Below are 112505 nucleotides of genomic sequence, written 5' to 3'. Positions count from 1 at the left end.
GTGGAACAGATCGAAGACGATCGGTCGCGGCATGGCGGAATCCTACTGCGACGGTGGCCACCGTCAGCAGGAGTTCCCAGGCCACCCGGAGTGTTAGGGTCTCGTTCTCTGGACGGAGGCGGACGGAGGTCGTCATGCACAAGTTGGTGGTCCTGTATTCCACGCCCGCCGACCCCGACCACTTCCGCGACTACTACGTGGCCAACCACCTTCCACTGGTCATGAATCTGCCCGGCCTGCTTGCGTGCCGCTACAGCTTCGACGTGGCGGCGACCGACGGAGAAGCGCCGTACTTCGCGGTCTTCGAAGGCGACTTCGCTGACGCCGCCGCCATGGCCGCGGCGCGGGCGTCGCCGCAAGGGCAGCGGGTGGCCGCCGATGTCGCCAACTACGCCACCGGCGGTGCGGTCGTCATCCACTATCCGGTGCGGGACGGCTCGGGCTGACGCAGGCCGGTCCGCTCGGGACGCGTTCGATCGGTCGTCGCGGCCAGGTCCGGATGTCGGCAGACGCCGCTTGCGGTTGCCGGTTCGTCGAGCGTCAGAGGTGGGCCTGTGTCCTGGCCAAATGTCACGGTGGTTGATGCGTGTGTGCGGCGCGACGGCCGGGGCGGCAGCCCCACGTCCGTCACCGACGACGACCCGGCGGCGACGGACGCGGACCGGCGTGCGGTCGCTGCTGCGGCCGGTACCTCGCACGCGGCGTTCCTCGGGCCGGGGCGGACGCCGGACGGTGGCTGGCCGGTCCGGTTCTTCACCGCCACCGCCGAACTGTTCGGCTGCGGCCACGGCACCGTTGGCGCGCAGGCCGTCCGGTTGACCCGCAGCGCGTTGGACGAGCTGAACGACCGCCAACACACCGGCGGGCGCACGTTCGACACCGTCGCGATTCGCCGGCCCGTCGGCATCGAGGTGTGGTTCGACCAGGGCCTTGTCGCGCTGCGTCACCCGGCACCGGACGAGCGCGCCGCGATCGTCGCCGCGCTCGGGCTCACCGCGGATGACCCGCATCCGACCGACGCGCCACGGATCGCCGCGCCGGGCGCACCACGCATGCTGGTTCCGGTCCGAGACCGGTCGGCGCTGCTCCGAGTTCACCCACACCTCGGCAGGCTGACCGCGGCATGCCGGCGGTACGGGCTCCTCGGCTGCTTCGTGTACGTGCCGCCGGTGGGCGACCGACCGGGTGCGGCGCGGATGTTCGCGCCGGCGATCGGTGTCGACGAGGACGTCGCCAACGCCAACAGCACCGGCTGCCTGGCCGCCCACCTGCTCGACACGACAGGGGCACAGACGATCGCGATCGAGGTGGAGCAGGGTGACACGCTCGGTCGACCGGCCAGCGTGCTCGCTTCGGCGCGACGCGGGCCGGCGGGCATCACGACCCGGGTCGGCGGGTTGGCGGTGGTCCGCGACGGACACCGAGGCGACAACCAGCCGTCCGCTTCTGCCACATAGTGCCCGGCGCGGCTCACGCGCTATGCGTCCCGGAACCACCCGATCGCTGGAGCGTTCATGTAGTCGTCCTCCTGCTCATGCTCCGGCCAACGATCGCGTAGAGCAGCCAACGTCTCGGCGCCGGCACCAACGACAGTGCACGGCGGCGAGTGCAGGCATCCCGGCGAACCCGCAGCCGCGAAGCTGCGATGCATGTTCCATGCTTGCGCCAACTGCTCGCCAGACAGGCGGTGCAGAACGTAGACGCGAGGGTCGAAGTCCCAGGACCCGCCGTCCTCGTCATTGAGGACCATGACGAACCAGTATTCGCGACCGCCATAAAGGGCAACGCCCGTGAGGGGACCGTCATACCAGTCGCTGAACCACTCTTTCCGGACCCCGACCAGCTCAGGCAGACCCGTAAGGCGCGAAGCGGAATGCAAATCCAACACATCGACGACCATCCTGCAGCCTGACTGCGATGATCGGCGCATGACGTACATCCCGGACCTGGCGCCCTATGACTACTACCCGGGCGCCCCGGACGCCGTTGCCATTGGTTGGCTGGATTCGAGCATGCCCTTCACTGCAGGAGCCTGCCCGCGAGACGTTCGAGATCGCTTGGTGAGCCTCGGCGCCGAACCGGTACGGCTCATGCGTGGGTACCACTACTGCCAGTTCTGCCAGGAGGCGGTCGAGCCTCGGCGCGTGACTCGGGCCGACATTCGGCCCTACGAAGCTCCCGATGTCGCGCACGGGAACGGCGAGATCTGGCTCACCGGAGTGGACGGGACGAAGTTCGCCGCACCGGTGCTGATCGGCCACTACGTTGAAGAACATCATTACCTGCCACCCGATGGCTTCATCGAGGCGGTTCGGACCGGTGTGCCCACCCCCGGCGTCGAATAGTCCGTCCTGTCCCGCTCAGTGCGGTCAGTTGAGCGGGACATGGCTGCTACAACCTCTGGTCGGGGTGGCCGGATTCGAACCGACGATTTCTTCGTCCCGAACGTGCATCTGCGTCCCCACCCGCTGTCGGGGCGTCTGCTGCCTTTCTGCTGACGGGCGGGTACCCGGGATGCAAGCGGATTCCTCAAGCGCACGTCGGGAGGCTGGGCAACTCTCCGACTGATGGATGCGAGTCGGCGTCGGCTGCCCAGTCGCCGTCGTCCTAGCGATGGTCGCCTCGCGCCGAGGTCCGTCGTGTCCGTCATCGTCCGGCAGCTTGGCTGCTCGGTCGGCCGCTTCCCGGCCCAGATGCAACCTTTCATCAACCCGGCTCCGACTCTAGAAGACGTGCAGAGAAATCCTCCACGTCGATGGAAGAAGGGAGCAGGATGCGGCCAGACCTCGAACGGAAGTACGTCGAGTACGTGACGGCGCGGTTGCCCCGCCTGCATCGCACGGCGTACTTACTCTGCGCCGACGCGTTTCAGGCGGACGACATCGTCCAAGCGACGCTCACGGCGCTCTACCTGAACTGGAAGCGAGCCGTCGCTGCGGACAACCTCGACGGGTACGTGCACCGGATCATGGTGCGGCGTCACCTCGACGAACGGCGGCGCGGGTGGTCGAAGGTGCTGCTCGGCGATCGCGTCCCGGAACTGTCCGCACCCGCCGACCACGGTGTCGAGGAGCGAGACGCGCTGGTGACGGCATTGCGGTCGCTGCCTAAGGGCCAGCGGGCCGTCGTGGTGTTGCGCTTCTTCGCTGACCTGTCGGTCGAGGCGACCGCGGAAGCCATGGGGTGCTCGACGGGCAATGTCAAGAGCCAGTGCTCCCGAGGTCTTGCCAGCCTGCGCGAGGCGCTCCACGCACGGCATCTGGTCGCCACCACACAAGGAGCGAGGAGTCGGTCATGAACGAGGAACAGGAACTGCGGGACCGGCTGGAAGCGGTCAACGTGCCGCCCAGCCGCATCGAGATGGACGTGGTGGTCCGCGCCGGGCGTCAACGCGCCTTTCGCCGCCGGTCGGTACAGGCGTCCGGGGGCGTGGCGCTGGCCGCAGCCATGCTACTGACGGTTCCGTCGATCCTGACACGAGCGGGGGCGCAGCCGGCGGTCGAGGCGGGTGCGGGCCCGGCCAGCGCCTCGGCGGGGGCGACCGCACTGGCTCGCCCGGCCGGCCCGTGCCGGATGACGGAACTGCCCGTGCCGTCCGGGATGAAGGATGTCCATGTCACCGGGGTCGATCCGACCGGCAAGTACTTCGTAGGGCGCAACGTCGTCGGACAGGACTTCCAGCCGATCCTGTGGACCGACGGGCAGCCGCAGGCACTGCCGGAGCAGGGCAAGTCGGTCGAGGTGGCCGCCGTCAACGCCAGCGGGGTCGTGGTCGGCACGGTGTGGACCCCGCAGGAGGAGTACGTCTTCCGCTACGAGAATGGCGCGTACACGAGGCTGCACACCCCGCCGGGGAGCTGGCACCCCTACCCGGACCCGGCGATCAACGCCGCCGGCGACGTCATCATCAACGTGGAGCCGAGCGGCAATACGGGAGGCGAGGACAGTATCGTCCTGCTCTGGAAGGCAGGCTCGACGACCGCGATCACGCTGCCGCTTCCGGCCGAAGCCAACGCCTACGACATCACCGACGACGGCACGATCGTCGGCGGGATTTACAAGGACCGCTTCGTCGCTGAGGCGTACGCCTGGGACCAGCAGGGCAACGGCCGGAAGCTGGAGTTGCCGACCGGCCACAGGGGAGTCGCACACGCGGCACGGGGCGACTGGGCAACGGGCAGCATGGGGCCGCCCTGGTCCGTCGCTGATCGCAACAACTCAAAGCCTCCACCCACTCCTGACAGCGCGCTGTGGAACCTCAAGACCGGCGAGGTGATCAAGCTGGGGACGCGGCAGGGGCCGGGCTCGGCGGTCAACGCCTCCGGCTGGGTCGTCGCCGCGAGTGGCTCCGTGCTGCGTGACGGTGCCACTGTCGACCTTGCCGTGCCCAATGGGCAGACCAGCAGCGCGGCCGCCGTGTCCGACACCGGGCTGGTCGTGGGGCAGGCGCTGACCAGTCGCCGCTACCCCAACCCGAAAACCCGGCCGGGTGCCGACGGTGTGGGTGCGGCCGGGGCAGGGCTGCGCGCCGGTCTGGTCGCGGAGATCAAGGGTGGCAAGAACCTCGGGCCGCGCATGTGGCGTTGTTGACACGACGACCGTGAGGAAGGTGCGACCGGTGGCGAGCAACCGTCACCGGCCGCACCGCCTGACGGAATCGAACCGTCGACCCACGCATTACGAGATCAAAATGGGCGATCCTCGACCTGGGCACAAGGCGGTCCAGCAGCGGAAACACCTCTCGACATCTCACATCACTCCCCCGCTGTCCGTCGACCTCTTGCGGACCAGTTCGGACCGCCCACCTGTCGGAGCGGTCCGGAGGATTCCCCACCTGGAACTCGCCTGCCGGTAGCTTGACTGGATGCCTCACGACCCGCACTCCCTCGTCGGCTTCTTGGTGACCGAGGTCGGCGTGCGGCAAGCCTGGCCCTTCATCACGTTCACGCGCAGTGAGGAGAGCGCGAGACCCTCGGAATTGCGTCTGGTCATCGACACCACCTGTGAAGTCAGCCCGCCACCGGCGCTCGTTCTGGATTTGGCGGCCGATGATCCTGCCGCTGCGCTCCCGGCTCTGCTTGAGGTGCTGAACCTGTCGGTTGCCTCGGTGGGCCTGGCCGACGACGCGAGCCTCATCCTCGACTTCTACGGTGGGCATACTTTGCGTGTCTCCGGAACCGCACAGGCATGGACCACGCACGATGTGTGGTGGCTCGCCGATCCGCACGCATCCTGCCTGGAGCCGCGTCCCTAGCCCTTGCCTTGCAAAGATCAAGACTACTGTCGACCGGCGTCGGTCTTCGCCACTGACCTGCACCGTTTGTCGGCCGCTGCCGCTATCCTCCGGCGCTCGTCGGTCGGCTTGGCTGTACGGATGGCTGTACAACCAACGGTTTAGGAAGTGTGGACACGCCCGTATGCCGCTCGGCAGTGAGCTGGCTTGACCTGCTTCGTCACGCTGGCCGCCAAGTCCAGGAGCTGACCGCCGTTGACCGCCGTCACCCATCCGAACGGGCACGCAAGGGGCACGCGACTGTCAGCTTGGGAATTGCACAAGATGGGCCTCCGGCTCGGCGTGCCGGCAGGTCCACACGGTCCTTCATGGCCTGGGCGTGCCTCGGGTTGCACTGACTATGGCCCATGGAAGGCCCGCCTGTTGCGATCTAGCGTGTTCAGTCATGACACTTCAGACCTGGTTGGCAGACATCCGCACGTCCTATGACACAGTCGCTGCCAGTTACGCGGAGCAGGTGCCCGGCCTGTTGGCTGACCTGCCGTACGAACGAGCGATTCTGGCCCTGTTCGCCGACCTGGTTCGGGGTGCCGGCGGCGGCCCAGTCGCCGACGTGGGCTGCGGACCGGGCCACATCACCGCCCTCCTGCGGGGTCTCGGCGTTGACGCCTTCGGGATTGATCTTTCGCCAGGCATGATCGATATGGCTCGTCGTGATCACCCTGACCTGCGGTTCGAGGTGGGCTCCATGACAGACCTCGACCTCGCCGACGCCTCGCTCGCCGGCCTCATCGCCTGGTACTCGCTGATCCATGTCCCCAACGACGAGGTCGGCTCAGTCTTAGCGCAGTTTCGGCGGGTGTTGCGTCCTGGTGGCCCGGTGCTGCTTGGCTTCCACGCCGGGGACGAGTCACGGCTCAAGACCCAGGGCTACGGCGGTCACCCGATGAAGTTGTACGTCCACCGCCGCCAGCCTGCCCAAGTGGCGGCCTGGCTCCGCGATGCCGGATTCACAGTTGCGGCACAGATGACTCTCACCTCGGTTGAAGGTGCCCCAGCGGGGATCGTCTTTGGGCACCGCCAGTCCTAGCTCCTGAGCCATCCCGTCCGCCGTCGACCCACACCCCGTGGAGCGGGTCACCCTGGGGCTGGTCTGCTCGGCTTCGCCTGGGTCGATGGGGGACGGGATGGCCTCCCTCCCGGGGCCGGAGATCCCCGGAGGCCGGGCCGGTCGCCACCCCGCGTGCCGACCCTCGGCGACTACCTGACCTACTGGCACCGGGAGGTCGTGCGCCCCAACCTCGCGCCGCTGACCTGCGCCACCTACGAGACGATCCTCCGGCTGTACGTGATCCCCGGCCTCGGCGGGAAGCGGCTCGACCGGCTTCAGGTGCGCGACGTGCAGACCTGGATCAACGAGGTGGCCCGCACCTGCCAGTGCTGCGCCCAGGGCAAGGACGCCCGCCGCCCGGAACTCAAAAGGCGCTGCTGTGCGCTCGGCCGGTGCTGCGGCGACGTGCCGTCCGCCCGCACCGTCAAGGACGTCCGGGGCGTGCTGCGCTCCGCGCTCAACCACGCCGCCACCGAGGAGTTGGTCACCCGTAACGCCGCCGCCCTGGTCAAGCTCCCACCGGTCCGCCGCCGCAGGGGCCGGGCGTGGACCAGCGACGAGGCCCGTCGTTTCCTGGAGTCCGCTCGGGCCGACCGCGACCCGTTGTACGCCGCGTACGTGCTGATCCTGGTACTCGGTCTGCGCAAGGGTGAGGTGCTCGGCCTCCGCCAGCAGGCGAGGAAGGCCGACCGCGATGAGGCGGGGATCGCCTGGCAGGGATCGCGGCTGTTGTTCACCACCCGCTACGGAACTCCGGTGGAGCCGCGCAACTTCAACCGTTCCTGGGACGCCCGCTGCGTCCGGGCCGGGGTCCGGAAGATCACCGTGCACGACGCCCGGCGTACCTGCGCGACCCTGCTCGTCGACCTGGACGTGCACCCGCGCGTCATCATGCAGGTGCTCCGGCACGCCGAGGTGTCGGTGACGATGGAGATCTATTCGCAGGCGTCCTCGGACGCCACCCGCGACGCCCTCAAGCGACTGGGGGAGAGCCTGCGGTGATCCGTTGCTGTACTTCACTGCTGTACAGAAGCACCAGAGGGCACATCCATCGATCGGATGTGCCCTCTGACCTCTGGTCGGGGTGGCCGGATTCGAACCGACGACCTCTTCGTCCCGAACGAAGCGCGCTACCAAGCTGCGCCACACCCCGAGGCGTGCCGACAAATAGTAGCCCACCCACCCGCCCGGTCAAACTCGGTACCCCCCGCCCGGCCCGGCCGGCAGATCTTGGTACGGATCGGCCCTCGGAAGGGCGGGCGCGTACCAAGATCTGCCGGGTAGGAGTCAGCGGGGAATCAGGGTGAGGATGCTGGCCTCGGGGGGGCAGGCGAAGCGGATGGGGGCGGTGGGGTGGGTACCCAGGCCGGCGGAGACGTGCAGCCACGAGTCCGAGCCGGGCCAGCGGTGCAGCCCGCGCGCCATCGAGCGGGGCAGGCCGCAGTTGGTCACCAGTGCCCCGTAGCCGGGCACGCAGACCTGGCCGCCGTGGGTGTGCCCGGCCAGCAGCAGCCCGAAGCCGTCGGTGGCCATCCGGTCCAGCACGGCCGGCTCCGGGGAGTGGGTGAGCGCGATCGACAGCGCCGCGTCGCCGGTGACCGGCCCGGCCACGGCGTCGTAGTCGTCCCGCTCGACGTGCGGGTCGTCCACCCCGACCAGCTCGATCTCCCGGCCCCCCGCCTTGACGGTGGTGCGGGCGTTGTTCAGGTCCGCCCAGCCGGCGCTGGTGAGAATGTCCCGCAGTTCCTCGGACGGCAGGGGCGCACCCTCGGTGTACTCCCGGTCGGGCAGGAAGTAGGTGAAGGGGTTCTTCAGCACCGGACCGGTGTAGTCGTTGGAGCCGAAGACGAAGGCACCGGGCAGGTCGAGCAGCGGTTGCAGGGCGCGCAGCACACCAGGCACCGATTCCGGGTCGGCCATGTTGTCGCCGGTGACCACCACGAGATCGGGGTCGAGCGCGACGAGTGAGGCCACCCAGTCCTGCTTGCGCCGCTGGTCGGGCATCATGTGCAGGTCCGACAGGTGCAGCACCCGCAACGGTTCGGCGTCGGTGGGGAGCACCGGCACGTCGTACCGGCGCAGGGTGAACAGGTTGCGCTCGACGAGGGACGCGTACGCCAGGGTGGCCGCGCCCGCGGCGACGGTTCCGGCCGCGAGGCGGAATAGTGTGCGCTTTCGCATGACGTCCAGGGTAGTTTCACCGTTCATGAGCACGCTGAAGGACCGCCTCACCGCCGACATGCGCGCCGCCCTCAAGGCGCGCGACGAGCTGACCACCTCCACCCTGCGCATGGCGCTCGCCGCGGTGGGCAACGCCGAGGTCGCCGGGCGGGAGAAGCGCGTGCTCACCGACGACGAGGTGCTCGCGGTGCTGACCAAGGAGGCGAAGAAGCGGCGCGAGGCGGCCGTGGCGTTCGCCGACGCCGGGCGCGCCGAGCAGGCCGGCAAGGAGACCGCCGAGGGTCAGGTGCTGGAGCGCTATCTGCCGAAGCAGCTCTCCGACGAGGAACTGGCCGGCCTGGTCTCGGGGGCGCTGGCCGGGGGTGGGTTCACCGGCAAGGCGCAGATGGGCCCGGCCATGAAGGCCGCCCAGGCCGCGGTGGCCGGTCGGGCCGAGGGCGGGCGGGTCGCCGCCGAGGTACGCCGCCAGCTCGGTCTCTGACCCGGCGCCACGACAGCGCGGAACGACGACGGCCACCTCCCGCGGGAGGTGGCCGTCGTCGCGATCTCGTCGGCTGTTCCGATCAGTTGGGCGGTCGTCCAGGCCCGCCGTTGCCCGGTCGGCCGTTGCCCGGTCCGCCGGGCCGGCCCGGCGTCGGCGTGTCGCCCGGCCCCGAGGCGGCCGTGCCGGAGCTGACCTCGATCATGACCACGCCGCCCTTGATGGTGCGCCCGTCCGGGCTGGTGCCGGCCGCCGTGCCCGCCGGGCACTCCGACGGCACCTTGTTGCTGGACACCACCGGGTCGAAGCCGGCACCGCGCAGCCGGGACTTGGCGGTCTCGACGGACTCGCACTTCACGCCCGGGATGGAACGCTGGTCACCCATGACGATCTTGCCGCTGGGCGGGGTGAAGTTCTTCCGCTCCTTGCCCTTCATGGCGTCGCGCAGCGTCTGGTAGACCGCCGGGTTGATGCCCTGGGGCGTCTCGTCGTGGCCCATCTTCTGGTTGGTCTGCGGCCAGTCCGGGTCGGCCATGATGCCGGCCACCGCGTACTGCTTGGTCATGGCGACCAGGGCCGAGGTGCGGTCGGAGTCGGTGGTGCCGGACTTGCCGGCCACCGGGGCGTTGACGATGTTGCGGACGTTGCCGGCGGTGGCGGTGCCACACTTCGACGTCGACGAGCGGTCACCGACCGGGCAGCGGGCCGCGTCCACGGCGGCGCGGGCCACCTCGGTGCTGATCCGCTGCTCGCAGCGCGGGTTGGCGACGTCCAGCTTCTCGCCGTCGGGCCCGCGGATCTCCTGCACCGGGATCGGCTCGCAGTATTTCCCGTCGGCCGCGAGCGTGGCGTACGCGTTGGCCAGCTCCAGCGGCGTGGTCTGCGAGACGCCGAGGCTGAACGCGCCCCACTGGTGCGGGTTGGCCGCCAAGCCCGCGTCGGCCGACGAGCGGAACGTGATGCCGAGCTTCTGGGCGGCCTTCACCACGTTCTCCGCACCGACGCGCTGCTGCAGGTCGATGAAGAAGGTGTTGACCGAGAAGCCGAAGCCGCTCCACATGGTGTGCCGGCCGGCCATAGCCGGGTTCGCGTTCGTCGGGCAGTACTTGCTGGTGCCCTTGCAGGCGGCCGGCGAGTTGAACTCGACCGGGTAGTCCGACTTGAACTGTTCCGGCGCGTTGATGGAGTAGTCGAGCGGGTAGCCCTTCTCCAGCGCGGCCACCAGCGTGAAGATCTTGAAGGTGGAGCCGGCCTGGTAGCCGGCGATGCCGGGCCCGCCGGTGATCAACGGGTTCACCGTGTTGGGGTAGTTGCCCCGGATCTTCTTCTTGGCCTTCTTCGGGTCACTGGAGATCTTGTTCTGCGGGTCGTCCGGGTCGTCGAGCTTGAAGTTCCGGTTGACCGCCACGGCCCGGACCCGGCCGGTGCCCGGCTCGATTACGGCCACCATCCGGGCCGCCTTGCTGCTCTCGCCGAGCTTGTTGCGGACGGCCTTGTCGGCGGCCTTCTGCGCCTGCGGGTCGATCGTGGAGATGATGGTGTAGCCGCCGCTCTTGAGCCGCCGCTCCCGGTCGTAGGAGGTGGCGCCGAACGTCTCCTGCTGGAGCCACCAGCGGTAGAGGTAGTCGCAGAAGAAGCCCCAGGACCGGGTGGTGGTCTGGGTGCAGCCGTTCGGCGTGCGCTTGCCCTTCACCTGGAGCTTGATCTTCTTGGCGGCGTCCGCCTCCGGCTTGGTGATCGCGCCGGTCTGCACCATGTTGTCGATGACGTAGTCGCGCCGGCCGACCGCCTCCGGGTAGCCCGCCTTGGTGGTCGGGTCGAACGCGGTGGGCGCCTTCACCATGCCGGCGAGCATCGCCGACTCCTGGATGTCGAGCTTGCTCGGCGGCTTGTTGAAGTAGACCTGGCTGGCCGCCCAGATGCCGTACGCGCCGTTGCCGAACGCGGCGATGTTGAGGTAGCGCTCCAGGATCTCGTCCTTGGAGAGTTCCTTGTCGATCTGGAGCGCCAGGCTCATCTCGCGCAGCTTGCGGCCGCTGGTGTCCTCGGTCGCGGCGACCACGTCGGCGGGGTGGGTGGCCGAGTAGGAGATCGCCAGCCGGACGTACTGCATGGTGAGGGTCGACGCGCCCTGCCGGGAGGTGCTGGAGGCCTGGTTGTTGACGAACGCCCGGGCCACACCGTTGAGGTCCACGCCGTTGTGCTTGTAGAAGTCGTGGTCCTCGGCCGCGATGATGGCCTTGCGCATCTCCGGCGAGACGTCCTTGAGCTTGACGTCCTTGCGGTTCTCGTCGTACATAGTGGCCAGGACGGTCTTGCCGTCGGAGGCGAGCAGCTTGGTGATCTGCGGGGACCGGGCGACGGTCAGCTCCTTGGGGAGCGCGTCGAATGTCTCCGCCCCGGCCTTCGCGGCAAGTCCGGACATCGCTGCGACGGGGAAGGCCGCCGCGGCGACCACCACGCCGGCCAACAGGCCGCAGATCAGCAGCGATGCGGCGTTGGTCAGCACGTTGTGGTCACGTTTCCGCATCCAGGTCACCTCGACAGGGTACGCGAGTAGGGAACGGCGGGCGCGCGGGGAACTTTCCCCATTTCCTGCATGCGCCGGCCTCGTTGTGCTAAACGCACGAGCCCTGGTCCGGGGTTGCGTGCGATCCGCAGAAAGTGTCCCGATCGGTCAGCCGGCGTGGCGTTTCTCCGTGGTGGGGCGGGGTAGACGGCGGCCGAAAGCCCGGGAAGCCGGGAGTGTCCGGAATGATGGATTTCGCCGACAACGTTGCGTAATCGGGTGACTACACAGCATGATGGTGGCGGCGATCGCAGCCACGTGTCGTCCGGGCCGCCCTGGGGAGGCCGACGCGGACGGCCAGGGGGAGAAAGCGGCTGATCGCGCGACGTCGGTAGGTACTGCAAGGGGGGACGTGTACAGATGGGCATGATCACTGACTGGCCGTCACTGGCGGCATGTCAGAACGGGGACCCGGACGCGTTGTTCGTACAGGGCGCCGAACAGAACGTGGCGAAGAGGATCTGCCGGAGCTGCCCAGTTCGGTACGAGTGCCTGGCCGACGCGCTCGACAACCGGATCGAGTTCGGTGTGTGGGGTGGCATGACCGAACGGGAACGTCGCGCGCTGCTGCGCCGGCACCCGCAGGTGGCCAGCTGGCGCAAGATGTTCGAGGCGGCGATGAAGAAGAACGCCAAGGACAAGGGCGGCAAGGACAAGGTCCTGGTGACCACCGCCACCTGACGCCCGCGCCGGCTCACCGCCGGCCGATCGCCTCGCCGATCGTCCGCAGCCCGTCGACGTCGTGCACGTCGGCGGGCTGCGCCGGCACCGACACCGCCGGCACGGCCGGGAACGCCTCGGTGAACCGGTCCGCCACCACCTGCTCGCGGATCGCCTGCTCCACCAGGGCGGCGTGCGCGCGCAGCACCTCGACGGTGCCCTCGTGCCCACCCTCGGCGGCCAGCCGCTCCGCGGCGGCCAGGCTGTCCGCGGCGGACAGATCCGGCACCGCCGGCTCGTGCACCCGGTTGAGCACCAGCCCGGCCAGCGGCATCCGCTCCGCACCCAGCCGGCCCGCGAAATAGGCGGCCTCCCGGACCGCGTCCGGCTCCGGCGCGGCCACCAGCAGGAAGGCCGTCTCCCGGGCCTGCAGGATCCGGTACGTCTGCTCGGCGCGCTGCCGGAAGCCGCCGAACATCGAGTCGAGCGCGGCGACGAAGCCGGACAGGTCGGTGAGCAGCTGCGCGCCGATCACCTTCTGCACCACCTTCGAGAACATCCCGAAACTCGCCGTCACCAGGCTGAACATGCTCCGCCCGCCGCTTCGAGCCGGAGCCAGCAGCAGCCGCAGCATCCGGCCGTCGAGGAAACGGGACAGCCGGGCCGGCGCGTCGAGGAAGTCCAGCGCCGAGCGCGACGGCGGCGTGTCCACCACGATCAGGTCCCACTCGCCCCGGGCGTGCAACTGCCCGAGCTTCTCCATCGCCATGTATTCCTGCGTGCCGGCGAAGGTGGAACTCATCGCCTGGTAGAAGGGGTTGGCGAAGATCTCCGCGGCCTTCGCCGGGTCGGTGTGCTGAAGCACCACGTCGTCGAACGTGCGCTTCATGTCGAGCATCATGGCGTGCAGTTCGCCGCCGCTGGCCTCGACGTCGATGCCCTTGACCTGGCGGGGAGTGTTGTCCAGCTCGGTCAGGCCGAGCGACTGGGCCAGCCGGCGGGCCGGGTCGATGGTGAGCACCACCGTCCGCCGGCCGTGTCGTTCGGCCGCCCGCAACGCCAGCGCCGCGGCGGTGGTCGTCTTGCCAACGCCGCCGGCACCGCAGCAGACGACGATCCGTACGCCGTCGTCGGCGAGGATCTGGTCGACGTCCAGCGGAGGCGCCGCGTCTTCGGAAGGCACCAATCGAGCGTATCGGGCCCGAGGGGGACTCTGCTCCGTGCCGGCCGCAGGTGTGAGTCAATCCGCCCGGACGAGCATCTCGGCGAGCTTCTCCAGACCGGGCCGGTCGACCCCGCCGGGCAGCAGCGGCAGCTCGATCAGGGGGGTGCCCGACTCCACCAGGTCGCCCCGGAGCGAGTCCTCCAGCTCCCGGCGTACCCGCTGGTCCCGGGCCTCCGCGGCGAGCCCGGCCACGGTCCGGCCGTCGGTCGGCAGGCCGGCGGCGACCAACCCCCGTTTCAGCTCCGCCGCGGTCACGGCCCGGCCGGCCGGCACCGGCGGGCGGACCCCGTTCACGATCACCCAGCCGACCGGAAAGCCGAGCTGGGTCAGCTCGGCGACCGCGTCGAGCGTCTCCTGGACCGGCATCTCCTCCAGCAGCGTCACCACGTGCACCGCGGTGATCGGCGACCGGAGCAGCGCGGAGACCCCGTCGCTCTGCGTCTTGATCGGGCCGACCTTGGCCAACCGGGCGGTTTCCGCCGTCACGTTGAGGAAACGGCCGATCCGTCCGGTCGGCGGGGCGTCCAGCACCACCGCGTCGTACACCCGGCGTGACCCGCTGCTCCGGGTGGTCGCCTCCTTGACCTTGCCGGTGAGCAGCACGTCCCGCAGCCCCGGCGCGATCGTGGTGGCGAAGTCGATCGCGCCGAGCTTGCGCAGCGCCCGGCCCGCCGCGCCGAGCTTGTAGAACATGTCCAGGTATTCCAGGAGCGCCTCCTCGGCGTCCACCGCCAGCGCCCGCACCTCACCGCCCCCCGGCGCGTCGGCGAGGTGCCGCTCCTCGTAGGGCAGCGGGTCGGTGCCGAAGAGCTGGGCGATGCCCTGCCGCCCTTCCACCTCGACCAGCAGGGTGCGTCGGCCGCCGGCGGCCAGCCCGAGGGCCAGCGCGGCGGCCACGCTCGTCTTGCCCGTGCCGCCCTTGCCTGTCACCACGTGCAGGCGTGCCGGCCATCTGCCGGCGGACTCGGCCGGCTGCTCACTCGCTGCCACCCGTCGAGCCTAACCAGCCGGTGGACTCAGCCGACCTCGCAGACCCACCAACCCGTCCTGCGCACCACGGTGAAGCGCAGCGCCTGCTCGGCCACCTTCTCGTCGGCAGTGGTCATGGTCACCCGGGTGGACACCGTGGCCCGGTCCCCGGTCTGGTTGTCGACGGTCGGGCTGGTCCAGCGGAACCGCGGATTCTGGTACTGCTCGGCATACCGTCGTACCTCGGCGACCTTGGCGGCGATCTTCTCGTCGTCCCGGGCGGCCGAACAGACGAAGGTGGCCGCCTTCGCGGCGTCCCGTTCCTGGTAGACGGCCTTGACGAAGCCGTCGACCGCGATCTGCGGCTCCTTCGAACCCGGGCCACCCTCGCTGTCGCGCAGGGCGAGGTACGCGACGGTGCCTCCACCGCCGCAGAGCAGCACCGCGGCGACCAGCACCAGCGCGGCGATCAGCGGGGCCGGTCGTCGGCGCGGCGACCGGGTGACCGGGTGCGCCGGGCCACCGGACGCGGCAGGGGGGTCCGGCGGCGCGCCGACGGGGGGCGTCGGCTGTGGATTCGGGTCGCCGGGCAGGCGGGTGTCACCACCGGCGGGCGGTTGGGTCATCTGACTCTCCCGGGTTGCGGCTCCCGTCGCCGCCCCAGGCGACGGGCACGGGTCGAGGTGGTCGGGCGGGCGCCGGCGCGCACGCTCAGCCGGAAGGGTATCGGTCGGTGGTGCGGTTGCCAGCCCCGCGCGCGGAGCCGATCGGACGCGAGAGCGCCGTCGCGTTTCGGACCAGTCTTGTGTCGCATATGTGACTGGACGTGATCAGGTGTGCGCGTCCCGTTGTCGCCGACGACTCCACGTCCTACGTTCGTCCCGACACAAGCGAACGGACGGGTGGTCGACCCGGGCCGATCGTTGTGGTGATGAGCAGGTGGACCGCCCGGAGGCGACGGATGCGCGACGCGGAGAACAGTCCCCGAGCCCAGTTTCCGGGCGACCGGGCCGGGCGGCCCGGCGATGCCGAGGGCTTGGGCACACCGTTCAACGAGCGGTCCTACCGCCCGGTCGAGATGGTCCGGACGCTGCCCCGCCCCGGCGGCCGGGGCCGGGACGAGGACGAGCCCGGCTACGTCATCCACCTGCCGGTCCGGGTGACCGACCTGGCGGCGGCCACCGCGCTCGCCGGAACGGTGGCCACCTCGCTGGGTTTCCTGATGGAGCTGGACGCCGGCGAGACGACGGTCTCCACCACCGACGACCAGAACAACAGGCACCGCGTCTTCTGTGACCTGTTGCAACCCGACCGCAGTCGATGCCCGCAGCCGTTCGGACACGACGGCCCGTGCGGGGAGCCCCCCGCTGCGCCGGAGTCGCGTCCCGCGTCCTGGTAGCGACGGCGGACCGTAGGCTGTGCCTGACCGAAGTCCAAGTCAGGCAAGGGAGCCTTCCTCCGATGCAGAAGTGGGAATACGCCACTGTTCCGCTGCTGGTCCACGCGACCAAGCAGATCCTCGACAACTGGGGCGAGGACGGCTGGGAACTGGTCTCGGTGGTGCCCGGCCCGAACCCGGAGCAGCTGGTCGCGTACCTGAAGCGTCCGAAGGGCTGACGCCATGAGCAACGGACCCCACGCCAAGCTCGCCGAACTCGGGTTCGAGTTGCCCGAGGTGGTGCCGCCGGTGGCCAGCTACGTGCCGGCCGTCCAGTCCGGGCAGCACGTCTACGTCTCCGGTCAGCTCCCGATGGCCGAGGGCAAGCTGCTCGCCACCGGCAAGGTCGGCAACGGTGTCTCCGCCGAGCAGGCGAAGGACCTGGCGCAGCGGTGCGCGCTTAACGCGCTCGCCGCGATCGACGCGCTGGTCGGGCTGGAGAACGTGGTCAAGGTCGTGAAGCTGACCGGTTTCGTGGCCAGCGCGCCCGGTTTCACCGGTCAGCCCGGCGTGATCAACGGTGCGTCCGACCTGTTCGGGGCCGTGTTCGGCGAGGCCGGCCGGCACGCCCGCAGCGCCGTGGGAGTGGCCGAGCTCCCGCTCGACGCCCCGGTCGAGGTCGAGGTCATCGTCGAGGTGGCCTGACCCGCCCGCCCTTCCGCGCGATCTTGCGGTTGCCGCCCCGGCAGAAGCCCCAGACGGGGACAAACCTCGGGCGGGAACTGCAAGATCGCGGGGAGTGGCGGGTGGAGTCGTACGATCGCTGCCATGGGTGGGCGTGTGACGGGGGCCGCAGGAGGGCTTGCGGAGGAACTACCGGCGTGGGTGACGCTGCTGCGTGCGCCGAACCCGGGGCCGATGACGCTCGACGGCACCAACACGTGGGTGCTGCGGGCCGGGCCGGACGCGCCCGCCGTCGTGGTCGACCCGGGGCCGGCCGACGAGGGGCACCTCGCCGCCATCGCGGCCCAGGGGCCGATCGGCACCGTGCTGATCACCCACGGGCACGCCGACCACACCGAGGGCGCTCCCCGGCTGCGTGAACTGCTCGGCGGAAACGTCCCGGTGCTCGCCGCCGACCCGGCACACACCGCCGGCGGCCCGCCGCTGAACGCCGACACCACCCTCGACACCGGCCTCGACCTGCGCCTGCTGCCCACCCCCGGGCACACCGCCGACTCGATCTGCCTCCTCGTCGCGCACGACGGCGAACAGGTCGTGCTCACCGGCGACACCATCCTCGGCCGGGGCACCACCGTGGTCGCCCACCCGGACGGGCACCTCGGCGCCTACCTGTCCAGCCTGGAACTGCTCACCGCGTACCGCGGGACCCGGGCGCTGCCGGGCCACGGCCCGGCGCTGGCCGACTGCGGTGCGGCGGCCGGGTTCTACCTGGACCACCGGCGCGCCCGGCTGGACCAGGTACGCGCCGCCGTGGCCGCCGGCGCCACCACCGCCGCGGACGTGGTCGCCGTGGTCTACGCCGACGTGGACCGGTCGCTGTGGTGGGCCGCCGAATGGTCCGTGCGCGCCCAGCTCGAACACCTCGGGGTGGAGCAGCCGTGACCTGCCCGGTGTGCGGGACCGTCGCCGTGCCCGGGGCGCGGTTCTGCCACAACTGCGGTGCGGCGCTGCCGGCCGCCGCCACCCTGCCGGCCGCCGAGCGCCGCGTGGTCACCGTGCTCTTCGGCGACCTGTCCGACTTCACCTCCTGGTCGGAGGACCTCGACCCGGAACGGGTCGGCGCGGTCACCGATCGGGTGCTCGCCGCGCTGGCCGGCGCGGTCAAGACGTTCGGCGGGCACGTCGACAAGCTCACCGGCGACGGGATCATGGCGGTCTTCGGCGCCCCGGTCGCGCATGAGGACGACGCCGAGCGGGCCGTACGCGCGGCGCTGTCCATGCAGCGGGCGGTCCGCCGGGTGCTCGACGACGAGCGGGGCGGCGGCGCGCCGCTGGGCTTGCGTGTCGGCCTGAACACAGGTGACGTGATCGCCGGCATCCAGGCGGCGATCGAGTACACGGTCATCGGCGACACGGTGAACACCGCCGCCCGGCTGGCCGACGCCGCCGCGGTCGGTGCCGTCTACGCCGGGGCCCGGACCGCCACCGCCACCCGGCACGTCGCCTCGTGGCGGGCGCTGCGCCCGCTGCGGCTCAAGGGCAAGCGCGAGCCGGTCGAGGCGTACGAGCTGCTGGGTCTGCTGGACGCGCCGGGCACCCGGTCCGGCCTCGGCGACGAGGCGCCGTTCGTGGGCCGGGAGACCGAGATCGGTCGGATCGCCGGCCGGCTCGCCGAGGTGATCGACCGGGGAGAACCCCGGGTGCTGCTGATGACCGCCGAGGCGGGGATCGGCAAGTCCCGGTTCGCCGCCGAGGTGGAACGCCTCGCCGCCGGCTACGACGTCGGCGCCGGCCGGTACGCGGCGCACACCGGAGCCCGGGTGCTGTCGGTGCGGTGCGCCGCATTCGGCGAACGCCGCCGGCTGGCCCCGCTGGCCGACCTGGTCCGCGCCGCCGTGGGCCTGCCCGGTGACGCCGCGACCGCGGTCACCCGGGCCGCCGTGGAGGAACGACTGCGCCGGCTCGGCCAGCGCCTCGCCCGGCTTCCCGGCGACCCGCCGCCGCTCGCCGTCGACCAGCTCCTGGCCCTGCTCGGGTACGCCGAACTGCCGCCCGCCACGGAGAACGGCGAGTGGAACGCGGCCGGGCCGCCGCCGGACGACGAGGCCGTGCCGACAGCCGTCGCGGACCTGCTCAGCGCGCTCGCCGTCGAGGCGCCGCTGGTGATCGTGGTCGACGACCTGCACGACGCGACCCCCGAGACGCTCAAGGCGCTCGCGCTGGCCCTCAACCGGCTCTCCGGTCCGGTGCTGGTGCTGCTGCTCGGCCGCCCCGAACTGGTGCGTACCGCAGGCGCGCTGACCCGGGTCGCGGACGCCGAGGTGCACGCGCTGCCGCCCCTGCGCGGCGCGGACGCCTCCCGGCTGCTCAGCACCTACCTGGCCGGCGGCCGGATGCCCCAGACCGACGCGGACCGGCTGCTCGCCACCGCCCAGGGCAACCCGTTCTACCTGGCCGAACTGGTCACGTTGCTGATGGAGCGCGGGGCGCTGACCGCCGGGCCCGGCCGGGGGGCTAACGTCGGCTGGCGGCTCGCACCCGGCTCGCTCGGCAGTCGGTTGCTCTCCCGCGACCTGGCGGCCGTCCTCGCGGCCCGCATCGACGCGCTGCCGCCGGATGCCCGCTCGGTGCTGCGCGACGCCGCGGTGGTGGGCGACACCGTACCCGCCGGTGCGCTGGAGGCGCTGCGTGAGCAGGGGGTCGGGCGGGACGGCCGGCCCGCCGCGGTGGCCGCCGTCGAGCGGGACCGGGCCGTCGAGGAACTGCTGCAACGCCGGATGCTGCACCGCACCCGCACCGGGTACGCCTTCGCCACCCCGCTCATGCGGGAAGCCGCGTACGCCGGGGTGAGCAAGGCCGAGTTGGCCGAGCGGCACGCGGTGCTGGCCCGGTGGGCCGCACCAGAGAACGTGGACGAGTCGGGCGCCCCCGCGGGCGGGTTCACCGAGGCGGCCCGGGACGACTTCGTCGCCGAGCACGTGGAACGGGCGACCGCGCTCGCCGACGCGGTCACGTTGCGACCGGACGCTCCGGCGCGGACGGTCGCCCCGCTGGGCGTGGCCGCGCTGGGCCGGGCCGCCCGCCGGTCGTTGCGTTCCGGCGAGCCGGCGCTGGCCGTCGAGTACGCCGAACGCGCCGCCGAGCTGGCCCGCGACGGGATCCCCCCGGCCGACCGGGTGGTGCACGCCCGGGCGTTGTTGCAGGTCGGCCGCCCGGTCGACGCGCTCGCCTCCGCCGAGAAGATCGCCGCGAACACCGGCGAGCCGGCCACCCGGACCGCCGCGTTGCTGCTGGCCGGGCAGGCACACCAGGCGCTCGGCGACGCCGAGCGGGCCGAGCGGAGCTGGCGGGAGGCGTTGCAGGTGGCCACCGACGCCGACCTGCCGACGCTGCGGGCCTCGGCGATGCGCCGCCTCGGCATGGCCGACTTCATCGCCGGCCGGTTGGGGCAGGCGAGCAGCCAGCTGGCCGCCTCCTACCAGGTCAGCCTGGCCGCCCGGGACCCACGCGGGCAGGCCTGGTCGTTGCAGAACCTGGCGTGGGTGACCACCACCCGGGGCGACTTCGCCGGCACCGACGCGGTTCTCGGCCGGGCCGCCCGGCTGTTCGCGGAGCTGAAGGACCCCTACGGGCGGGCCTGGCTGCGCGGCACCACCGCGTTCGCCCGGCTGCTCGCCGGCCGGCTGCGCGAGGCGTGCCGGATGGCGCGGGTGTTCCTGCCGTTCGGGGAACGGGTCGGCGAGGCGTGGGCGGTCGGGACGCTGCGCGCGGTCGAGGCGTACGCCACCGCCGAGCTGGGCGAGCTGGCCGAGGCGGACCGGGCGGCCCGCCGCGCGTACCGCGACTTCGCCGAGGTGGGAGACGACTGGGGGCAGGGCTTCGCGCTCGTGGTGCGCGGGGTGGTGGCGCGCGGGTTGGGCGAGCCGGAACACGCGGCCGACCTGTTCACCGACGCGCTCGCGTACGCCGGCCGCACCACCCACCCGCTGCTCACCGGGATGGCCGGCACGTTGCGCGGTTTCGTGGCGTTGGACATGGGCGACCACGAGGCCGCCGAGCGGGAGGCGCGGGCCGTGCTGACCACTGTCGAGCCGCACAACCCGCAGGCCCCGGCCCAGGTCGCGCCGCGGGTGCTGCTCGCCATGGCCCGGGTTGCGGCCGGTGACGCGGGCACCGCCGTGGGTCTGCTCGCCCCGGTCGTCACCGGCGCGGCGAACGCCCCCTCGCTGCTGTTCTCCCGGCGGCAGACGATGGCCCGGTACGCCACCGCGCTGCTCGCGCACGGTCGGCGGGAGCAGGCGTTGGACTGGGCGCAGCGGGCGATCACCGCACCGGCGGAGGACGTCCGCAGCCAGGTGGTGGCGCGACTGGTGCTGGCCGAGGCGCTGGAGGCCTGCGGTCGCCGGGCGGAGGCGCTGGCGAGCGCGGAGGAGGCGGTGCGCCTGGCGTACGCCACCGAACAGCGCAGCGAGCGGGCCGCCGCCGACGCGCTGCGGGTGCGCCTCGCCGCCGACTGACCGTCGGCTGTTGCCGGTTCCGGTGATGTGGATGTCGGCGGCGACGGTTAGCGTGGGCGGCGACCGTCGGAGATCGACGGTCGTGGCCGGCTCGTGCGGACGGTCACCGGCGGAGGCGTTGCGGGGGAGGGACGATGAGGCTGCCACGTTCCGGCGCCGGCTGGACGGTCGCGGTGTTCGGGGTCCTGGCGCTGCTGCTCGGCGCGCTGGGCCTGATCTGGCCGGAGACGCAGCTGCGCCTGCTCGGGCTCGAGGTGCCGGCCGAGCGCGCCGCGGGTGACTACACCGGTACGTTCCTCACCGCGTCCTCGATGGCCGCGTTCAACATGGGGGTCTACTACCTGCTGGCGGTCGCCACCGAGTGGCGGCCGTTCTACCGGTTCACCGTCTGGTTCCGGCTTGCCACCTTCGCCGTCTTCACGATCGCCGTGCTCTCCGACGTCGCGCCCGACCGCTTCTTCGGGGTGGCCCTGTGGGAGGGGTTGGGTGCCGTCGCGACCGCCGTCGGCCTGTGGTGGGACGGGCGTCGGGCGACACCCGGTGCGCTCACGTCCACCGGGCCGGAGACCTCCGCCCCGGTGCCGGCCGCCGACGCGGCCGGCTGACCGGCCGGCAATGTTGGGTATTTTCGAACCGTGACCGAGACCCCGCCCGGTGCCATCCGGCTGCCCGTCGTGCCTGGTCTGACCGATCTGCAGGTCTTTGCCCGGGGCGGTTACGCCACCATCTACCGCGCCACCCAAATCTCGGTCGGCCGCGAGGTCGCGGTCAAGGTCGAGAACCGGACCCTGGACAGCGAACGCGACCAGGCCCGGTTCCTGCGCGAGGCCCGCGCGGCCGGGCGGATGTCGTCGCACCCGCACGTGGTGGACCTCTTCGACGTCGGAGTCACCGTCGACCAGCACCCCTACCTCATCATGGAGCTCTGCGACGGCTCGTACGCCGAGCGGATGCGTCACTCGCCGCTCGGTCCGGAGGAGACCCGCGACCTGGGCGTGAAGATCGCCGACGCGTTGGTGCACTCGCACGCGGCCGGGGTGCTGCACCGCGACGTCAAGCCGGCGAACATCCTGCACTCGGAGTTCAACTCGGCGGTGCTCGCCGACTTCGGACTGGCGGTGCTGGCCGAGTTCCGCGACTCCTCGGTCATGCTGGAGGCGCTCACCCCGGCGTACGCCCCACCGGAGACGTTCAACCACAGCCCGCCGAGTCCCGCCGTCGACGTGTACTCGCTCTGCGCCACGCTCTACGCGGTGATGTACGGCCGCCCGCCCCGCTGGCAGTCCGAACGCAACCCCAGCCTGATCACCGTGCTGGAGATGTTCCACCAGCCGATCCCCGGCCTGCCGGGCGTACCGGACGAGATGATCGACGTGCTCCGGCTGGGCATGTCGAACGATCCCGGGGAGCGGCCCTCCGCCGTCGAACTGCGCGGTCTGCTCGCCGCGCTGCCGCTGAGCCACGGCACCCCGTCGGGCGACGGGTCGTACGGAGCGCGCGGCACCGGCGAACGCTTCGGGCGTACCGGCGGGCCGAGCCCTCGCCCGGCCGCCGAGGACGACCACCCGACCGTGGCCGCCCGCGGCCGGCGCTGGCCGAAGCGCTGGTTCCTCGGCGGCGCCGGGGCGCTCGCGATGGCCGCCTCGGCCGGCGCGGGCGCCTGGCTGGCCGGCGGCCCGCAGCCGGTGGTCCCGCCGGGCCCGGCCGTCAGCAGCGTCGCCGGGGCGCCGCTGCCCGGCTGCGCGTCCGCCGACGTGGGCCTGCCCGCCGGGGCGCTCTGCGCGTCCGAGTTGGAGTGTTACGGGCCGGTGCGGTTGCGCCGCGACCGGGCCGAGGCGAGCCGGGTGCCGTGCGACGGGCAGCACACCTGGGAGACGTACGCCGCGGGGCACCTGCCGGCCGCGCTCGCCGGGGCCCGGCACGACGCGGTCGCCGCGGACCCGGCGGTGGGCAAGGTATGCAACGTGGAGACGTTCCGGCGGGTCAGTGGCGTCGAGCCGAGCACCGGGTGGAATCTCGAAGTGTTGCCGCCGAACGTGTCCGAGACCGACCGGACCTACCGCTGCCTGGCCGGCAAGGGTGTGAACGCGCTCGCCGGTCCCACCCTCACCGGTCGCTGAGCCCGTTCACCGCGCGGTGCTCCCGCACCGATCTCGGGTCGAGCGTCTCCAGCGTGTCGGCGTCCACCGCCCCGGGTGCGCGCAGACGGCGTACCGCCCGGGGGTCGAGCGCCTCCAGCGTGTCCGCGTCGGCCGGGTGACCACCGGGAGTGCGCAGGTGCCGCACCGCCCGCGGGTCGATCGCCTGCAGGGTGTCGGCGTCCACCCCGTAGCCGAGGTGGAGAGACGATCCGCCCTCGGCCGGTGTGGGGACCGGGCCACCGTCCTGGCGGGCGGCGGTGATCGTCACCCCGGCGACCATCGCGAGCAGGACGCAGGCCAGGGCCAGCACGACCGAAAGGATGCCGGACGGGCGCCACACGGCCAGCGTCACCACCGCCGCCACCGTCGCCACGGACGCGACGACGGCCTTCGCCCGCGCATCGGGCTTCGGGAACGAACTCACAGGACAAGCATGGCCGAGCGCGCCGGCCTGTCAACCGCCGGGTCGGACGGCTTCCCGTCACCACGGCCCGCCCCGAGGCGGCCCGGCCCGGTGGAACGCCCCGAGGCGGCCCGGGTCGGTGGAACGCCATAGGTGCCTCCGGCCTGCTGAGCCACCCATGGCGTCCCACCCGCCGCCCGAACGGGCCGCCCGGTCAGTACGACTTGTCCTGGCCGAGGACGTGCTGGGCCACGAAGTTGAGGATCATCTCCCGGCTGACCGGGGCGATCCGGCCGGCGCGTGCCGCACCGAGCAGCGTCGCCACGCCGTACTCGGTGGTCATGCCGGCTCCGCCGAGCGCCTGGACGGCGGTGTCCACGGCCAGCGCGGCGGCCTCCCCGGCGGCGTACTTGGCCATGTTGCCGGCCACGCCGGCCTCCAGGTCCCGGCCGGCGTCGTAGAGCGTCGCCGCCTTCTGGATCATCAGCCGGGCCAGTTCGACCTGGATGGCCGCGTGCGCCAGCGGATGCGCCACGCCCTGGTGCGTGCCGATCGAACGGCCACCCCACACCTTGCGGCTGGAGGTGTAGTCGGACGCCTTCTCGATCGCGTACCGGCCGGTGCCGGCGCCCATCGCGGCGACCGTGATGCGCTCCGGGTTGAGCCCGGCGAACAGCGCCGGCAGGCCGGCGTCCAGCGACTCGCCCACCAGCGCGTCGGCGGGCACCCGGACGTCGTCCAGGAAGAGCATGAACTGGTTCTCCGGGGACAGGATCTCCATCTCCAGCTTGGTCTTCTCCAAGCCGGGGGCGTCGGTCGGCACGAGGAACAGTGCCGGCTTCAGCTTGCCGGTCGCGGCGTCCTCGGTGCGGGCCACCACCAGCACGTGCCCGGCCTCGTCGACGCCGGAGATGTAGACCTTGCGGCCGGTGAGCAGCCAGTCGTCGCCGTCGCGGCGGGCCACCGTGGCGAGGCGGTGGAAGTTCGAACCGGCGTCCGGTTCGGTGATCGCGAAGACGATCTTCTGGGAGCCGTCGGCGAGACCCGGCAGGTGCCGCTTGCGCTGCTCCTCCGTGCCGTGCTTGTGGATGATCGTGGCGGCGATGGCGGGGGAGACCACGAGCAGCAGCAGCGGACAGCCCGTCGCGGCCAGCTCCTCGCACACCAGCGCCAGCTCGGTGATGCCGCCGCCCCCGCCGCCGTACTCGGTGGGGATGTTCACGCCCAGGTAGCCGAGGCGTCCGGCCTCGTGCCACAGCTCGGTGGTGTGCTCGCCGGCCTTGGCCTTGCGGACGAAGTACTCGTGGCCGTACTTGCGGCCCAGCGCGCGCACGGCGTCGCGGAGCTGGTCCTGCTCGGGGGTGAGATCGACGTTCACTGGGGGTCCTCCTCGGGGTCCACCACGGCCAGTACGGCACCCGTCTCGACCTGGCCGCCGGCCGGCACCGGAAGTTCGGCCACCACCCCGTCGGCGGGGGCGAGCACGGGATGTTCGAGCTTCATCGCTTCCAGCGTCAGCAACAGGTCACCGGCGGCGACCCGCTGGCCGACCTCGACGTGCACCCGGGTCACCGCGCCGGGCAGCGGCGCGAGCAGCGACCCGGCCGCCAACTCCGCGGTGGGCAGTGGGAGGCGGGGCAGCTCGGTGAGGCTCGCCGCCCCGTCCGGCCCGTCCACGAAGACCGACGACCCCGCCCGGTGTACGCGGAACACCCGCCGTACCCCGGCCACGTCGAGCACCACCCGCTCCGGGGTGGCCGACACCAGTTCCACCTGTGGCGCCTCGCTGCTGTTATCGGGGATCCCGTCCTCCGCCGCGGGCGTAAGGAAGGCGCCCCTGCTTTCCCACTCGGCGAGCGCGCCGGTGCGGTCGAGGCGGTAGTGGACCTCGACCTCCTCGCCGTCGGCGGCGGCGAACCGGGTGACCTGCGGGACGGCCGGCACGTTGCGCCAGCCCGACGGCAACCCCGCCAGCACCGGGGCGGCGGCCCGACGCGCGGCGGCACCTGCCAACGCCGCCGCCAACGCCACCACCGGACGCTGTGCGGCCGGCAGCAGCGGCGCGAACACCTCGGGATGCCGGTCCAGGAAGCCGGTGTCCAGATCGACGGCGGCGAACTCCGGGCTGCGCAGCACACGCACCAGCAGGTCCCGGTTCGTGGCCACGCCGTGCAACTCGGCCCGGGCCAGCGCACCGGCCAGCGCCCGGGCCGCCTCGGTCCGGGTGGGCGCCCAGGCGACCAGCTTCGCCAGCATCGAGTCGTAGTGCACGCTCACCGTCGAGCCGTCCACCACGCCCGAGTCCAGCCGCAGCCCGCGCACCGGCCCGAACTCGGCGCTCACGCCGGGAACCGCGAACCGGTGCAGCGTGCCGGTGGCCGGGCGGAAACCCTGGGTCGGCTCCTCGGCGCACAGTCGCACCTCGATGGCGTGCCCGTCGGCGGCCGGCGTCGTGGTCACCGGCAGCGGCTCACCCTCGGCGACGAGCAGTTGCAGCCGGACCAGGTCCAGCCCCGTGGTCGCCTCGGTCACCGGGTGCTCCACCTGGAGGCGGGTGTTCATCTCCAGGAAGTGCACCTGCCCGTCCGGCGCCAACAGGAACTCCACGGTCCCCGCACCGACGTAGTCGACCGCCCGCCCCGCCGCGACCGCCGCCTCGTGCAGCCGCTGGCGTACCTCGTCGGGCAGCACCCCCGGCGCCTCCTCGACGATCTTCTGGTGCCGGCGCTGGATCGAGCAGTCACGCACCCCGAGCGCCACCACCGTGCCGTGCGCGTCACCGAAGATCTGCACCTCGACGTGGCGGCCCCGCTCCACGTACCGCTCGATGAAGACCGTGCCGTCGCCGAACGCCGCCGCCGCCTCACGGCCCGCACCCGCGACCGCCTCGGCCAAGCCGGCCGCGTCCCGGACGATCCGCATACCCCGACCGCCGCCGCCCGCCGAGGCCTTGACCAGCACCGGGAAGTCGGTGACCTCGGCCGGGTCGGTCCAGGTGGGCAGCATCGGCACGCCCGCGTCGGCGAGCAGCGCCTTCGCGGCCATCTTGTCGCCCATGGCCGCGATGGCCTTCGCCGACGGACCCACCCAGGTCAGGCCCGCGTCGGTCACCGCCGCCGCGAAGTCGGCGTTCTCGGCCAGGAAGCCGTACCCGGGATGGACCGCGTCCGCGCCGGAGCGCCGGGCCGCGTCCAGGATCGCCTCGATCCGCAGGTACGTCTCGGCCGGCGTGTTCCCGGGCAGCCGCACCGCCTGGTCGGCGTCGGCGACGAACGGCGCGTCCGCGTCCGCGTCGGAGTGGACAGCGACCGTGGCCACACCGAGGGTGCGGCAGGTGGCGAACACCCGGCGGGCGATCTCCCCCCGGTTCGCCACGAGAAGGGTATTGATCATATTCCCCAGCCCCCTACATCCGGAAGACGCCGAAAGCATCGGCGCCCTTCACGGGTCCGTTGTGGATCGCCGACAGGCAGAGCCCGAGGACGGTACGGGTGTCCCGGGGATCGATCACCCCGTCGTCGTAGAGCCGCCCGGACAGGAACAGCGCACCCGACTGCGACTCGATCTGCTGTTCGACCATCATCCGCATGGCGGCGTCGGTGTCCTCGTCGTACTCCCGGCCCCGGGCGGCGGCGGCCTGCCGGGCCACGATGGACAGCACGCCGGCGAGCTGCGCCGGCCCCATCACCGCCGACTTCGCGTTCGGCCAGGTGAACAGGAACCGCGGGTCGTACGCCCGGCCGCACATGCCGTAGTTGCCGGCACCGTAGGACGCGCCCAGGTTCACCGTCAGGTGGGGCACCGTCGAGTTCGACACCGCGTTGATCATGAAGGCGCCGTGCTTGATGATGCCGCGCTGCTCGTACTCGGTGCCGACCATGTAGCCGGTGGTGTTCTGGAGGAAGACGAGCGGCGTGTCCGCCGCGTTGGCGAGCTGGATGAACTGGGCCGCCTTCTGCGCCTCCTCGCTGAACAGCACACCCCGGGCGTTCGCCAGCACGCCGACCGGCCAGCCGTGCAGCTCACCCCAGCCGGTTACCAGCGCGCTGCCGTAACCGGGCTTGAACTCGTCGAACGCGCTGTCGTCGAGCACCCGGGCCAGCACCTCACGCGGGTCGAACGGCACCTTCAGGTCGGCGCTGGCGATGCCGAGCAGTTCCTCCGGGTCGTACCGGGGTGGCAGCGGGGACGGGTTGCGCGGCGGCGGACCGTGCTTGCGCCAGTTGAGCCGGCGCACACACTGCCGGGCCAGCCGGATGCCGTCGCGTTCGTCCTCGGCCAGGAAGTCGGCCAGACCGCTCGTGGTGGCGTGCATCGCCGCCCCGCCCAGCGACTCGTCGTCGGTGACCTCGCCGGTGGCCATCTTCACCAGTGGCGGCCCGGCCAGGTACACCTGCGAACGGTCCCGGATCATGATGGTGAAGTCCGACATGCCCGGCACGTACGCGCCGCCGGCGGTGGCGTTGCCGAAGACCACGCTCACCGTCGGGATGCGCGCCGCGGAGAGCCGGGTCAGGTCCCGGAACACCCGGCCACCCGGGATGAAGATCTCCGCCTGGGTCGGCAGGTCCGCGCCGGCGGACTCGACCAGGTTCACCATCGGCAGCCGGTTGGCCGCCGCGATCTCACCGGCCCGCCGGGTCTTCGCCAGCGACCACGGGTTGATCGCGCCGCCGCGTACCGTCGGGTCGTTCGCCACGATCAGGCACTCCACGCCCTCGACCACGCCGATGCCGACCACGGTGCTGGCGCCCACCGGGAAGTCCGTGCCGTACGCGGCAAGCGACGACAACTCCAGGAACGGGCTGTCCGGGTCGAGCAGCAACTCGATCCGCTCCCGGGGGAGCAGCTTGCCGCGCCCGTGGTGGCGGGTCACGTACTTCTCACCACCACCGCCGCGCGCCTGGTCGAGCGCCGCGTCCAGCTCGGCCAGGCGCTCCAGCAGCGCCTCCCGGTTCGCGGTGAACGCCGGCGCGGACGGGTCGATCGCACTCTGCAAGACGGTCGTACTCACAGGCCCATGCCCTTCGCGATGATCTCGTTCATGATCTCGGTGGCGCCGCCGCCGATGCCGAGCAGCCGGGCGTCGCGGTAGTGCCGCTCCACCTCGGCGTCGCGCATGTAGCCGAAGCCACCGTGCAGTTGCAGCGCGGCGTCGACCACGAAGTCGCACGCCGACACCGCCACGTTCTTGGCGATCGCCACCTCGGTCACCACCGGCTGCCCGGCGGCGACCCGCTCGGCGACCTCGTGCACGTACGCCCGGGCTGCCTCGGTGCGCGAGTGCATCTCGGCCAGCCGGTGCCGGACGACCTGGCGGCCGACGAGCGGGCGGCCGAACGTCTGGCGGTCCCGGCACCACTGCACGGTCAGGTCCACGCAGCGTTGCGCGGTCGCGTACGCCTGGGTGGCGAGCGAGATCCGCTCGTTGGCGAACTGCTGCATGATGGCGAGGAAGCCGCTGTCCTCCGGGCCGACCCGGTTGCCCACCGGCACCCGCACGTCGACGAAGGACAGCTCGGCGGTGTCCGAGCAGTGCCAGCCCAGCTTCTCCAGCTTGCGGCCGACGGTGAACCCGGGCGACCCCTTGTCGATCACGAGCAGGATGAGCGAGCTCGAACCGGGGAAGTCGGTGCAGACCGCCGTGGTGACGAAGTCGGCGCGGACCCCGCTGGTGATGTACGTCTTGGACCCGTTCACCACGTAGTGGTCGCCGTCGCGGACCGCACAGGTGCGGATGCCCGCCACGTCCGAGCCGCCGTCCGGCTCGGTGATCGCCAGCGCGCCGAGCATCGTCCCGGCCAGCGTCGGGCGGACGTACCTCTCGATGAGATGCTGCGGACCGCCTCCGCCTGAGCCTCCGTCGTCGCCGCAAGCGGCGACGATGTGCGGCAGCGCGATGCCGTGCGTGAACAGCGCGGCGAACAACCCGGACGAGCCGCCCGAGCGGATGATCTCCTCGGTGACCACCATCGAGTCGAGCAGGTCACCGCCGCTGCCGCCGACCGACTCCGGGAAGCCGATGCCGAGCAGGCCGATCTTCGCGGCGGTCTCGTGCAGCGACCGGGGCAGCTCGCCGGCCCGCTCCCAGTCGGACAGGTGCGGCAGCACCTCCCGGGTGACGAAGGAGCGGGTCAGTTCGCGCAGCTGCCGGCGTTCCGGCGTGTCCAGGATGCTCATGCGGGTGCCTCCGTCGGAAGGTCGACGACCCGCGAGCGCAACAGCTCGCCGAGCGCCTTGGCCTGCGGGTCGAACCGGGTGGAGGCGGCCACGCCCTGCCCGAGCAGTCCCCGGATCACGAAGTTGACCGCGCGCAGGTTCGGCAGCTCGTACCGCGCGACCGTCAGCGGGGCGGTCTCCGGCAGCAGTTCGGCCAACCGCTCCACGGTCAGCCAGTCGCGCAGCCAGGGCCAGGTCGCGTCGGTACGCGCCCAGACGCCCAGGTTGGCGTCGCCGCCCTTGTCACCCGACCGCGCGCCGACCAGCTCGCCCAGCGGCCCCCGCCGGGTGGCGGGTGAGGAAGGGCCCCCCGTTAACGCCTCGTGTTGTACAGGGGCCCCCTGCAAACCGCTCGTCACCGTCGGCGGCGGGATCGGCACGCGCTCGCCGGACGGGAGCACCGCGACGTGCTCGACCGCGTCCTGCGGAACCGCGTCGGAGGTGAACACGCCGTACGGCGTCGCGTCGCCGGGCAGTGTGGTCAGCGTGCAACCCGGGTAGGAGGCCAGCGCCAACTCCACCGCCGCCGCCGAGAACGCCCGCCCAGCCCGCGACATGTCGCCGTCACGCACGTGTACGTGCAGCAGCGCGCTCGCCGCCTCGGTGTCGCCGGTGTCCGGGTGGTCGGTGCGGGCCAGTGTGAACTCCAGTCCTTCGGTGCCCACCGACTCCTCGATCTGGCCGCGGACCAGGGCCGCTTTGGCCGGGATGTCCAGCCCGCACAGCACGAACGTCATCGAGTTGCGGAAGCCGCCCAGGTTGTTGACGCCCACCTTGAGCGTGTCCGGCGGGGGCGTGCCGCGCACCCCGGACACGCGTACCCGGTCCGGGCCCTCCTGCTCCAGCCGCACCGTGTCCAGCCGGGTCACCACGTCCGGCCCGAGGTAGTCCGGTCCACCCACCTCGTACAGCAGTTGGGCGGTGACCGTCTCCACGGTGACCGCGCCACCCGTGCCGGGGTGCTTGGTGAGCACCGACGAGCCGTCCCGGTGCAGCTCGGCGATCGGGAAGCCGGGCCGGTGCCCACCGTCGGGCAGTTCGGTGAAGAAGCTGAAGTTGCCGCCGGTGACCTGCGCCCCGCACTCGATCAGGTGCCCGGCCACGGTCGCCCCGGCCAGCGCGTCCAGGTCGTCGCGGGTCCAGCCGAACCGGGCGACGGCCGGGCCGACCACGAGTGAGGCGTCGGTGACCCGCCCGGTGACCACCACGTCCGCACCCGCGTCGAGGCAGGCGGCGATCCCGAACGCCCCCAGGTAGGCGTTCGCGGTCAACGCGTCCGGGCGCTGGAGCGCGTCGCCCTCGACGTGCCCGACCCGCACCTGGAGGCCGAGCCGGTCGGCGACGGAGCGGATCTCGTCGGCCAGGCCGGCCGGGTTGAGGCCGCCGGCGTTGGTGACGAGTGTGACGCCGCGTTCGAGTGCGGTGCCGAGCACACCCTCCAACTGGCGCAGGAACGTCTTCGCGTAACCCCGCGACGGGTCGCGCATCCGGTCCCGGCCGAGGATCAGCATGGTCAGCTCGGCCAGGTAGTCGCCGGTCAGCACGTCCAGCTCACCGCCGTCGAGCATCTCCCGCCAGGCGCTGAACCGGTCGCCGTAGAAGCCGGACGCGTTGCCGACGCGCAGCACGCCCGTGTCCGCTCCCGTCGCGGCTGCGGGGCCCACGAGCTCACTGTGCGCGCTCACGCGGACCCCTCCGGACCCGACGGCCCGCGCTTGCCGCCGGGCGGCCCGGCGAACGCCTGGGCCACGTCCAACCACTCGTCGGCCACCGGCCCGGTCGCCACCAGCGCCAGGTCGTCGCGGTGCCGGCGCTGGGTGACCAGCAGGCAGAAGTCCAGTGCCGGCCCGGTCACCCGGTCGGCCGCGTCGGTCGGCCCGAACTCCCACACGTCACCGCCGGTGGGCGCCGTCAGTTCGACCCGCACCGGCGTGGTGGGCACCGGGCGGCCGTGGGCCGCGAAGCCGTGCCCGAGGGTACGGACGCCGAGGTGCGCGACGTGCCGCAGGCGCTCGGTCGGGGTACGCCGGACGCCGAGCGCCTCGGCCACGTCCTCGCCGTGCGCCCACGTCTCCATCAACCGGGCGGTGGCCATCGACGTGGCGGACATGCTGGTGCCGTACCACGGGATCTTCTGCCCGGCCGGGATGGTGGCGAGGGTCCCGGCGAGCGCCGACCGGCCGGCGCGCCAGCGGGCCAGCAGCGCCGGCGGTGGCGCGAGGAAGGACTCGGCGCCGTCTTCGACCAGGCGCGACGGGTCCGGCGCGCTGGTCACCGAGGCGTAGAACGCCGAGGCGTCGGTGGCCGCCAGGTAGGCGACGTGGTCGGTCCAGGCCAGGTGGGCCACCTGGTGCGCGACGGTCCAGCCCGGGGCCGGCGTCGGGCGCTCCCAGTCCCGCGGCGGCCGGTCCGCCACGAGCGAGTCGAGCTGTTCGGACTCGGCGGCCAGGTCCGCGAGCAGTGCTGTCAGGTCGACCATGGTGCCTCCGGGCGGGGTGGGCCGTCAGGGATCAGTGCCGCTCGCTGTCGGGGGTGAGCAGCGCGGCGAGCTGGCGCTTCCAGGTGTGCAGCAGGGCGGCACGGCGGGGTGAGTCGTCGCTGAGCAGGTTGGCCACGCCGAGGCCACGGAGCAGGTCGAGGGTGGCCTGCACCGACTCGCGCACGCCCGGATTGCGTTCGTCCACGCCGAGCAGCTCCACGGTGAGCCGGTACATCTCGCGGCCGATCCGTGCCTCCAGCGGCACCAGCGCGGCCCGCAGCTCGGCGTCGGTGCGGGCGGCCACCCACAACTCCAACGCGGCCACGAACAGCGGGCCGGTGAAGGAGGCGGCGAGCAGGTCGACCACCCCGTCCAGCCGCCGGGGACCGGCCGGCAGGGCCGCCGCCTCGGCGCGCAGCTCCGCCGCCCGGCGCTCGGTCAGGTGCGTGACGGCGGCGGTGACCAGGGCCGCCTTGGTGGGGTAGTGGTGCAACTGGGCGCCTCGGGAGACCCCGGCGCGGGCCGCCACCACAGTGGTGGTGGTGCCGGACCAGCCGTGCTCCACCAGGCACTCGACGGTCGCCTCCAGCAGCCGCGCCTGAGTGGCGCGGCTGCGCTCCTGCTGCGGTACCCGGCTCGCCACGCGCCCAGTCTGCCTGCCCAAAAACAAACAGTCAAGCCTGACTTTTTTTTAAGGAGGGGCCCCTTCTTAACGCATCCGGTAGAGGAAGGGCCCCTTGTTGACAGTCAGCGCCCGTCGCGCGGGGCGAAGGCGGTGAGGGCGTCGGCGTCGGAGTGGCGGGAGCGGACGTACTCGTCGGCCCAGGCCGCCGCGTCCGGGAAGGTGGACTCGGCGGCGACGCGGGCGCACGCGGCGTCCACGTCGAACCGCGTCCGGCGCAACTGCACGCCCGGCCCGAGCAGCGCCCACCACGCGCCCGTGCCCCCGTACGGCATGCCGACGCTGCCCGGATTGACCACCAGGCGGCGGTCGACGAGCCGGGTGAACGGCATGTGGGTGTGCCCGCAGACCACGGTGCCGACCTCGGTCGGCAGCCCGGCGAAGACCTCCGCCCAGCGGTCGAGCCGCGAGTCGACCAGCACGACCTCCTCGTCGTCGCGGGGTGTGGCGTGGCAGAACAGCACCTCGCCCAGGCCGGTGACCGGCAGCGTGACGTACGGCGGCAGCGCGGCCAGCCGGGCCACCTGGTCGTCGCGGAGTTGCGCGGCGGCCCAGTTCGACTCCGCGATCGGAGACGGCTTCCCGGCCCGTGCCTCGACGAGTTCCCGATCGGCGTTGCCGCCGACCCAGCGTGCCCGGTCGCCGAGCGTGGCGAGCCGGTCCAGCACCTCGACCGGTTGCGGGCCGGCCGCGAGGTCACCGGTGAGGACGATCAGGTCGGCGGTGGCCACGTCCGGCTCGGCCAGGACGGCCTCCAGCGCGGGCAGCACACCGTGGATGTCGGAGAGTACGGCGACGCGTTCGGGCATCGTCCGAGCCTGCCCGTGGGGCCGGGACGGAGGCAAGCGATTCTGCGCCGGGCAGAGCGGCCCGGCCCGACGACGGACCGCCCGGCCGGGCGACGGACGAAACGGCACCGGCCCGGCCCGGCGACGGACGGGAACGGCGCCGGCCCGGCCGCGCGGAGGCGGGCCGGGGCCGGATGTGGAGGTCAGACCTGGTGCGGGCGTCGTGGTCGTGGCCGGCCGCACGGTAGGCGGCGGCGAGGTGCTGGTAGGGCTGGGCGGCGTAGCGGGGGGGTGTGCTCGCGCAGCAGGTGCAGCCAACACGGCGGTGACGCCGGCCGCGCGGGCGACGGACTCCATCAGGCGCCGCTCCACGGGACCGCGCGCGTGACCGTCCGCTCTTCTCACCCGCTGGGCGCGTACCGACGTCATGGCACCATTGATGGACAGCCACGTCATCCACCACGATCCCCTGACCGGACGCGGTCACCGCCTGCCGGTCGGCCTCGGAGGGACGACGGTGCGTATGGTCGGGGCATGGTCAGTGTGGCTGACGTCCGGGCGTTGGCACGGACACTGCCGCGAAGTAGCGAGCACCTGATCCGGGACCGCGTCAAGTTCCGGGTCGGTTCCCTCGTGTACGTCGCGTTCTCCCGCGATGAGACAACGATGGGCTTCGGCTATCCGAAGGAGCAGCGCGACGGGCTCATCGCCGACGAGCCGCACCTGTTCTTCCTGCCCTGTGTGTCCGACCAGCGCTTCAACTGGGTGTGCTGCCACGTCGGCCGGCTCGACCACGGGTACATGACCGAGCTGGTGGTGGAGGCATGGCGCATGGTCGTGCCCAAGTTCCTCGCTCGGCAGCGACTCGGCAGCTGACCGGGGCCACGCGATCGTTACCGGACGGGCTGCGTCAGCTCGACCGGGTGTTCTGGTCGTGCAGCAGCAGCCAGGTGCCGTCCACCCGTACGAAGGTCAGGCTGAGCAGGTACGCCAGCTCGTACGGGGCACCGTCGGCGTCGAGGTCCTGATAGGCCACCGCAAACACCGCCACCCCGGTGTCCCCGGCGACGGTGCTCCGCAGCGGCGTCAGCTTCCAGCTCCAGTCGGGGTCGCCGAACCAGGCATGGTGCAGGTCGAGCACCGCGTCGCGCCCGGCGATCAGCTTGCCGCCCAAGGTGATCAGCGAGACGTCCGGGTGGAGTGTGGGGCGGTAGCCCTGCAGATCCCGCCCGGTGACGGCGGCGAGATGGTGGTCTACGGCCTCGGTGAACTGCACGTTCGATGCCTCTTTCGTCGGTGAGCCGACAGCATGGCACGCCAGGCGGAACCACCGCACCTGAGAAACAGCCGCCGGTCACCACCACCGGCTGCGCGAGCGGGCTGGTGGCGTCACCGCCGAGGGGTTAGCGTCAGCGACGTGGCCAAGGCATCCGACGAAATCCGCCCCGATCGGCGGCCGTGGTTGCGCGCACTTGCCGCCATGTCCGTTCTGGTCACGTTCGCCGCGGGTCTCGTCGCCTGGCCCGCACCGGCCCAGGCCACCCACTCCACCCCGCGCGTCATCATCGACACCGACTTCGGTCAGTGGTGGGACGACGTGGCAGCCCTCGCCGCCGCCCATGCCGCCGCCGACGCCGGGCAGGTGCGGCTGCTCGGCGTGATGACCGATGTGGACAACCGGTGGAACGCCCCCGCGATCGACGCGCTGAACACCTGGTACGGCCGACCCGACCTGCCCGTCGGTGCCCCGGTCGGTGCGCCGCAGGTGCCCGAGGCGTACAGCCGGTTGCTGGCCGAGCGGTGGCCGCACAGCGGTCGCGCCGTCGACGCCGTCACCCTGTACCGGCGGCTGCTCGCCGCCCAGCCCGACCACAGTGTCACCATCGTCGCCATCGGCGCTCTCACCAACCTTTCCCGACTCCTGCGCACCGACCGCGAACTGGTCGCGCGCAAGGTCGCCCGGACGGTCGTCATGGGCGGCGAATACCCGCGGGCCACCGCGCCGGAGTGGAACTTCGGCCTCGACCTCGACGCCACCCGCCGGGTCGTGGACGGCTGGCCGGGCCGCGTCGTCTACGACGGCTTCGAAGTCGGCGCGAAGGTCTTCGTCGGCAACGGCGTCTGCGCCGCCCACCGTCGGGACAGCCCGGTCCGCGCCGTCTTCGACCTGCTGTACGGCTGCGGAGCCGACCAGCGGGACGGCACCTGGGATCCGGCGGCCGTCCACTACGCCATCCACGGCCCCACCGGCACCCTGCGGGACGCGGGCGCGGGTGGGCACAACACAGTCACCGCCGATGGCCTGAACCGCTGGCAACCCGGCGGTCACCGCCAGCGCTATCTGGTCCTCACCGACCCCGCAAGGCTGACCAGGCAGATCGACGCCTACGTCAACCGCCGCCCTCACCGCTGACTGTCGCCCACCCCGCGACAGCGACCGTGGTGCGTCCTCCGCACAATGTCGGCGCGTCCACCCGGCGAAGCCCATTGGATGTCGGAAGGCGATCCGGCCGCGCGGAGACGGCGCCGGCCCGGCCGCGCGGAGGCGGGCCGGGCCGGGGGCCGGATGTGGCGGTCAGACCCGGGCGCGGCGGGCCAGGCGCTCCGGGTCGAGGATGATGATGCTCTTGCCGTCCAGCCGCAACCAGCCGCGGGAGGCGAAGTCGGCGAGCGCCTTGTTGACGGTCTCCCGGGAGGCGCCGACGAGCTGGGCGATCTCCTCCTGGGTGAGGTCGTGCGTCACGCGCAGCACGCCGCCGTCGCGGGTGCCGAACCGGCCGGCCATCTGGAGCAGGTTCTTCGCGACCCGTCCCGGCACGTCGGTGAAGATCAGGTCGGCGAGCGAGTCGTTGGTGCGGCGCAACCGGCGGGCCAGCACCCGCAGCAGTTGCTCGGCGATCTCCGGGCGGTTGTTCAGCCACGGTCGCAGCGCCTGCTTGCGCAGCCGGACCAGGCGGGTGTCGGTGACCGCCGTGGCCGTCGCGGTGCGCGGGCCGGGGTCGAACAGGGACAGCTCGCCCACCATGTCCGACGGGCCCATCACGGCGATCAGGTTCTGCCGGCCGTCCGCCGCGCGGCGACCGACCTTGATCTTTCCGGACAGGAGGATGTAGAGACTGTCGCCAGGCTCGCCCTCGTTGAACACGATCTCGCCCTTGCGGACCTCGATCGTCTCCATCTCCTTGGCGAGCGCCTCGGCAGCCTCCGGGTCGACACCCTGGAAGATCCCGCTGCGGGCCAGTACCTCGTCCATCGCGCACCTCCGCCTACGCGTGCCGTCCGTCGGCCGGGTCCGCCGTCCGCTGATCCCCTCGCGCGCCGTCAGTCTAGGCGCACATGAGCGGGAATCAGAGGTGCACCCCTGGAAGATTGAACGTTGGACGTAACCTACCCGACCTGGGAAGCGACTAAGATCCCGCCGGCCGGGCCGGAGGCAACCGTTCCCACCAGTGATCGTAGGGTGACCGGCGTGCTGTGCGAGCCGATCCTGACCAACCGGTCCGAAGCCGGGTGGGACATCCCGCTGCTGGCCTGGCGGGCCGAGACGCCGCTGCTGGCGGTCGGCTCCGCCCCGCTCGGCGGCGGGATCGGCATCCGCCGGTGGGTGGTGAACGCGACCGTGCCGATGTCGTACGACCGGGACGACCCGGCCGCCCACCTGACCGAACTCGCCCACGGCCTGGGCCTGGGCGGTCCCGGTGTGGGACTCCTGACCGGCGTGGACGTGACCGAGGTCGTACGCCGGACGGATGGCGGCGTCCGGGTCTGGGCGACCGTGGGCCTGGGGACGCCGGTGTGGGCCGCCGCGCCCGAGCCCGCCCGGCCGGCCCAGCGCGTCGGCACGGTCAACATCGTCGGGTACGTGCCGGTACGCCTCGGCGACGCCGCCCTGGTCAACGCCGTGGCCACCGTCACCGAGGCGAAGGCGCAGGCGATCTGGGAACTGGGTCTGCCGGCCACCGGCACCCCGACCGATGCGGTGACCGTGCTCTGCCCGGCCGACGGGGAGCCGGCCCCGTACGGCGGCCCCCGGTCCACCTGGGGCGCACCGCTGGCCCGTGCCGTGCACGCCGCGGTCCGGGCCGGTGGTGCCGCAACGGTGGTGCCCTGGTCCGACCGGCAGGCGGGCTGAGGTGCGGACGATTCCGACAGGCCGGCTTTTCCGACCGATCGGCCCTCGCCCCGGCGATGCCGGGGCGGTAGCGTCGCCGGCGATGTACGCTTCCGCCCGTTCTGCGCTCCGCGCCCGTCGTGCCACCGCCGGCCAGCACCCGGCCGGCCAGTTTTCCGCCGGCCCGCTCCGGTCCGGCCCGGTCCGCACCCGTCGAGCCGTCGCCGGCCCGGCCCGTGCCGGCCGACGCCTCGTCGCGCTCGTCGCGCTCGTCGCCGTCCTCGCCGTCGCGGGCTGCTCCGGCGGCGGTGGCGACCCGACCTGGCAGGCGGGGCAGGGCGGCGGGTCGACCGGGCCCGCGACGGCCGATCAGCCCAAGGCGTCGGGCGGCGCGACGGAGCCGTCGATCTCGCTGACCGCGACCGGCGACGTGATCATGGGCAACGCGCCGAACCGGTTGCCACCCAACGGCGGCAAGGGCTTCTTCGACGACGTGAAGTCGGCGCTCAAGGGCGACCTGGTGATGGGCAACCTGGAGGAGCCGCTCACCGACGACACCGGCGCGGGCAAGTGCGGCCCGAAGCCGAAGAACTGCTATCAGTTCCGGGCCCCGCCCGGCTATGCCGCGCACCTGCGCTCGGCCGGGTTCCAGCTGCTCAACCAGGCCAACAACCACGGGTACGACTACGGTCGGCAGGGCTACGAGAACACCCAGTCGGCGCTGGAGGCGCACGGGCTCAAGCACACCGGCGGTCCCGGCGAGATCACCGTGGTGGACGTCAAGGGCGTCAAGGTCGCCGTGGTGGGCTTCTCCTCGTACCCCTGGTCGAACAGCCTGGTCGACCTCGCCGCCGCCAAGCAGGTCGTCGAGATGGCCAAGGAGGCGGCCCAGATCGTGGTGGTGCAGGTGCACATGGGCGCCGAGGGCGCGGACAGGACCCGGGTCAAGCCGGGCACCGAGATGTTCTTCGGGGAGAACCGGGGCGACCCGATCCGTTTCTCCCGGACGGTCATCGACGCCGGCGCCGACCTGGTCATCGGGCACGGCCCGCACGTGCTGCGGGGCCTGGAGTTCTACAAGGGGCGGCTGATCGCCTACAGCCTGGGCAACTTCGCCGGTGGCGGCAAGTCGCTGAACAGTTCCGGCCGGCTCGGGTGGGGCGGGGTGCTCAAGGTGTCGCTCACCGCGCAGGGGAAGTTCGTCGACGGCACCTTCACCTCCACCGTGATGAACGGAGTGGGCCGACCGTCGGTGGATTCGCAGGAGCGTGGTCTCGGGCTGGTCCGCGAGGTGACCCGGGCGGACTTCCCGGACACCGGCGCGAAGCTCGACGGAACCGGCAAGATCAGCGCGCCGGCGGGTGGCTGAACACACGTCGACCGCGTCGAGTCGTCACCGCGTCGGCCCCGCGACGTAGGCTGGCCGGCGTGACCACGCGCACCCCCGAGACCGACCTCGGCCGTACGCGCCGCGCCCGGCGCATCGGCCGGGTCCTGACCGAGACGCACCCCGACGCGCACTGCGAACTCGACCACTCCTCCGCGTTGGAGTTGGCCGTCGCGACGATCCTGTCCGCCCAGTGCACGGACAAGAAGGTCAACGAGGTCACGCCGAAGCTGTTCGCCCGCTACCGCACCGCCGCCGACTACGCCGGGGCGGACCGCGCCGAGATGGAGGAGCTGATCCGGCCCACCGGCTTCTACCGCAACAAGACCAGCTCCCTGATCAACCTCGGTCGGGCGCTGTGCGAGCGGTACGACGGCGAGGTGCCCGGCCGGCTGGCCGACCTGGTGACCCTGCCGGGGATCGGGCGCAAGACCGCGAACGTGATCCTCGGCAACGCCTTCGACGTGCCCGGCATCACCGTCGACACGCACTTCCAGCGGCTGGTGCAGCGGTGGGCGCTGACCACCGAGACCGACCCGGTCAAGATCGAGCACGCGATCGGCGCGCTCTTCCCCAAGCGCGACTGGACCATGCTGTCGCACCGGATCATCTTCCACGGCCGGCGGGTCTGCCACGCCCGCAAGCCGGCCTGCGGCGCGTGCACGCTGGCCAAGCTCTGCCCCGCGTACGGGACCGGGCCGACCGAACCGGCCGCTGCGGCCAAGCTGCTCAAGGGCCCCCGCGCGCGGGATCTCGCGGTGGCCGTCGGCCTCGACCCCGACCTGGTGCCGCAGCAGGCCGCATCGGCGGACGTGCCGTGATGCGGCGGCTCGCGTACCTGCTCGTCCCGCTGCTGCTCGGCGCGGCGGGCTGCACCGCCACGGCCGAGGAGCCGGCCGTCCGGCCGTCGGCGACCCGGGCGGAGCGCCCGTCGCCGTTCACCGACTGCGCCGCGCTGACCGTCGCGCCGGCCTCGGCGTCCCCGGCGCCGGGCAGCCCCGGCAAGGAGCAGCTGCCCGACCTGACGTTGAACTGTTTCACCGGCGGCGCCCCGGTGAAGGTGCGCGACATCAAGGGCCCGGCGGTGATCAACGTGTGGGCGTCCTGGTGCCTGCCGTGCCGCAAGGAGCTGCCCGCCTTCCAGCGGCTCAGCGAGCGCGCCGACGGCCGGTTCCAGGTGCTCGGGGTCAACACGCGGGACAGCCGCGGCGGCGCGCAGTCCATCGGCGAGGACTTCGGTGTGGGCTTCCCGATGCTGCTCGACCAGGGCGACGCGTTCCAACGCGCGCTGGAACGCAACGCGTTCCCACTCACCGTCCTGGTCGACGCGGACGGACGGATCCGGCACATCGACGCGACCGGCGCGCTCGACGACGCCCGCCTCGCCACGCTGGTCCGTACCCACCTCGGGATTCCGGCATGACCCGACGGCCGCCCCCCGGCTGGTTCGACCCGCTGCTCGACCGGCTCGGCACCGCGCGGGCGGAGGACTTCACCCGGATCGTCACGCCGGCCAGCGGCGGCCGGGAGAGCGCCGTGCTGGTGCTGCTCGGCGAGGAGCCCGACGCCGGCCCGGACGTGCTGGTCCTGCAACGTGCCGCGACCCTGCGCAACCACGCCGGGCAGCCGGCCTTCCCCGGCGGCGCGGCCGACCCGGAGGACGCCGACGCCCGCGCCACCGCGCTGCGCGAGGCGAACGAGGAGGTCGGCCTCGACCCCGGCAGTGTCACCGTGCTGGCGCAGCTGCCTCGGCTGTGGATCCCGGTCAGCGACTTCGTGGTCACCCCGGTGCTCGCCTGGTGGCACGATCCGCACCCGGTGCACCCGCGGGAGCCGGCCGAGGTCGCGCACGTGGCGCGGCTCCCGGTCGCCGAGCTGGTCGACCCGGACAACCGCATGCGGGTACGCCACCCGAGCGGTTGGATCGGCCCGGCCTTCTCGGTGCGGGGGATGCTGGTCTGGGGCTTCACCGCCGGCGTGATCGACCGGTTGCTGGAGATGGGCGGCTGGTCCCGGCCCTGGCCGCACTCCCGCGTGGTGGAGCTGCCGCCCGAGGACGCCCCGGCGCCGTCGGCCGGAACCGAGGCGGCGGACGAGAGCCCGGTGCGGTGATGACCCGTAGGAATCCTCAGGTCACGTTCAGCGGGCGCTGAGCCGGCCGCGGGCCCGGTGCCCGTACCCTGGGGGCGTGTCCGCCGTGGATCTGGTCCTGCTCCTGCTCCTGCTCGTGTTCGCGATCAGCGGATACCGCCAGGGTTTTGTCATCGGGGCCCTGTCGTTCTCCGGCTTCTTCCTGGGCGCGCTGCTCGGCCTCCAGGTCGGGCCGATGATCGCCGAGCAGTTCGCGGCCAGCGGCACCCGCGTGCTGATCTCCCTGGTGGCGATCTTCGGACTGGCCGTGCTCGGGCAGGCGCTGGCCGGGTGGCTCGGCTCGAACCTGCGGGTCGCCATCACCGGGGCGACCGGCCGCAAGATCGACGACATCGGCGGGGCGTTCATCTCGATGGTCGCCGTGATGTTGGTGGCCTGGCTGGTGGCCGTGCCGCTCGGCTCCTCCTCGGTGCCCTGGCTGGCCTCCTCCGTCCGCAACAGCGCGCTGCTCACCGTCGTCGACCGGGTGCTGCCGGACCGGGCGCAGGAGCTGTCCACCGCGCTGCGGGACACGGTCGACACCAACGGTTTCCCGGACGTCTTCGGTGATCTCGCGCCGACCCGCGTCCGTCAGGTCGCCCCGCCCGATCCGGCGCTGGCCAACTCCGAGGTGGTGCAGAACGCGAAGCGGTCGGTGGTCAAGGTGCTCGGTTCCGCGCCGAGCTGCTCCCGCCGGATCGAGGGCTCGGGCTTCGTGTACGCCGACGACCGGGTGATGACGAACGCGCACGTGGTCGCGGGCACCCGGTCGGTGGCGGTGGAGCTGCGCGGCGAGCGCTACGACGGCGAGGTGGTGGTCTACGACCCGAAGCGGGACCTGGCCGTGCTGTACGTGCCCGGGCTGCCCGGCCCGTCGATGCGGTTCGCCGCCGGGGCGGCCGGCACCGGGGCGGACGCGATCGTGCTCGGTTTCCCCCTCGACGGCCCGTACGATGCCCGGCCGGCCCGGGTCCGCGACGTCGGCCGGATCCCCGGTCAGGACATCTACTCGGCCGGCGACGTGACCCGGGAGATTTACACGATCCGGGCGTTGGTCCGCAGCGGAAACTCCGGCGGCCCGCTGGTCTCGTCGAACGGGCTGGTGCTCGGGGTGATCTTCGCGGCGGCGGCGGACGACCCGAACACCGGGTTCGCGGTGACCGCGGCTGAGGCGCGGCCGGTGGCGCTGGCCGGCGCGGAGCGTACCCGGGGAGTGGGCACCGGCGACTGCACCTGAGCCGGCCGGCGGCGCTCAGCCTCCGGCCGCTGCTCCCGCCGGTGTCACGCCGTCGCCGGAGCGGGACAGCGGCAGCCGGGAACGGCCCCAGGTGAGCGTGCGGTCGAGGACCGCCCGCGCCATGATCGCCACGCAGGTGCCGCCATTGAGGAACGACGCCACCACGTCGCTGGGATGGTGCATGCCCCGGTACATGCGGGTGAGCGCCACCCCGAGCGGCACCAGCACCAGCAGCGACCACCAGCCGATCTTCGCCGGGGTGCTGCGGACCTGCAGCGCCAGCAGCACCGCCAGACCGACGTAGAGCGCGGTCGCCGCGGAGGTGTGCCCCGAGGGGAAGCTGGACGTCGGCGGGGAGGCGTCCATGTGCGCGACGGCCGGCCGGTTCCGGTCGATCACCATCGTGGTGAACAGGAAGATCAACGCCTGGGCGGTCACCGCCGCGCAGAGGAACAGCGGCTCCCGCCAACGGTGCAGCACCAGCCGCAGCACAAGCGCCGCCAGCACCGTCACCACCACGATCATCTGGGTGCTGGCGAGGGTGCTGAAGACCAGCGAGACGTCGTTCCACCCCGGTGTCCGGTCGCCGGCGAACTCGCGGTTGACCGCGTCCTCGGCGGTGAACGGCCAGGTGTGCTCAAGCACCCGGGTGACCAGGAGACCCAACCCGACCATGAGGGCGAAGAGCACCGCCAGCGGCAGCAGGACACGCCGGGCGACTCGGACCGCGACTTCGGACATGGTCGATGCTGTACCCCTTCGGGGACGCGGCTACTCCCGGTCGCCGTCCCGCCCCGGGGTGGCCAGTTCCGGCTCCACCCCGTCGCGCAGCGGGTGGGCGCCCCGTCGGCCGAACCCGGCACGCCAGGTGGTGAATCCGGCGGTGGTCGCCGCGACCACCGCCACCCCGAGGACCCAGCCGCCCACCACGTCGCTGGCCCAGTGCACGCCCAACGCGATGCGGCTGAGCCCGGTCACCACCGTGACCAGCACGGCGGCGGCCCACAGCGCGATCCGGCCGAGCGGGCGGTCCCGGGTGAACGGCAGGAACACCAACAGCAGCACCCCCGCCGCCAACATCGCGTTCAGCGCGTGACCGGACGGGAACGAGTAGCCGGCGGCCCGGGCCACCGGGTCGAGCAGGTCCGGGCGGTCCCGGCCGACCAGGAGCTTCAACAACGCGCCGAGCAGCCCGCCGACAAGCATGGTGGTGACCACCCAGGCGGCCAGCCGGGCAGCCCTGCGCCGCAGCAGCCAGATCACCACACCGGCGGCGACCACCCGCAGCGGGCCGGGAGAGAAGACGTGCGTCCACACGGACATCCCGTCGACCCAGGCCGGGTGCTCCAGCGCGTACCCGTGGAACGCTTCGGTGATCGACGCGTCCAGCCGGAGCAGCGGCGGCCAGGTGCCCAGCACCAGCAACGCGAGCAGGGCGAACGGCACCAGCACCAGGAACGCCGCGGCGGCGGCCAGGGTGAGCCGCAGCCCCAGCGAGTGCTCGGGGTCGAGGCGGCGGCCACGCCACGACCGGGACCGCGTCGTCGTCCGCCCGGTGGTGTCCATGACCGTTCCGTACCCAGGCGCAGCGTTTGTCAGACCGCCGTGTTTCTGTGCGGCGGGGTCGGGCCGGCAGCCGTATCGGGTCGGCGGCGGAACCGGCGGGACCGGCGCACCGTGAGCGCGGTGCCGGTCACCAGCACGACGAGGACGGCCAGGCCGGTCCAGAGGCGCGCCGGGGCGGAGACGTCCGCCTGCCCGGCCGCGCGGGCCGACCAACCGCCCGACGGCGTATGCCCGAGGGGGTCGCCGCCCTGCCCGGCCGCCGCGGCCCGGGTGTCCCGGTCGTCACCGGGCGCCGGGCCGAAACCCACCACGCCCGGGGACGCGTTGTCGTCCAGTGGGTTGAGGTCGACGGTCGGCACGTCGGCGGTCAGCGCCGCCACCGGATCGACCATGCCGTAGCCGAACCTGTCGTCCCGGCCGGGCGGGCCGAGGTCCCGGCCCGTGTTGATCAGCCGGTTCACCACGTCCCCGGCCGACATCCGGGGATAGCGCGCCCGGACCAGCGCGGCCGTCGCGGCGACAAGTGGCGCGGCGAAGCTCGTCCCCTGCACCCGCCAGTAGCCGCCGGGGCGGGCGCCGTAGAGGGCGGTGGCCGGCGCGCTGAGGACCGTCTCGTGGCCGGTGATCGAACCGGACCAGAGACTGTTGTCGCGTTCCAGCCCGGCGACCGCGAGCACGCCCGGCTCCCGGGCCGGGTACCAGACCGTGGTGGTGGGCGAGGTGGCCAGGTTGCCGGTGCAGGCGACCACCACCACGTCCCGGGCGAACGCGTAGTCCAGCGCCGCGGCCAGGGCGGGACTGTCACCGCCCCCGCCGAGCGACAGGTTGACCACGCGGGCACCCTTGTCGACCGCCCAGCGCACCGCGGTGGCGATGACCAGCGCGTCGTCGTAGCGGTTCCGGGCGTCGAGCACCCGGACCGGGAGGATCTTGGCGTCCGGCGCCAGCCCCACCACGCCGCGGTTGTCGTCGGCCCGCCCGGCGATCAGCCCGGCCACCGTGGTGCCGTGACCCACCGGGTCCGGGCCGTCCGTGCCGTCCGGGGTGACCAGGTCCAGGCCGGGCAGCACCTGACCGGCCAGGTCAGGGTGCGATCCGTCCACCCCGGAGTCGATCACCGCGACCACCACGCCGCGCCCGGTCGAGGTGCGCCAGGCGGTCGTCGCCCGCAGCTTCTCCACCTGCCACTGCCCGTCGCGCACCTGGTCGGCGCGGAGCACACGCTCCGGCACGACCCAGGCCCGGTGCGGCGTGGCGGCGGCGGACGCCGGCAGGGACAGCGGGGCGGCCACGGTGACAAGTGCGGACAGCGCGGCGACGAGCGCACGCCCGGCCACCGGCACGCCTGGCCACTGCCGATCCCTGGTCACATTCCAGCCGTTCCGTCGCGTCAGACACATGCTGCTCGGAGATTACCGCTTGCCCCGTCCGTCACGGGCCTACTCCGGTGAGCCGGTCATGACGGCGGAAGGTGCGCCAACTGCACCAGGCGTACGCCCCCACGACGGGTCACCAGGCGCGCCCGGCCCGGGGGCAGCGGCCCGGCCTTGACCTGGCCGACGAGCGCGCCCTCCTCCGGCCCGCCGGACATCACCAACCCGGCTGTGGACAGTTCCCGCATCCGCTGCACGATCGGCTCGTACGCGGTCCGTCCGGCGCCGCCGGTGCGACGCGCCAGCACCAGGTGCAGCCCGACGTCGCGGGCGTGCGGCAGGTGGTCCTCCAGCGCGCGCAGCGGGTTGGTCGGACCGCCGGCGACCAGGTCGTAGTCGTCCACCAGCACGAACAGCTCCGGACCCTGCCACCAGGACCGGTCGCGTAGCTGGGCCGGGGTCACCTCCGGACCGGGCTGCCGCCCCTGCAGGTAGCCGGCGGCCGACTCGATCAGGTCGGTGGTGTGCGGCGCCGCCGTGCCGTAGCCGATCAGGTGCGGCGTCTCGATCGTGCCCATCAGGCTGCGCCGGTAGTCGACCAGGATCACCCGGGCCTGCTCCGGGGTGAACCGGTCGATGATCGAGGTGGCCAGTGCGCGCAGGAACGACGACTTGCCGCACTCGGCGTCGCCGAAGACCAGGAAGTTCGGTTCGGTGGCGAAGTCGAGCACGACAGGCGACAGGTCCGCCTCGGCCACGCCGATCGGGAACGCCAGCCCGGTGGTCGCACCCCGGTCCAACTCGGCGTAGGGCAGCACCGGGGGGAGCAGGCGCACCCTGGGCGCGGCCGGCCCGGCCCAGGCGCCGGCCACCGCCTTGACCAGGTCACCTGTCTCGGCGCCCACCGTCTCGACCCGGGGTTCGGCGGTGAGGAAGTGCAGCCCGCCCGCAGTGATGCCCCGCCCCGGGCGTTTCTCCGGCACCGTGTCGGCCAGGGCGCGTTTGACCACCACCGAGTCGGCCGGGTCGCCGAGGCGCAACTCCAGCCGGGACCCGAAGAGGTCACGGATCGCCGGGCGGAAGTCCGACCACCGCAGCGCCGTCGCCACCACGTGCACGCCGTACGCCAGGCCCCGGGTGGCCAGCTCGGTGACGAGCGGTTCCAGGTCCTCGTACTCGTTACGCAGCGTGTTCCAGCCGTCGACGACCAGGAACACGTCCCCGAACGGGTCGTCGAGGCCGTCGGCCCGGCGCCGGCGCCACTCGGCCATCGACTCCACGCCGGCCTCGGCGAAGCGTCGTTCCCGTTCCACGAGCAGGCCGGCGACCTCGCCGACGGTACGCCGGACGGCGGTGTCGTCGGACCGCCCGCTGACGCCCCCGACGTGCGGCAGGTCGCGCAGCGAGCCGAGCGTTCCGCTGCCGAAGTCGAGGCAGTAGACCTGCACCTCGGCCGGGGTGTGGGTGAGTGCCAGCGCGCAGACCAGGGTGCGCAGCAGGCTGGACCGGCCGCTGCGGGTGGTGCCGACCACCGCGACGTGCCCGGCCGCGCCGTCAAGCGTCAGCCAGAGCAGGTCCCGCCGCTGCTCGAACGGCTTGTCCACCACCGCCACCGGCACCTGGAGCGAACCGTGCAGCTCCGGGTTGCCCACGGTGAGGCCGCGGACCGGGTCGACGCCGACCGGACCGACCAACTCGTCGAGGGCGGGTGAGGCGTCCAGCGGCGGCAGCCACACCTGATGCGCTGGTGGACCCTGCCCGGCCAGCCGGTCCACCAGCAGGTCGAGCAGCGTCTCGCCGCTGTCCTCCTCGGTGGGCGGGGCGGCCGGTACGGCCGGCTCGGACACCGGGACCAGGTGGGTGGAGAAGCTGAGCACCCGGGCCTCGCCGGTCCCCGGCCCGCCCGCCGGGCCGGCCCGGCGGCGCACCGCACCGGAGACGTACGCGGCCTTGAACCGGATCAGCGGTTCGGTGCCGGAGCGCAGGTAGCCGTGCCCGGGGGTGCGGGGCAACTCGTACGCGTCCGGCACGCCGAGCACCGTCCGGGACTCCAGCGCCGAGAACGTGCGCAACCCGATCCGGTACGACAGGTGGGTGTCCAGCCCGCGCAGCCGGCCCTCCTCCAACCGCTGGCTGGCCAGCAGCAGGTGCACCCCCAGCGAGCGGCCCAGCCGGCCGATCTGCACGAACAGGTCGATGAAGTCGGGCTTGGCGGAGAGCAGCTCGGAGAACTCGTCGCAGATCAGCAGCAGCGACGGCAGCGGGGCCAGTGGTGAGCCGGCCGCCCGGGCCCGCTCGTAGTCGCGCACGCTGGCGAAGTTGCCCGACCGGCGCAGCAGCTCCTGCCGCCGCATCAGCTCACCGTTTGTCGCGTCGACCATCCGGTCGACGAGCGGCAGCGCGTCGGCCAGGTTGGTGATCACGGCGGCGGTGTGCGGCAACCGCTCGAACGGCGCGAACGTGGCCCCGCCCTTGAAGTCGATGAGCACGAAGTTGAGCTGCTCCGAGCTGTGCGTGGCGGCCAGGCCGAGCACGAGCGTGCGGAGCAGTTCCGACTTGCCCGAGCCGGTGGCGCCGATGAGCAGGCCGTGCGGGCCCATGCCGTCCTGCGCCGACTCCTTCAGGTCCAGCTCGATCGCCCCGCCGTCGGCGCCCACGCCGATCGGCACCCGCAGCAGGTCCCGCGCGGCCCGGGGCGCCCAGCCCTGCTCGGCGGTGAAGCTCTCCGGGTCGCCGAGGCCGAGCAGCTCGGGCAGGCCGGGCTCGGCGCCGGCCGGCCCGTCCGGTCCGCGTACGGTGCCGGCCAGGCGCAGCGGCGCGAGCCGTCTGGCGACCGCCTCGGCGTCGGTGGGCGCGAGCGCGTCGGCGGCGCCCACCTCGGCGGGCCCTTCGACGGAGTGCGAGTGCAGCCGCCCGTCGACCAGGTCGAGTAGCAGCGCGTACCGGTCGAGCAGCCGGGGCGGCGCGGTGTCCAGGTCCAGCACGGTGACCGCGTCGATCCCGCCGTCACCGGCCAGGTCGGTGGCGCCGGTCAGGTCGCCGCCGTCGAGGACCACCACGACGTGCGGCCCGTCCGTGGCCGGGCCGTGCGGGCTGAACCGCGACCGCGCGCCGAGCACGTCGTCGAGGAGCCGCTCCAGCTCGGCGGCGGAGCTGGTGACCAGCCGCACCGGGCCGAGGGCGTCGGTGCGCGCCGGATGGTGGGCGTGCGGCAGCCACTTCACCCACTCCCACCGGTCCCGGCGTTCCGGTCCGGCGCAGACCGCGACCAGCAGCTCGTCCGGGGCGTGGAAGACGGCGAGCTGGGTGAGCATGGCCCGGGCCAGTGCCTGGGCGGCCGGCGAGCCGGTGCCGCGGACCGGACCGGCGGGGCCGCGCACGAACACCCGGGCGAAGCTGCGCAGCGACAGCGCCACCGGCAGGTCCGGCACCACCGAGTACGCGTCCAGGAAGCGCCGCAACGCCCCGGCCGTCATCGGCTCCAGTTCCTCAAGCGGCCGGGTCACCGGCGGCACCAGCGGTGTGGCCAGGGTCTGCGGACCCACGCCGACCCGGACCACTGCGAAGTCCGGGTCGGCGGGTCGACGTTCCCAGACCCGGTGACTGTCCACCGTCGACCAGAGCCGTCCCGGCTCGGGGTGGCGGTAGGAGAGGCCGGCGCGCTGGGCGCCCGCGGTGTCCCGGACCCGGCGGCGCAGCGTGGCCAGGTGCCGCAGGTATTCCCGGCGGGCGGCGATCAGCTCCGACTTCTTCGGCCCGGCGCTGCCCCACGTGGTGACCAGCATGGCCAGCGAGGAGAGACCGAACATGCCGCCCACCACGTACGAGTACGCCCCGCCGCCCCGGCCGAACATCATCGCCATGGCGACCGTCCCGCCGAGCATCGGCAGCACCATCAGCGCCTGCTGCCAACGCCCCCCGGCCGCGACGGGGATCTCCGGCGGCGCCTCGACGGGCAGCTCGCCGACCGGGATCTCCGGGGCCGGGCGGCGCGGCGGCCGCTTGATGACGACAGTGGACACCCCAGCCTCCCTGTGGCTCTCGGTAACCCGAGCCTGGCTCATCGTAGGTAAAGTCCTCTCGTCCGTCAGCCCACCGTTGCCCCGGATAGGGAGATACGTCGATGACAAGCGGACTAGCCCGGGTGACCGTCAACGCGCCCCGGCGACGGGTCGACGTGGCCCTGCCGGAACACGTCCCCCTGGCCGAGTTGCTGCCCGAGGTGCTTCGGCACGCCGGCGAGGGACTGGCCGACGACGGCGAACGGCACGGCGGCTGGGTGCTGCGACGCACCGACGGCGCGGTGCTGGCCACCGCCCAGGCGCTGTTGCCGCAGGGTGTGCGCGACGGGGAGGTGCTGCACCTCGTACCGGCCCGCGCCGAGTGGCCCGAGCTGGAGTACGACGACGTGGTCGAGGCGATAGTCGACGGCGCCAGGCGTCGGGGCGCCGCCTGGTCGGGCCGGGCCACCCGCGTGGCCGCGCTGGCCGGCGCCGGGGTGCCGCTGGCCGTCGGGCTGCTCGCCGTGGTCGCGTCCGGCCCCGGGCACCGCGACTGGCCGCTCGCCGCGGCGGTCGCCCTGATCCTGGTGCTCACCGCCACCGCCGCCTCCCGGGCGTACGGCGACGGCCCGGTGGGCACCACCCTGGGCGGGTACGCGCTGCCCTGGGCGGCGGCGGCCGGCGCGCTCGCGGTCGGTTCCGGCGACCCGGTCGGCCCGGTGCCGGGCGTGCGCTGGTTGGGCGCCCCCGAACTGCTCGTCGGCTCGTCGGCGTTGCTGCTGGTGGCGGTGCTCGGCCTGCTCGGCGTGGCCAGCCGGTCCCGGGTGTTCGTGGCCGGGGTGACCACCGGCCTGGCCGGCACGGCGGCCGCGCTGGGTGGGCTGCTGCTGGGCCCGTCCGGCACCGCGGCCGTGCTGCTGGCCGTGCTGGTGTTCGCGCTCGGCGGCCTGCCGTTGCTGGCCATCCGGGTGGGCAGGTTGCCGCTGCCACCGCTCACGCTGCCCAGCCCGGCCGGTGCCCGAGACCTGCCGGACCGCGGGCGGGTGCTGGCCGCGGTGGCCCGCGCCGAGGAGGTGCTGACCGGCATGCTGCTCGGGCACGCGGTGCTGGCCGTGGCGGCCACCGTGGTGCTCGTCGCCGTCGGCCGGACCGCCGGGCTGGTGCTGGCGGCCGTCACCAGCGGGGTGCTGCTGCTGCGCTCCCGGCTCTTCGTCGCCGTCCGGCACCGGGTGCCGGCCGTCGCCGCCGGGCTGGCCGGGTACGCCCTGCTCGGAGTGGCTCTCGCCGAACGCGCCGGGCCTGCTGGTCGGCTCGCGTTGACCGTGGGCGGGCTGGCCCTGGCCCTGATGGCGGCCATCGCCGGTGCCACGTACGCCCGACGTCCGGTCTCGCCGTACCTCGGTCGGTTGGCCGACCTGACCGATACCGCGCTCGTGGTCGCGGTCGTCCCGGTGGCCTGCGCGGTGCTCGACCTCTACGACCGGGCCCGTGCCCTGCTCACCTGAACACGCGAGGGCCCGGGCCGCACGTGGCGGCCCGGGCCCTCGGAAAGCGCGTTCGTCAGTGCAGCGTCTCGCCGCGCGCCTCGGCCTCCTTGGCCCGCCGGTACGACGCGACGATCTCGGCCTCGGCCTCGACCCGGCCGACCCAGGTGGCGCCCTCGACCGACTTGCCCGGCTCCAGGTCCTTGTAGACCTCGAAGAAGTGCTGGATCTCCAGCCGGTCGAACTCGCCCAGGTGGTGGATGTCGCGCAGGTGCTCCTGGCGCGGGTCCTCGTAGGGGACGCAGAGGACCTTGTCGTCGCCGCCCTTCTCGTCGGTCATCCGGAACATGCCGATGGTGCGGCAGCGGATCAGACAGCCGGGGAAGGTGGGCTCGGGCACGAGCACCAGCGCGTCGAGCGGGTCGCCGTCCTCGCCCAGGGTGCCCTCGATGAAGCCGTAGTCGGCCGGGTACTGCGTGGAGGTGAAGAGGGTGCGGTCCAGCCGGATTCGGCCGGTCGCGTGGTCCACCTCGTACTTGTTGCGGTGACCCTTGGGGATCTCAACCGTGACGTCGAAATCCATCTCCCACGCTCCCTCGTTTGCCCACGCTGGCTAACGGAAACCAGCGGCACGCCTGCCGGCCCGCGAGGAACGCCCCCCGCCGGCTCCGGCCGCCGCATAGTGTTCGGACCGAAGTAGTGTCGCCCAAGGCGATTTCGAGCGGGGGAGGAGGGGCCCGTGGGGAGGGAAGACTCACACTACCGCTCCGAAGGGGTTGACGGGCCGAGGTCCGTCGGTTCCGGCTCCGGTGGCGCCACCGGGCGGGTGTCCGTGCCGGGGGCGAACGTTCCCCGCCGTCCGGGACCGGCCACCGGCTCGGCCCGCGTCGGCCCGAGGGCGGCAGGTGTCCGTCGGGGGGACGGTCCGGCTCCGGTGGGACGGGTGTACCAGCCGGCCACCGCCCCGTCGGGCCCGCCCGGTCCGGGCCCGACGGCCCCGCCACCCCGTCCCGGCCCTCCGCCGCGCCGCCGCGCACTGGTCGGCGCGCTCGCCGGCGTGGTGGCGCTGGTGCTTGTGGTCACCGGGCTGGCCGTGCTGCGTCCCGGCCCGGTCGCCGGTTGGCTCGGTGACGTGGACGAGAGGGGCGGGGCGGCCGTCGCCGCGCCGCCCGAGCCCGACCCACCGGCCGTGCTGGCCGGACCGGACGGCAACGCCCCGCTGCCCACCGAGGCCGGCATCCGCGCCGCGCTGGACCCGCTGGTACGCGCCGTCGCCCTCGGTGACCGGGTGAACGTGTCGGTGGCGGACGTGACGACCGGCCAGGCGCTCTACGGGCGCGGCCAGGACGCCCTCACGGTGCCCGCGTCGGTGACCAAGCTGGCGACGGGGGTGGCCGTGCTCGCGGCGCGCGGCCCGGCCCACCGCATCCCGACCCGCGCGGTGGCCGGCGCGAACCCCGGCGAGGTGGTCCTGGTCGGCGGCGGTGATCCCACGTTGGCCGTGGGCAAGGACGGCTTCTACCCGGGCGCGGCCCGCCTGGACGACCTGGCCCGCCAGGTGCGCGCCGCGCTGGGCGGCACCGCGCCGACCAAGGTGATCGTCGACTCGTCGCTGTTCACCGGTCCGGTGTTCGAGCCGGGTTGGGACGCGGACATCCCGACCGGCGGCTTCGGCGCGGCGATCACCGCGCTGATGACCGACGGCGCCCGGAAGGACCCGGCGGAGGCACGCCGTACCGCCGAGGAGACCAACCACGCCGCCGAGCGGGTGCCGCAGCCCGACCTGACCGCCGGCCGGCAGTTCGCCAGGCTGCTCGGTCTCACCGGCGGCGCCGCGCAGGTGACGCGGGGCACCGCGCCGGCCGGCGGCGCGACGGGTACGGCCCCCGGCGCCGAGCTGGGCAAGGTCGAGTCCCTGCCGATGATCCGGCTGGTCGACATCATGATCAGCGACAGCGACAACGTGATCGCCGAGGCGATGGCCCGTCAGGTCGCGCTGGCCAAGGGCAAGCCCGGTTCGTTCGCCGGTGGGGCCGCGGGCACCGACCAGGTGCTCGGCGAGTTGGGGCTGCCGGCCGGGGAGATCAGCCTGGCCGACGGCAGCGGGCTGTCCCGCACCAACCGGATCAGTCCCTCGTTGCTCACCGACCTGATCAGGGTCGCCGGCAACGGCAGTCACCCCGAGCTGGCCGCGATCTTCGGCGGCCTGCCGGTCGGTGGCTGGTCCGGCACGCTGGGCGAGCGCTACCGGGCGCCGACGACCCGCCTCGGCGCGGGCGTGGTGCGGGCCAAGACCGGCACCCTGACCGGTGTGAACGCCATCGCCGGGACGGTGACCACCGCCGACGGCCGGCTGCTCACGTTCGCCGTGCTCACCGACCGGACCCAGGGGTCGCTGGACGAGACCCGGCAGGCGCTCGACCGGATCAGTTCCGCGCTGGCCGGGTGCGGCTGCCGCTGACCGACCGACGTCGATCCGCCGGCGCGAGCCGGGGTGGGGGTGTCGCGGCGCGGGTACGGTGGGGTCCATGGCGCAGTTCGTGGACTGGGATCTGGCCGCCGCGACAGCGGGGGCGCTGAGCAAGTCGGGCCCTCGGGTGTCGTACGCGGAAGCCACCGACGTGGTCGGTGACCTGCGTCGGCTGACCGAGGAGGCGGCCGGTCACGTCGCCGACTACACCGGGCTGCGGCCGCAGGTCGCCCATCCGCCGGTGCGGGTGGTCGACCGTCGGGACTGGGCGGCGGCGAACATCGCCGGGCTGCGTGAGGTGGTCAGCCCGCTTGTCGAGAGGCTCTCCGGCGACAAGCGTCCGGGGGCGCTCACCGAGGCGATCGGCTCCCGGCTCACAGGTGTGCAGGCCGGCACGATCCTGGCCTACCTGTCCGGCCGGGTGCTCGGCCAGTACGAGGTCTTCGCCGGTGACCCGGGCCAGTTGCTGCTGGTGGCGCCGAACATCCTCGAGGTGGAACGGAAGCTCGGCGCCGACTCGCGTGACTTCCGGCTCTGGGTCTGCCTGCACGAGGTCACCCACCGCACGCAGTTCACCGCGGTGCCGTGGATGCGCGGCTACTTCCTCGGCGAGGTGCAGGCGTTCGCGGACGCATCGCAGGCGGGTGAGCACCTGTTGGAGCGGCTGCGCCGCGGCGTCGCGACGCTCTCCGACGCGGTCAAGGACCCGGAGAGCCGGGCCAGCGTGCTGGACATCGTGCAGACCCCGGCGCAGCGGGCCGTGCTGGACCGGCTGACCGCGCTGATGACCCTGCTGGAGGGGCACGCCGAGTTCGTGATGGACGGCGTGGGCCCGGCGGTCATCCCCAGCGTCGAGTCGATCCGGGCGGCGTTCAACCGCCGCCGCGAGTCCGGCAACCCGGTGGAGAAGGCGATCCGGCGGCTGCTCGGCATCGAGGTCAAGATGCGCCAGTACGCGGAGGGCCGCGCGTTCGTGCACGGGGTCGTCGACCGGGTGGGGATGGCGGGCTTCAACCGGATCTTCTCGTCCCCGCTCACGCTGCCCCGCCTGAACGAGTTGGGTGATCCGGGCGCCTGGGTGTCCCGGGTGCACGGGCCCGCCGGTGCCACCCCGACCGCCGGCTGATCCGACCGCCGCCGCCCGGTCGCCGGCACCCGCTCGGTCCGTGGCGGCCGTGCGGCTGGCCGTACGCCGGGCGCTGACCGGGCTGTCCGGGACCGGGCCGGTGCTGGTGGCCTGCTCGGGTGGGCCGGACTCGCTCGCGCTCGCCGCGGCCGCCGCGTTCGTGGCGCCCCGCCTCGGGCGCGGGGCCGGCCTCCTCACCGTCGACCACCGCCTGCAACCGGGCTCGGCCGCGCGCGCCGAGGCGGTCGCCGGCTGGGCGCGCGCGACCGGGCTCGACCCGGTGGAGGTGCTCACGGTGCGGGTGCAGGGGCGGTCCGGTGGGCCCGAGGCGGCCGCCCGCGCGGCCCGCTACGAGGCGCTGGTCGAGGCCGCCCGCCGCCACGACGCCGCCGGGGTGCTGCTCGGGCACACCCGCGACGACCAGGCCGAGACGGTGCTGCTGGCCCTGGCGCGGGGCGCCGGGCCGCGCGGGCTGGCCGGGATGCCTGCGCGGCGTGACCTCGACGGGGTGCCCCTGGTGCGCCCGCTGCTCGACGTCGCGCGTGCGGACACCCGGGACGCCTGCGCGGCGCTCGCGCTCGACCCGTGGGCGGACCCGCACAACGCCGACCCCGCGTACGCGCGGGCCCGGGTCCGCGCGGACGCGCTGCCGGCGCTCGTCGACGCGCTCGGTCCGGGGGTGGTGGCGAACCTGGCCCGGACCGCCCGGCTGCTCGCGGCCGACACGGCCGCGCTCGACGCGCTGGCCGACGCCGCGCTGGCCGACGTCCGGGTCGGGGAGCGCGGGCTGTCGGTGGACGGGCTGGCCGCGCTGCCGGCCGCGGTCCGCACCCGGGTGCTGCACGCCTGGGCGCGGGAGCTGGGCGCCGCGCCGGCCGCGTTGTCCCACAGGCACGTGGCGGCGCTGGACGCGCTGGTGACCGACTGGCACGGCCAGGGTGCGGTGCACCTGCCCGGCGGCCGCCCGGTACGCCGGCACGGCGGCAACCTCACCGTCTGACCGGTCACCGACCCGGCCGGGAGGGTCGTTCGGGCGGGAGGATCGTTCGGGCGGGGACCGGACGTCAGGCGTCGACGCGTTCGCGGAACGTTGTCCGGTAGGCGATCGGGGTGGTGCCGACCCGGCGGGTGAAGTGGTGCCGCAGCGCCGCCGCGTCGCCGAAACCGGCCTGCCCGGCGATGCTCTCCACGGTCAGTGAGGTGTCCTCCAGCAGCCGCCGGGCCAGCAGTACGCGCTGGTTGGTCAGCCAGTCGTGCGGGGTGGTGCCGGTCTCGGCGCGGAACCGGCGGGCGAAGGTGCGCGGGGTCATCCCGGCGCGGGTGGCCAACTCGTCCACGGTGACCTGGCGGCCGAGGTGTCCCATCAGCCACTCCAGTACCGGTTCGAGGGTGGGCGCCTCGGGTGTCTTGGGGATCGGCGCCTCGACGTACTGGGACTGGCCGCCGTCGCGGTGTGGCGGCACCACCATGCGTCGGGCCAGGCGGGTCGCCACCGCCGAGCCGTGTTCCTGCCGGACCAGGTGCAGGCAGGCGTCGATGCCGGCGGCGGTGCCGGCGCTGGTGAGCAACCGGCCGTCCTGCACGTAGAGCGAGTTGCACCGGACCCGGGCCGACGGGTGGCGCCGCTGGAGTTCGTCGACGTACCGCCAGTGCGTGGTGCAGTCGCGCGCGTCGAGCAGTCCGGCCGCGCCCAGCACGAACGCGCCGGCGCAGACGCTGAGCAGCCAGGCGCCCCGGTCGGCGGCGCGGCGCAGCGCGGCGAGCACCGGCGCGGGCACCGGTGCGCCGTCGGCGTGTGCGGGCACCGCCACCAGGTCGGCGTCCTCGACCGGGGTCAGGTCGGCGGTGGGGAGCAGGGCGAAGCCGGAGCGGCTGCGCACCGGCCCGCCGTCGGCGGTGCACACGTCGAACCGGTAGCCGGGGAAACCGTCGGCGGTGCGGTCGGTGCCGAACACCTCGGCGAGCACGCCGAGTTCGAACGCGGCGACCTCGTCCAGGGCGATGACGGCTACCGAGCGGAGCATGTGACGAGGGTAACCCCACGGGTGGCAGGAAATCGATGCCCAATGACATTCCTGCCACTGTTCGCATCGATCGAAGGCTCGCAGACTCGATGGTGCCCGGTGCGCACCGGCGGCGAAAACCGTCTCGACCACGTGAAAGCGAGCGCCGTCATGACCGGTCTGCTGTTCCTGCTCTTCCTGTTCCTGCTCGTCGGTGCCAGCGCCCTCGGGCTCACCGCGGACACCCACGACTCGGCCGACTGGAAGCCGAGCGACGACGGGCAGCGCTGGCGCTCCCGCACCCGCTGAGGTGATTTGTTCACTACGCGCCAAAAATCCCCGGCGGGACCGCGCCAAAAGCGGCGGCCCCGCCGACGGCGGCCAACTGGCGTACGGCAGGCTAGGAGCATGGCTGACGGCTCCTGGTACGACGCCGACATCGACCACGTGATCATCTCCGAGGCGCAGATCCGCGACAAGACCGCGGAGCTGGCCAAGCAGGTCTCGGCGGACTACGCGCACGTTGAGGACGGCCTCCTGCTCGTCTGCGTGCTCAAGGGCGCGGTCATGTTCATGGCCGACTTCGCCCGCGCGCTGGGCCGCCAGGGTCCACCCGCCGAGATGGAGTTCATGGCCGTCTCGTCCTACGGCCAGGGCACCACCTCGTCCGGCGTGGTCCGCATCCTCAAGGACCTCGACCGGGACATCGCCGGCCGGCACGTGGTCGTGGTCGAGGACATCGTCGACTCCGGCCTGACCCTGTCCTGGCTGCTGCGCTACCTGGAGTCGCGCTCGGCGGCCAGCGTCGAGGTGGTCGCCCTGTTCCGCAAGCCGGACGCGGTGAAGGTGCAGGTCCCGGTGAAGTACGTCGGGTTCGACATCCCCACCGAGTTCGTCGTCGGCTACGGCCTGGACTTCGGCGAGCGCTACCGGGAGGTGCCCTACGTCGGGGTGCTCAAGCCCGAGGTGTACGCCCGGGCGTGACCCCCGTCGAGGCGTTCGTCAGCGGACATTCAGCGGGCTCTCAGCCGCCCGGTCTACGGTAGGAACCGGTGACGTGGAGGCACCCTTCACGCCCGACCCGGCGAGCCGCGTGACCGTGCGGCACGAGCGGGTCGGGTGGGAGCTCCCCGGCACCCCGGCCCAAACCCGATTTCGCCCTACGCGTAAGCGGCGGGCTCGCAAGCTCCGCACACGGTCGTACGGCGATGCCGAATGTGTCCGACTGCGGGGCTCGCGAGCTCACGTGTCGCGCGCACGGTGTACCGTCGAATGACCGTGGTGCGTGAGTTCGCGTACCCCGGGGGTCGGGCCGGCCCGCACGGCGGCCACGGCCGCCGCCCGAGGCGGCGACACCATTCAGACGGTCAGGACGTCGATCAGGAGGATGCGGGCGTCTCGGCGCCCGACGACAGTATGGAACGTACGCGTTTCTTCCGCCGACCGGTGGTCTGGATCATCCTGGTCATCCTCGGCGCCGTTGTGCTCAGTCAACTGTTCACCGCTGGTCCCAGCTACCACCGGGTGGACACGTCCGTCGCGCTTGAACAGCTCACCAAGGGCGGCATCGAGAAGGCTGTCTTCCAGGACAAGGAGCAGACGCTCCAGCTCGACCTGAAGGACAAGGCCAAGTTCGGCGACGACACCACCACCGACAAGATCGAGGCGCAGTTCCCGTACGAGGTCGGCGGCCAGGTCTGGAACCAGGTGCGCGAGGCCGAGGCGGCGGACCGGATCACCGGCCCGGTCGACACCGAGGTGTCGTCGGACAGCATCTGGGTCAGCCTGCTGGTGAACCTGCTTCCCATCGCGCTGCTCGTGCTCCTGCTGCTGTTCTTCATGTCGCAGATGCAGGGCGGCGGCTCCCGGGTGCTCAACTTCGGCAAGTCCAAGGCGAAGATGATCACCAAGGACACGCCGAAGACCACGTTCGCGGACGTGGCCGGTGCCGACGAAGCCGTCGAGGAGCTGCACGAGATCAAGGACTTCCTGCAGAACCCGGCGAAATACCAGGCCCTGGGCGCCAAGATCCCGAAGGGCGTGCTGCTGTTCGGGCCGCCCGGTACCGGTAAGACGCTGCTCGCCCGCGCGGTGGCCGGCGAGGCCGGGGTGCCCTTCTACTCCATCTCCGGTTCCGACTTCGTCGAGATGTTCGTCGGTGTCGGCGCCAGCCGGGTCCGTGACCTGTTCGAGCAGGCCAAGTCGAACGCGCCGGCGATCGTCTTCGTCGACGAGATCGACGCGGTCGGCCGGCACCGCGGCGCCGGCATGGGCGGCGGTCACGACGAGCGGGAGCAGACGCTCAACCAGCTCCTGGTCGAGATGGACGGCTTCGACACCAAGGGCGGGGTCATCCTGATCGCCGCCACCAACCGGCCGGACATCCTCGACCCGGCGCTGCTGCGCCCGGGCCGGTTCGACCGGCAGATCCCGGTCGACGCCCCCGACATGGAGGGCCGCAAGGCCATCCTGCGGGTGCACGCCAAGGGCAAGCCGTTCGCGCCCGACGTCGACCTCGACGCGGTCGCCAGGCGTACCCCCGGCTTCAGCGGCGCCGACCTGGCCAACGTGATCAACGAGGCCGCGCTGCTCACCGCCCGCAAGGAACAGCGGGCGATCACCAACGACTCGCTGGAGGAGTCGATCGACCGGGTGATCGCGGGTCCGCAGCGCCGGACCCGGGTGATGAGCGACCAGGAGAAGAAGATCACCGCGTACCACGAGGGTGGGCACGCGCTCGTCGCCTGGGCGTTGCCGCACGCCGCGCCGGTGCACAAGGTGACCATCCTGTCCCGGGGTCGCTCGCTGGGTCACACGCTCGTCCTCCCCACCGAGGACAAGTACACCCAGACCCGGGCCGAGATGATCGACACCCTGGCGTACGCGCTCGGCGGCCGGGCGGCCGAGGAACTGGTGTTCCACGAGCCCACCACGGGCGCCGGCAACGACATCGAGAAGGCCACCCAACTGGCCCGCGCGATGATCACGCAGTACGGCATGAGCTCCAAGCTCGGTGCGATCAAGTACGGCACCAGCGGCGACGAGCCGTTCCTCGGCCGGAACATGGGCCACGAGCGGGACTACTCCGACGTGGTGGCCGCCGAGATCGACGGCGAGATGCGTGCGCTGATCGAGCTGGCCCACGACGAGGCCTGGGAGATCCTGGTGGAATACCGGGACATCCTGGACAACATGGTCCTGGAGCTGATGGAGAAGGAAACCCTCTCCACCGCCGACATGGCCCGGATCTGCGCCCGGGTCGTCAAGCGTCCGCCGATGGCGCCCTACCACGGCTTCGGCAAGCGCCAGCCCTCCACCGAGCCGCCGGTGCTCACCCCGGCCGAGAAAGAGGCGTTGAAGGCGCAGGCCCAGGCCGACGGCGCCTCGGTCGGCTGGCCCAGCAACAACTCGGACGGTACGCACTGAACAGCAGCAACCCGACGGCCGGCTCCCACGAACGGGAGCCGGCCGTCTCCGCGACCGAGCCGGACGGCGACGACGCCCTCGACTACGTGGCCGCCCGCCTGATCAGCGGCAGACTGACCGGCGGCCCGGTGGAGGACAACGTCGACCTGCCCCGCATCGAGAAGGCGGTCCGCGAGATCCTCATCGCGGTCGGCGAGGACCCGGACCGTGACGGCCTCCAGCAGACACCGGCCCGGGTCGCCCGCGCGTACGCCGAACTCTTCGCCGGCCTGCGGGTCGACCCGGCGCAGGTCCTCCGCACCACGTTCGAGGCCAACCACGACGAGCTGGTGCTCGTCCGGGACATCGACGTGATGAGCCTCTGCGAGCACCACCTGCTGCCGTTCAGGGGCAGCGCGCACATCGGCTACATCCCCGGGCCGGACGGCCGGATCACCGGCCTGTCCAAGCTGGCCCGGCTGGTCGAGGTGTTCGCCCGCCGACCGCAGGTGCAGGAGCGGCTCACCTCGCAGATCGCCGACCTGTTGATGTCCACCCTCGCCCCGCGCGGCGTCATCGTGGTGCTGGAGTGCGAACACATGTGCATGGCCATGCGCGGCATCCAGAAGTCCGGCGCGAAGACCATCACCTCGGCGGTCCGCGGCGGTCTGCAGAAGGACGCCAAGTCGCGGGCCGAGGCGATGACCCTGATCATGGCCCGCTGACCCGAGCCACCGACGGCCGCCGGCCCAACCGCACTGACCGGCCCCGCCGTCAGACCGGCAGCATCGCCAGCAGCAACCCCGCGGTGGTGAGCACCGCCGGGACCAGGCACACCAGGGCGCCGAAACGGGCCGTCCGGTCCACCCGGTCGCTCGGACGCGGCCGGAAGACCCGCCCCACCGCCAGCCAGCCCAGCATGAACGCGACCGCCGGCAGCGGCAGCCCCACCAGCAGTGCCGCCACGGTCGCCGGGCCCGAGCCCGCCACCGCGTACACGGCGAGCTGGAGCAGCGGCACCACAAGCGCCAGCGGCCCGTACACCAGCAGGTTGCGGGGCCGCACCGGCCAACGTGCCAGCCGCGGCAGGCCACGCGCGGCCAACGTGTCGTCCGCCGCGTCCGCCCAGTCCCGACCCGCGCGCAGACCCGCCAGCACGGCAGACGGCCCCGCCGCCATCGACCGGGCCGCCGCGGCCACCTCCGGCGGCGTCGGAACCAGCGACATCGCCGGTACGCCCAACTCCCGCAGCCGCGACTGCTGCGGCGCCAGCCGCCCGCGTACCGCGGTCAGCTCCTCGCGGGCCGCCGCCACCGACCGTGCCTGCTCCCCGGCGGCGGTCGCCGCGGCCCGGCGTACCCCGTCGAGCTGCCGGGCAGCCGCGACGTACTCCGCCCAGGCCGACTCGGCCGGGTCCACCGCCGTGGTCGGGCCGCCCGTCCGTGGGCCGGGCACCGTCGTGCCGGTCTCACTCATACCGACCCCTCCCCGGCGCCGAAGGGCACGAACACAGTGCCCTGCTCGTCCGGGCCGTCCCAGAGCACCGCGCGACCCGGACGGGGGCGCCACCACACCGGACGGTCGAACAACTGTTCCAACCGGCCGCCGGGCACGTCGGTGACCGCCACCGCGGTCACCTTGTCCACCTCGCCCTCCGGCCCGAGCAGCCCGGCCAGCGCAACCGGCGTACGCCACCAGCCGAGCAGGTGCCGGCCGCCCGGCGGACCGTCCAGCAGCAGCGACCGCAGCAGCTCCGGCGGCAGCTCGGCGGCGTCCGGCACGTCGAGCCCGAACACCACCAGATAGCCCGGCTCGTCCGACGCCAGGGCCGCCCGCAACCCGGAGGCGTCGACCGTCTCCACCCGGTGCCGTCCGGCCAGCTCGGCGGCGAGCACACCGGCCGGCTCGACCGACCCGTTCGCCAGCGGCGCCACCACGAACCGGCCCGCGCCCTGATGCGCCGCCGCCGTGCTGCGTACCGCCGTGACCAGCAGCCGCTCGGCCTCCTCGTCCCGGCCCAGGACGGCCAGGTTGCGACCGGCGCCCGGCCCGAGCGGCACCGCCACCGTGCTCCGCCGGACGTCCACCGCCCGGCCCAGCAACGCGGCCGGGGCGTGGGCGCGACCGGCGAGCGCCGCCCGGTGCCGGGGATCGTTCGCCAGCAGCGGACGCGCGTAGCCGGCGAACACCACAGGTGGCATCGTCGACTCCGCCCGCGCCTCCCACAGCCGCCGGCGCAGGTCGGCGAGGACCTCCGGGTCCTCGAACGGGTCCGGGAAGCGAATCATCCGCTCGTGTCCCCGGGTCGCGCCGCGCGGACCGCCCAGCCCACCCGCCGTGTTCACCACCGCGCTGCCCACCGGCAGGCCGGCCGCCGAGTCGTTCGCCGGTTCCAACACCGCCGAACCGCCGGGCAGCGCCACCCGCACCGGGAACTGACCGAGCAGCGGATCACGCGGACCGCCGATGCCCAGGTCACCCTCGCCGGCCAGGACGAGGTGGATACCGTACGACCGGCCGGCCCGGGCCAGCGCGTCCAACCGGGCCAGCAGGTCGGCGGCGAGCCGGTCCCGCTCGCGCAGCAGCAACGGGAAGTTGTCGATCACGCAGACGATCCGGGGCAGCGTCTGATGCTGCCGCAGCTCGGTGTAGCGCTGTCCGCCGGCCCGCCGGGACGCCTCCTCGCGGCGGCGCAACTCCGCCTCCAGCTCAGCGAACAGATCCGCCACGTACTCCCGATCGGCGGCCATCCCGGCGGCGCGCACCTGCGGCACCCAGGAACGATCCCGCTCGGTCTGCAGGAACTCCACGAAGGACTCGCCGTCGGCCAGGTCCGTCAGGTAGAGCAGCAGCTCGTCCGGGCCGTACCGGGCGGCGAGCCCGAACAACGCGTCGGTGAGGAACGCCGACCGGCCCGCCTGTCCCCGACCGCTGACCAGCCAGTGCGGCGTCAGCTCGGTGAAGGCGAGGCTGACCGGGCGCCCGGCCGCGTCACCCACGGTGGTGCTGAGACCGTCCACCGAGCCGGCCGTCCAGAGCCCCTCCGTGGGCAGCAGGTCCCCGAGGGACAACCGGGAACCGTCCTCGATCTGCCGGGCCAACCGCCGGCACACCTCGGCGACCAGATCCGTCGGCGGGTCCTCGTCCAGGAACACAGGCGAGTTCAGCCCGCCCGGCGACTCCGCTCCCGGGCTGCTGAAACCGGCGCCGGGCGGGTCGCCGACAAGCGCGTACGCGGTGCGGACGGTCAGCGGCGTGGCCCGGGGCAGCGGACTGCCGACCGGCCAGCCGGCGACCACCAGGTGCAGTCCGGCCCGTGGTCCATCCTCGGCCAGGCCGGCGAGCCGGTCCAGGTCGGCGGTGGTCGTACCCTCTGGCAGTTCCGCCACCACGAGCAGCAGCGTGCGGTCGTGCCCGCGCTGGCGGGGCGTCCCGGCGGCCACCCACTGCTCCGCCTCGGCCAGCACGGCACGCATCCCGGCCAGGTCGGTGGCCGGCGGGGGCAGCAGACCGGCGTCGGCGAGCGGTGCGTACCCGGCGAACGTCCCCCCGCCGTCGACCGCCCGGGCCAACAGCGCGCCGGCCGGGGTCGCCGCGAACAGACGCAGCAGCAGTGCCCGGAGCAGCCCGGCCACCCGCGGGTCCGACGCGTCGGCGTCCACACTCAGGTGACCGGCGCCGAGCAGCGGCACCAGCGCGGGGAAGCGGGCGTCGTCGAGCGGGGCGGCCGCACCCACGCGGACCAGCGGCGGGAGCCCGTCACCAGGCGGCAACGCCACCGTCAACGCCCCCATGGGCTCGCCGGCCCACCCCGGTGCCGCCCGCTCGGCAGCGTCCCGCAGGCGCTCCGCCAACTCGTACTGCCGGTGGTGGTCGGCGGGAGCCGGCCGGATCTCGTCGAGGATGCCCGCCGCGGCGGTCGCGGCGGCCTCGGCCCGGCGGTGCAGGGCGGCGGCCCGACCGGCGCGTGCCTTCGCAGTCGCCACCGCGTCCACCTCTCTTCCCGAGGCCGACATTCCTCCCCGAGGTGTGACGGTAACCCAGCCGGCGGCCGTCCACCGGGATGCGCGTCGGCGCGGTGAGCTGCTCGGCGGTGAGCACCCTCACCCCACCGCCGGTCGGCGCCCGCCCGGCGGTTCGCCACGATCGGCCGCTTCTGGGCATTGGGTACGAGCGGCGCAGCCGATAGCCTCAGGAGGTGGAATCAGTGCAGCCCTCCGCCGGTTCCCAGGTGTCCCGAGTACCGGCGCAGCGGACCCCGCCGGAGCAGATGGCGCCCCCCGCGCCCGCTCCCGCTCCGGTACGCCCCAGGCGCCCGCTGCGCACCGTGCTGGCGGTGGTCGCCGGGGTGGTGGCGCTGTTGTGCGTGGGCGGCGGGGTGACCGGATTCTTGCTGTACGACCGCGCGACCGCCCCAGACCGAAGCTCACCGGAAGTCGCGGTCGCCAGTTATATCCAGTACTTCTTCGTTCAGCGCAACGATGCGAAGGCTGCTGAGTTCGTATGCAAGGGCATGGCCAAGCTTGAGCAGGTGCAATCCCTTCGCGATGACCTCGTTGCGCGGGAGCAGCGGTTCCAAACGACGATCTCCACCAGCTGGGAGAACCTCACTGTCGAGCAAGAGGATGACAAGGCCCAGGTGCGGGTTGACCTGGTGATTTCAGCTTCGGTGGATGGAATTCGACAGGGCGATCGCCAAGGCTGGGTATTCGAAACGACGCGTGAGAGCGGCTGGGGCGTCTGCGCGGCCCGACGTACTGGTTAGCTGCCCTATTCGAGCCACAACAGGTGCACCGGGACCTCCAGGGTGGTCGGCGCCTGACCGCGCCAGGCCCAGCGGTACCACTCCAACTCCGGTGCCACCCGGACGCAGATGTCGGCGTCCGCGCCGGAGTACGCCTCGGTGACGGCGCGCAGGTCACGCCGTTCCACGCCCTCGTCCACGTGCACGACGCGTCGCCCGGTCACCGCGTCGGCGTCGACGACCGGGGTGGGCGGACGACGGGTGGGCACGTCCAGCGACACCAGCCGGAGACCCGAGCCGGATGCGGCAACCGCGGGGTGGTGTTCGCCGACGGTTTCCACCCAGACCCGTTCCACAGGCACCAGGGGCGCGAACACCTCCACCTGTTCGGCCTCGGCCCGATACCACTCGTGTTCCGGGATGACCGGCACGTAGGTGCGGCTGCCCTGCACCACGCGCTCGTCGGCCCGCAGGTCGCCACGCCAGCCGAGGCCGGGCAACCCCACCAGCACCCGCCGGCCGCGCAGTTCGACGCCACCGGTGGCCGGCAGGGTCTCGACCGGGCGCGGCGGCAGCGGCGCCCAGTCCGGCCGGTCGGCGAAGGGATCGGGCAGCGGGTTGCTCATGCGCCCGTCACTCGGTCCCGCCGAGGGGGGCACCCCGCTTGCGCATGAACGGCACCGGGTTCTCGGCGCCGTTGCTGGACCGGTCGCTGCCGTGGTGCACCTCGAAGTGCAGGTGCGGGCCGGAGGAGTTGCCGCTGCTGCCGGAGAGCCCGATCTCCTCACCGGCTGCGACCTGTTGGCCCGGGGTCACCTTGGGCTGTTGGACCATGTGGCAGTAGCGGGTGATGAACCCCCCGGCGTGCAGGATGTCCACGAACCACCCGCAGCCGCCCTTGTTCGGCCAGCCGTCCCGGTCGCAGTCCCGCCGCCCGGAGCGGTCGGGGTCGCAGCGGGCCACCAGCACCCGGCCGGCCGAGGCGGCGTGGATCGGGGTGTGCTTGGCGGCGGCCAGGTCCACACCCTGGTGGCTCGGCCGGGCGGTGGTGCGGAAACCGGAGACGACCCCGCCCGGCAGCGGCGCGGTCCAGCCGGAGGCGGCGATCCGGGCCCCGGCGGCGGCGTCGCAGACCGCCTTGCCGGCGATCTCCACGGTCCGGGCGGCGCCGCCGGCGAGCGCGTCGACGATGCTCCCGGCCACCTCCTCGTGCTTGGCGTAGGCGTCGGGGTACGCGCTCACCTGGACCCTCTGGGCCACGACGGTGAGGGGGCGCTGCTGCCAGTTCGGCACGTTCGCCATCTTCTGGTAGAACTTGCGGGCCGCATACGAGGGCGTCATCCGCTGCTCGATGGTGCCCCAGCCCGGCCGCTGCTGGAACAGGCCGAGCGAGTCGTGGTCCGCACCGACCCCCTCGTGCGGCAGGGCGAGCGACGCCGGGATGGTGCTGTTGGCCAGGTTGCGCAGCGCGGATTCCTGCATCGCGGTGGCCAGTGCGATCACCCAGCCGCGGGCCGGGAGTTTCATGTCCTGGCCGACCTTGATGATGACGGCGGCGTTGCGGAGCTGGCCCTCGCCGTAGTCGGCGAAGCGCGGCATGTCCCCGGTCAGGTTCACCTGGTAGGTGGGGTCGCAGTTCAGCGCGGCGAGCGTCGGGTCGTCCCGGTCGCCGCCCAGCTCGGTGAGGAGGAAGGCGCCGGCACCGCCGACGCAGCAGAGCATGGCGAGCACCGTCGTGACCGCGGCGGCGAGGACGCCGACCCGCACCTTCCGTCGCACCTGCCCGCCGGGGAGCCCACCCGCGCTCATGGCCGCTCCCAGTCGACCGCGTCCACCAGCCACGGGCCGTCCGGCGCGACCAGCTCAAGCCGGAGCGTGCCGTTGTCCAGCGGCACCATGACCTCCACGAAGGACTCGGTGCGCGGCCGGAGCGTCGGGGGGCCGGTGGTCCGTCGTGCGGGCACGGTCTCCGGGTCGGCGCCTGTCATCTTCTCGGCCAGCGCGGCTGTGGAGAGCGGCCGGAGTCGGGACTGCCACGCGGCGCCGGTGCTGCCCGGGCCGGTCAGCCAGGCCGTGGCGAACCTTCCGGCGACCTGCTCCGGGGTGGCCTCGCCCGGGCGGATCCGCGGGGCGGCCGCGGTGGGCGGGCTGGCGAGCACACCGTCGTCGCCGGCCTCTGGGTCCACGGTGCCGACCGGCTGGCTGGGGCGGGCGGTCAGGCCGAGGCCCGAATCGCCCGGCCCGGAGACCAGGCGGGTCCCGCCGATCACCCCGATGACCACGACGGCGATCACCAGGGCGATACCGAGGCGGGACCGGAGGACCCGGGTGAAGAGGAGTTCCAGCGCCCGTCGCACCGGTCTCACCGAGCCTCGGAGCGGATGCGCGGCGCGGGCCGGGCCGGCGAGGTGTCACGGTTCGCCGAGTCCGGCCGGTAGACGGCGTAGGACGGCACTTCCTCGGGCACGTCCGGTTCCGTCCAGGTCGACGGCGCGCGGCGGGGCCGCGGTGCGGTCGCGGGCCGGGCGCCGGAGCGCTCGCCCGCAGGCGTCTCCTCCGGTCGCCCCCGGCCGTCCGGCCGGTCCCGTTCGGCCGGCCGTTCCCGTGCGGCCGAGGTGGCGCTGTGCGCCGGGTCCTCGTGCCGGGCCTCCGGCCGGAGACGGCGATGGTCGGCCGTCACGGTGCGGAGACGGCCGATCGCCGGCTCGTTGGTGCCGCCGGGTTCCGCCACGTCCAACCGGGCGGCGACCCGCATGTCCCGGAAGAAGCGGCGGTGCCAGGAACCGGCCGAGCTGACCGCCTCACTGCTGTCCTTCCCGCCGAGCTGGGTGATCCGGCGGTAGGGCCGCAGCAACAGCCAGCCCACCACGCCGCAGAGCCAGACCAGGACCACCTGGAGCCAGCCGGGCAGCGTGGCGGTGTTCATGATCAGGTCGACGGCGAGGAGATAGATCGCGGCGCCGGTGCCGAAGATGGCGATGTTGAACACCGCGGCGACCACCGCGTTCGCCAACCGCCGGAGACCGGCGCTGGCCGGGCGCATCAACCCCACCGTGCCGAGGATGGGCGCGGCGATCACCGCCCACCGGAAGATCAGGAAACCGAGCAGCACGAGCAGCGACGCGGTCAGGTCGAACATCGCGAAGAGCACCGCGGCCAAAACGGCGATGAACCCGGCGCCGATCCGGTCCATGTCCCGGGTGCCCTGGAGGTACTCGTACGCCTCCGGGTCCTCCGACTTGATCTGTTCGGCCACCCGGGCCCACTGCTGCTGCTTTCCCTTGATCACGACGTCACGGGTCGTGGGATTGGCGCGAATAGCTTGTGTTTCGCCCCAAGTCAGGGACTTGGCGTCGTAGAGAGCCGGGCCGTACTTCTTCGCGGTCTCACTGTCGGCCGAGCCGAGCACACCCCGCAGCCAGTTCCGGTAGAGCATCGTCTCGGTCGCGGTGTCGCTGGCCCGCACCGCGGGCGGGCGCTTGTCCACGCAGGCACTCGGGTTCGGCAGCACGCACTTGTCCGGCGGGATGTCCTTCGCGGACGGGCCGACCGCGTCGTGCACCACGCCCAGCGTGGTGATCAACGTGCCGTCCGCGAGATTCGCGGACTTCACCGGCCAGGCGGCCAGCGCGGTGACCGCCACCATCACCAGCAGGGCCCAGCCGGCGGTGGTCATCGCGTTGCTCATGTCCGACTGGCGGGAGCGCCACAGCAGGTAGAGGCCGACCACGCAGACGGTGATGATGCCGAAGACGCTGAACACCTTCTGGTAGACGGCCTTGGTGGCCTGCTCCACGAGCGGGTCCGCCCAGCGCCACATCGTGCGCGGGTCCCAGGCGCGCTCACGCAGCGCGTTCGACGCGCCGATCACCGCGTTGGCGAACATGAACTCGCCGTTGGCGACCATGGTGGTGAAGCGGTAGTCCGGATGGAGCACGGAGGAGGCGCAGCCGCCGTCCACGTCGTACGTGTTGTAGCTGTAACCGGCGTATCCGTAGTCGCTGTAGAGGCCCTTCGGGCCGGGCTCCTTCGCGGAGTCGGGCCGGGACGCGAACCACCCGGCGAGCCCCGAGTCCGGTGCCGCGGGCACCGGGGCGTTGCGGCACTCGACCTGGTCCTCGCTCACCGCCTTGAGCCGGCCGACGCAGGAGCGGAAGTCGGCCTGCCACTCCTTGGTGCTGCACAACTCGGCCCGCGCCTGGGTGACCGGGCCGGCGGCGTACGCGGGTGTGGCCCCGCCGATCACCGGCCAGGAGATCGTGGCCCCGGCGAGTACGCCGAGCGCGAGGAGGAGCGCCGTGATCCGTGCCCGGGCCCTCGCCATGTCACGCCTCCAGATCAGCCAGGACGGTCGGCAGTTGCCCGGCGACCTGGGCGGCCGCGGCGGGGGTGGTGTCCAGGTGCTTCAGCAGCCCGTCGACGTACGACACGTCGACCCGGACCTTCTGCACGCGTCCGTCGACGTCGCGCATGACGAACTCGCGGAAGCCGAGCCGGTTGGCCGATCCGCTGTCGGCCTGGGAGAGCGAGGCCAGTGTGGCTTCGTATCCGTCGTCGACCGGCACCCGTAGCAGCCGCAGTGCCTCGGAGGCGATCTCGCTGTCCTCGGCGATGCGGCCGACGAAGACGGTGGAGACGAGGTTCTGCACGTCGAGGCCGAGGATGTCCTTCGGGTTCTGCGAGGCGACGAGCGCGGCCAGGTTCCACTTGCGGGAGTCGCGGGCCAGCCGGACCAGGAACGAGCGACCGGAGCGCCAGCCCTCCATGAAGTGCGCCTCGTCGAGGCCGACGAGCTTGCGGGAGGACATCGAGCCGCCGTAGCAGCGACGCACGGCCAGCCGGTGCGCGGTGTGCAGCATCGGCAGCGCGAGCGCCTCCTCGGCCGACCAGTACTCTCGTTCGATCTTGAGGTCGGGCAGCCGGAGACCGGCCATGGTGATGACGGTGAGCGCCGCGCCGGCGCCGAGCAGGCCCTCCGGCGGCCGGCCGAAGAAGAGCATGGCCAGCGGCATCTCGGCGGTGTCGAGAAGCAGGTGGGCCAGCTCCCGGCCGGCGTCGTCGTCGAGCCCTTGCAGGCAGGTGACCACGTCGTCGAGCGTGGAGGTCTCCTCGGCGGGCACCTGGCGGACCGCGTGCCGGAACAGCGTGGCGGTGGACGCCTCCCGGGCCACCTGCGGTGGCACCAGCATCATGCAGATGTCCTGCACCAGCATCCGGCGTTCGGCGCGGGCGTTGGACACCGCGATCTCGAACTCGCGGTCGCCGGCCGCGCCGGGGCCGAACTCGCTGCGCAGCGGCGTCGGGATCAGCGCGTACGGCGCCAGCGTGCCCTGCTCGGAGCCGGTCAGGTTGAGCACCCGCGAGTACGGGGCCAGCTCCGGCATGGCGCAGAGCCGGGCCAGCGGGCCGGACGGGTCGAGCAGGGTGACCTGGACACCGCGTCGCGCGGCCAGGTAGCCCAGCGCGCCGAGCAGTGTGGACTTGCCACCGCCCGGCTCGGCGACGAATACGGCCAGGCCGGAGCGTTCGCGCACCTCCATCGGGAAGTGCAGGTCGAGGAAGACCGGCCGGCGGCAGGTGCCGGCGGTCCGGCCGATCAGGTCGCCGCGCCGGTCGCCGACGGTGGACGCGGCCTGCGGCAGCGCGGCGGCGAGCAGGTTGACCGGCATCCGCCGGACGTAACCGGTGTTGGCGATCGGCTCGCCGGGGATGAACTCGCGGGCCAGCCAGTCCTGGTTCTTCGGGTGCTGGAGAGAGATCCGCAGCTCGCGGGAGTAGAGCTGGATGAGCCGGCGGGCCCGTTCCAGGCACTCTTCCCGGGTGCGGCCGCCGACGGCGATCCGGTGCCAGCCGTGGGCCCGCGCCGAGTCCACCGGCAGGCCGGTGGTCATCTCGTCGCCGATCACCAGCGCGCGCTTGGCCAGGCGTTCCAGCTCGGGCGGGGCGTCGATGCCGTGCTCGGCGTAGTCGAGCTGCTGGGAGCGGATCATCCGGAGCCGGTGTTCGAGGTTCCGGAAGGAGTCGTTGGGGCCGAGGATGTCGACCCGGGTGGACAGCTCCATCGGCCACGGCAGCCGCTCGTGGAAGTGCAGCCAGGGCTCGTGCCGCTCGGGGATCTCCAGCGGCTCCATCCGGCCGACCGCGAGCACGGCCACGTGGCGTTCCTCGCCGGTCATCCGGTTGACCAGCTTGACCGTGGAGCCGTAGGGGGTGCGGTAGCGCTCGACCTGTTCGGTGAGGGCCAGCAGGTCGCCGCGTTCCCACCGGCCGTTGGTGATCGGGGACAACACGCCGGGCGGCGCCATGCACAGCGCCACCGAGCGGTAGAGCAGCCATTCCAGCTCGGGCGCGGTGACCCGCCGGCCGCGCATGCCGAACGCGCCGAGGACCTCGTCGAACTGCTCGACGGTGCGGCTGAGCCGCCGCCGCTCGCCGTCGGCGGTGCCCCGGCCGAACGTACGCAGGATGCGTTCGGTGAGCGAGTCGCCGAGGGACCGGCGGGCGAAGGTGACGCCCAGGTAGGTCTGACCCTCGGCGTGGTTGACCGACATCAGGTGCCGTTGGGCGGCGACCAGGTGGTCGGCCCAGCCGGTGGTGCCGGGCACGTCGGGCAGGGGGGCGGCGGTGTGCGTGTCGATGGTGCGGGCCCACTCGTCGGCCGGGAAGGGCCGGGTGGTGCGGCGCAGGTGCAGCCGGAAGCCGGCGAGGCCGGCGTACTGCTCGGAGATCGCCGAGAGCAGCGCCTCCCGCTCGGCGTCGGGCCGGAACGCCCAACGCACCTCGGGCAACCAGTACCAGGCGGTGACGGTGTTGGGGGTGAAGGTGAGGTGGCCGGCGATCTCGGTCACGGCCAGCTCGACCGACGGGTCCCGATCCCCGAACTTGATCTTCGGGGCGCGGATGCGGGCGGGCTTGGCCGGCTGGTTCCGGCGTTGCGCCGCGCGTTGCCGGGACGGTGCGACCTCCCGGTGGGACGGGGAGTCCACCTCCCGGGCCGGCGCCGGCCCGATCGCGAGCGGATCGTGCCGGTCGGGCTCGGGCAAACGCGGGTCGGCGCGGTGGGCGGAGAGTTCGGCCGGCGTCGGCGCGACCGCCGACTCGTGGACCGGCTCGGGCTCGGCAGGGGGCCGCAGTACGGGCAGCCGGTCGCCGGCCTGCTGCGGCACCCGGTTGCGGGCGGCCGGCGGCGGTGCGAACACGGCGGGCGGGTCGGGCAGCGGCGCCTCGATCGCCGGAGGCGCGGCGAGGGCCGGGGGCAGGGCCTGCGCCGGGGGCGCGGCGGGCAGCGCCGGCCCGGCGTGCGCCCGGGGTTCGGCGCGCGCCGGCGCCGGCCGGGGACGCCCGACCGGGCGTACGCCGGGGACCGGCTCCCGGGTCGGCGGCTCCGGCTCGACCCGCGGTGTGACCGGCTCGACCGGGGCGGCGTGCTGGTGCGGGATCGGCAGGGCGTCCCGGCCCACACCGCGCCGGGGCGGCGCCACCACCGGTTCCACGGGCATCGGCGAAGGGGCGGCCGGCGCGGGTCGCCGGCCCCGGGGCTGGGCACCGCCGAACAGGTCGAGGAAGGGCGAGTCGATGTCGCCCTCGGGGCGTACCGGCTCGCGGGGCGTCAGCGGGCGCGGCGGCTGGAAGACGCCGACCTGGCCGTGCCCGGGGCTCGTGACGAGCGCCGGGTCCAGGACGACCTCGTCCAACTCCTCGTCCGGCGGGTAGTCGAACGATCGCGCACGGTTACCGCTGGCCCCGGCCGGACGCCCGGCCGGGGAACCCGGCGTGGAAGAGCGACTCATGCGACCGCCTCACCCGAATCGTTCGTCTGCACCGTGGTCGTACGCCCGGTCATGCCAGTTCCTCCCGGATCCTGATCCGGCTCGCCACGAGCCGCGGGTCCCGCTGCTCGACGGCCGGTTCCCGGGTGCGTCGCCAGTCGGTCAGCGCGGTCCGGATGACCATGCGCGCCGGCCGGTCCGGGTCGACGTACCGGAAGATGAACGAGGTCGTCACGATGGCGAGCGAGATCTCCCAGGCGGGGAACAGCTCGACCTGGAGCGTGAACAACCAGTGGATGAACATGTAGAGGGGCACGAGCAGCATGAACAGGCCGTACTGGGCGTACGGCAGGTGGACGGGAAGGGTGTACCCGGGCGGCCCCAGATAGACGAGGCGTGCCCGGTAGATGTCGTCGTCGGTGCGCAGCCGCATCGTCGCCCAACGTCCTACTCGAAGATCAGGTTGATCAGGTAGTCGCCGATGAAGAAGAGTGTGGCCGCGCCGGCGATGAAGGCCAGCCCGATGATGGCGATCGCCGAACTGGTCAGCACCTTGGAGATCTCACCGCGGCTGGCCCGGCCGATGAAGATCACTCCGAGGACGGCCAGCAGGATCGGCGCGATCTTGCTGGCGAAGAAGGTGACGACGTTGTCGGTGTCGATGCCCTTCGGTGCCGGCTCGGCGAGTGGAGTCGACGCCAGCGCGTGGAGCGCGTGGTCGACGGCGGTCGACGCCGTTGCCATGAGCTCGATGGCGATCACTGGAAACCTCCCCAAGGTCGCGGCCGGCGGTGCCGCGGTGGTGGTGCAAGTAGACAAGCCTGGCGGGATGGTGCTCGGCAGAGACGACGCTGTCGAAGCTGCGTCCGTCGCCCACCACGAAGAGTGGTGAGTTTTGGGGGGATTCTTCCCGCTTCGGCCCTCCCTCCAAGCTTCGCCATCTTGATGCTGGGCAATTCCAAAGCGTACGGGCCGGCCCCCTTTGCGACAAGCGGTGAAGAGTCGACCCCGAACGACCCCGGTGTCCGATCGTACACCTGTTCCAATACGCACGTCAGGGGTGCCGCGTCGCGGGATCGCCCGGTGGCGGGAAGCCCGTCGGGGCAACGGTAGTGTCGGCGCCGTGACCGATCTGGTACGGGCGCAGGCCCCCGTGGTGATGGGCGTCCTCAACGTCACGCCCGACTCCTTCTCCGACGGCGGCAGATACGCCGATCTGGACGCGGCCGTCGCACACGGGGTGCGACTGCGCGCCGACGGGGCGGACCTGATCGACGTGGGCGGCGAGTCCACCCGGCCCGGCGCCGACCGGATCGACCCGGCCACGGAGATCGCCCGGGTGCTGCCGGTGATCCGCGAACTGAGCGCCGCCGGCATCGCGACCAGCATCGACACCAGCCGGGCCCGGGTCGCCGAGGCCGTCCTCGCGGTCGGCGCCGCCGTGGTCAACGACGTCTCCGGCGGCCTCGCCGACCCGGACATGGCCCGGGTGGTCCGCGACGCCGGCTGTCCCTGGGTGCTGATGCACTGGCGGGGCCACTCCCGGCAGATGCGCGACCTGGCCCACTACACCGACGTGGTGGCCGACGTCCGGACGGAGTTGCTCCGCCGGGTCGACGCCGCGCTGGCCTCCGGCGTCGCCGCCGACCGGATCGTGGTCGACCCGGGCCTGGGATTCGCGAAGACCGCCGCGCACAACTGGGAACTCAGCGCCCGCCTGCCCGAACTGGTCGACCTGGGCTTCCCGCTGCTGTTCGGCGCCAGCCGCAAGTCCTACCTCGGCCGGTTGCTCGCCGACCCGGACGGCGGGCCGCGGCCGACCGACGGTCGGGAGGCCGCGACCATCGCGACGAGCGTGCTCGCCGTCGCCGCGGGCGCCTGGGGGGTACGGGTGCACGACGTCCGCGGCACCGCCGACGCGCTCGCCGTCTGGCAGGCCACCGGCAGCCCGCGGTTGGTCACGGCGACGCGGACCGAAGCGGCCACCGCGGGAGCGCGGGCGGCGGTGCCGGCGGCCGACGGGCCGGTGGCGACGAGCGGAGACGACCGATGACCGACCGGATCGAACTGACCGGCCTGCGCGCGCACGGCCGGCACGGCGTCTACGACTTCGAGCGCGCCCAGGGGCAGGAGTTCGTGGTCGACGCGGTGCTCGAACTCGACCTCGGCCCGGCGGCCCGCTCGGACGAGGTGGGCCACACCGTGCACTACGGCGAACTGGCCGATCGGCTGGTCGCGGTGGTCACCGGGGAACCGGTGAACCTGATCGAGACGCTCGCCGACCGGTTGCTCGCGGTCTGCCTGGACGAGCCGCTGGTGGTCGCCGCGACGGTGACCGTGCACAAGCCGGAGGCCCCCATCGCGCACGCCTTCCGGGACGTGGCCGTCACGATGCGGCGTACCCGGTGAGCCGGGCCGTGTTGTCCGTCGGCAGCAACCTGGGCGACCGCCTGGGCCACCTGCGCGCCGCGGTGGACGCGCTCGGTGACCGGGTGGTGCTGGTCTCCGGGGTCTACGAGACTCCACCGTGGGGGGACGCCGACCAGCCCGCGTACCTGAACGCCGCGGTGATGGTCGCGGACCCGGCGGCCGGCCCCGACGACTGGCTGGCGCGGGCCCGGGCCGCCGAGGCGGCGGCCGGACGCACCCGGGACCCGGACCGGCGGTACGGGCCCCGCACGCTCGACGTGGACGTGATCGCGGTCTGGGACTCCGCCGGGCAGCCAGTGCTCCGGGACGATCCGGAGCTGACCCTGCCGCACCCCCGTGCCCACCTGCGCGCCTTCGTGCTCCGCCCGTGGATCGACATCGAACCGCACGGGCGGCTGCCCGGGCACGGCTGGCTGACCGACCTGCTCAACGCCGAACCGCTGGCCGGGGAGGCTCTGGAACTGAGCCCTCGACCCGATCTGACGCTAGAGTCGGACGCATGACCCGGTGCGGTGAGGCGGCCGTGCGGGACCCGCAGTCGCGAGCTGAGGAGGCGCGGTGAGCACGGCCCGGTCCCCGCAGGAACCCAACCGTTTCCGGATGGGCCCGACCCGGGGCTCCACACTGGTGGTGGCCGGTCTGGCCGCCGCCGCGGCGGCCTGGCTGCTGATCAGCGGCTTCTATTACGACTTCGCCCCCGACCTGCCCTGGCTGCCGGTGATCACACTGGCCGGGTTGGCCGTGCTGGAGGGCTACGCGGCGGCCAACACCCGGAGCCGGATCGAGCGGCGGCCCGGCCGGGAGCCGGTGAACCCGCTGCTGGTCGCCCGCTTCGTGGTGCTGGCCAAGGCGTCCGCGCTGGCCGGGGCCATCTTCGCCGGGTTCTACGCCGGCCTGACCGGTTGGCTGTTCGTGGAGCGGACGAAGGCCGCCGTCGGCGACCGTCCCGCCGGGTTGGGTGGCCTGGTCGCCGCCCTGGCGCTTGTCGCCGCCGCGCTCTGGTTGGAGCGTTCGTGCCGGGTGCCCGACCAGGAGGACGACGAGGACCGGGAGCCGGACGACCGGGAGACGCCGCGCGGGCGTCGCTGAGCGGAGGGCTTTCGCCCACCCCGGCCCGGCGGTACCGTGCCTGGCGACCGGAGAGTGACGGCCGCCACCGGTTCGCCCCCACGGGCCGGACGCGGCCACCTGGGAGGCGCGGGCGATGACGTACGACGATGCGGGCCGGTCGGCGTTTCCGGACACCCCGTCCGGCGTGCCCGCCGCCGTACTGGAGAACGTCTTCGACGACCCGGCCCACGGCGAACCCGGCCGGGACCGGGTCGCGGTGCACGTGCTCTGGGAGTTCCTGCTGCTGGCCGGGCTGGCCGCGGTGACCTGGCTGCTCTGGCGCGAGGACGCGGACGCGCTGCACGGCACCGCCCTGAAGACGTTGCTCGTCGACGTGGCCGGCCTCGGCCTGCTCACCCTGGCCGCCGGCCTCAGCCTGCGGGCCGCCGCGCCGAACCTGGCGGTCGGCCCGGTCGCGCTGGCCGCCGCGCTGCACTTCGCCGAGCAGGGCGACCGGGGGCAGCGGGACGCGCTGCTGCCGGCGTTGGCGGTGGCGGCGGCGGCCGGTCTGGCACTGGCCCTGGCAGTGGTGGTGCTGCACGTGCCGGGATGGGCGGCGAGCCTGGCCGGCGCCGCGGGGGTGATCGTGTACCTGGAGCGGTACACCGGCCCGGTCGACGTCCAGGGCGACTACGACCCGCGCCGCAACGCGCTGTACCTCTTCGTGGGGTTCGCCGCGGTGGCGGTCCTCGGGGGTCTCTTCGCGGCGATCAAGCCGGTGCGCCGACTGATCGGCCGGTTCCGCCCGGTCGCCGATCCGGCGCGGCGACGCGGCGTGGCAGCGGCCACGGTGACCGCGCTGGCGCTCGTCGGCGCGACCGTGCTGGCGGCGCTCGGCGGGGTGCTGATCGCCACGAACGGGGACGGCCGGGTCACGCCCGGCACCGGGCTGGACTGGACGGTGCTGGCGATCGGCTCGGTGCTGCTCGCCGGCACCAGCGCGTACGGCCGGCGCGGCGGCGTCTTCGGCACCCTGCTGGCGGTCTGCCTGGTGGTGGTGTTCCTGTCCTGGAGCGCGGCGCAGGACTGGACGGTCAGCCGATGGGCGGTGGGTGCGGTCGCGCTCGGAGTCGGGCTGGTCGTCACCCGGCTGGTGGAGACGTTCGGCCGGCCCCGCCCGTCGGGCGCAGCCGACCGGTCACGACCCGTCCGCGACGGCGCGACAAGCGGCGGGTGGGCCCTGACCCCGTCGTCCGCGCCGACCGACACCTGGCCGGCGGTGCTGCCGGTACGCGAGCACGACGACACCCCGGTGGAGGGGTGGGAGGCGCCGCGTTGGGACAGCGAGCCGCGGCGTTGGGACGCGGACGGCCGCTGACCCGACGGGGCCGTGCGTCGGTGGGCCGGAGCTGATCTCGCCGGTTAGGCTCGGCGGCATGACCGAAATTCCTGCCCCCGGTGGCCGCACCTTCGACGAGGTCGACAAGCTCTCCACCGAGGAGTTGCGCGAGCAGGCGTTCCAGTTGGCGCGGGAGCGTCGCGACGTGCGGTTCTTCTGGTCGGTGCTGCGGCACCTGCCGAACGCCGACGAGGCGGCGGCCCTGGACGGCGCGCCGAACTCGGTCGGCCCGACCATCGACGAGGCCAACGCGCTCTGGCGGGAACTGACCGGGCACGGCTACGCGGAGCACGAACCGCTGCTGCGCGCCGCCTTCATCGACTACCTGATGAAGCACTGACCCGATGGCCGTCCGCCGGCCCCCGGCGGTCGCGCGTACGCGCAGGTTTGCCCGGCGCGGCCGGCCGGGCACTGATCAACCCATGGCCCTGAGCAACCGCCCCCGCACCGTCCCCCGGTACGGCACGGCCGCCGGCACCGGCGCGCTCGCCGCGTTCCTGCTCGTCGCGGTCGGCGGCAGCCCGATGTACGTGGACTGGGCGCAGAACCACACCGACCCGACCGGGGCCGGTGGCTGGTTCCTGCGGCTGCTGGCCTGGCCGGCCTGGCGGTGGCAGGCCGACGAGGGGGTGCTCGCCACCAACCTGCGGGCGATCCTGCTGATCGTGCTGGCCGCCGTGTTGCTCTACCTGCTGCCCGGTCCGCAGGTGGACCGGGTGGCCGCCTCGGGCAGCCAGTTCCTCTCCGGTTGGGGCGCGTACGCCCTGGCCGCCGGGATCACCGCGCTGCTGGCCACGCTCCTGGGCCCGAACGGCACGCTCTACGCCGCGTTCCAGGCCGCCAGCGTCGGCGTCGCGTACGGCTTCTTCGCCGGCTGGATCGTCGGCCTGGCCAGCCTGGGCGGCCGGGCCTGACCTCCGGCCCCGCGGGTCGGGGCGGCGGGCGGGCGGGTCAGCCGGTTCAGTCCGCCGCGCCGAGGCCGAGCACCCGGGCCCGGGTGAGCAGCCCCATCGCCCGGCCGTCCTCGGTGACCACCGCGTGGTCGGCGCCGGAGGTGAGCAGCGTGCCCAGCGCGGCGTAGGCCGAGTCGCCGAGCGTCACCGTCGGCAGGCCGGTGCCGCCGTCGGTGGGCAGCGGGTCGAGCACCGCGCGGGTCACCGGGGTGACCGCGAGCCGCCGGATGCCCCGGTCGGCGCCGACGAACTCGCGGACGAAGTCCGAGGCGGGCGAGCCGAGCAGGGTGGCCGGGGTGTCGTACTGTTCCAGCCGGCCGCCCTCGGACAGCACCGCGATCCGGTCGCCCAACCGGACCGCCTCGTCCAGGTCGTGGGTGACCAGCACGATGGTCTTGCGCACCTCGGCCTGCAACCGGAGGAACTCCTCCTGCAACCGGGTCCGGACGATCGGGTCGACGGCCGAGAACGGCTCGTCCATCAGCAGCACCACCGGGTCGGCGGCGAGCGCCCGGGCGACGCCGACGCGTTGCCGCTGACCGCCGGAGAGTTCGTGCGGGTAGCGCCTGCCGAACTGCGCCGGGTCGAGGCCGACCAGGTCCAGCAGATCGTCGACCCGGGCCCGGGTCCGCTGCTTCGGCCAGCCCAGCAGCCCCGGCACGGTGGCCACGTTGGCGGCGACGGTCTGGTGCGGGAAGAGTCCGACGTTCTGGATGACGTAGCCGATGCGGCGGCGCAACGCCACCGGGTCGACCCGGGTGACGTCGTCGTCGCCGAGCAGGATCCGGCCGCCGGTGGGTTCGATCAGCCGGTTGATCATCCGCAGCACCGTCGACTTGCCGCACCCGGACGGGCCGATCAGCACCACCAGTTCGCCGGCCTCGACCGCCAGGCTCAGCTCGCGGACCGCCTCGGTGCCGTCCGGGTAGCGCTTGCGGATGCCCTCCAGCGTGATGGACGCCGCGCCCTGTCCGGCGGTGCTCCCCGGGGTACCGTCCACCTGTGTTCCTCCACCTGAGCCACCGGGCCGACCCGGGTAATCCGTGGTTCTCCTGGCAGTACGTGCGGGACAACTCTGACACGATCCTCGCCGCGCTGCGGGAGCACACCTGGTTGACCGCGCGGGCCGTGGTGATCGCCGCGCTGGTGGCGCTGCCGCTGGCGGTGCTGGCGTACTGGTTCCGCTCGCTGTCGGCGTCCATCCTGGCGCTGACCGGGGTGCTCTACACCGTCCCGTCGCTGGCGTTGTTCGCCTTCCTCGCGCCCTACCTCGGCATCGGCGCGGTCACCGTGCTCACCGTGGTGGTGCTGTACGCGCTGCTGGTCATGGTGCGCAACGCGCTGGCCGGGTTGCACCAGGTCCCGCCGGAGGTTCGGGAGGCCGCCGAGGGCATGGGATACGGCAGGTGGGGACGGCTGTTCCGCATCGAGCTGCCGCTGGCGCTGCCCGGCATCCTCACCGGCGTACGGCTGGCGACCGTGTCGACGGTCGCCCTGGTCACGGTGGGGGTGGTGGTGGGCCGGGGCGGGCTCGGTCAGCTCATCTTCGCCGGCTTCCAGAACAACTTCTACAAGGCGCAGATCATGACCGGTACGGTGCTGTGCGTGCTGTTGGCGCTGGTGCTCGACCTGGTGCTGGCCGGGGTGGGTCGTCTGCTCACCCCGTGGCTGCGGGGGACGCCGTCATGAACCCCGTCGAGCAGGCCGTCGTCTGGCTGAACGACCCGTTGAACTGGACGAACCCGGGCGGTGTGCTGGACCGGCTGGGTGAGCATCTGACCATGTCCGCGTGGGCGGTGCTGCTGGGCTGCCTGGTGGCCTGGCCGGTCGGGTTGTGGCTCGGGCACCGCGGCCGGGGCGGTGGGCTGGTGCTGCTGGTCTCCAACGTCACGCTGGCGGTCCCCACGCTGGCCCTGCTGACCATCCTTCCGTTGACCTTCCTCGGGTTCGGCCGGCCGGCCGTGGTGGTGGCGTTGGCGGTCTTCGCGGTGCCGCCGTTGCTGGCGAACGCGTACACGGGGGTGCGGCAGGCCGACCCGGAGGCCCGGGACGCGGCCCGGGGGATGGGGCTCTCCGGCGGGCAGGTGCTGCGCCGGGTGGAGCTGCCCCTGGCGGTTCCTTACCTGGCGACCGGGTTCCGCACGGCGGCGGTGCAGGTGGTGGCCACCGCCGCGCTGGCGTCCTTCGTCAACGGCGGCGGGCTGGGCCAGATCATCCGGGCCGGGTTCGGGCTGGACATCGCCGCGGGCGGTGGCCAGATCATCGCCGGTGGGGTGCTGGTGGCCGGGCTGGCGCTGCTGGTCGAGGGCGTGCTCGCGCTTGTGGAGCGGGCGGTCACGCCGCGTCCGTTGCGCCGGGTGCGGCGGCGGGCGAACCGCCGCGCGGCGGCGGCGACGGCTGGCGGTTGACCTCTCGGTGACGATCCGGTGACGAAAACGCCTCCGGGTTTGTCGGTGGGGGCCGGCAGGATATTGGCTGGAGTCGCGGGTGGCCGTCCGGATCGCCCGTCGGACACGCGGCCGGCCCTCGGGGCCGCGCCGGGACACGGAAGGCGGGCACTGATGCGCGCTCGTACACGCCTGGCCGCGGGGGCGCTCGGTGCCCTCACCGCGGCTGCTCTCCTCACCGGCTGCGGTGACGCCGGCTCGTCCGGCACCGACGCCCCCGAGCAGGGCGCGTCGGGCGCGGGTTGCGCCCCGGTGGCGGGTGACGAACTTGTCGTCCTGACCGACGACAAGAAGCTCCAGAACACCGACAACATCCTTCCCGCGATCAACGCGAAGGCCGCCACCCCGCAGCTGGTGGCGGCGCTGGACAAGGTTTCCGCGGCGCTCGACACCCCCAAGCTGATCCAGCTCAACCGGGCGGTCGACGTCGACCGGAAGACGCCGCAGGCCGCGGCGCAGGAGTTCGCGACCGCCAACGGGGTGACCGACGGGATCGCGAAGGGGCCGGGCGGCCAGATCACGGTGGGCGCCGGCGACTTCAGCGAGAGCCAGACCGTCGCCGAGCTCTACAAGATCGCCCTCACCGCGGCCGGCTACCAGGTCAAGGTGCAGACCATCGGCAACCGGGAGCTCTACGAGCCGGCTCTGGAGAAGGGGCAGATCCAGGTCGTCCCGGAGTACGCCGCCACCATGGCGGAGTTCCTCAACACCAGGGCCAACGGCAAGGACGCCCAGCCTGTCTCGTCGCCGGAGCTGGACAAGACGGTCGCGGCGCTGAAGACCGCCGGTGACAAGGCCGGCCTGGCGTTCGGTCAGCCGTCCCCGGCGCAGAACCAGAACGCGTTCGCGGTCACCAAGGCGTTCGCCGACAAGTACGGCGTGGCCACGCTCTCCGACCTGGCGGCGAAGTGCTCGGGTCAGGCCACCGTGCTGGCCGGGCCGCCGGAGTGCCCGCAGCGGCCGAAGTGCCAGGCCGGTCTGGTGGAGGTCTACGACTTCAAGGCCGGCTCGTTCAGCTCGCTGGACGCGGGCGGCCCGCAGACGAAGAACGCGCTGAAGACCGGTGCCGCCAGTGTCGGGCTGGTCTTCTCCTCCGACGCCGTGCTCGCCACCAGCTGACCCACCGCCGCCGGCCGGCACGCCGCCGGCCGGCGGCACACGTCGACGGAGCGTCGCCGAGACGTTTCCCTTCGCGGAAACTCTCGGTAATCTGCTCAGCCATGCCCGCCTCGGTCGCTCCCACCGGCAAGCGCACGCCCGGCTCGCTCACCGTCCTGTTCTGGGTCGGGGTGGGGCTGGCGCCCCTGGCGGCGCTGATCCTGCTGGTCGGCGACGGCAGCAGGTCGCTCCGCTTCGGCGCCGTGCTGGCGATCCTCGCCGTGCTGCTCATCGGTCTCTCCGTCGCGCTCCGACCGCACAACACCGCCGGTGCGGTGTCGGCCGAGGAGTTGGAGCAGCTCCGGCGGGAACTGCGGGCTGAGATCGTGGCCGCCGCCCAGCGCGGAAACCACGCGCTCGACCAGGCGGGGCGAGCGGAGGAGTTGGCCGACGCGGTGCGCCGCCGACTCGACGCGGCCGCCGCCGGACTGGCCGCCGGGCCGGCCGGGGAGCGCCCGAGCGCGTCCGCCCGGGTGCCGGGCGTCGGCAGGTACGAGCCGGCGGGGGCCTATCCGAGCGGCCGCGACGAGGACGGGCCGAGCCGGCCGACCTATCCGGGCCCTCCGGGAGCCGGTGCGGAGCCCGCCCGGGGGCGCCACGACGCCGAGCCGGCCGGGGCCGCCCGCCCCACGCGTGGGGCGGGCGGTGCGGCGCGGGTGCCCGAGTCGAAGTCCCGCCCGGTCGGCGTGGTCCACCACACCGAGACGGTGCACGTCACCACCCGGCACACCGTCGTCGGCGGCGGCGATCCGGGCGGCCACCGGGCGGCGGGGCACCCCGCGTCGGGCTGGGCCGACCGTCCGCACGCCGGCTGGTCCGGGTCGGACGACCCTGGTCGGGGCGCGCCCGCCGGTGCCGGCCCGTCCTGGCCCGGGCAGCGGGGCGGCGGCGGGTGGGACGACCACCACCGCCGCGACGACGACCGGCCGCGAGCGACCGACGCCGGCTTCGGGCCGGGCGACGGTTTCCCGGCGGGCAACCGCGTCGGGCCGGGCGACCGCTTCGACGCCGACGCGGCCGGTGCCGGGCACGCGTGGACCGAAGCCGGGCAGTCGGGTGCCGGGCACGCGTGGACCGACGCCGGACAGTCGGGTGCCGGGCATCCGTGGGCGGGCACCGGTGAGGCGTGGGCGCCGCGTACCCCGGATGTGGGCTGGTCCGCCGGGCCGGGCCGGGCGGCCGCCCACGAGCACGACTGGTCGGGGTCCGGCGGCGGGCCGGCCGACCCGGGCACCCGGGCGGCCGGGGACGGCGACCCCTGGTCCGAGGTACGGGCGGGCAACCGGTGGGCGGCGGTCCGCGACGACGGTGCCGGCCGGGAGTACCGGCTCGGCGAGCGGCGGTCGGCGGCGCACTCCGACGGCGCCGGCACCGAGTACCGGGTGGAGGACAGGTGGGCCGCCGTACGCGGTGCGCCCGCCGGCGGGCCGACGACCGGCTGGTCGGAGCCGAGCGCTCCGGCGCTGCCGACCGGCGGGGTGCCGGCACCTGATGCCTGGCGGCCGCCGGCCCAGCGCAGCGGCCAGCCGCAGTGGCGCCGACCCGAACCGCAGTGGCGCGACGGGGAATCGGAGTGGCACCGTCCGGGGCCCGACGGTTACGACCGGCCGGGCCGGGCAGACGACGCCGAACGCTGGCGCTGACCGCCCGCCGGAGCCGCCCGCCGGGGCCGGGCGGTCACTTGTCGATGTCGCCGACCACGAAGAACATCGAGCCGAGGATGGCGATCAGATCCGGCACCAGGCAGCCGGGGAGCAGCGTCGACAGCGCCTGCACGTTGGCGTACGAGGCGGTGCGCAACTTGAGCCGCCACGGCGTCTTCTCGCCCCGGGAGACCAGGTAGTAGCCGTTGATGCCGAGCGGGTTCTCGGTCCACGCGTAGGTGTGTCCCTCCGGTGCCTTGACCACCTTCGGCAGCCGGGTGTTCACCGGGCCGCTGAGCCGGTCGACCCGGTCCAGGCACTGCTCGGCGAGGTCGAGCGAGACGTACACCTGGTCGAGCAGCACCTCGAAGCGGGCGTGGCAGTCCCCGGCGGTCTTCGTCACCACCGGCACGTCGAGCTGGTCGTAGGCCAGGTAGGGCTCGTCCCGGCGCAGGTCCAGGTCGAGCCCGGAGGCCCGGGCGACCGGCCCGGACGCGCCGAACGCGGCGGCGTCGGCGGCGGACAGCACACCGACCCCGGCGGTACGGGCCAGGAAGATCTCGTTGCGCCGGATCAGGTGGTCCAGGTCGGGCATGCGTCGGCGTACCTCGCCGATGGCGGCGCGGGCGCGGCCGGTCCAGCCCGACGGCACCTCCTCCTTCAGGCCGCCGACGCGGTTGAACATGTAGTGGATCCGCCCGCCGGAGACCTCCTCCATCACCGCCTGGATGGTCTCCCGTTCCCGGAACGCGTAGAACATGGGGGTGATCGCGCCGATCTCCAGCGGGTAGGAGCCGAGGAACATCAGGTGGTTGAGCACCCGGTTCAGCTCGGCCAGCGCCATCCGCAGCCAGGTGGCGCGCTCCGGCACCTCCATGCCCATCAGCCGCTCGACGGCGAGCACCACGCCCAGTTCGTTGGAGAACGCGGACAGCCAGTCGTGCCGGTTGGCCAGCACGATGATCTGCCGGTAGTCGCGTACCTCGAAGAGTTTCTCCGCGCCCCGGTGCATGTAGCCGACGATCGGTTCGGCGGCCACCACCCGCTCCCCGTCGAGGACCAGGCGCAGCCGCAGCACGCCGTGGGTGGACGGGTGCTGGGGGCCGATGTCGAGCACCATGTCGGTGCCGAGCTGTTCACCGCCCGCGCCGGTGCCGACGGTCAGCTCGCGGAGGTCACCGGTCGTCATGCCCGTCATCGTGCCATGACGGCGTCGAGGTCGACGCCGACCGGCTGCCGTAGCCACAGGTGCCCGCCGAGCCCGGCCGGGTCGGTCAGCTCGGCCGCCGCCGACGCCGTGGCCAGTGCCCGCAGGTAGCCGGCCGGGTCCCGGGAGGCCAGCGCCAGTGGCGGTCGCCCGCCGTCGGCCCCGAGCGCCCGCAGCGCCTCCCGCTGCGACACCAGGCTGTACGCGCACCGGGCGACCCGCGCGCCGGCGGAGGCGACCGAGTCCATGGCCACGTGGGCGGTCACGTCGCACGACCCGTCGGGAACCGGCGGCACCTGCCGCCCGTCCCGGTATCCGGTAAGCGTCCCGTCCACCGGCCGTGCCTGTCGCAGGTGCCCGTAGTCGACGGCCAGCGCCAGCCCGCGCTCGACCCGTCCCACGGCCCGCGCCCACGCCTCGTCCCGCCCCCGCCCGATCTCCACCCGCCCGCCCTCCTCGGTGTTGATCAAGGAGTTGGGGTGGTGATCCGGGCCTTCGGCCGACCCGAACTCCTTGATCACCGGAGTGGGGGGTGGGGGCGGCCACCAGTGGGTCAGCCAGGTGGTGTCGGTGGGGGAAAGGGCGGGGCCTGTGGTCTCCAGGCCGGTCGCGGGGTCCACCAGGACCAGGCGCCAGCCCGCCGGGGTGTGCACGGCCACGTCCAGGGGGACGTTGTCCAGCCATTCGGTGGCCAGGAGCAGGCCGGTGATCCCCTCGGGGATGTCGTCCCGCCAGTCGATCCGCGGGGGCAGGTCGGCCGGGCGGCCGGCCCGCTCCACCGCCACCGGGTGCAGCCGGGCGGCCATCTCGGGCGTGGCCCGCGCCAGCAGCGCCCGGAGCAGTTCGCCCCGCCCCGCGCCCACGTCGACCAGGTCCAGCCGGTCGGGGTGGCCCAGTGCGACGTCCACCGCGTCGAGTTGCCGCAGCAGGCAGGCGGCGAACACCGGTGAGGCGTGCACGCTGGTGCGGAAGTGCGCGGCCGGGCCGGGGCCGGCGACGAAGAAACCGTCGGGCCCGTAGAGCGCCCGTTCCATGGCATCGCTCCAGGGCAGCGGTCGTGCGGCTGTCACCGTGCCGACCCTACGGCCCCGTCGCGGTCCCCGGCCCGCGCGACCCGTCGCCCCGGTGGCGGCCGTCGGGACGTACCCGGACGGGCGGTTTGCCGCCCCCCGGTGGCGGGCCTTCCCGGTGGCCGGTGAAGGTTTTCACACCTTCTTGTTACCGGTCCGTCACCCGGGCGCATACTTGCCCTCGACCGGTACCCCCTTCGAGGACTGGATCGCCGCCATGAGCGCACCACTGCGCCCGCCCACCTTCCCCCGTGCCCTGACCGTCGGTGTGCTCGGCGCGGGCCGGGTCGGCGCGGTCCTCGGCGCGGCCCTGGCCGCCGCCGGCCACCGGGTGGTCGCCGCGTCCGGCGCCTCGGGCGCGTCCCGCGCCCGCCTGGCGCTGCTGCTGCCGCAGACCCCGCACCGCCCCGCGTCCGAGGTGGCGCGGGCCGCCACCGACCTGCTGATCGTCGCCGTACCCGACGACGCCCTCGCCGCGGTGGTCACCGACCTGGCGGCGGGCGGCGCGTTGCGACCCGGCCAGGTGGTGGCGCACACCTCCGGGGCGCACGGGTTGGCCGTACTGGCCCCGGCCGCCGAGGTAGGCGCCCGGCCGCTGGCGCTGCACCCGGCGATGACCTTCACCGGCTCGCCGGACGACCTGTCCCGCCTGACCGGCAGTTCCTACGGGGTGACCGTCCCGGCCGAGCTGCGCCCGTTCGCCGCCCGGCTGGTGACCGACCTGGGCGGCGTGCCGGAGTGGGTGGGCGAGGCCGACCGGCCGCTCTACCACGCGGCACTCGCGCACGGCGCCAACCACCTGGTGACCCTGGTCAACGAGGCCGCGGACCGGCTGCGCGACGCGGGGGTGGACCGGCCGGAGAAGATGCTCGCCCCGCTGCTTCGCGCCGCGTTGGACAACGCGCTGCGGCTGGGCGACGACGCGCTCACCGGCCCGGTGTCCCGGGGTGACGCGGGCACCGTACGCCGGCATCTGGACCGGTTGGCGCGGACCGCGCCGGAATCCGTACCGGCCTACCTGGCGTTGGCCAGACGGACGGCGGACCGCGCGGTCGCGGCCGGCCGCCTGCGCGCGGCGGACGCGGTGGAACTGCGGCGCGTGCTGGACGAGACCGAGATCGCGGCGTGAGCGGAAGGAGGCGCTGATGGTGGACGTGGCGCACACGCGTAAGGAGTTGGCGGCGGCCCGGAACGCGCTGACCGGCACGGTCGCCGTGGTGATGACCATGGGCGCGCTGCACGCCGGTCACGAGACGCTGCTGCGGGCGGCCCGCGAGCGGGCCGACCACGTCATCGTCACGATCTTCGTGAACCCGTTGCAGTTCGGCCCGAACGAGGACTTCGACCGCTATCCGCGCACGCTCGACAGCGACCTGGAGGTCTGCCGCCGCGCCGGCGCGGACCTGGTGTTCGCGCCCCCGGTGGCGGAGGTCTACCCGGGGGGCCAGCCGTCGGTGCGGCTGGACCCGGGGCCGCTCGGCGCGGACCTGGAGGGACTGAGCCGTCCCGGGTTCTTCCACGGCGTGCTCACCGTGGTCCTGAAGCTGCTCCAGCTCACCCGGCCCGGCCTGGCGTTCTTCGGCGAGAAGGACTACCAGCAGCTCATCCTGGTCCGCCGGATGGTCCGCGACCTGGACGTGCCGACCGAGATCGTCGGCGTGCCGACCGTGCGGGAACCGGACGGCCTGGCGTTGTCCAGCCGCAACCGCTACCTGTCCGCCGACGAGCGGCGGGCCGCGTTGAGCCTGTCCGCCGCGTTGCGTGCCGGCGCGGCCGCGGCCGAGCGGGGCGAGGACGGCGGGGCGGTGCTGACCGCCGCGCACCTGGCCCTCGACGCGTCGGCCGTCCGCCTCGACTACCTGGTGCTCACCGACGTCGACCTGGAGCCCGGCCCGGTGGCCGGCCCGGCCCGGCTGCTGATCGCGGCCTGGGTCGGCGCCACCCGCCTGATCGACAACGCGGCGATCGACCTCGCGCCGCGTTCCTGACCCCACCACGAAGCGAAGAGGCATCCCGATGCTGCGGACCATGCTCAAGTCGAAGATCCACCGGGCCACGGTGACGCAGGCCGACCTGCACTACGTCGGTTCGGTGACGGTGGACGAGGACCTGCTCGACGCGGCGGACCTGATCCCAGGCGAGCAGGTCGCGATCGTGGACATCACCAACGGCGCGCGCCTGGAGACGTACGTGATCCCGGGCCGGCGGGGCAGTGGCGTGATCGGCATCAACGGCGCCGCCGCGCACCTCGTGCACCCCGGTGACCTGGTCATCCTCATCTCGTACGGGCAGATGGACGACGTCGAGGCGCGCGCCTACCGTCCGCGGGTGGTGCACGTCGACGCCGACAACAGGGTCGTCGACCTGACGGCGGACCCCACCACCGCCGCCCCCGGCACCGCCGGCGACCCCACCCCCAACCCCCTGGCCGCCGCCCCCGCCTGACCCACCCCTGCGGCGATCGCGGGGTGGTGGGCCGGGGCAGCGCTCTGTCACCGGAAGGTCATTCTCGGCTACCCTGGGCGGGCCGTCGGGGATCGACGGTCGTCGGCTGGGGGAGGCCGCGATGCGCCGAGCGCTGAGGTTGGCGGTCGCCACGATGCTCGCGGTCGCCGCGACCCTGACCGGGTGCGCCGGCACCGGCGGGTCGGACGGCGACCTCACCGACGACTGGGCCCCGATGGGCCGGCCCGGCCCGTTCACCCCGGCGGCCGGTGTCTGCCAGGTCGCCGACTTCACCCCGACCGTCGGCCTGGCCGCGTACGCGCCGGTCGGCTGCGACGTGCCGCACCGGGTGGAGACGACGCACGTGGGGACGTTCACCGTCGAGCGGCCCGATCCACCGACGCTCGACTCGCCGCAGATGCGGGCCGCCTTCGCCGAGTGCGACACGCGGACCGGCGGCTACGTCGGCGACGACTGGCGGGCCGGGCGACTGCGGCTGTCCGTGGCGATGCCGACGGGTGCGGGCTGGGCGGCCGGCGCCCGTTGGTTCCGCTGCGACCTGACCGAGCTGACCACGGTGGAGCCGGCGGCCACGGTGGTCACCCGCACCGGCAGCCTGCGTGGCGCCCTCAAACCGCCGTCCCGGCTGCGGCTGGGCTGCCAGCGCACCGGCCGGGACGCGCGCCGCGTGCAGACGCTCACGCCTGCCGACTGCGCGGTGGCGCACGACGCCGAGTTCGTCGGCGCGTGGGCGGCGCCGGACCGCCCCTACCCGAGCAAGCCGGCGGACTGGGCCCCGCTCTACACCGGCTGCTTCGGTGCGGTCGCCCGCTACACGGGGGTGCCCGCCGACGCCGGCCTGCGCTACCGCAGCGACGTGGTGGTCCGCCCGCCCGGCGCCCGGCGGTGGGCGGTGGGCGACCGGGGCGTCCGCTGCTACCTGTGGCTCAGTGACCGCCGGGTGACCACCTCGCTGAAGGGCGCCGGCCCGGCCGGGCTCCCACTCCGGACGAGGTAGCCGAAAGCACTCGTCCCGCCCCCGGCGCCCGGGCCGAGGAAGCTTCGGGTTGACTTGTGCCCATGGACCTACCGACCGTCGACCTGCCCGCGCTGCCCCGGCTGCTGGCCGCGCCCGCGCCCGGCTGGGTGGAGACGACCGACGTGATCGTCGTCGGCTCCGGTGTCGCCGGGCTCACCGCCGCGCTGCACCTGCGCGAGGCCGGCCTGCACGTCACCGTGGTCACCAAGGTCGACATGGACGAGGGCTCGACGCGCTGGGCGCAGGGCGGCATCGCGGCGGTGCTCGACCCGGCGGACACGCCGGCCGCGCACGCGTACGACACGGAGGTCGCCGGCGTCGGCCTCTGCGACCCGGCGGCGGTCCGCGCGCTGGTGCAGGAGGGTCCGGCCCGGCTGCGTGAGCTGATGCGTGTCGGGGCGGAGTTCGACCGCCACCCGGACGGCTCGCTGATGCTCACCCGGGAGGGCGGGCACCGGGCCGACCGGATCGTGCACGCCGGCGGGGACGCGACCGGCGCGGAGGTGCAGCGGGCGTTGCACGACGCGGTCCGCCGCGACCCGTGGATCCGGTTGGTCGAGCACGCGCTGGTGCTGGACCTGCTGCGCGCGCCGGGGGACGGGCCGGGCGGGCTCGGCCCGGCCTGCGGGATCACCCTGCACGTGCTCGGTGAGGGCAGCGAGGACGGCGTCGGGGCGATCCTCGGCCGCGCGGTGGTGCTCGCCACCGGCGGGATGGGGCAGGTCTTCGCGGCCACCACCAACCCGGCGGTGTCCACCGGGGACGGGGTGGCGCTGGCGCTGCGCGCCGGGGCGGCCGTCACCGACCTGGAGTTCGTCCAGTTCCACCCGACCGCGCTCATCGTGCCGCCCGGTGGACCGGGTGCCGGCCTGGCCCAGCAGCCACTGGTCTCGGAAGCGCTGCGGGGTGAGGGCGCCCACCTGGTCGACGGCGACGGCAAGCGGTTCATGGTCGGCCAGCACGAGCTGGCCGAGCTGGCACCCCGCGACGTGGTGGCCAAGGGCATCCACCGGGTGCTCCTCGCCACCGGCGCCGACCATGTCTTCCTGGACGCCCGGCACCTGGGCGGCGACTTCCTGGCCCGCCGGTTCCCCACCATCGTGGCGTCCTGCCTGGCCATCGGCGTGGACCCGGCGACCGACCTGATCCCGGTCGCGCCGGCCGCCCACTACGCCTCCGGCGGCGTCCGGACCGACCTGCGCGGCCGCACCTCCATCCCCGGCCTGTACGCCTGTGGCGAGGCCGCCTGCACCGGCGTGCACGGCGCGAACCGGCTGGCCAGCAACTCCCTGTTGGAAGGGCTGGTCTTCTCCCGCCGGATCGCCGAGGACATCGCGGCCGGGCTGCCCGAGCAGGCCCGACCGGCGGAGACCGGCGCCTGGGTCGGCGGGCCGGGTCGGCTGGTGCCGGCGGCCGGCACCTCGCAGCTGCAACGGGCGATGACGCGGGGCACGGGCGTGCTGCGTTCGGCGCGGACGATGGCCGCCACCGCCGCCACCCTCACCGAGCTGGGCGCGGGGCGGGGCGTGCCGCGTACCGCCGACTGGGAGGCGACGAACCTGCTCACCGTGGCGTCGACGCTCGTCGCCGCCGCGTACGCCCGGCAGGAGACGCGGGGCTGCCACTGGCGGGAGGACTTCCCGACCGCCGACGGGCGGTGGCGGGCCCACCTGGTGGCGGGGTTGGACGCGGACGGCCGGCTGGCCGAGCGCTGGGAAGGGGCCCCGGACGAGCCGGCGGTAGCGACCGAGGGAGGACAGCGATGAGGGAATCGACGGTGCGGGCGCTGCGGGACGGCGGCCTGGACCCGGAACGGGTACGGCGGGTGGTCGTCGACGCGTTCGCCGAGGACCTGGGGCCGGACTTCCTCGACGTGACGAGCGCGGCCACGATCCCGGTGGAGCAGCGGGACACGGCCGACCTGGTGGCGCGCGCCGAGGGGGTGGTCGCCGGGCTGCCGGTGGCCGCCGCCGTGTTCGAGCTGGTCGGTGAGGTGACCGGTGCGGGGCGTACGGTCGAGGTGTCGGTGGTGGCCCAGGACGGGCAGCGGGTGGCGCGCGGTGACGTGCTGGCCACGGTGACCGGGCCGACCCGCCTGCTGCTGACCGCCGAGCGGACGGCGCTGAACCTGCTGTCGCGGATGTCCGGGGTGGCGACGCACACCCGGGCCTGGGCCGACGAGTTGGCCGGCACGAAGGCGACGGTGCTGGACACCCGGAAGACCACGCCGGGGCTGCGGTTGCTGGAGAAGTACGCGGTCCGGGCCGGCGGCGGCACCAACAAGCGGATGGGCCTGCACGACGTCGCCATGATCAAGGACAACCACAAGCTGGCCGCGGGTGGTGTCGGGCCGGCGTTCCGCCGGGTCCGGGAGGCGTTCCCGCAGCTGCCGGTGCAGGTGGAGGTGGACACGTTGGCCGAGGCGGTGGAGGCGGTCGAGGCCGGCGCCGACTTCCTGCTGCTGGACAACATGACCCCGGCGCAGCTGCGTGAGGTGGTGGCCGAGGTGGGGGACCGGGCGGAGCTGGAGGCGACCGGCGGGCTGACCCTGCAGGTGGCCGCCGAGTACGGCGCGACAGGCGTCGACTACCTCTCGGTGGGCGCGCTGACCCACTCCTCGCCGATCCTCGACATCGCCCTCGACCTGCGCGCCCGATGACCGTCTAGGCTGCCGCTGTGCTGCTCTGCATCGACATCGGAAACACCAACACCGTGCTGGCGACCTTCGACGGTGACAAGCTGGTGCACTCGTGGCGGATCAAGACCGACGCGCGTTCCACCGCGGACGAGCTGGGTCTGATGTTCCGTGGCCTGCTGGCCGGTGACGCCGTGGAGATCACCGGGGTGGCCGCCTGCTCGACCGTGCCGGCGGCGTTGCGCTCCCTGCGCACCATGCTCGACAGGTACTACGCCGACCTGCCCAGCGTGATCGTCGAGCCGGGGGTGCGTACCGGTGTGCAGCTCGCCATCGACAACCCGAAGGAGGTGGGCGCGGACCGGGTGGTCAACACGTTGGCCGCGTACACGCTCTTCGGCGGGCCGTCGATCGTGGTCGACTTCGGCACCACCACCAACTTCGACGTGATCAGCGGTCGGGGTGAGTTCCTCGGCGGCGCGTTCGCGCCGGGCATCGAGATCTCCTTCGACGCGCTCGCGGCCCGCGCGGCGCAGTTGCGCAAGGTGGAGGCGGCCCGCCCCCGGTCGGTGATCGGCAAGAACACGGTGGAGTGCCTCCAGGCGGGCCTCTACTTCGGGTTCGCCGGCCAGGTGGACCGGATCGTCGAGCGGATGTCCGAGGAAATGGGCGAGGTGAAGGCGGTCATCGCCACCGGCGGCCTGGCCTCGGTGGTGCTGGGCGAGTGCCGCACCATCACCCACCACGAGCCGATGATCACCCTGATCGGGCTGCGGATGGTCTACGAGCGCAACCTCTGAGGTGCAAGGAAGGGCCCCCTTTTAACGCCTCCGGTAGAGGAGGGGCCCCTTCTTAACGCGACCGGGCGCGCAGCACGAGCGTGCGGTAGGGCAGTTCGACGGTCTCCCGGCCGGCCAGGTCGGGGTGGGTGGCGAACAGCTCCGTGAGCTCCCGGTCGACCCGTCGCCGCTCGTCGGCGTCGGCGGTCAGCCAGTACGAGCGGGTGTGCAGCATGCCGACCACCTCGTCCGGCGTGAGCGTGGTCGTGTGCGCGAACTCGCCGACCTCGACCGGGGTGAAGGCAGCACCGAAGTCCGCGTACCGCTGTGTCACGTCGTCGGCGTGGTAGCCGAGGTGGGCGATCCGGGTCAGCTCCGCGACCCAGCCGACCCCTTCGTCCCGGACGTTCCAGACCGGCGCGAACGTGCCACCCGGGCACAGCACGCGGGCCACCTCGGCGTGCGCCGACGCCCGGTCGAACCAGTGGTAGGCCTGCCCGACCAGGACCGCGTCCGCCGACCCGTCGGGCAGCGGCAGCGCCTCGGCGCTGCCGGCCAGCGCCGACGTGCCCGGGGTGGCCGCCGCCAGGTGCGCCCGCATCCCGGGGTCCGGTTCCACGGGTACGACGTGTGCCACCGGCCCGCCGTCGTCGGCGAGCGCCAGCAGTCCCCGGGTGAGGATGCCGGTGCCGGCACCGAGGTCCACCACCCGGGCGGCGTGCCGGCCGTCCAGCGCCCAGCGCAGCGCGGCCTCGGGATAGCGGGGACGGAACCGGTCGTACTCGGCTGCGGCAGCGCCGAAGGAGAGCGCCGCAGTGGGGTCGGTCATGGCGGGCAGGTTATCCCGTAACGGTCGGCACGCCGCTTGAGTACGCTCATGTGCTGACCCGCCGATGTTCCCAAGGCCTGAGGAAGCGTGCCGTGACCGAGCAGAACGTCCTGCCAACAGACCCCGCCGACGACCTTCCCGAGCAGATGAAGGTCCGCCGGGAGAAGCGGGACCGGATGCTCGCCGAGGGCGTCGAGGCGTACCGGGTGGGTTTCCCGCGGACCACCACGCTCGCGCAGCTCCGCGAGCGCTACGCCGACCTGCCCACCGACACCGCCACCGGCGACCGGGCCTCGGTCACCGGTCGGGTGATCTTCATTCGCAACACCGGCAAGCTGTGCTTCGCGACGCTGCGCGACGGCGACGGCACCGAGGTCCAGGCGATGCTCTCGCTGGACCGGGTCGGCGCGGAGCGGCTGGCGGACTGGAAGCGCCTGGTCGACCTCGGTGACCACGTCGGGGTGACCGGCGAGGTGATCACCAGCCGGCGGGGTGAGCTGTCCGTGCTGGCCGACGAGTGGGCGGTCACCGCCAAGGCGCTGCGCCCGCTGCCGGTGGCGCACAAGCCGCTGAGTGAGGAGTCCCGGGTCCGCCAGCGCTACGTGGACCTGGTGGTCCGCCCGCAGGCCCGGCAGATGGTACGCACCCGCGCCGCCACGGTGCGCAGCCTGCGGGACACCCTGCACGCGCAGGACTTCATCGAGGTGGAAACCCCGATGCTGCAACTGCTCCACGGCGGCGCGACGGCCCGCCCATTCGTGACCCACAGCAATGCGCTCGGTACGGATCTGTATCTGCGAATCGCGCCAGAACTGTTTCTCAAGCGCGCGGTGGTCGGTGGCGTCGATCGCGTCTTCGAGATCAACCGCAACTTCCGTAATGAGGGCATGGACTCCACGCACTCGCCGGAGTTCGCGATGCTGGAGGCGTACCAGGCGTACGGCGACTACAACACCATGGCCGAGCTGACCCGGAATCTGGTGCAGCAGGCCGCGGTGGCGGTCACCGGCTCGACGGTGGTGACCCACGCCGACGGTCGCGAGTTCGATCTGGGCGGCCAGTGGCGGGCGGTGACGCTGTTCGGTGTTCTTTCGGAAGCTCTCGGTGAGGAGGTCACCGTCGGCACCGAAAGGGCCCGCCTGGTCGAGTACGCGGACAAGGTGGGTCTGTCCGTCGACCCGAAGTGGGGGCCGGGCAAGCTGGCCGAGGAGTTGTTCGAGGAACTGGTGGTGCCGTCCCTGCAGGCGCCCACGTTCGTGCGTGACTACCCGGAGGAGACCAGCCCGTTGACCCGGGCCCACCGCAGCGAGCCGGGGCTGACCGAGAAGTGGGACCTCTACGTGCTCGGGTTCGAGCTGGGTACCGCGTACTCCGAGCTTGTCGACCCGGTCGTGCAGCGGGAGCGGCTGGTGGCCCAGGCCCAGCTCGGGGCGCGCGGGGACGACGAGGCGATGCGCCTGGACGAGGATTTTCTCCGAGCGATGGAGTATGGAATGCCGCCCACCGGCGGTATGGGAATGGGAATCGACCGGCTGCTGATGGCGCTGACCGGCCTGGGAATTCGGGAAACCATCCTGTTCCCGTTGGTCCGGCCGGAGTAGGGTCGCGTCGAACTTCTCCCGGCTCGTTACCCGGTCCTATTGACGGGGCAAGCGGCGGGCAGGTTATCGTTTGCTGGAGTATTGGCAGGAGCGTAACCCTGCTCGAAAGGAATGTGGGACGTGGCCAAGCAGATCATTCACAAGCTGGTCGATGACCTGGACGGCGGGGACGCTGACGAGACCGTCAAGTTCGCGCTCGACGGCGTGCAGTACGAGATCGACCTCTCCGCCTCCAACGCAGAGAAATTGCGCGACGTATTCTCTCAGTACATCGCGCACGGGACGAAGGTCGGCCGGGGAGGCGTGGTCGTGGGTGGCCGGGCCGCACGCGGCCGGGGTGGCGCCGCCGCCGACCGCGAACAGAACAAGGCCATCCGGGACTGGGCCAAGAAGGCCGGCAAGGACATCTCCGACCGGGGGCGCATCCCGCAGGAGATCGTGGACGAGTTCCACGCGAAGGCCGGGCACTGACCCGCCCCTCGTCACGGGCGAACACGACGCCGGACCGGAAGTGCCACTTCCGGGCCGGCGTCGCCGTTTCCGGCCGGTGTCGCCACCCGGGCTGGGCCGCCGGTTGCGGCCCGGTCGGGCCGGTTGTCCGGAACACGTCGCTTGTCTGTCCTGCCGGAGCGCGGCGGGCCACGGCGGCGGAAGAAAACCTCACCGGACGGGGTTGTCCACAGGCGGTGGAGGCTCCATCCACAGGCTGTGGACGGCCGGAAGTGGCCTCTGAGCCACCGGACCGGCCCCTCTGCCACCGGGGCGAATTTCGCTCTGCGCGTACAGGCGGGGGGCCTGGAACACCTCCTGAGCGTGGACGGTTGTCAGAAACGACGCCGGAACGGGCATCCGCGGGGAGACACGACCTCAGCGGAGACGGTCCGCGGCGATAGAGTAAGGAGGCACGGACGCCCGTCCCGGACGTCCGCGCACCGGCCCCGCCGAGATCTGACCATCAAGGCGCACGGCACGTGAGGAGCACGAGGGCATGTTCGAGCGGTTCACCGACCGAGCGCGACGGGTTGTCGTCCTGGCCCAAGAAGAGGCCCGGATGCTCAACCACAACTACATCGGTACGGAGCACATCCTGCTGGGCCTGATCCATGAGGGTGAGGGTGTCGCGGCGAAGGCTCTGGAGAGCCTCGGCATCTCCCTGGAGGGCGTCCGTCAGCAGGTCGAGGAGATCATCGGCCAGGGCCAGCAGGCGCCGAGCGGGCACATCCCGTTCACGCCGCGGGCCAAGAAGGTGCTGGAGCTGTCGCTGCGCGAGGCGCTGCAGCTCGGCCACAACTACATCGGCACCGAGCACATCCTGCTCGGCCTGATCCGCGAGGGCGAGGGCGTCGCGGCGCAGGTGCTGGTCAAGCTCGGCGCCGACCTCAACCGGGTCCGCCAGCAGGTGATCCAGCTGCTGTCGGGCTACCAGGGCAAGGAGCCGGCCGCCGCCGGTGCCGCGCCGGGCGAGGCCGCGCCGTCGACCAGCCTGGTGCTGGACCAGTTCGGCCGTAACCTGACCCAGGCCGCCCGCGAGGGCAAGCTCGACCCGGTCATCGGGCGCGAGAAGGAAATCGAGCGGGTCATGCAGGTGCTGTCCCGCCGCACCAAGAACAACCCCGTGCTGATCGGTGAGCCCGGCGTCGGTAAGACCGCCGTGGTGGAGGGCCTCTCCCAGAAGATCATCAAGGGCGAGGTTCCCGAGACGCTCAAGGACAAGCAGCTCTACACGCTCGACCTCGGCGCCCTGGTCGCCGGTTCCCGCTACCGCGGTGACTTCGAGGAGCGCCTGAAGAAGGTGCTCAAGGAGATCCGCACCCGCGGCGACATCATCCTGTTCATCGACGAGATCCACACCCTGGTGGGTGCGGGCGCGGCCGAGGGCGCGATCGACGCCGCCAGCATCCTCAAGCCGATGCTGGCCCGTGGCGAGCTGCAGACCATCGGCGCCACCACGCTCGACGAGTACCGCAAGCACCTGGAGAAGGACGCCGCGCTGGAGCGCCGGTTCCAGCCGATCCAGGTGGGTGAGCCGTCGCTGGCCCACACCATCGAGATCCTCAAGGGCCTGCGGGACCGTTACGAGGCGCACCACCGGGTCTCCATCACCGACGCGGCCCTGGTCGCGGCGGCGACGCTCGCCGACCGGTACATCTCCGACCGGTTCCTCCCGGACAAGGCGATCGACCTGATCGACGAGGCCGGTGCGCGGATGCGGATCCGCCGGATGACCGCGCCGCCGGACCTGCGCGACTTCGACGAGCGCATCGCCCAGGTGCGTCGCGACAAGGAGTCCGCGATCGACGCGCAGGACTTCGAGCGGGCCGCGCAGCTGCGGGACACCGAGAAGCAGCTGCTGGGCCAGAAGGCGCAGCGGGAGAAGGAGTGGAAGGCCGGTGACCTGGACGTCGTCAGCGAGGTCGACGACGAGCAGATCGCCGAGGTGCTCGGCAACTGGACCGGCATCCCGGTCTACAAGCTGACCGAGGAGGAGACCTCGCGCCTGCTGCGCATGGAGGACGAGCTGCACAAGCGCGTCATCGGCCAGGAGGACGCGGTCAAGGCGGTCTCGAAGGCCATCCGCCGCACCCGGGCGGGCCTGAAGGACCCGAAGCGCCCGTCCGGCTCGTTCATCTTCGCCGGCCCGTCGGGTGTCGGTAAGACCGAGCTGTCCAAGGCGCTCGCGGAGTTCCTGTTCGGCAGCGAGGACGCGCTGATCCAGCTGGACATGTCCGAGTTCCACGACCGGTACACCGTGTCGCGGCTGGTCGGTGCCCCTCCCGGCTACGTCGGCTACGACGAGGGCGGGCAGCTGACCGAGAAGGTGCGTCGCCGGCCGTTCTCGGTGGTCCTCTTCGACGAGATCGAGAAGGCCCACCCGGACGTGTTCAACACGCTCCTGCAGATCCTGGAGGACGGGCGGCTGACCGACGGTCAGGGCCGGATCGTGGACTTCAAGAACACGGTCATCATCCTGACCACCAACCTCGGCACCCGTGACGTGGCCAAGGCGGTGTCGCTGGGCTTCCAGGCCTCCGAGGACTCCGAGTCGAACTACGACCGGATGAAGCAGAAGGTCAACGACGAGCTCAAGCAGCACTTCCGGCCCGAGTTCCTCAACCGGATCGACGACACCATCGTCTTCCACCAGCTGCGGGAGAACGAGATCCTCTCGATCGTGGACATCATGATCCAGCGGATCGAGGGCCAGCTGCGCAACAAGGACATGGGTCTGGAGCTGACCGACAACGCCAAGTTGTACCTGGCGAAGAAGGGCTTCGACCCGGTGCTGGGCGCGCGGCCGCTGCGCCGCACGATCCAGCGCGACATCGAGGACAACCTCTCCGAGCGGATCCTGTTCAACGAGCTGACCCCGGGTCAGATCGTGGTGGTGGACTGCGAGGGAGACCCGGAGAACATCGACAAGTCCAAGCTTGTCTTCCGCGGTGCGGACCGGCCGGACGCCGTGCCGGACGCTGTCCCCGCCGACCTCGGCGGCACCGCCGCCACCGGGGTGGACGACGCCGCGTAGGTTCCACTGTTCGAGGGCGACGGCCCCGGTCGGCGAAAGCCACCGGGGCCGTCGCCTTGTCGCACCCTCGACCGGGTGTCCCCGCGCATCAGGGCAGCGGGACGGGTGGGCCGTCGCCGGCCAGCCGGAACGACTCCACGCCCACCGGTTCCACCAGGCCGTCGGTGACCAGCCCGGCCAGCGCCCGCGCCCGCTGTACGTCGTCGTGCCACACCTGGTCCAGCCGCTGGTGCGGCACCGGCCCGGTGGCCTCCCGGAGCACCGCCAGCAGCAGTCCGCGTACCTGCCGGTCGGTGCCGGCGTAGCGCTGCGGTCGGCGGGTCGGCCCGGCCGGGGCGGCTCGGCCGGAGGCACGCCAGGCGCAGCTCGACTCGACCGGACAGATCGCGCAGCGCGGGTTGCGGGCGGTGCACACGACGGCGCCGAGCTCCATGAACGCGGCGCTGGCCAGGGCGGCGGCGGCCGGCTCGACGGGCAGCAGTTGCTCGGTGGCGACCAGGTCGGCGGGGCGGGTGGTCGGCCCGGCGTCGGGCTCGCCGGCGACGGCGCGGCACACCACCCGCCGGACGTTGGTGTCCACCACGGGGTGCCGCTGGCCGTACGCGAACGCGGCGACCGCGCGGGCTGTGTACGTGCCGACGCCGGGCAGGGCCAGCAAGTGGTCGAGTTGGTCGGGCACGGTGCCGCCGTGCCGCTCCACGATGGCCACCGCGCAGTCGCGCAGGCGTACCGCCCGGCGGGGGTAGCCGAGTCGTCCCCACATCCGGATCGCCTCGGCCGGGGTGTCCTCGGCGAGCGCGCGCGGCTGCGGCCAGCGGGCCAGCCACGCCTGGAAGGCGGGTACCACCCGGACCACCGGGGTCTGCTGGAGCATGACCTCGCTGACCAGGATCGCCCAGGCGTCGACGCCTGGGCGGCGCCAGGGCAGGTCGCGGGCGTTGCGCTCGTACCACCGGCTGACCAGGGTGGCGAATGTGGGTTCGGACATCGCGTCGCCGATCATGTCACGGGCGTCTTTCCCGCAGGGTGGGCGGGCCGGGTGGGTCGCTGCGGCCGGTCTCCGGCGGCGGGGCAGAATGTCCGAATGAACGAACTCGCGATCACCGTCATCGGCCGGGACAGGTCGGGCATCGTGGCCGACGTCGCGGAGGTGCTCGCCCGGCTCGGCGCGAACCTCACCGACTCGACGATGACCCGGCTACGCGGGCACTTCGCGATGACGCTGATCTGCGTGGGCCCGAGCGCCGCCGAGGTCGAGGCCGCGTTGGCCCCGCTCTCCGCCGACGGGCAACTGCTGGCCACCGTACGCGAGGTCACCCCGGACGGCGGTAACGCGTCGGCCGGGGAACCGTACGTGCTGGCGGTGCACGGCGCCGACCGGATGGGCATCGTGGCGGCGATGACCCGGGTGCTGGCCGACGCGGGCGGCAACGTGACCGACCTGAGTACCCGGCTGACCGGCTCGCTGTACGTGGTGGTCGCCGAGGTCGAGTTGCCGCCGGGCAGGTCCGACGAGGTGGCCGGGCTGCTCACCCTCGCCGCGGCGGAGTTGGGCGTGGGGGTCAGCCTCCGGCCGGCGGACACGGATCTGCTGTGACGGCGCAGGAGCACGCCGGCCTGGGCGGTTGGACGCCGGAGATGCTCGGTGTCCCGGGCGCGGTACGCCCGGTGGTGGCCGCCCCGGAGCCGGTGCTGAGCCGGCCCGGTGCGGAGGTCGACCCGACCTCGGACGAGGTGGTGCGGCTGGCCGCGGACCTGGTGGCCACCATGCGGGTGTCGCCGGGCTGCGTGGGTCTGGCGGCCCCGCAGATCGGGGTGGCCGCTCAGGTGTTCGCGGTGGATGTGACCGGGCATCCGAAGGCGGTCACCGTGCACGGCACGTTCGTGTTGTGCAACGCGCGGGTGGTGGAGGCGAGCCGGTGGAAGGCCGGCCGGGAGGGCTGCATGTCCGTGCCGGACCTGACCGGTGACGTGAAGCGTGCCAGTCGCCTGGTGGTCGAGGCGGCGCTGCCGGGCAGCGGTGAGCCGGTGCGGCTGGTGACCGACGGCTTCGAGGCGCGGGCGCTCCAGCACGAGATCGACCACTGCGCGGGGCTGCTCTTCCTCGACCGGGTGGCCGGCGCGCACGCCATCTACCAGCGCAAGGTCTATCTCTAGCGGTGGCGGCCCGGTGACCGGTCGCATTCCTCTGTGGACGATCCGGCCCCGCGGGCCGCTTCCCGGCGCGTCGGACCGCTGCCCCGGGCGCGGCCCGGCTACGGTAGGCGCATCATGCGTCTGACGGTCGGCCCCCTGCCCCCTGCCGTGTACTGGCGGCGTCGCGCCGTCGTGCTCGGGGCAAGCCTGCTCTTCCTGATTGTCCTGCTCTATTCCTGCACGGGGACGGAGCGCAACGCCGGCGGCCCGGGGGGCGACCCGTCGCCGAGCGGCTCCGCCGGGGCCGTTCCGGGCCCGTCGAGTTCGGTGCTGACCCCGCAGTCCGCCAACCCGTCACCCACGCCGGGCGACGCCGGCGGCGGCGCGAACGGTGGCGGTGGCACCAACGGTGGCGGTACGAACGCCGGTGGCGGCACGAACGGTGGCGGCGACCCGGGCAACGGTGGCGCCACCGACGGGGGCGGGACCGGCAACGGTGGCGCGTCGGGGCAGCCGGTGTCCGGCGACGGCGCCTGCACCGACTCCGAGCTGCTGGTGACGCCGGTCGCGGTGCCGGCCACCGCCCAGCGGGGTGCGGTGGTCACGCTGCGCCTCAAGGTCAAGAACGTGTCGAACCGGACGTGCAGCCGGGACGTCGGCGCCGACCTGCAGGAGCTGTACCTCAAGGCGGGCGCGGAGAAGATCTGGTCGTCGGACACCTGCGGTACGGCCAAGGGCTCGGACGTGCAGTCGTTCACCCCGAACTTCGAGCGCTCCTACGAGGTGGCCTGGAACGGCCGGGCGGACAACCGCTGCGCGAGCGGACTGGCCAACGGCAACTACGCCGCGATCGGCGCCTACCAGCTCTTCGCCCGGGTCGGCACCAAGATCAGCGCCCCGGTGAAGATGACCATCACCGGCTGACCGCGCGGTCAGACGTACCGTTCGAGGATGGACGCCTCGGCGAGCCGCGACAGGCCTTCCCGGACACCCCGGGCCCGGGCGTCGCCGACGCCCTCCACGGCCTGTAGGTCTTCCACGGTGGCCCCGAGCAGGCGCTGGAGGCTGCCGAAGTGCACCACCAGCCGGTCGACCACGGCGGCCGGCAACCGCGGCACCTTGGCCAGCAGGCGGAACCCGCGAGGGCTGACCGCCGCGTCCAGCGCGTCGGAGGCCGACGGGTAGCCGATCGCCTTCGCCACCGCCACCAGGTCGATCAGTTCGGTGGCGCTGAGCAGGTCGAGCTCGACGAGCGCCTCGTCCAGGGTGCGCGACTTGCGACCCACCGGCAGGTAGTCGCGGATGACCAGGGTGCGGTCGGCGTCCACGCCGGCCATCAGCTCGTCGAGCTGAAGCGCCAGCAGGCGGCCGTCGGTACCCAGCTCCACCACGTAGCCGGCGATCTCGTCGGCGATCCGCCGGACCATCTCCAGCCGCTGCACCACGGCCACCGCGTCGCGGACGGTGACCAGATCCTCGATCTCCAGCGCGGAGAGCGTGCCGGAGACCTCGTCCAGCCGCAGCTTGTAGCGCTCCAGCGTGGCCAACGCCTGGTTGGCGCGGGAAAGGATCGCCGCCGAGTCGTCGAGCACGTGCCGCTGACCGTTGACGTAGAGGCTGATGATCCGCATCGACTGGCTGACCGAGATGACCGGGTAGCCGGTCTGCCGGGCCACCCGCTCGGCGGTGCGGTGCCGGGTGCCGGACTCCTCGGTGGGAATGGACGGGTCGGGCATCAGGTGTACGCCGGCCTGTACGATCCGCGTGCCGTCGCTGGACAGCACGACAGCGCCGTCCATCTTGCACAGCTCGCGGACCCGGGTGGCGGAGAACTCCACGTCCATCGGGAAACCGCCGGTGCAGATCTGCTCGACCACCTTGTCGTAGCCGAGCACGATCAGCGCGCCGGTGCGGCCGCGCAGGATGCGCTCCAAGCCGTCGCGCAGGGCGGTCCCCGGCGCCATGAGGGCGAGGTTGGCGCGCAGCGGGTCGCCACTGGCCCCGCCGACGCTTCCGGTGACGCTCACGCTGATGGCACGGGTGGGGCTGCCGCCCACCGCGCCGGTGCGGGCATGCGGTGTCGCCGTTGCGGGCTTGCTGGCATCGCGGTCGATCGGCACGCGCACAGTCTACGGACTGCCATGCGGTGGGTGCTCTCGTGGTTACTGTGATGTGTCACGATGCCCGCTTCCGTGAGGCCCGACGAGACTCGGACACGTACCCCGGATCACTCCGCCGAAGCGCGGGCGGCGGCCTGCAGGGCGGCCCGCACGTCGGTGACTTCGATCACCCGCATGTTGTCCGGCGCGACCCCACTGCTGCCGGGGCCGCAGCCCGGCGGCACGAGGGCCAGCCGGAAACCCAGCCGGGCGGCCTCCGCGAGCCGGCGGGGCACCGCCCCGACGCGGCGGACCTCGCCGGTGAGCCCGACCTCGCCGATCGCCACCAGGTGCGGGTTGAGCGCCAGGTTGAGCCCGCCGGAGGCCACCGCGAGCGCCACGGCCAGGTCGGCGGCCGGCTCGACCACCCGGATGCCGCCGACGGTGGCGGCGAAGACCTCCCGGTCGTGCAGGGTGAGCCGCTCGGTGCGGCGCTGGAGCACCGCGAGGACCATGGCCAGCCGGGCGCTGTCGAGGCCGGAGACGGTGCGCCGGGGTGAGCCGGCGACGGTCGCGCCGATCAGGGCCTGCACCTCGGTGACGAGTGCCCGGCGCCCCTCCATCGCCACCGTCACGCAGGTGCCGGGCACCGGTTCGGAGTAGCGGGTCAGGAAGAGGCCGGACGGATCGGCCAGGCTGCTGATGCCGCCCTCGTGCATCTCGAAGCAGCCCACCTCGTCGGCCGCGCCGAACCGGTTCTTCACGCCCCGCACCATCCGCAGCGAGGAGTGTTTGTCCCCCTCGAAGTGGAGCACCACGTCGACCAGGTGCTCCAGCACCCGGGGGCCGGCCACCTGGCCGTCCTTGGTGACGTGCCCGACCAGCACGGTGGCGACGCCCCGCTCCTTGGCGACCGCGACCAGGGCGGCGGTGACCGCGCGTACCTGGGTGACGCCGCCGGGCACCCCCTCGGTGCCGGTGGTGGAGATGGTCTGCACCGAGTCGAGCACCAGCAGGCCCGGCTTGACGGCGTCGAGGTGACCGAGCACCGCCGACAGGTCGCTCTCGGCGGCCAGGTAGAGCTGGTCGTGCAGCGCACCCATCCGCTCGGCGCGCAGCCGCACCTGGCTGACCGACTCCTCGCCGCTGACCACGAGGGAAGGGCTGCCGGCGCCGGCAGCCCACTGCTGGGCCACGTCCAGCAGCAGCGTCGACTTGCCCACGCCGGGCTCCCCGGCGAGCAGCACCACCGCGCCGGGGACCAGCCCGCCGCCGAGCACCCGGTCGAGCTCGCTGACGCCGGTGGGCCGGGCACGGGCCGGCGCGGCGCTGATGGTGGCGATGGGCCGGGCCGGCTCGGCCGGCAGGCGTGAGCTGACCACCCGGCCGGACACCAACGGGCCGGTGACGGTGCACTCGACCACCGAACCCCACTCGCCGCACTCGGGACACCGGCCCACCCACTTCGGTGGCTGGTGACCGCAGGCGTCGCACTCGTAGGCCGGGCGGGGCTCGCGGGCGGTCGCGCGGCCCCGGCCGGCGCCCGCACGGGAGGAGGTCGATCGGGGTGTGGTCACCACCGGACGCTAACCGGCCGGTACGACGAAAGCCCACCCGGAGACGACGACACCGCCGACGTGGCGCTGGCCACGGCGGCGGTGTCGTCGGAAAACCGGTCGGCGGTCAGCCGTGGCTGCCGCCCTCGGCGCCGCCGTCCTCGCCGGCGTGCTCGCGCGGGTTCACGATCTTGGACGGCGTGGGCTCCGCGGTCAGCGGAATGCCGATCGGCGCCGGGGTCTTGATGACCTTGCCGCCGCCGAAGTCGAAGGTCAGCTCGACCTGCTGGCCGACGAGCAGCTTCTCGTTCAGGCCGACGAGCTGGAGGAACCGCGGGTTGCCGGCGTTGAGCTGGGCGTACCCGAGGGCGGGGATCTCGATGCGGGCCGGCTGGCCGGCCGGTGCGGACTCGCTCTCCGCGGGCGACGGGCTGGCCGAGGCGGACCCACCGGCCGACGGCGAGCCGGTCACCTCGAGCGACTGGCTGGGCGACGCGCTCGGGTCGGTGGCGGTCGGCGAGGCCGTGGCCGGCTCGGTCGGCGAACCGCTCGGGGTGGGCGCGCCGCTGGAACCGGCCCCGGAGCCGGTGAGCAGGATCTCCCGGGCGCTGTCGGTGGTGACCGTGACGGTCACCGGGCTCTGGCTGTCGTTGTAGATCACCACGTTGAGCGGCGCGTTCGACCCCGCCTCGTAGCCCTTCGGGCCCGGGAACTGCACGTAGAGGCCGCGCACCTTGTAGAGGTTGTCGGAGGTCTGGACGTTGACGCCCTGCACCGACGGGATCTTGTTGGCGGTTTCGGCAATCTGCCCGGTGCCGCACCCGGACAGCAGCAGGCCCGCAGCCGCCGCTGTACCGGCCAGCAGCAGGGCCGGCCGCCGGGAACCCCTGATCGAGCGCGTCACGTCGGTCCTCCTCGTCACGATCCCGGCCCGGTCGACCACCGGGCACGGGGTGGCCATACCCGCGCAGACCGCGCTCCAGGGTAGTTGGGGCTGATCGAGGCCCGCACGCGGACCCGGCAATGCCACCTTCGAGAGTGCTGGTCAGATCACCCGACCGCTCGCCACCAGCAGCACCACATCGATGAGCGCCACCACCAGGACCGCCCGGAAGGCGGCCGCCGACCGGCCGGGGGCAGTGCGTCCGCCGTACCAGCCGAGAGTCGGCACGGCGACGGCCGCGGCCACCGCCGACAGCCCGGCCCACGACGGCGGCCCGGGCGGGCCGAGGACCAGCGTCACGGTGGCCGCCAGGAGCAGCCCGGCCGCGGCCAGCCGGCTGCCGCCGGGGCCGAGCCGGTGCGGCAACCCCCGTATCCCCGTGCGGGCGTCGTCGGCCAGGTCGGGCAGCACGTTGGCGAAGTGCGCCCCGGCGCCCAGCAGCGCGGCGGCGGCGACCAGCCAGGCGGGGGGCACCGGCGACCCGGGCAGTGCCAGCACCACGAAGGCGGGCAGCGCGCCGAACGAGACCGCGTAGGGCAGCACCGAGACCGGGGTCGACTTCAGCGGCCGGTTGTAGAGCAGCGCGGAGACCAGGCCCAGCGTGGCGCAGGCCGCCGCGGCCGGGCCGCCGGCCAGCGCCAGCGGCGGAGTGGCGGCGGCGGCCACCACGGTGGCCCGGGCCAGCACCGGCCGGCTGACCGCGCCGGTGGTCACCGGCTTGTCGGTACGCCCCACCGCGGCGTCCCGGTCGGCGTCGATCAGGTCGTTGCCCCAGCCCACCGCCAGCTGGCTGGCCAGCACCGTCAGCGCCACGGCCACCACGCCGACCGCGGAGTGCCCGACACCGGCGGCGAGCAGCGCGGCGACCACGGTGACCGCCGCCGCCGGCTCCGGATGGCTCGCCCTGACCAGCCCTAACACCCGTGTCGACATAAGGGAAGTCTGGTCGTTACCCGGGAGTCGTGCCACGCTCGGTCCATGGCAGACGCGTCCCGGGTGTCCACCCCGCACCGGGTGCTGCCAGCGAACGACCCCCGACAGTACGACGACCTGGCCGGCGAGTGGTGGCGACCGGACGGCGCCTTCGCCATGCTGCACTGGCTGGCCCGCGCCCGGGCGGCGCTGGTGCCCCCCGCGTCCACCCCGGACGACGTGCTCGTCGACCTGGGCTGCGGTGCCGGGCTGCTGGCACCGCACCTGGCCGGCAAGGGCTACCGCCACGTCGGGGTGGACCTGACCCGTTCCGCGTTGGACCTGGCCGCCGGGCACGGCGTGACCGTCCTCCAGGGCGACGCCACCGCCGTCCCGCTGGCCGAGGGCTGCGCCGCTGTGGTGTCCGCAGGTGAGGTGCTGGAACACGTGCCGGACTGGCGGCGGGCGGTGGCCGAGGCGTGTCGGCTGCTGCGTCCGGGTGGCCTGCTGGTGCTCGACACCCTCAACGACACGCTGCTGGCCCGGCTGGTCGCCGTGGAGTTGGGCGAGCGGCTGCCCGCGGTGCCACGCGGCATCCACGACCCGCGGTTGTTCGTGGACGCCCGCGCGCTGGTGGCCGAGTGCGCCCGCCACGGCGTGGCCCTGCGGCTGCGCGGGGTCCGTCCGGAGATCGGTGGCACGGTGGCGTGGCTGCTGCGCCGGTGGCGCGGCGGCGACCGTCCGGCCAGGACCGAGCCGCGCATCGTGCCGACCCGGTCGACCGCGGTGCTCTACCAGGGCCGGGGGCGCCGGGGCGGGTAGCCGGAGCCACCGGGGGTAAAGGACGCCGAGAAGGGGGCGACATGACTGTGCACGCGCTGGAGGCGGCCCGCCGGTTGGCGCCGCGACTGGCCGCCCGCGCGGCCGGGCACGACCGGGACGGCTCGTTCCCCGTGGACGACTTCGCCGACCTGCGCGCCGCCGGCCTGTTCGGCCTGATGGTGCCGGCCGGGCTGGGCGGTGCGGGCGCCAGCTTCGCCGAGTACGCCGCGGTCGCCACCGAACTGGCCCGGGGCAACGGCGCGACCGCGCTGGTGTTCAACATGCACGCCTCGGTCACCGGGGCGTTGGGCGCGGTCACCGAGGACCTGGCGGAGGCGCTCGGCGTACCGGACGAGGCGCTGGCCGCCCGGGATCGGCTGCTGCGCGCGGCGGCCGACGGTGCCTGGTACGCGGTGGCGATGAGCGAGCGCGCCGCCGGTGCCCGGTTGTCGCAGCTCAGCACCGTCTACGAGCCGGTCGACGGCGGCTGGCACATCAAGGGCAGCAAGACGTTCTGCTCCGGGGCCGGCCACCCCGACGGCTACCTGGTGGCCGCCCGCAGCGCCACCGACCAGTCCCTGGTGTCCCAGTTCCTGGTGCCGGCGGGCGAGGGGATCACCGTCGAACCCACCTGGGACTCGCTCGGCATGCGGGCCACCTCCTCGCACGACGTGCACCTGGACGTGACCGTCCCGGCCGACCGGCTGCTCGGCGGGGTCGAGGGGCTGGCGCTGGTGGTGGCGCAGTTGATGCCGCACTGGCTGGTGGCCAGCTACGCGGCGGTCTACGTCGGCGTGGCCCGGGCAGCGATCGACGCCGCCGCCGAGCACCTGAACGCCCGCAACCTCGCCGGTCTGCCGGCGGTCCGGGCCCGGCTGGGTCGGGCGGACGCGGCCACCGCCGCCGCCGAGCTGGTGGTCGCCGAGGCGGCCCGCCGGGTCGACGAGGCCCCCGGGGACGCCGAGACGAACCGTTGGGTGTGGCGCGCGAAGCTGCTGGCCGGCACCACGGCCGCCGAGGTCGCGGCGTCCATGCTGGAGGCGGCGGGCACGTCGGCGACCCGGCGTGGGCATCCGTTGGAGCGTCTCTACCGGGACGCCCGCTGCGGCTCACTGCACCCGGCCACGTCCGACGTGTGCGCCGACTGGCTCGGCATCGCGGCGTTGGGTGGTGATCCGGACCGGGACGTGGCCACCCCTCGTTGGTGAGAGTGCGAGGAGTGAGCCGGTTGTGCGTGCGAGCGAGTGAGGGCGAGGGTGGGGACGTGGGCGTACCGGTGATCGCGGGTCTGGGTACGGCGCAGCCGCCGGCTGCGGCGCAGGACGAGTTGTGGTCGGGCTTCTTCGCGCGGCACTTCTCCGGGAACACCCGGGCGTTGGCCGAGCGGGTGTTCGCCAATTCGGGGGTGACCCGTCGGCAGGCGGCGGTCAACCCGTTGCTGGAGGACGTCTCGGAGTGGCCGACCGAACGCCGGATGCGCCGCTACCAGGTCGAGGCGCTGCCGTTGGGCAAGGAGGCGGTGAGCCGGGCGCTGACCGCCGCCGGTCTGGACGCCGCGGACATCGGCCTGTTCGTGGTCTGTTCCTGCACCGGGTACGCCACTCCGGGGCTGGACATCCTGCTCGCCCGGGACCTCGGGATGGCGCCGGACACCCAGCGCATGTTCGTCGGTCACATGGGCTGCTACGCGGCCCTGCCCGGGCTGGGGGCGGCGAGCAACTACGTCATCGCCCGGGGGCGGGCCGCGCTGCTGCTCTGCGCGGAGTTGACCAGTCTGCACATCCAGCCGCCGGGCGCCCGGGTGGACACCCAGCAGATCGTGTCCCACGCGCTGTTCTCGGACGCCGCGGTCGCCGCCGTGGTCGTTCCGGGGGGCCGGGGGTACGCGTTGCGCGAGGTCATCTCGGTCACCGACACCTCCACGGCCGATCACATGACCTGGGACGTCACGGACATGGGTTTCCGGATGGGCCTGTCGCCCAAGGTGCCGCAGGTCCTCTCCCGACACGTACGTGACCTGGTGGACGACCTGCTGGCGCGGCACGGGTGCACCCGCTCCGAGGTGGACGGCTGGGCGGTGCACCCGGGCGGCCCGCGCATCCTCAACGTGGTGGAGCGCGAGTTGGCCCTGCCGCCGTCCGCGCTGGCGGCGTCCCGGGACACGCTCGCGGAGCACGGCAACTGCTCGTCGCCGACGGTGCTGCTGATCCTGGACCGGTTGTGGTCTTCTCCGTCGGCGCCGCGCCGGGTGGTGATGCTCGCCTTCGGGCCGGGGCTGACGCTCTACGCGGCGTTGCTGGAGCGCGAGGACTGACGCTCGCTCCGGTGGTCGCGCGCGGATACGCTGACCGGATGGCCTCCGAGGAGCGGGACGGGCGGGTGTTGCTGGTCGGCCTGACCGTGCTGGCGGTGGTGGGCGGCGCGTGGTGGTGGCGGTCGGCCGCACCGCCCCCGGCCACGGCCGTGCCGGCCTCCGGCACGGCCGCGTCGGTGCTGGCCCTGGCTCCGTCCGGCAGCACGGCGCGGACGCCGGGGGTGTGGATGGTCGATCCGCGGACGGGGGAGGCCCGGCAGCTGTCGGGGACCAGGCGGAGCATGACGCTGCGGCCGGGTGCGGCCCCGTCCGCTTTTCCGGGCCGGTCGACGATTGTCACGGCGGAGGACAGGGCGGTGCTCCGGGAGTCGCACGTGGTGTGGCGGGAGACGTCCCGGCTGGCGGTGGGTGGGCGGCCGGTGGTGCGGCAGGTGAACCCGTCGTCGGGTGACGACTACCGGCTTTCGGTGCGCTGTTCGGGCGACGGCGAGGTGGCCGTGCGGGTGTTCGGTGCCGCGCGGGGGGCCCGGGGCGTCGAGCCGTTGCTCACGTGCGGCGGGTGGTTGGACATGCCGGTGACCGGCGGTACGGGCGAGCCGGTCCTGGTGCGGTTCACCGCGGTGCGGGGTGTGGCCGACCTGGACGCCCGGCTCGTGGCGCTCTACTGACCGGGTTTTCAGCCGCCCAGCCGGGCCAGGTCGGCGCCGTAGTCCGACAGTGGGCCGAGTTCCGGCACCAACCGGACGGGAGTGCCTCGGCGGTCCACCAGCAGCGCGACGGCGGTGTCGGGGCGGGGTGTCAGGTGCAGGTAGGACCGCAGCCCGCCGGCCGGGTCACCGAGTGGGCGTACCCCGGGGAGGGTGGCGGGTCGGGCTCGGCGGCCCTCGGTCACGGTGACCACGGTGACCCCGGGTGGCGCGGCGCGGACGGCGGTGCCGACCTGCTCGGCGCAGGCGCACGCGTCGACCAGAATGATCATGGCGGGTAGCAGGCTGCGCAGCGGCACCGGCGTGTCGCCGACGCCGGCCAGGTCCAGCGCGGGCAGCGGCCCCACCGGCTGCGGTGTGGCGCTGATGGGCGGCCGTCCGGTCGGGGTGTCGGAGCGGTGCGCGCGGGGCCAGGTGACGGCGGCCAGCCCGGCCAGGGTGACGAGCACCGAGACGAGCAGGATCAGCGTGGGCAGCCCGATCCGGGTCGAGGCTGTGTGCGCGCCGGTGCCCCGTGCTTCCCGCCGTTGCCGGCGCAGCTCGCGGCGGACCTGCCGCGCTTCGTCGGCGAGCGCCGAGGCGTCGTCGGGGATGACCACCCTGCCCCATTCGGGTGGCAGGCCGGGCAGCCCCTCCGGCGGCCCCTGGCCGTCAGCATCAGGCACGCCCATCGGACCCCCAGGAACGTCGCGGTGAGCGGACGTCGCGTCCACCCACAAGCGTCCCCCACAGGCGGTCGTAGCGCCACACCTGGGCGGGGACGGACTCGCGGCGCTACCATGGAAGGAGCGCATCGCCCTAGATCAGGTCGCTCCCGTCATCTCTCACCGGGATGTCACGTGTTCCTCACGGAGCGTGTCGGAACCATCGGTTTGACCGCCTGTCAAGCTGAAGAAATACCTCTCACAGGGCCCCTGAGCTGCGCCAACGGTCAGGACAGCGGTGAGACATCGGTGCCTGACCGTGTTACCCTAGACACAGCGAAAGGGGTTTCGAACCTATGGTTTTCAGTGTCGGCGAGACCGTTGTTTACCCCCACCACGGGGCCGCACTCATCGAGGCAATCGAGACTCGGGTCGTCAAGGGCGAGCCCAGGGAATACCTCGTCCTGAGGGTCGCGCAGGGTGACCTGACGGTCCGGGTTCCCGCCGAGAACGCCGAGATCGTGGGTGTGCGCGAGGTGGTCGGCGAAGAGGGCCTGGGTAAGGTCTTCGACGTGCTCCGTGCACCGCACACCGAGGAGCCGACCAACTGGTCGCGGCGTTACAAGGCGAATCTGGAGAAGCTGGCCTCCGGTAACCCGCTGAAGGTGGCCGAGGTCGTCCGCGACCTGTGGCGTCGGGAGCGGGAGCGGGGTCTGTCGGCGGGTGAGAAGCGCATGCTCGCCAAGGCTCGTGACATTCTCGTCGGTGAGGTCGCGCTGGCGGAGAAGAGCACCAAGGACGAGGCCGAGACGCTTCTCGACAAGGTGCTGACCGAGGCCTGATCCACACCTCTGCTCTACCCGGCTCGCAGCGAACGAATCCGAGGACCGCGACGTGACCGCGCAGCTCAATCCGCGCGGTGACGTCGCGGTCCTCGTTCCTGCGGCCGGTGCCGGGGTGCGCCTGGGCCCCGGCGCGCCGAAGGCGCTCCGGCTGCTGGCCGGCGAGCCGTTGCTGGTGCACGCGGTGCGCCGGGTGGCCGCCGCCGAGTCGGTGCACACGATCGTGGTGGCCGCTCCGGTGGCCGACGTGGAGGCGGTTCGGGCGATGCTGGCGCCGGTGGCGCCGGTGATCGTGGTGCCCGGCGGCGCCGAACGTCAGGCGTCCGTCGCGGCGGCCCTTGCCGCCGTGCCCGCCGGGCCGGAGATCGTCCTCGTGCACGACGCGGCCCGGGCGCTCACCCCGCCCGAACTGGTCGAGTCGGTGGCCGCCGCGATCCGGACGGGGCGCGACGCGGTGATCCCGGTCCTGCCGGTGGTGGACACCGTCAAGGAGGTCGACGGTGCCGAGCGGGTGCTCGGCACCGTCGACCGTGCCGCCCTGCGCTCCGTGCAGACGCCGCAGGGCTTCCGCCGGTCGGTGCTCGCCGCCGCTCACCGGTCCGCCGGTGATCCGCTCACCGACGACGCCGGGCTGGTCGAGAAGCAGGGTGTGACGGTGACCTGCGTGCCCGGTTCCGAACTGGCCTTGAAGATCACCCGGCCGTTCGACCTGGCTCTCGCCGAATACCTGCTGACCACCGGCGCCTGACAGCGCGCTGCGGCTTCGAATCCTGGTGGGAGGCGGCCCCTGAGG

The 112505-nt window shown here is 73.2% G+C and carries 106 protein-coding genes, 2 tRNA genes and 1 pseudogene (1 of these 109 cut by a window edge); 64 read left to right on the top strand and 45 right to left on the bottom strand.

The features are described 5' to 3' along the window. Positions 1 to 33: the 5' portion of an HAD family hydrolase gene (locus ACLQ2X_RS15135; protein ID WP_425681640.1), read on the bottom strand. 729 nt of this gene lie to the left of the window's left edge; the window shows 33 of its 762 coding nt (coding positions 1-33); its start codon is at positions 31 to 33; its stop codon lies off the left edge, out of view. Positions 34 to 134: 101 nt separating this feature from the next. Here ACLQ2X_RS15135 and ACLQ2X_RS15130 point away from each other — a divergent pair, with 101 nt between their 5' ends. Together ACLQ2X_RS15130 and ACLQ2X_RS15125 are read left to right on the top strand one after the other, a co-directional pair. Beyond that, positions 135 to 446, top strand: coding sequence for an EthD family reductase (locus ACLQ2X_RS15130; RefSeq protein WP_425681639.1), 312 nt, complete (start codon positions 135 to 137; stop codon positions 444 to 446). Between the two features lie 129 nt (positions 447 to 575). Next, positions 576 to 1457, top strand: a complete 882-nt coding sequence (locus tag ACLQ2X_RS15125) for a PhzF family phenazine biosynthesis protein (protein ID WP_425681638.1) — start codon at positions 576 to 578, stop codon at positions 1455 to 1457. A gap of 20 nt (positions 1458 to 1477) precedes the next feature. Here the strand turns inward: ACLQ2X_RS15125 and ACLQ2X_RS15120 are convergent, their stop codons facing one another. Then, on the bottom strand, positions 1478 to 1900 hold the full coding sequence (locus ACLQ2X_RS15120; RefSeq protein WP_425681637.1) for a hypothetical protein: 423 nt from the start codon (positions 1898 to 1900) through the stop codon (positions 1478 to 1480). 28 nt (positions 1901 to 1928) lie between these two features. On the opposite strand from ACLQ2X_RS15120, the gene ACLQ2X_RS15115 reads away from it, so the two are divergent. The 3 genes from ACLQ2X_RS15115 to ACLQ2X_RS15105 all read left to right on the top strand — a co-directional run bounded on the left by ACLQ2X_RS15115 (position 1929) and on the right by ACLQ2X_RS15105 (position 4590). Continuing rightward, positions 1929 to 2345: a hypothetical protein gene (locus ACLQ2X_RS15115; protein ID WP_425681636.1), complete on the top strand. Its 417-nt coding sequence runs from the start codon at positions 1929 to 1931 to the stop codon at positions 2343 to 2345. A 428-nt stretch (positions 2346 to 2773) separates the two neighbouring features. After that, complete coding sequence (locus ACLQ2X_RS15110) at positions 2774 to 3298, top strand: SigE family RNA polymerase sigma factor (RefSeq protein ID WP_425681635.1); 525 nt, start codon at positions 2774 to 2776, stop codon at positions 3296 to 3298. Next, positions 3295 to 4590 (top strand): hypothetical protein, encoded by a 1296-nt coding sequence (locus ACLQ2X_RS15105; RefSeq protein ID WP_425681634.1) that lies wholly within the window; start codon positions 3295 to 3297, stop codon positions 4588 to 4590. The genes ACLQ2X_RS15110 and ACLQ2X_RS15105 overlap by 4 nt, the downstream gene beginning before the upstream one ends. Before the next feature lie 52 nt (positions 4591 to 4642). Here the strand turns inward: ACLQ2X_RS15105 and ACLQ2X_RS15100 are convergent. Further along, positions 4643 to 4722, bottom strand: a tRNA-OTHER gene (locus ACLQ2X_RS15100). Positions 4723 to 4864: 142 nt separating this feature from the next. Between ACLQ2X_RS15100 and ACLQ2X_RS15095 the strand changes: the two genes are divergently transcribed. From ACLQ2X_RS15095 to ACLQ2X_RS15085, 3 genes and pseudogenes are all read left to right on the top strand, one after another. Continuing rightward, positions 4865 to 5254 carry a hypothetical protein gene (locus tag ACLQ2X_RS15095; protein WP_425681633.1) on the top strand — a complete coding sequence of 130 codons (390 nt, stop codon included), beginning with the start codon at positions 4865 to 4867 and terminating at the stop codon, positions 5252 to 5254. A 424-nt stretch (positions 5255 to 5678) separates the two neighbouring features. Continuing rightward, positions 5679 to 6323 (top strand): class I SAM-dependent DNA methyltransferase, encoded by a 645-nt coding sequence (locus tag ACLQ2X_RS15090; RefSeq protein ID WP_425681632.1) that lies wholly within the window; start codon positions 5679 to 5681, stop codon positions 6321 to 6323. 128 nt (positions 6324 to 6451) lie between these two features. Beyond that, positions 6452 to 7346, top strand: a pseudogene (locus ACLQ2X_RS15085) (tyrosine-type recombinase/integrase); the annotation flags it as partial. Positions 7347 to 7420: 74 nt separating this feature from the next. Here ACLQ2X_RS15085 and ACLQ2X_RS15080 read toward each other — a convergent pair. Together ACLQ2X_RS15080 and ACLQ2X_RS15075 are read right to left on the bottom strand one after the other, a co-directional pair. After that, positions 7421 to 7497: transfer RNA gene (locus ACLQ2X_RS15080), tRNA-Pro, on the bottom strand. Positions 7498 to 7631: 134 nt separating this feature from the next. After that, complete coding sequence (locus tag ACLQ2X_RS15075) at positions 7632 to 8525, bottom strand: metallophosphoesterase (RefSeq protein ID WP_425681631.1); 894 nt, start codon at positions 8523 to 8525, stop codon at positions 7632 to 7634. 25 nt (positions 8526 to 8550) lie between these two features. Between ACLQ2X_RS15075 and ACLQ2X_RS15070 the strand changes: the two genes are divergently transcribed. Further along, positions 8551 to 9006, top strand: coding sequence for a GatB/YqeY domain-containing protein (locus ACLQ2X_RS15070; protein ID WP_425681630.1), 456 nt, complete (start codon positions 8551 to 8553; stop codon positions 9004 to 9006). Between the two features lie 82 nt (positions 9007 to 9088). Here ACLQ2X_RS15070 and ACLQ2X_RS15065 read toward each other — a convergent pair whose 3' ends face one another. Further along, positions 9089 to 11536 (bottom strand): penicillin-binding protein, encoded by a 2448-nt coding sequence (locus tag ACLQ2X_RS15065; protein WP_425681629.1) that lies wholly within the window; start codon positions 11534 to 11536, stop codon positions 9089 to 9091. A gap of 399 nt (positions 11537 to 11935) precedes the next feature. On the opposite strand from ACLQ2X_RS15065, the gene ACLQ2X_RS15060 reads away from it, so the two are divergent. Then, positions 11936 to 12256: a WhiB family transcriptional regulator gene (locus tag ACLQ2X_RS15060; protein ID WP_425681628.1), complete on the top strand. Its 321-nt coding sequence runs from the start codon at positions 11936 to 11938 to the stop codon at positions 12254 to 12256. Between the two features lie 13 nt (positions 12257 to 12269). Here the strand turns inward: ACLQ2X_RS15060 and ACLQ2X_RS15055 are convergent, their stop codons facing one another. The 3 genes from ACLQ2X_RS15055 to ACLQ2X_RS15045 are packed head-to-tail and all read right to left on the bottom strand — an operon-like array spanning position 12270 to position 15055. Continuing rightward, positions 12270 to 13421: an ArsA family ATPase gene (locus tag ACLQ2X_RS15055; RefSeq protein WP_425681627.1), complete on the bottom strand. Its 1152-nt coding sequence runs from the start codon at positions 13419 to 13421 to the stop codon at positions 12270 to 12272. Positions 13422 to 13475: 54 nt separating this feature from the next. Next, on the bottom strand, positions 13476 to 14450 hold the full coding sequence (locus ACLQ2X_RS15050) for an ArsA family ATPase (RefSeq protein ID WP_425681626.1): 975 nt from the start codon (positions 14448 to 14450) through the stop codon (positions 13476 to 13478). A 26-nt stretch (positions 14451 to 14476) separates the two neighbouring features. After that, positions 14477 to 15055, bottom strand: coding sequence for a hypothetical protein (locus ACLQ2X_RS15045; protein WP_425681625.1), 579 nt, complete (start codon positions 15053 to 15055; stop codon positions 14477 to 14479). 335 nt (positions 15056 to 15390) lie between these two features. On the opposite strand from ACLQ2X_RS15045, the gene ACLQ2X_RS15040 reads away from it, so the two are divergent. The 7 genes from ACLQ2X_RS15040 (at position 15391) to ACLQ2X_RS15010 (ending at position 23128) form a co-directional block, all read left to right on the top strand. Next, on the top strand, positions 15391 to 15828 hold the full coding sequence (locus ACLQ2X_RS15040; RefSeq protein WP_425681696.1) for a hypothetical protein: 438 nt from the start codon (positions 15391 to 15393) through the stop codon (positions 15826 to 15828). 62 nt (positions 15829 to 15890) lie between these two features. Then, positions 15891 to 16046 carry a DUF4177 domain-containing protein gene (locus ACLQ2X_RS15035; RefSeq protein ID WP_013289021.1) on the top strand — a complete coding sequence of 52 codons (156 nt, stop codon included), beginning with the start codon at positions 15891 to 15893 and terminating at the stop codon, positions 16044 to 16046. 4 nt (positions 16047 to 16050) lie between these two features. Then, complete coding sequence (locus ACLQ2X_RS15030) at positions 16051 to 16512, top strand: RidA family protein (RefSeq protein ID WP_425681624.1); 462 nt, start codon at positions 16051 to 16053, stop codon at positions 16510 to 16512. A 123-nt stretch (positions 16513 to 16635) separates the two neighbouring features. Continuing rightward, positions 16636 to 17433: an MBL fold metallo-hydrolase gene (locus ACLQ2X_RS15025; RefSeq protein ID WP_425681623.1), complete on the top strand. Its 798-nt coding sequence runs from the start codon at positions 16636 to 16638 to the stop codon at positions 17431 to 17433. After that, a complete protein-coding gene (locus ACLQ2X_RS15020) occupies positions 17430 to 21008 on the top strand; it encodes an adenylate/guanylate cyclase domain-containing protein (RefSeq protein ID WP_425681622.1) in 3579 nt (1192 codons plus the stop codon). The genes ACLQ2X_RS15025 and ACLQ2X_RS15020 overlap by 4 nt, the downstream gene beginning before the upstream one ends. A 134-nt stretch (positions 21009 to 21142) precedes the next feature. After that, the gene (locus ACLQ2X_RS15015; RefSeq protein ID WP_425681621.1) at positions 21143 to 21613 is read left to right on the top strand and encodes a hypothetical protein; all 471 of its coding nucleotides are present in this window, start codon (positions 21143 to 21145) and stop codon (positions 21611 to 21613) included. A gap of 30 nt (positions 21614 to 21643) precedes the next feature. Next, complete coding sequence (locus ACLQ2X_RS15010; RefSeq protein ID WP_425681620.1) at positions 21644 to 23128, top strand: serine/threonine-protein kinase; 1485 nt, start codon at positions 21644 to 21646, stop codon at positions 23126 to 23128. On the opposite strand, the gene ACLQ2X_RS15005 is transcribed toward ACLQ2X_RS15010, so the two are convergent. From ACLQ2X_RS15005 to ACLQ2X_RS14965, 9 genes are all read right to left on the bottom strand, one after another. Further along, positions 23115 to 23573, bottom strand: coding sequence for a hypothetical protein (locus ACLQ2X_RS15005; protein WP_425681619.1), 459 nt, complete (start codon positions 23571 to 23573; stop codon positions 23115 to 23117). The genes ACLQ2X_RS15010 and ACLQ2X_RS15005 overlap by 14 nt on opposite strands. A gap of 193 nt (positions 23574 to 23766) precedes the next feature. Further along, a complete protein-coding gene (locus tag ACLQ2X_RS15000) occupies positions 23767 to 24930 on the bottom strand; it encodes an acyl-CoA dehydrogenase family protein (protein WP_425681618.1) in 1164 nt (387 codons plus the stop codon). Then, a complete protein-coding gene (locus ACLQ2X_RS14995) occupies positions 24927 to 26945 on the bottom strand; it encodes a biotin carboxylase N-terminal domain-containing protein (protein ID WP_425681617.1) in 2019 nt (672 codons plus the stop codon). Before ACLQ2X_RS14995 ends, ACLQ2X_RS15000 begins: the two co-directional genes overlap by 4 nt. Before the next feature lie 13 nt (positions 26946 to 26958). After that, positions 26959 to 28566 carry an acyl-CoA carboxylase subunit beta gene (locus ACLQ2X_RS14990; protein ID WP_425681616.1) on the bottom strand — a complete coding sequence of 536 codons (1608 nt, stop codon included), beginning with the start codon at positions 28564 to 28566 and terminating at the stop codon, positions 26959 to 26961. Then, positions 28563 to 29732 (bottom strand): acyl-CoA dehydrogenase family protein, encoded by a 1170-nt coding sequence (locus ACLQ2X_RS14985; protein ID WP_425681615.1) that lies wholly within the window; start codon positions 29730 to 29732, stop codon positions 28563 to 28565. Before ACLQ2X_RS14985 ends, ACLQ2X_RS14990 begins: the two co-directional genes overlap by 4 nt. Beyond that, positions 29729 to 31435 carry an acyclic terpene utilization AtuA family protein gene (locus tag ACLQ2X_RS14980; protein ID WP_425681614.1) on the bottom strand — a complete coding sequence of 569 codons (1707 nt, stop codon included), beginning with the start codon at positions 31433 to 31435 and terminating at the stop codon, positions 29729 to 29731. Before ACLQ2X_RS14980 ends, ACLQ2X_RS14985 begins: the two co-directional genes overlap by 4 nt. 17 nt (positions 31436 to 31452) lie before the next feature. Further along, the gene (locus ACLQ2X_RS14975; protein ID WP_425681613.1) at positions 31453 to 32250 is read right to left on the bottom strand and encodes a TIGR03084 family metal-binding protein; all 798 of its coding nucleotides are present in this window, start codon (positions 32248 to 32250) and stop codon (positions 31453 to 31455) included. A 31-nt stretch (positions 32251 to 32281) separates the two neighbouring features. Continuing rightward, a complete protein-coding gene (locus ACLQ2X_RS14970) occupies positions 32282 to 32893 on the bottom strand; it encodes a TetR/AcrR family transcriptional regulator (RefSeq protein WP_425681612.1) in 612 nt (203 codons plus the stop codon). A 104-nt stretch (positions 32894 to 32997) separates the two neighbouring features. Then, positions 32998 to 33741 carry a metallophosphoesterase family protein gene (locus ACLQ2X_RS14965; protein ID WP_425681611.1) on the bottom strand — a complete coding sequence of 248 codons (744 nt, stop codon included), beginning with the start codon at positions 33739 to 33741 and terminating at the stop codon, positions 32998 to 33000. Positions 33742 to 34254: 513 nt separating this feature from the next. On the opposite strand from ACLQ2X_RS14965, the gene ACLQ2X_RS14960 reads away from it, so the two are divergent. Continuing rightward, entirely contained in the window at positions 34255 to 34596 is a 342-nt protein-coding gene (locus ACLQ2X_RS14960) for an MmcQ/YjbR family DNA-binding protein (RefSeq protein WP_425681610.1), read from the top strand. Between the two features lie 34 nt (positions 34597 to 34630). Here the strand turns inward: ACLQ2X_RS14960 and ACLQ2X_RS14955 are convergent, their stop codons facing one another. Beyond that, on the bottom strand, positions 34631 to 34996 hold the full coding sequence (locus tag ACLQ2X_RS14955) for a YybH family protein (protein WP_425681609.1): 366 nt from the start codon (positions 34994 to 34996) through the stop codon (positions 34631 to 34633). A gap of 141 nt (positions 34997 to 35137) precedes the next feature. Between ACLQ2X_RS14955 and ACLQ2X_RS14950 the strand changes: the two genes are divergently transcribed. Continuing rightward, a complete protein-coding gene (locus ACLQ2X_RS14950) occupies positions 35138 to 36133 on the top strand; it encodes a nucleoside hydrolase (RefSeq protein ID WP_425681608.1) in 996 nt (331 codons plus the stop codon). A 162-nt stretch (positions 36134 to 36295) separates the two neighbouring features. On the opposite strand, the gene ACLQ2X_RS14945 is transcribed toward ACLQ2X_RS14950, so the two are convergent. Continuing rightward, entirely contained in the window at positions 36296 to 36973 is a 678-nt protein-coding gene (locus tag ACLQ2X_RS14945) for a Crp/Fnr family transcriptional regulator (RefSeq protein ID WP_007466162.1), read from the bottom strand. Positions 36974 to 37189: 216 nt separating this feature from the next. Between ACLQ2X_RS14945 and ACLQ2X_RS14940 the strand changes: the two genes are divergently transcribed. The 6 genes from ACLQ2X_RS14940 to ACLQ2X_RS14915 all read left to right on the top strand — a co-directional run bounded on the left by ACLQ2X_RS14940 (position 37190) and on the right by ACLQ2X_RS14915 (position 42585). After that, on the top strand, positions 37190 to 37852 hold the full coding sequence (locus ACLQ2X_RS14940; protein ID WP_425681695.1) for an adenosylcobinamide amidohydrolase: 663 nt from the start codon (positions 37190 to 37192) through the stop codon (positions 37850 to 37852). An 82-nt stretch (positions 37853 to 37934) separates the two neighbouring features. After that, positions 37935 to 39200 (top strand): CapA family protein, encoded by a 1266-nt coding sequence (locus tag ACLQ2X_RS14935; protein ID WP_425681607.1) that lies wholly within the window; start codon positions 37935 to 37937, stop codon positions 39198 to 39200. A gap of 59 nt (positions 39201 to 39259) precedes the next feature. Then, positions 39260 to 40039, top strand: a complete 780-nt coding sequence (gene nth / locus ACLQ2X_RS14930) for an endonuclease III (RefSeq protein ID WP_425681606.1) — start codon at positions 39260 to 39262, stop codon at positions 40037 to 40039. Beyond that, on the top strand, positions 40036 to 40641 hold the full coding sequence (locus ACLQ2X_RS14925; RefSeq protein WP_425681605.1) for a TlpA family protein disulfide reductase: 606 nt from the start codon (positions 40036 to 40038) through the stop codon (positions 40639 to 40641). The genes nth and ACLQ2X_RS14925 overlap by 4 nt, the downstream gene beginning before the upstream one ends. Then, the gene (locus ACLQ2X_RS14920; protein WP_425681604.1) at positions 40638 to 41330 is read left to right on the top strand and encodes an NUDIX hydrolase; all 693 of its coding nucleotides are present in this window, start codon (positions 40638 to 40640) and stop codon (positions 41328 to 41330) included. The genes ACLQ2X_RS14925 and ACLQ2X_RS14920 overlap by 4 nt, the downstream gene beginning before the upstream one ends. Before the next feature lie 76 nt (positions 41331 to 41406). Next, positions 41407 to 42585, top strand: coding sequence for a MarP family serine protease (locus ACLQ2X_RS14915; protein ID WP_425681603.1), 1179 nt, complete (start codon positions 41407 to 41409; stop codon positions 42583 to 42585). Between the two features lie 15 nt (positions 42586 to 42600). On the opposite strand, the gene ACLQ2X_RS14910 is transcribed toward ACLQ2X_RS14915, so the two are convergent. Genes ACLQ2X_RS14910 through eccCa form a run of 4 tightly spaced genes read right to left on the bottom strand, consistent with a single transcriptional unit; the run spans position 42601 to position 49546 of the window. Continuing rightward, positions 42601 to 43326, bottom strand: a complete 726-nt coding sequence (locus ACLQ2X_RS14910) for a phosphatase PAP2 family protein (protein WP_425681602.1) — start codon at positions 43324 to 43326, stop codon at positions 42601 to 42603. Between the two features lie 30 nt (positions 43327 to 43356). Beyond that, positions 43357 to 44151 (bottom strand): phosphatase PAP2 family protein, encoded by a 795-nt coding sequence (locus ACLQ2X_RS14905; RefSeq protein ID WP_425681601.1) that lies wholly within the window; start codon positions 44149 to 44151, stop codon positions 43357 to 43359. Between the two features lie 29 nt (positions 44152 to 44180). Next, a complete protein-coding gene (mycP, locus tag ACLQ2X_RS14900) occupies positions 44181 to 45551 on the bottom strand; it encodes a type VII secretion-associated serine protease mycosin (protein WP_425681600.1) in 1371 nt (456 codons plus the stop codon). A 56-nt stretch (positions 45552 to 45607) separates the two neighbouring features. Next, the gene (gene eccCa / locus ACLQ2X_RS14895) at positions 45608 to 49546 is read right to left on the bottom strand and encodes a type VII secretion protein EccCa (RefSeq protein WP_425681599.1); all 3939 of its coding nucleotides are present in this window, start codon (positions 49544 to 49546) and stop codon (positions 45608 to 45610) included. A gap of 101 nt (positions 49547 to 49647) precedes the next feature. Between eccCa and eccD the strand changes: the two genes are divergently transcribed. Beyond that, entirely contained in the window at positions 49648 to 51030 is a 1383-nt protein-coding gene (gene eccD, locus ACLQ2X_RS14890) for a type VII secretion integral membrane protein EccD (RefSeq protein ID WP_425681598.1), read from the top strand. 55 nt (positions 51031 to 51085) lie between these two features. Here eccD and ACLQ2X_RS14885 read toward each other — a convergent pair whose 3' ends face one another. Further along, positions 51086 to 51592 carry an inorganic diphosphatase gene (locus tag ACLQ2X_RS14885; protein WP_425681597.1) on the bottom strand — a complete coding sequence of 169 codons (507 nt, stop codon included), beginning with the start codon at positions 51590 to 51592 and terminating at the stop codon, positions 51086 to 51088. A 453-nt stretch (positions 51593 to 52045) separates the two neighbouring features. Here ACLQ2X_RS14885 and dacB point away from each other — a divergent pair, with 453 nt between their 5' ends. From dacB to tilS, 3 genes are all read left to right on the top strand, one after another. Beyond that, complete coding sequence (gene dacB, locus ACLQ2X_RS14880; RefSeq protein ID WP_425681694.1) at positions 52046 to 53470, top strand: D-alanyl-D-alanine carboxypeptidase/D-alanyl-D-alanine endopeptidase; 1425 nt, start codon at positions 52046 to 52048, stop codon at positions 53468 to 53470. Positions 53471 to 53537: 67 nt separating this feature from the next. Next, positions 53538 to 54605, top strand: coding sequence for a zinc-dependent metalloprotease (locus tag ACLQ2X_RS14875; RefSeq protein WP_425681596.1), 1068 nt, complete (start codon positions 53538 to 53540; stop codon positions 54603 to 54605). Between the two features lie 49 nt (positions 54606 to 54654). After that, positions 54655 to 55605, top strand: a complete 951-nt coding sequence (tilS, locus tag ACLQ2X_RS14870; protein WP_425681693.1) for a tRNA lysidine(34) synthetase TilS — start codon at positions 54655 to 54657, stop codon at positions 55603 to 55605. A 64-nt stretch (positions 55606 to 55669) separates the two neighbouring features. On the opposite strand, the gene ACLQ2X_RS14865 is transcribed toward tilS, so the two are convergent. Continuing rightward, the gene (locus ACLQ2X_RS14865; protein WP_425681595.1) at positions 55670 to 56629 is read right to left on the bottom strand and encodes a GlxA family transcriptional regulator; all 960 of its coding nucleotides are present in this window, start codon (positions 56627 to 56629) and stop codon (positions 55670 to 55672) included. 150 nt (positions 56630 to 56779) lie between these two features. On the opposite strand from ACLQ2X_RS14865, the gene ACLQ2X_RS14860 reads away from it, so the two are divergent. The 4 genes from ACLQ2X_RS14860 (at position 56780) to folE (ending at position 60738) form a co-directional block, all read left to right on the top strand. Further along, positions 56780 to 56917, top strand: a complete 138-nt coding sequence (locus ACLQ2X_RS14860; RefSeq protein ID WP_425681594.1) for a hypothetical protein — start codon at positions 56780 to 56782, stop codon at positions 56915 to 56917. Positions 56918 to 57016: 99 nt separating this feature from the next. Then, the gene (gene hpt / locus ACLQ2X_RS14855; RefSeq protein ID WP_425681593.1) at positions 57017 to 57592 is read left to right on the top strand and encodes a hypoxanthine phosphoribosyltransferase; all 576 of its coding nucleotides are present in this window, start codon (positions 57017 to 57019) and stop codon (positions 57590 to 57592) included. A gap of 432 nt (positions 57593 to 58024) precedes the next feature. Beyond that, the gene (ftsH, locus tag ACLQ2X_RS14850; RefSeq protein ID WP_425681592.1) at positions 58025 to 60034 is read left to right on the top strand and encodes an ATP-dependent zinc metalloprotease FtsH; all 2010 of its coding nucleotides are present in this window, start codon (positions 58025 to 58027) and stop codon (positions 60032 to 60034) included. Between the two features lie 86 nt (positions 60035 to 60120). Continuing rightward, positions 60121 to 60738 carry a GTP cyclohydrolase I FolE gene (gene folE, locus ACLQ2X_RS14845; protein WP_425681591.1) on the top strand — a complete coding sequence of 206 codons (618 nt, stop codon included), beginning with the start codon at positions 60121 to 60123 and terminating at the stop codon, positions 60736 to 60738. Between the two features lie 49 nt (positions 60739 to 60787). Here folE and ACLQ2X_RS14840 read toward each other — a convergent pair whose 3' ends face one another. Both ACLQ2X_RS14840 and ACLQ2X_RS14835 read right to left on the bottom strand, forming a co-directional pair. Further along, the gene (locus ACLQ2X_RS14840; RefSeq protein WP_425681590.1) at positions 60788 to 61489 is read right to left on the bottom strand and encodes a hypothetical protein; all 702 of its coding nucleotides are present in this window, start codon (positions 61487 to 61489) and stop codon (positions 60788 to 60790) included. Beyond that, complete coding sequence (locus ACLQ2X_RS14835; RefSeq protein WP_425681589.1) at positions 61486 to 64008, bottom strand: FtsK/SpoIIIE domain-containing protein; 2523 nt, start codon at positions 64006 to 64008, stop codon at positions 61486 to 61488. The genes ACLQ2X_RS14840 and ACLQ2X_RS14835 overlap by 4 nt, the downstream gene beginning before the upstream one ends. Positions 64009 to 64220: 212 nt before the next feature. Here ACLQ2X_RS14835 and ACLQ2X_RS14830 point away from each other — a divergent pair, with 212 nt between their 5' ends. Beyond that, positions 64221 to 64778 carry a hypothetical protein gene (locus tag ACLQ2X_RS14830; RefSeq protein WP_425681692.1) on the top strand — a complete coding sequence of 186 codons (558 nt, stop codon included), beginning with the start codon at positions 64221 to 64223 and terminating at the stop codon, positions 64776 to 64778. Positions 64779 to 64783: 5 nt separating this feature from the next. Here ACLQ2X_RS14830 and ACLQ2X_RS14825 read toward each other — a convergent pair whose 3' ends face one another. Genes ACLQ2X_RS14825 through ACLQ2X_RS14795 form a run of 7 tightly spaced genes read right to left on the bottom strand, consistent with a single transcriptional unit; the run spans position 64784 to position 73288 of the window. Then, the gene (locus ACLQ2X_RS14825; RefSeq protein WP_425681588.1) at positions 64784 to 65383 is read right to left on the bottom strand and encodes a hypothetical protein; all 600 of its coding nucleotides are present in this window, start codon (positions 65381 to 65383) and stop codon (positions 64784 to 64786) included. Between the two features lie 7 nt (positions 65384 to 65390). Next, positions 65391 to 66566 carry a M23 family metallopeptidase gene (locus tag ACLQ2X_RS14820; RefSeq protein ID WP_425681587.1) on the bottom strand — a complete coding sequence of 392 codons (1176 nt, stop codon included), beginning with the start codon at positions 66564 to 66566 and terminating at the stop codon, positions 65391 to 65393. Then, a complete protein-coding gene (locus tag ACLQ2X_RS14815) occupies positions 66563 to 67123 on the bottom strand; it encodes a hypothetical protein (RefSeq protein ID WP_425681586.1) in 561 nt (186 codons plus the stop codon). Before ACLQ2X_RS14815 ends, ACLQ2X_RS14820 begins: the two co-directional genes overlap by 4 nt. Then, on the bottom strand, positions 67120 to 69081 hold the full coding sequence (locus ACLQ2X_RS14810) for an MFS transporter (protein WP_425681585.1): 1962 nt from the start codon (positions 69079 to 69081) through the stop codon (positions 67120 to 67122). Before ACLQ2X_RS14810 ends, ACLQ2X_RS14815 begins: the two co-directional genes overlap by 4 nt. A 1-nt stretch (position 69082) precedes the next feature. Then, positions 69083 to 72547 (bottom strand): ATP-binding protein, encoded by a 3465-nt coding sequence (locus ACLQ2X_RS14805; RefSeq protein WP_425681584.1) that lies wholly within the window; start codon positions 72545 to 72547, stop codon positions 69083 to 69085. Positions 72548 to 72596: 49 nt separating this feature from the next. After that, entirely contained in the window at positions 72597 to 72959 is a 363-nt protein-coding gene (locus ACLQ2X_RS14800; RefSeq protein ID WP_425681583.1) for a hypothetical protein, read from the bottom strand. A 14-nt stretch (positions 72960 to 72973) separates the two neighbouring features. Continuing rightward, on the bottom strand, positions 72974 to 73288 hold the full coding sequence (locus ACLQ2X_RS14795; RefSeq protein WP_425681582.1) for a hypothetical protein: 315 nt from the start codon (positions 73286 to 73288) through the stop codon (positions 72974 to 72976). Between the two features lie 361 nt (positions 73289 to 73649). Here ACLQ2X_RS14795 and folP point away from each other — a divergent pair, with 361 nt between their 5' ends. The 7 genes from folP (at position 73650) to ACLQ2X_RS14760 (ending at position 78319) form a co-directional block, all read left to right on the top strand. Further along, positions 73650 to 74579, top strand: coding sequence for a dihydropteroate synthase (gene folP / locus ACLQ2X_RS14790; protein ID WP_425681581.1), 930 nt, complete (start codon positions 73650 to 73652; stop codon positions 74577 to 74579). After that, positions 74576 to 74935 carry a dihydroneopterin aldolase gene (gene folB / locus ACLQ2X_RS14785; protein WP_425681580.1) on the top strand — a complete coding sequence of 120 codons (360 nt, stop codon included), beginning with the start codon at positions 74576 to 74578 and terminating at the stop codon, positions 74933 to 74935. The genes folP and folB overlap by 4 nt, the downstream gene beginning before the upstream one ends. Further along, positions 74932 to 75459, top strand: coding sequence for a 2-amino-4-hydroxy-6-hydroxymethyldihydropteridine diphosphokinase (gene folK, locus ACLQ2X_RS14780; RefSeq protein WP_425681579.1), 528 nt, complete (start codon positions 74932 to 74934; stop codon positions 75457 to 75459). Before folB ends, folK begins: the two co-directional genes overlap by 4 nt. 97 nt (positions 75460 to 75556) lie before the next feature. After that, complete coding sequence (locus ACLQ2X_RS14775) at positions 75557 to 76045, top strand: DUF3180 domain-containing protein (RefSeq protein ID WP_425681691.1); 489 nt, start codon at positions 75557 to 75559, stop codon at positions 76043 to 76045. Positions 76046 to 76160: 115 nt separating this feature from the next. Next, positions 76161 to 77384, top strand: a complete 1224-nt coding sequence (locus ACLQ2X_RS14770) for an ABC transporter permease (protein WP_425681578.1) — start codon at positions 76161 to 76163, stop codon at positions 77382 to 77384. Positions 77385 to 77442: 58 nt separating this feature from the next. Continuing rightward, complete coding sequence (locus ACLQ2X_RS14765) at positions 77443 to 77745, top strand: hypothetical protein (RefSeq protein ID WP_425681577.1); 303 nt, start codon at positions 77443 to 77445, stop codon at positions 77743 to 77745. An 82-nt stretch (positions 77746 to 77827) separates the two neighbouring features. Continuing rightward, positions 77828 to 78319 (top strand): hypothetical protein, encoded by a 492-nt coding sequence (locus tag ACLQ2X_RS14760; RefSeq protein WP_425681576.1) that lies wholly within the window; start codon positions 77828 to 77830, stop codon positions 78317 to 78319. Positions 78320 to 78365: 46 nt separating this feature from the next. Here the strand turns inward: ACLQ2X_RS14760 and ACLQ2X_RS14755 are convergent, their stop codons facing one another. Further along, a complete protein-coding gene (locus tag ACLQ2X_RS14755; RefSeq protein WP_425681575.1) occupies positions 78366 to 79358 on the bottom strand; it encodes an ABC transporter ATP-binding protein in 993 nt (330 codons plus the stop codon). Between the two features lie 2 nt (positions 79359 to 79360). Between ACLQ2X_RS14755 and ACLQ2X_RS14750 the strand changes: the two genes are divergently transcribed. The 4 genes from ACLQ2X_RS14750 (at position 79361) to ACLQ2X_RS14735 (ending at position 83606) form a co-directional block, all read left to right on the top strand. Further along, entirely contained in the window at positions 79361 to 80047 is a 687-nt protein-coding gene (locus tag ACLQ2X_RS14750; protein WP_425681574.1) for an ABC transporter permease, read from the top strand. Further along, positions 80044 to 80766: an ABC transporter permease gene (locus ACLQ2X_RS14745; RefSeq protein WP_425681573.1), complete on the top strand. Its 723-nt coding sequence runs from the start codon at positions 80044 to 80046 to the stop codon at positions 80764 to 80766. Before ACLQ2X_RS14750 ends, ACLQ2X_RS14745 begins: the two co-directional genes overlap by 4 nt. A gap of 153 nt (positions 80767 to 80919) precedes the next feature. Further along, entirely contained in the window at positions 80920 to 81924 is a 1005-nt protein-coding gene (locus tag ACLQ2X_RS14740; protein ID WP_425681572.1) for a glycine betaine ABC transporter substrate-binding protein, read from the top strand. 101 nt (positions 81925 to 82025) lie between these two features. Continuing rightward, entirely contained in the window at positions 82026 to 83606 is a 1581-nt protein-coding gene (locus ACLQ2X_RS14735) for a hypothetical protein (RefSeq protein WP_425681571.1), read from the top strand. A 34-nt stretch (positions 83607 to 83640) separates the two neighbouring features. Here the strand turns inward: ACLQ2X_RS14735 and ACLQ2X_RS14730 are convergent, their stop codons facing one another. Together ACLQ2X_RS14730 and ACLQ2X_RS14725 are read right to left on the bottom strand one after the other, a co-directional pair. Beyond that, positions 83641 to 84804, bottom strand: coding sequence for an NADH-quinone oxidoreductase subunit D (locus ACLQ2X_RS14730; RefSeq protein ID WP_425681570.1), 1164 nt, complete (start codon positions 84802 to 84804; stop codon positions 83641 to 83643). Next, a complete protein-coding gene (locus ACLQ2X_RS14725) occupies positions 84801 to 85847 on the bottom strand; it encodes an SAM-dependent methyltransferase (RefSeq protein ID WP_425681690.1) in 1047 nt (348 codons plus the stop codon). Before ACLQ2X_RS14725 ends, ACLQ2X_RS14730 begins: the two co-directional genes overlap by 4 nt. A 253-nt stretch (positions 85848 to 86100) precedes the next feature. Between ACLQ2X_RS14725 and ACLQ2X_RS14720 the strand changes: the two genes are divergently transcribed. The 7 genes from ACLQ2X_RS14720 (at position 86101) to ACLQ2X_RS14690 (ending at position 92802) form a co-directional block, all read left to right on the top strand. Then, positions 86101 to 87012 (top strand): Rossmann-like and DUF2520 domain-containing protein, encoded by a 912-nt coding sequence (locus ACLQ2X_RS14720; protein ID WP_425681569.1) that lies wholly within the window; start codon positions 86101 to 86103, stop codon positions 87010 to 87012. A gap of 16 nt (positions 87013 to 87028) precedes the next feature. After that, the gene (panC, locus tag ACLQ2X_RS14715; RefSeq protein WP_425681568.1) at positions 87029 to 87871 is read left to right on the top strand and encodes a pantoate--beta-alanine ligase; all 843 of its coding nucleotides are present in this window, start codon (positions 87029 to 87031) and stop codon (positions 87869 to 87871) included. A gap of 28 nt (positions 87872 to 87899) precedes the next feature. Then, a complete protein-coding gene (gene panD, locus ACLQ2X_RS14710; protein ID WP_425681567.1) occupies positions 87900 to 88328 on the top strand; it encodes an aspartate 1-decarboxylase in 429 nt (142 codons plus the stop codon). A 121-nt stretch (positions 88329 to 88449) separates the two neighbouring features. Continuing rightward, the gene (locus ACLQ2X_RS14705; RefSeq protein ID WP_425681566.1) at positions 88450 to 89346 is read left to right on the top strand and encodes a septum formation family protein; all 897 of its coding nucleotides are present in this window, start codon (positions 88450 to 88452) and stop codon (positions 89344 to 89346) included. Between the two features lie 62 nt (positions 89347 to 89408). Continuing rightward, complete coding sequence (locus ACLQ2X_RS14700) at positions 89409 to 91133, top strand: L-aspartate oxidase (protein ID WP_425681565.1); 1725 nt, start codon at positions 89409 to 89411, stop codon at positions 91131 to 91133. Continuing rightward, positions 91130 to 92026, top strand: a complete 897-nt coding sequence (nadC, locus tag ACLQ2X_RS14695; RefSeq protein WP_425681564.1) for a carboxylating nicotinate-nucleotide diphosphorylase — start codon at positions 91130 to 91132, stop codon at positions 92024 to 92026. The genes ACLQ2X_RS14700 and nadC overlap by 4 nt, the downstream gene beginning before the upstream one ends. Before the next feature lie 17 nt (positions 92027 to 92043). Further along, positions 92044 to 92802 (top strand): type III pantothenate kinase, encoded by a 759-nt coding sequence (locus ACLQ2X_RS14690; RefSeq protein WP_425681563.1) that lies wholly within the window; start codon positions 92044 to 92046, stop codon positions 92800 to 92802. Between the two features lie 52 nt (positions 92803 to 92854). Here the strand turns inward: ACLQ2X_RS14690 and ACLQ2X_RS14685 are convergent, their stop codons facing one another. Continuing rightward, positions 92855 to 93610, bottom strand: a complete 756-nt coding sequence (locus ACLQ2X_RS14685; RefSeq protein WP_425681562.1) for a class I SAM-dependent methyltransferase — start codon at positions 93608 to 93610, stop codon at positions 92855 to 92857. Between the two features lie 92 nt (positions 93611 to 93702). Between ACLQ2X_RS14685 and lysS the strand changes: the two genes are divergently transcribed. The 3 genes from lysS to ACLQ2X_RS14670 all read left to right on the top strand — a co-directional run bounded on the left by lysS (position 93703) and on the right by ACLQ2X_RS14670 (position 98737). Beyond that, positions 93703 to 95211, top strand: a complete 1509-nt coding sequence (gene lysS, locus ACLQ2X_RS14680) for a lysine--tRNA ligase (RefSeq protein ID WP_425681561.1) — start codon at positions 93703 to 93705, stop codon at positions 95209 to 95211. 120 nt (positions 95212 to 95331) lie between these two features. Then, a complete protein-coding gene (locus tag ACLQ2X_RS14675) occupies positions 95332 to 95682 on the top strand; it encodes a histone-like nucleoid-structuring protein Lsr2 (RefSeq protein ID WP_425681560.1) in 351 nt (116 codons plus the stop codon). A 517-nt stretch (positions 95683 to 96199) separates the two neighbouring features. Beyond that, positions 96200 to 98737 carry an ATP-dependent Clp protease ATP-binding subunit gene (locus ACLQ2X_RS14670; protein WP_425681559.1) on the top strand — a complete coding sequence of 846 codons (2538 nt, stop codon included), beginning with the start codon at positions 96200 to 96202 and terminating at the stop codon, positions 98735 to 98737. A gap of 88 nt (positions 98738 to 98825) precedes the next feature. Here the strand turns inward: ACLQ2X_RS14670 and ACLQ2X_RS14665 are convergent, their stop codons facing one another. Further along, positions 98826 to 99725 carry an A/G-specific adenine glycosylase gene (locus ACLQ2X_RS14665; RefSeq protein WP_425681558.1) on the bottom strand — a complete coding sequence of 300 codons (900 nt, stop codon included), beginning with the start codon at positions 99723 to 99725 and terminating at the stop codon, positions 98826 to 98828. A gap of 96 nt (positions 99726 to 99821) precedes the next feature. On the opposite strand from ACLQ2X_RS14665, the gene ACLQ2X_RS14660 reads away from it, so the two are divergent. The 3 genes from ACLQ2X_RS14660 (at position 99822) to ACLQ2X_RS14650 (ending at position 101797) form a co-directional block, all read left to right on the top strand. Next, on the top strand, positions 99822 to 100334 hold the full coding sequence (locus ACLQ2X_RS14660) for a glycine cleavage system protein R (RefSeq protein WP_425681557.1): 513 nt from the start codon (positions 99822 to 99824) through the stop codon (positions 100332 to 100334). Between the two features lie 41 nt (positions 100335 to 100375). Continuing rightward, positions 100376 to 100894, top strand: coding sequence for a peptide deformylase (locus tag ACLQ2X_RS14655; RefSeq protein ID WP_425681689.1), 519 nt, complete (start codon positions 100376 to 100378; stop codon positions 100892 to 100894). A 114-nt stretch (positions 100895 to 101008) separates the two neighbouring features. Then, positions 101009 to 101797, top strand: a complete 789-nt coding sequence (locus tag ACLQ2X_RS14650; RefSeq protein ID WP_425681556.1) for a hypothetical protein — start codon at positions 101009 to 101011, stop codon at positions 101795 to 101797. Between the two features lie 8 nt (positions 101798 to 101805). On the opposite strand, the gene disA is transcribed toward ACLQ2X_RS14650, so the two are convergent. From disA to ACLQ2X_RS14630, 4 genes are all read right to left on the bottom strand, one after another. After that, positions 101806 to 102993 (bottom strand): DNA integrity scanning diadenylate cyclase DisA, encoded by a 1188-nt coding sequence (gene disA, locus ACLQ2X_RS14645; RefSeq protein ID WP_425681555.1) that lies wholly within the window; start codon positions 102991 to 102993, stop codon positions 101806 to 101808. Positions 102994 to 103100: 107 nt separating this feature from the next. Next, entirely contained in the window at positions 103101 to 104549 is a 1449-nt protein-coding gene (radA, locus tag ACLQ2X_RS14640; protein WP_425681554.1) for a DNA repair protein RadA, read from the bottom strand. A 106-nt stretch (positions 104550 to 104655) separates the two neighbouring features. Beyond that, positions 104656 to 105432: a hypothetical protein gene (locus ACLQ2X_RS14635; protein WP_425681553.1), complete on the bottom strand. Its 777-nt coding sequence runs from the start codon at positions 105430 to 105432 to the stop codon at positions 104656 to 104658. A gap of 141 nt (positions 105433 to 105573) precedes the next feature. Then, complete coding sequence (locus ACLQ2X_RS14630) at positions 105574 to 106404, bottom strand: UbiA family prenyltransferase (RefSeq protein WP_425681552.1); 831 nt, start codon at positions 106402 to 106404, stop codon at positions 105574 to 105576. Positions 106405 to 106449: 45 nt separating this feature from the next. Here ACLQ2X_RS14630 and ACLQ2X_RS14625 point away from each other — a divergent pair, with 45 nt between their 5' ends. From ACLQ2X_RS14625 to ACLQ2X_RS14610, 4 genes are read left to right on the top strand one after another with little or no spacing between them, the layout of a single operon-like run. Next, complete coding sequence (locus ACLQ2X_RS14625) at positions 106450 to 107205, top strand: methyltransferase domain-containing protein (protein WP_425681551.1); 756 nt, start codon at positions 106450 to 106452, stop codon at positions 107203 to 107205. Positions 107206 to 107246: 41 nt separating this feature from the next. Continuing rightward, complete coding sequence (locus ACLQ2X_RS14620) at positions 107247 to 108413, top strand: acyl-CoA dehydrogenase family protein (protein ID WP_425681550.1); 1167 nt, start codon at positions 107247 to 107249, stop codon at positions 108411 to 108413. A gap of 56 nt (positions 108414 to 108469) precedes the next feature. Next, complete coding sequence (locus ACLQ2X_RS14615) at positions 108470 to 109519, top strand: type III polyketide synthase (RefSeq protein WP_425681549.1); 1050 nt, start codon at positions 108470 to 108472, stop codon at positions 109517 to 109519. A gap of 38 nt (positions 109520 to 109557) precedes the next feature. Beyond that, entirely contained in the window at positions 109558 to 110187 is a 630-nt protein-coding gene (locus ACLQ2X_RS14610) for a hypothetical protein (RefSeq protein WP_425681548.1), read from the top strand. Positions 110188 to 110195: 8 nt separating this feature from the next. Here ACLQ2X_RS14610 and ACLQ2X_RS14605 read toward each other — a convergent pair whose 3' ends face one another. After that, positions 110196 to 110897, bottom strand: a complete 702-nt coding sequence (locus tag ACLQ2X_RS14605) for a hypothetical protein (RefSeq protein ID WP_425681547.1) — start codon at positions 110895 to 110897, stop codon at positions 110196 to 110198. Positions 110898 to 111226: 329 nt separating this feature from the next. Here ACLQ2X_RS14605 and ACLQ2X_RS14600 point away from each other — a divergent pair, with 329 nt between their 5' ends. Together ACLQ2X_RS14600 and ispD are read left to right on the top strand one after the other, a co-directional pair. Beyond that, positions 111227 to 111712 (top strand): CarD family transcriptional regulator, encoded by a 486-nt coding sequence (locus tag ACLQ2X_RS14600; protein WP_425681546.1) that lies wholly within the window; start codon positions 111227 to 111229, stop codon positions 111710 to 111712. A 52-nt stretch (positions 111713 to 111764) separates the two neighbouring features. Next, positions 111765 to 112460 carry a 2-C-methyl-D-erythritol 4-phosphate cytidylyltransferase gene (gene ispD / locus ACLQ2X_RS14595; protein ID WP_425681545.1) on the top strand — a complete coding sequence of 232 codons (696 nt, stop codon included), beginning with the start codon at positions 111765 to 111767 and terminating at the stop codon, positions 112458 to 112460. Positions 112461 to 112505: the final 45 nt, after the last annotated feature.

Origin of the sequence: Micromonospora sp. DT31 (assembly GCF_049841795.1) — a bacterium.
Taxonomy (GTDB): Bacteria; Actinomycetota; Actinomycetes; order Mycobacteriales; family Micromonosporaceae; genus Micromonospora.
This window is presented reverse-complemented; position numbering and strand designations above follow the sequence as displayed.

Coding starts and splice junctions, on each gene's coding strand:
- ACLQ2X_RS15130 (WP_425681639.1), top strand. CDS start 135: ATGCACAAGTTGGTGGTCCTGTATTCCACGCCCGCCGACCCCGACCAC.
- ACLQ2X_RS15120 (WP_425681637.1), bottom strand. CDS start 1,900: ATGGTCGTCGATGTGTTGGATTTGCATTCCGCTTCGCGCCTTACGGGT.
- ACLQ2X_RS15115 (WP_425681636.1), top strand. CDS start 1,929: ATGACGTACATCCCGGACCTGGCGCCCTATGACTACTACCCGGGCGCC.
- ACLQ2X_RS15110 (WP_425681635.1), top strand. CDS start 2,774: ATGCGGCCAGACCTCGAACGGAAGTACGTCGAGTACGTGACGGCGCGG.
- ACLQ2X_RS15105 (WP_425681634.1), top strand. CDS start 3,295: ATGAACGAGGAACAGGAACTGCGGGACCGGCTGGAAGCGGTCAACGTG.
- ACLQ2X_RS15095 (WP_425681633.1), top strand. CDS start 4,865: ATGCCTCACGACCCGCACTCCCTCGTCGGCTTCTTGGTGACCGAGGTC.
- ACLQ2X_RS15090 (WP_425681632.1), top strand. CDS start 5,679: ATGACACTTCAGACCTGGTTGGCAGACATCCGCACGTCCTATGACACA.
- ACLQ2X_RS15075 (WP_425681631.1), bottom strand. CDS start 8,525: ATGCGAAAGCGCACACTATTCCGCCTCGCGGCCGGAACCGTCGCCGCG.
- ACLQ2X_RS15070 (WP_425681630.1), top strand. CDS start 8,551: ATGAGCACGCTGAAGGACCGCCTCACCGCCGACATGCGCGCCGCCCTC.
- ACLQ2X_RS15065 (WP_425681629.1), bottom strand. CDS start 11,536: ATGCGGAAACGTGACCACAACGTGCTGACCAACGCCGCATCGCTGCTG.
- ACLQ2X_RS15060 (WP_425681628.1), top strand. CDS start 11,936: ATGGGCATGATCACTGACTGGCCGTCACTGGCGGCATGTCAGAACGGG.
- ACLQ2X_RS15045 (WP_425681625.1), bottom strand. CDS start 15,055: ATGACCCAACCGCCCGCCGGTGGTGACACCCGCCTGCCCGGCGACCCG.
- ACLQ2X_RS15040 (WP_425681696.1), top strand. CDS start 15,391: ATGCGCGACGCGGAGAACAGTCCCCGAGCCCAGTTTCCGGGCGACCGG.
- ACLQ2X_RS15035 (WP_013289021.1), top strand. CDS start 15,891: ATGCAGAAGTGGGAATACGCCACTGTTCCGCTGCTGGTCCACGCGACC.
- ACLQ2X_RS15030 (WP_425681624.1), top strand. CDS start 16,051: ATGAGCAACGGACCCCACGCCAAGCTCGCCGAACTCGGGTTCGAGTTG.
- ACLQ2X_RS15025 (WP_425681623.1), top strand. CDS start 16,636: ATGGGTGGGCGTGTGACGGGGGCCGCAGGAGGGCTTGCGGAGGAACTA.
- ACLQ2X_RS15015 (WP_425681621.1), top strand. CDS start 21,143: ATGAGGCTGCCACGTTCCGGCGCCGGCTGGACGGTCGCGGTGTTCGGG.
- ACLQ2X_RS14995 (WP_425681617.1), bottom strand. CDS start 26,945: ATGATCAATACCCTTCTCGTGGCGAACCGGGGGGAGATCGCCCGCCGG.
- ACLQ2X_RS14985 (WP_425681615.1), bottom strand. CDS start 29,732: ATGAGCATCCTGGACACGCCGGAACGCCGGCAGCTGCGCGAACTGACC.
- ACLQ2X_RS14975 (WP_425681613.1), bottom strand. CDS start 32,250: ATGGTCGACCTGACAGCACTGCTCGCGGACCTGGCCGCCGAGTCCGAA.
- ACLQ2X_RS14965 (WP_425681611.1), bottom strand. CDS start 33,741: ATGCCCGAACGCGTCGCCGTACTCTCCGACATCCACGGTGTGCTGCCC.
- ACLQ2X_RS14960 (WP_425681610.1), top strand. CDS start 34,255: ATGGTCAGTGTGGCTGACGTCCGGGCGTTGGCACGGACACTGCCGCGA.
- ACLQ2X_RS14945 (WP_007466162.1), bottom strand. CDS start 36,973: ATGGACGAGGTACTGGCCCGCAGCGGGATCTTCCAGGGTGTCGACCCG.
- ACLQ2X_RS14935 (WP_425681607.1), top strand. CDS start 37,935: ATGTACGCTTCCGCCCGTTCTGCGCTCCGCGCCCGTCGTGCCACCGCC.
- ACLQ2X_RS14920 (WP_425681604.1), top strand. CDS start 40,638: ATGACCCGACGGCCGCCCCCCGGCTGGTTCGACCCGCTGCTCGACCGG.
- ACLQ2X_RS14910 (WP_425681602.1), bottom strand. CDS start 43,326: ATGTCCGAAGTCGCGGTCCGAGTCGCCCGGCGTGTCCTGCTGCCGCTG.
- ACLQ2X_RS14905 (WP_425681601.1), bottom strand. CDS start 44,151: ATGGACACCACCGGGCGGACGACGACGCGGTCCCGGTCGTGGCGTGGC.
- mycP (WP_425681600.1), bottom strand. CDS start 45,551: ATGTGTCTGACGCGACGGAACGGCTGGAATGTGACCAGGGATCGGCAG.
- eccD (WP_425681598.1), top strand. CDS start 49,648: ATGACAAGCGGACTAGCCCGGGTGACCGTCAACGCGCCCCGGCGACGG.
- ACLQ2X_RS14885 (WP_425681597.1), bottom strand. CDS start 51,592: ATGGATTTCGACGTCACGGTTGAGATCCCCAAGGGTCACCGCAACAAG.
- ACLQ2X_RS14875 (WP_425681596.1), top strand. CDS start 53,538: ATGGCGCAGTTCGTGGACTGGGATCTGGCCGCCGCGACAGCGGGGGCG.
- ACLQ2X_RS14865 (WP_425681595.1), bottom strand. CDS start 56,629: ATGCTCCGCTCGGTAGCCGTCATCGCCCTGGACGAGGTCGCCGCGTTC.
- ACLQ2X_RS14860 (WP_425681594.1), top strand. CDS start 56,780: ATGACCGGTCTGCTGTTCCTGCTCTTCCTGTTCCTGCTCGTCGGTGCC.
- hpt (WP_425681593.1), top strand. CDS start 57,017: ATGGCTGACGGCTCCTGGTACGACGCCGACATCGACCACGTGATCATC.
- ftsH (WP_425681592.1), top strand. CDS start 58,025: ATGGAACGTACGCGTTTCTTCCGCCGACCGGTGGTCTGGATCATCCTG.
- ACLQ2X_RS14840 (WP_425681590.1), bottom strand. CDS start 61,489: ATGAGTGAGACCGGCACGACGGTGCCCGGCCCACGGACGGGCGGCCCG.
- ACLQ2X_RS14825 (WP_425681588.1), bottom strand. CDS start 65,383: ATGAGCAACCCGCTGCCCGATCCCTTCGCCGACCGGCCGGACTGGGCG.
- ACLQ2X_RS14820 (WP_425681587.1), bottom strand. CDS start 66,566: ATGAGCGCGGGTGGGCTCCCCGGCGGGCAGGTGCGACGGAAGGTGCGG.
- ACLQ2X_RS14810 (WP_425681585.1), bottom strand. CDS start 69,081: ATGGCGAGGGCCCGGGCACGGATCACGGCGCTCCTCCTCGCGCTCGGC.
- ACLQ2X_RS14805 (WP_425681584.1), bottom strand. CDS start 72,547: ATGAGTCGCTCTTCCACGCCGGGTTCCCCGGCCGGGCGTCCGGCCGGG.
- ACLQ2X_RS14800 (WP_425681583.1), bottom strand. CDS start 72,959: ATGCGGCTGCGCACCGACGACGACATCTACCGGGCACGCCTCGTCTAT.
- folB (WP_425681580.1), top strand. CDS start 74,576: ATGACCGACCGGATCGAACTGACCGGCCTGCGCGCGCACGGCCGGCAC.
- ACLQ2X_RS14775 (WP_425681691.1), top strand. CDS start 75,557: ATGGGCCCGACCCGGGGCTCCACACTGGTGGTGGCCGGTCTGGCCGCC.
- ACLQ2X_RS14770 (WP_425681578.1), top strand. CDS start 76,161: ATGACGTACGACGATGCGGGCCGGTCGGCGTTTCCGGACACCCCGTCC.
- ACLQ2X_RS14765 (WP_425681577.1), top strand. CDS start 77,443: ATGACCGAAATTCCTGCCCCCGGTGGCCGCACCTTCGACGAGGTCGAC.
- ACLQ2X_RS14760 (WP_425681576.1), top strand. CDS start 77,828: ATGGCCCTGAGCAACCGCCCCCGCACCGTCCCCCGGTACGGCACGGCC.
- ACLQ2X_RS14745 (WP_425681573.1), top strand. CDS start 80,044: ATGAACCCCGTCGAGCAGGCCGTCGTCTGGCTGAACGACCCGTTGAAC.
- ACLQ2X_RS14740 (WP_425681572.1), top strand. CDS start 80,920: ATGCGCGCTCGTACACGCCTGGCCGCGGGGGCGCTCGGTGCCCTCACC.
- ACLQ2X_RS14735 (WP_425681571.1), top strand. CDS start 82,026: ATGCCCGCCTCGGTCGCTCCCACCGGCAAGCGCACGCCCGGCTCGCTC.
- ACLQ2X_RS14730 (WP_425681570.1), bottom strand. CDS start 84,804: ATGACGGGCATGACGACCGGTGACCTCCGCGAGCTGACCGTCGGCACC.
- ACLQ2X_RS14725 (WP_425681690.1), bottom strand. CDS start 85,847: ATGGAACGGGCGCTCTACGGGCCCGACGGTTTCTTCGTCGCCGGCCCC.
- ACLQ2X_RS14720 (WP_425681569.1), top strand. CDS start 86,101: ATGAGCGCACCACTGCGCCCGCCCACCTTCCCCCGTGCCCTGACCGTC.
- panC (WP_425681568.1), top strand. CDS start 87,029: ATGGTGGACGTGGCGCACACGCGTAAGGAGTTGGCGGCGGCCCGGAAC.
- panD (WP_425681567.1), top strand. CDS start 87,900: ATGCTGCGGACCATGCTCAAGTCGAAGATCCACCGGGCCACGGTGACG.
- ACLQ2X_RS14705 (WP_425681566.1), top strand. CDS start 88,450: ATGCGCCGAGCGCTGAGGTTGGCGGTCGCCACGATGCTCGCGGTCGCC.
- ACLQ2X_RS14700 (WP_425681565.1), top strand. CDS start 89,409: ATGGACCTACCGACCGTCGACCTGCCCGCGCTGCCCCGGCTGCTGGCC.
- nadC (WP_425681564.1), top strand. CDS start 91,130: ATGAGGGAATCGACGGTGCGGGCGCTGCGGGACGGCGGCCTGGACCCG.
- ACLQ2X_RS14685 (WP_425681562.1), bottom strand. CDS start 93,610: ATGACCGACCCCACTGCGGCGCTCTCCTTCGGCGCTGCCGCAGCCGAG.
- ACLQ2X_RS14670 (WP_425681559.1), top strand. CDS start 96,200: ATGTTCGAGCGGTTCACCGACCGAGCGCGACGGGTTGTCGTCCTGGCC.
- ACLQ2X_RS14665 (WP_425681558.1), bottom strand. CDS start 99,725: ATGTCCGAACCCACATTCGCCACCCTGGTCAGCCGGTGGTACGAGCGC.
- ACLQ2X_RS14660 (WP_425681557.1), top strand. CDS start 99,822: ATGAACGAACTCGCGATCACCGTCATCGGCCGGGACAGGTCGGGCATC.
- ACLQ2X_RS14655 (WP_425681689.1), top strand. CDS start 100,376: ATGCTCGGTGTCCCGGGCGCGGTACGCCCGGTGGTGGCCGCCCCGGAG.
- ACLQ2X_RS14650 (WP_425681556.1), top strand. CDS start 101,009: ATGCGTCTGACGGTCGGCCCCCTGCCCCCTGCCGTGTACTGGCGGCGT.
- ACLQ2X_RS14630 (WP_425681552.1), bottom strand. CDS start 106,404: ATGTCGACACGGGTGTTAGGGCTGGTCAGGGCGAGCCATCCGGAGCCG.
- ACLQ2X_RS14625 (WP_425681551.1), top strand. CDS start 106,450: ATGGCAGACGCGTCCCGGGTGTCCACCCCGCACCGGGTGCTGCCAGCG.
- ACLQ2X_RS14620 (WP_425681550.1), top strand. CDS start 107,247: ATGACTGTGCACGCGCTGGAGGCGGCCCGCCGGTTGGCGCCGCGACTG.
- ACLQ2X_RS14610 (WP_425681548.1), top strand. CDS start 109,558: ATGGCCTCCGAGGAGCGGGACGGGCGGGTGTTGCTGGTCGGCCTGACC.
- ACLQ2X_RS14605 (WP_425681547.1), bottom strand. CDS start 110,897: ATGGGCGTGCCTGATGCTGACGGCCAGGGGCCGCCGGAGGGGCTGCCC.
- ACLQ2X_RS14600 (WP_425681546.1), top strand. CDS start 111,227: ATGGTTTTCAGTGTCGGCGAGACCGTTGTTTACCCCCACCACGGGGCC.